This window comes from Streptomyces sp. NPDC014733 (assembly GCF_043083385.1).
Taxonomy (GTDB): domain Bacteria; phylum Actinomycetota; class Actinomycetes; order Streptomycetales; family Streptomycetaceae; genus Streptomyces.
The window spans coordinates 115344-228794 of record NZ_JBIBYO010000010.1; the positions used below are offsets into that span (position 1 = coordinate 115344).

The 113451-nt window shown below is 73.2% G+C and carries 90 protein-coding genes and 3 pseudogenes (2 of these 93 running past the window's edge); 40 read left to right on the forward strand and 53 right to left on the reverse strand.

Annotation, left to right across the window (positions count from 1 at the left end; all coding sequences use genetic code 11):
* Window positions 1–594, forward strand: the 3' portion of a protein-coding gene (locus ACF1BH_RS22290; RefSeq protein ID WP_391644747.1) for a hypothetical protein. 168 nt of this gene lie to the left of the window's left edge; the window shows 594 of its 762 coding nt (coding positions 169–762); its start codon lies off the left edge, out of view; its stop codon occupies window positions 592–594.
* 351 nt (window positions 595–945) lie between these two features.
* Here the strand turns inward: ACF1BH_RS22290 and ACF1BH_RS22295 are convergent, their stop codons facing one another.
* The gene (locus tag ACF1BH_RS22295) at window positions 946–1707 is read right to left on the reverse strand and encodes a sulfite exporter TauE/SafE family protein (RefSeq protein WP_391644749.1); all 762 of its coding nucleotides are present in this window, start codon (window positions 1705–1707) and stop codon (window positions 946–948) included.
* A gap of 83 nt (window positions 1708–1790) precedes the next feature.
* Between ACF1BH_RS22295 and ACF1BH_RS22300 the strand changes: the two genes are divergently transcribed.
* Entirely contained in the window at window positions 1791–2759 is a 969-nt protein-coding gene (locus ACF1BH_RS22300; RefSeq protein WP_391644751.1) for a LysR family transcriptional regulator, read from the forward strand.
* Window positions 2760–2770: 11 nt separating this feature from the next.
* On the opposite strand, the gene ACF1BH_RS22305 is transcribed toward ACF1BH_RS22300, so the two are convergent.
* Window positions 2771–3280, reverse strand: a complete 510-nt coding sequence (locus tag ACF1BH_RS22305) for a hypothetical protein (protein ID WP_391644753.1) — start codon at window positions 3278–3280, stop codon at window positions 2771–2773.
* Between the two features lie 81 nt (window positions 3281–3361).
* Here ACF1BH_RS22305 and ACF1BH_RS22310 point away from each other — a divergent pair, with 81 nt between their 5' ends.
* Both ACF1BH_RS22310 and ACF1BH_RS22315 read left to right on the forward strand, forming a co-directional pair.
* Window positions 3362–4345 (forward strand): GlxA family transcriptional regulator, encoded by a 984-nt coding sequence (locus ACF1BH_RS22310; RefSeq protein WP_391644755.1) that lies wholly within the window; start codon window positions 3362–3364, stop codon window positions 4343–4345.
* Between the two features lie 25 nt (window positions 4346–4370).
* Window positions 4371–5003 carry a DJ-1/PfpI family protein gene (locus ACF1BH_RS22315; RefSeq protein ID WP_391644757.1) on the forward strand — a complete coding sequence of 211 codons (633 nt, stop codon included), beginning with the start codon at window positions 4371–4373 and terminating at the stop codon, window positions 5001–5003.
* Between the two features lie 69 nt (window positions 5004–5072).
* Here the strand turns inward: ACF1BH_RS22315 and ACF1BH_RS22320 are convergent, their stop codons facing one another.
* Window positions 5073–6281, reverse strand: a complete 1209-nt coding sequence (locus ACF1BH_RS22320) for a DUF2993 domain-containing protein (protein ID WP_391644759.1) — start codon at window positions 6279–6281, stop codon at window positions 5073–5075.
* A 266-nt stretch (window positions 6282–6547) separates the two neighbouring features.
* Here ACF1BH_RS22320 and ACF1BH_RS22325 point away from each other — a divergent pair, with 266 nt between their 5' ends.
* The 5 genes from ACF1BH_RS22325 to ACF1BH_RS22345 all read left to right on the forward strand — a co-directional run bounded on the left by ACF1BH_RS22325 (window position 6548) and on the right by ACF1BH_RS22345 (window position 13634).
* The gene (locus tag ACF1BH_RS22325; RefSeq protein ID WP_391644761.1) at window positions 6548–7222 is read left to right on the forward strand and encodes an HdeD family acid-resistance protein; all 675 of its coding nucleotides are present in this window, start codon (window positions 6548–6550) and stop codon (window positions 7220–7222) included.
* 561 nt (window positions 7223–7783) lie between these two features.
* A complete protein-coding gene (locus ACF1BH_RS22330) occupies window positions 7784–9070 on the forward strand; it encodes a DUF6801 domain-containing protein (RefSeq protein WP_391644763.1) in 1287 nt (428 codons plus the stop codon).
* A gap of 138 nt (window positions 9071–9208) precedes the next feature.
* Window positions 9209–11917 (forward strand): XRE family transcriptional regulator, encoded by a 2709-nt coding sequence (locus ACF1BH_RS22335; protein WP_391644765.1) that lies wholly within the window; start codon window positions 9209–9211, stop codon window positions 11915–11917.
* 106 nt (window positions 11918–12023) lie between these two features.
* The gene (locus tag ACF1BH_RS22340) at window positions 12024–12485 is read left to right on the forward strand and encodes a MazG-like family protein (protein WP_391644767.1); all 462 of its coding nucleotides are present in this window, start codon (window positions 12024–12026) and stop codon (window positions 12483–12485) included.
* Window positions 12486–12530: 45 nt separating this feature from the next.
* Complete coding sequence (locus ACF1BH_RS22345; RefSeq protein WP_391644769.1) at window positions 12531–13634, forward strand: NUDIX domain-containing protein; 1104 nt, start codon at window positions 12531–12533, stop codon at window positions 13632–13634.
* Window positions 13635–13684: 50 nt separating this feature from the next.
* On the opposite strand, the gene ACF1BH_RS22350 is transcribed toward ACF1BH_RS22345, so the two are convergent.
* Window positions 13685–14521: a TetR/AcrR family transcriptional regulator gene (locus tag ACF1BH_RS22350; RefSeq protein WP_391644771.1), complete on the reverse strand. Its 837-nt coding sequence runs from the start codon at window positions 14519–14521 to the stop codon at window positions 13685–13687.
* A gap of 20 nt (window positions 14522–14541) precedes the next feature.
* Here ACF1BH_RS22350 and ACF1BH_RS22355 point away from each other — a divergent pair, with 20 nt between their 5' ends.
* Complete coding sequence (locus ACF1BH_RS22355; protein ID WP_391644773.1) at window positions 14542–15060, forward strand: hypothetical protein; 519 nt, start codon at window positions 14542–14544, stop codon at window positions 15058–15060.
* A gap of 102 nt (window positions 15061–15162) precedes the next feature.
* Here ACF1BH_RS22355 and ACF1BH_RS22360 read toward each other — a convergent pair whose 3' ends face one another.
* The 7 genes from ACF1BH_RS22360 to ACF1BH_RS22390 form a co-directional block, all read right to left on the reverse strand.
* Window positions 15163–15597 carry an ASCH domain-containing protein gene (locus ACF1BH_RS22360; RefSeq protein ID WP_391644775.1) on the reverse strand — a complete coding sequence of 145 codons (435 nt, stop codon included), beginning with the start codon at window positions 15595–15597 and terminating at the stop codon, window positions 15163–15165.
* 382 nt (window positions 15598–15979) lie between these two features.
* Window positions 15980–17074: a DUF5954 family protein gene (locus ACF1BH_RS22365; protein WP_391644777.1), complete on the reverse strand. Its 1095-nt coding sequence runs from the start codon at window positions 17072–17074 to the stop codon at window positions 15980–15982.
* Between the two features lie 159 nt (window positions 17075–17233).
* Entirely contained in the window at window positions 17234–18220 is a 987-nt protein-coding gene (gene sbnA, locus ACF1BH_RS22370; protein ID WP_391644779.1) for a 2,3-diaminopropionate biosynthesis protein SbnA, read from the reverse strand.
* A 36-nt stretch (window positions 18221–18256) separates the two neighbouring features.
* Entirely contained in the window at window positions 18257–19315 is a 1059-nt protein-coding gene (sbnB, locus tag ACF1BH_RS22375) for a 2,3-diaminopropionate biosynthesis protein SbnB (RefSeq protein WP_391644781.1), read from the reverse strand.
* Entirely contained in the window at window positions 19312–20316 is a 1005-nt protein-coding gene (locus tag ACF1BH_RS22380) for a TauD/TfdA family dioxygenase (protein ID WP_391644783.1), read from the reverse strand. Before ACF1BH_RS22380 ends, sbnB begins: the two co-directional genes overlap by 4 nt.
* A gap of 133 nt (window positions 20317–20449) precedes the next feature.
* The gene (locus ACF1BH_RS22385) at window positions 20450–23908 is read right to left on the reverse strand and encodes an amino acid adenylation domain-containing protein (RefSeq protein WP_391644785.1); all 3459 of its coding nucleotides are present in this window, start codon (window positions 23906–23908) and stop codon (window positions 20450–20452) included.
* 83 nt (window positions 23909–23991) lie between these two features.
* Complete coding sequence (locus ACF1BH_RS22390; RefSeq protein WP_391644787.1) at window positions 23992–26637, reverse strand: Pls/PosA family non-ribosomal peptide synthetase; 2646 nt, start codon at window positions 26635–26637, stop codon at window positions 23992–23994.
* An 887-nt stretch (window positions 26638–27524) separates the two neighbouring features.
* Between ACF1BH_RS22390 and ACF1BH_RS22395 the strand changes: the two genes are divergently transcribed.
* Entirely contained in the window at window positions 27525–29024 is a 1500-nt protein-coding gene (locus ACF1BH_RS22395; RefSeq protein WP_391644789.1) for an amidase, read from the forward strand.
* A gap of 58 nt (window positions 29025–29082) precedes the next feature.
* Here ACF1BH_RS22395 and ACF1BH_RS22400 read toward each other — a convergent pair whose 3' ends face one another.
* The 4 genes from ACF1BH_RS22400 to pqqB form a co-directional block, all read right to left on the reverse strand.
* On the reverse strand, window positions 29083–30654 hold the full coding sequence (locus tag ACF1BH_RS22400) for an alpha/beta hydrolase (RefSeq protein ID WP_391644791.1): 1572 nt from the start codon (window positions 30652–30654) through the stop codon (window positions 29083–29085).
* 112 nt (window positions 30655–30766) lie between these two features.
* The gene (locus ACF1BH_RS22405; protein ID WP_391644793.1) at window positions 30767–31417 is read right to left on the reverse strand and encodes a response regulator; all 651 of its coding nucleotides are present in this window, start codon (window positions 31415–31417) and stop codon (window positions 30767–30769) included.
* Window positions 31418–31421: 4 nt separating this feature from the next.
* The gene (locus ACF1BH_RS22410) at window positions 31422–32585 is read right to left on the reverse strand and encodes a sensor histidine kinase (RefSeq protein WP_391644795.1); all 1164 of its coding nucleotides are present in this window, start codon (window positions 32583–32585) and stop codon (window positions 31422–31424) included.
* Between the two features lie 482 nt (window positions 32586–33067).
* A complete protein-coding gene (gene pqqB, locus ACF1BH_RS22415) occupies window positions 33068–33982 on the reverse strand; it encodes a pyrroloquinoline quinone biosynthesis protein PqqB (RefSeq protein WP_391644797.1) in 915 nt (304 codons plus the stop codon).
* Between the two features lie 213 nt (window positions 33983–34195).
* Here pqqB and ACF1BH_RS22420 point away from each other — a divergent pair, with 213 nt between their 5' ends.
* The 5 genes and pseudogenes from ACF1BH_RS22420 to ACF1BH_RS22440 all read left to right on the forward strand — a co-directional run bounded on the left by ACF1BH_RS22420 (window position 34196) and on the right by ACF1BH_RS22440 (window position 37923).
* Window positions 34196–34723 carry a GNAT family N-acetyltransferase gene (locus ACF1BH_RS22420; RefSeq protein WP_391644799.1) on the forward strand — a complete coding sequence of 176 codons (528 nt, stop codon included), beginning with the start codon at window positions 34196–34198 and terminating at the stop codon, window positions 34721–34723.
* A gap of 199 nt (window positions 34724–34922) precedes the next feature.
* Window positions 34923–35246, forward strand: a complete 324-nt coding sequence (locus tag ACF1BH_RS22425; protein WP_391644801.1) for a hypothetical protein — start codon at window positions 34923–34925, stop codon at window positions 35244–35246.
* 110 nt (window positions 35247–35356) lie between these two features.
* Window positions 35357–36366 (forward strand): annotated as a pseudogene (locus ACF1BH_RS22430) (Tn3 family transposase).
* 416 nt (window positions 36367–36782) lie between these two features.
* Window positions 36783–37553, forward strand: coding sequence for a hypothetical protein (locus ACF1BH_RS22435; protein WP_391644803.1), 771 nt, complete (start codon window positions 36783–36785; stop codon window positions 37551–37553).
* An 82-nt stretch (window positions 37554–37635) separates the two neighbouring features.
* The gene (locus ACF1BH_RS22440; RefSeq protein WP_391644805.1) at window positions 37636–37923 is read left to right on the forward strand and encodes a recombinase family protein; all 288 of its coding nucleotides are present in this window, start codon (window positions 37636–37638) and stop codon (window positions 37921–37923) included.
* A gap of 213 nt (window positions 37924–38136) precedes the next feature.
* Here the strand turns inward: ACF1BH_RS22440 and ACF1BH_RS22445 are convergent, their stop codons facing one another.
* The 3 genes from ACF1BH_RS22445 to ACF1BH_RS22455 all read right to left on the reverse strand — a co-directional run bounded on the left by ACF1BH_RS22445 (window position 38137) and on the right by ACF1BH_RS22455 (window position 43167).
* Window positions 38137–41247, reverse strand: coding sequence for an AAA family ATPase (locus ACF1BH_RS22445; protein WP_391644807.1), 3111 nt, complete (start codon window positions 41245–41247; stop codon window positions 38137–38139).
* Window positions 41244–42410: an exonuclease SbcCD subunit D gene (locus ACF1BH_RS22450; RefSeq protein ID WP_391644809.1), complete on the reverse strand. Its 1167-nt coding sequence runs from the start codon at window positions 42408–42410 to the stop codon at window positions 41244–41246. Before ACF1BH_RS22450 ends, ACF1BH_RS22445 begins: the two co-directional genes overlap by 4 nt.
* A gap of 130 nt (window positions 42411–42540) precedes the next feature.
* On the reverse strand, window positions 42541–43167 hold the full coding sequence (locus tag ACF1BH_RS22455) for a YigZ family protein (protein WP_391644811.1): 627 nt from the start codon (window positions 43165–43167) through the stop codon (window positions 42541–42543).
* A 234-nt stretch (window positions 43168–43401) separates the two neighbouring features.
* Here ACF1BH_RS22455 and ACF1BH_RS22460 point away from each other — a divergent pair, with 234 nt between their 5' ends.
* The 3 genes from ACF1BH_RS22460 to ACF1BH_RS22470 all read left to right on the forward strand — a co-directional run bounded on the left by ACF1BH_RS22460 (window position 43402) and on the right by ACF1BH_RS22470 (window position 45320).
* Window positions 43402–44181, forward strand: coding sequence for a type VII secretion system-associated protein (locus ACF1BH_RS22460; protein WP_391644813.1), 780 nt, complete (start codon window positions 43402–43404; stop codon window positions 44179–44181).
* Window positions 44182–44365: 184 nt separating this feature from the next.
* Window positions 44366–44773, forward strand: a complete 408-nt coding sequence (locus tag ACF1BH_RS22465) for a CoA-binding protein (RefSeq protein ID WP_391644815.1) — start codon at window positions 44366–44368, stop codon at window positions 44771–44773.
* Between the two features lie 52 nt (window positions 44774–44825).
* Complete coding sequence (locus tag ACF1BH_RS22470) at window positions 44826–45320, forward strand: GNAT family N-acetyltransferase (protein WP_391644817.1); 495 nt, start codon at window positions 44826–44828, stop codon at window positions 45318–45320.
* Between the two features lie 6 nt (window positions 45321–45326).
* On the opposite strand, the gene ACF1BH_RS22475 is transcribed toward ACF1BH_RS22470, so the two are convergent.
* The 4 genes from ACF1BH_RS22475 to ACF1BH_RS22490 form a co-directional block, all read right to left on the reverse strand.
* The gene (locus tag ACF1BH_RS22475) at window positions 45327–45884 is read right to left on the reverse strand and encodes a YbaK/EbsC family protein (protein WP_391644819.1); all 558 of its coding nucleotides are present in this window, start codon (window positions 45882–45884) and stop codon (window positions 45327–45329) included.
* Between the two features lie 225 nt (window positions 45885–46109).
* Window positions 46110–46880: an acyltransferase gene (locus ACF1BH_RS22480; RefSeq protein ID WP_391644821.1), complete on the reverse strand. Its 771-nt coding sequence runs from the start codon at window positions 46878–46880 to the stop codon at window positions 46110–46112.
* Window positions 46881–46970: 90 nt separating this feature from the next.
* Window positions 46971–47501, reverse strand: coding sequence for a gamma carbonic anhydrase family protein (locus tag ACF1BH_RS22485; protein ID WP_391644823.1), 531 nt, complete (start codon window positions 47499–47501; stop codon window positions 46971–46973).
* A gap of 168 nt (window positions 47502–47669) precedes the next feature.
* Entirely contained in the window at window positions 47670–48620 is a 951-nt protein-coding gene (locus ACF1BH_RS22490) for an SDR family NAD(P)-dependent oxidoreductase (protein ID WP_391644825.1), read from the reverse strand.
* 221 nt (window positions 48621–48841) lie between these two features.
* Here ACF1BH_RS22490 and ACF1BH_RS22495 point away from each other — a divergent pair, with 221 nt between their 5' ends.
* Entirely contained in the window at window positions 48842–49051 is a 210-nt protein-coding gene (locus ACF1BH_RS22495; protein ID WP_391644827.1) for a hypothetical protein, read from the forward strand.
* Window positions 49052–49107: 56 nt separating this feature from the next.
* On the opposite strand, the gene ACF1BH_RS22500 is transcribed toward ACF1BH_RS22495, so the two are convergent.
* Window positions 49108–49761 carry a DedA family protein gene (locus tag ACF1BH_RS22500; protein WP_391644829.1) on the reverse strand — a complete coding sequence of 218 codons (654 nt, stop codon included), beginning with the start codon at window positions 49759–49761 and terminating at the stop codon, window positions 49108–49110.
* 593 nt (window positions 49762–50354) lie between these two features.
* Window positions 50355–50807, reverse strand: a complete 453-nt coding sequence (locus ACF1BH_RS22505) for a DUF4442 domain-containing protein (protein WP_391644831.1) — start codon at window positions 50805–50807, stop codon at window positions 50355–50357.
* 316 nt (window positions 50808–51123) lie between these two features.
* On the opposite strand from ACF1BH_RS22505, the gene ACF1BH_RS22510 reads away from it, so the two are divergent.
* Window positions 51124–52395 (forward strand): MFS transporter, encoded by a 1272-nt coding sequence (locus ACF1BH_RS22510; protein ID WP_391644833.1) that lies wholly within the window; start codon window positions 51124–51126, stop codon window positions 52393–52395.
* Window positions 52396–52415: 20 nt separating this feature from the next.
* Here the strand turns inward: ACF1BH_RS22510 and ACF1BH_RS22515 are convergent, their stop codons facing one another.
* Entirely contained in the window at window positions 52416–53270 is an 855-nt protein-coding gene (locus tag ACF1BH_RS22515; protein ID WP_391644835.1) for a spermidine synthase, read from the reverse strand.
* A gap of 136 nt (window positions 53271–53406) precedes the next feature.
* On the opposite strand from ACF1BH_RS22515, the gene ACF1BH_RS22520 reads away from it, so the two are divergent.
* The 3 genes from ACF1BH_RS22520 to ACF1BH_RS22530 all read left to right on the forward strand — a co-directional run bounded on the left by ACF1BH_RS22520 (window position 53407) and on the right by ACF1BH_RS22530 (window position 56283).
* On the forward strand, window positions 53407–54108 hold the full coding sequence (locus ACF1BH_RS22520; protein WP_391644837.1) for a TVP38/TMEM64 family protein: 702 nt from the start codon (window positions 53407–53409) through the stop codon (window positions 54106–54108).
* A gap of 176 nt (window positions 54109–54284) precedes the next feature.
* Window positions 54285–55157 carry an undecaprenyl-diphosphate phosphatase gene (locus ACF1BH_RS22525; protein ID WP_391644839.1) on the forward strand — a complete coding sequence of 291 codons (873 nt, stop codon included), beginning with the start codon at window positions 54285–54287 and terminating at the stop codon, window positions 55155–55157.
* Between the two features lie 49 nt (window positions 55158–55206).
* Complete coding sequence (locus ACF1BH_RS22530) at window positions 55207–56283, forward strand: protein kinase family protein (protein WP_391644841.1); 1077 nt, start codon at window positions 55207–55209, stop codon at window positions 56281–56283.
* Here ACF1BH_RS22530 and ACF1BH_RS22535 read toward each other — a convergent pair.
* Window positions 56244–56540: a hypothetical protein gene (locus ACF1BH_RS22535; RefSeq protein WP_391644843.1), complete on the reverse strand. Its 297-nt coding sequence runs from the start codon at window positions 56538–56540 to the stop codon at window positions 56244–56246. The genes ACF1BH_RS22530 and ACF1BH_RS22535 overlap by 40 nt on opposite strands.
* Before the next feature lie 62 nt (window positions 56541–56602).
* The gene (locus ACF1BH_RS22540; protein ID WP_391644845.1) at window positions 56603–57001 is read right to left on the reverse strand and encodes a cupin domain-containing protein; all 399 of its coding nucleotides are present in this window, start codon (window positions 56999–57001) and stop codon (window positions 56603–56605) included.
* Between the two features lie 190 nt (window positions 57002–57191).
* On the opposite strand from ACF1BH_RS22540, the gene ACF1BH_RS22545 reads away from it, so the two are divergent.
* Window positions 57192–59255, forward strand: a complete 2064-nt coding sequence (locus ACF1BH_RS22545) for a discoidin domain-containing protein (protein ID WP_391644847.1) — start codon at window positions 57192–57194, stop codon at window positions 59253–59255.
* A gap of 383 nt (window positions 59256–59638) precedes the next feature.
* Here ACF1BH_RS22545 and ACF1BH_RS22550 read toward each other — a convergent pair whose 3' ends face one another.
* Window positions 59639–60262 (reverse strand): TetR family transcriptional regulator, encoded by a 624-nt coding sequence (locus ACF1BH_RS22550; RefSeq protein ID WP_391644849.1) that lies wholly within the window; start codon window positions 60260–60262, stop codon window positions 59639–59641.
* A 60-nt stretch (window positions 60263–60322) separates the two neighbouring features.
* Between ACF1BH_RS22550 and ACF1BH_RS22555 the strand changes: the two genes are divergently transcribed.
* The 3 genes and pseudogenes from ACF1BH_RS22555 to ACF1BH_RS22565 all read left to right on the forward strand — a co-directional run bounded on the left by ACF1BH_RS22555 (window position 60323) and on the right by ACF1BH_RS22565 (window position 63571).
* Window positions 60323–61657, forward strand: a complete 1335-nt coding sequence (locus ACF1BH_RS22555) for a GH1 family beta-glucosidase (protein WP_391644851.1) — start codon at window positions 60323–60325, stop codon at window positions 61655–61657.
* 103 nt (window positions 61658–61760) lie between these two features.
* Window positions 61761–61949: pseudogene (locus ACF1BH_RS22560) on the forward strand (glycoside hydrolase domain-containing protein); the annotation flags it as partial.
* Between the two features lie 368 nt (window positions 61950–62317).
* Window positions 62318–63571 (forward strand): metallophosphoesterase, encoded by a 1254-nt coding sequence (locus tag ACF1BH_RS22565; protein WP_391644853.1) that lies wholly within the window; start codon window positions 62318–62320, stop codon window positions 63569–63571.
* Window positions 63572–63921: 350 nt separating this feature from the next.
* On the opposite strand, the gene ACF1BH_RS22570 is transcribed toward ACF1BH_RS22565, so the two are convergent.
* The 6 genes and pseudogenes from ACF1BH_RS22570 to ACF1BH_RS22595 all read right to left on the reverse strand — a co-directional run.
* Window positions 63922–64482, reverse strand: coding sequence for a transglycosylase SLT domain-containing protein (locus ACF1BH_RS22570; protein WP_391644855.1), 561 nt, complete (start codon window positions 64480–64482; stop codon window positions 63922–63924).
* Between the two features lie 1128 nt (window positions 64483–65610).
* Entirely contained in the window at window positions 65611–68034 is a 2424-nt protein-coding gene (locus tag ACF1BH_RS22575) for a PEP/pyruvate-binding domain-containing protein (protein ID WP_391644857.1), read from the reverse strand.
* Window positions 68035–68041: 7 nt separating this feature from the next.
* Window positions 68042–76918 (reverse strand): amino acid adenylation domain-containing protein, encoded by an 8877-nt coding sequence (locus tag ACF1BH_RS22580; RefSeq protein WP_391644859.1) that lies wholly within the window; start codon window positions 76916–76918, stop codon window positions 68042–68044.
* Between the two features lie 139 nt (window positions 76919–77057).
* Window positions 77058–77816: a phytanoyl-CoA dioxygenase family protein gene (locus ACF1BH_RS22585; protein ID WP_391644861.1), complete on the reverse strand. Its 759-nt coding sequence runs from the start codon at window positions 77814–77816 to the stop codon at window positions 77058–77060.
* A gap of 358 nt (window positions 77817–78174) precedes the next feature.
* Complete coding sequence (locus ACF1BH_RS22590) at window positions 78175–79182, reverse strand: helix-turn-helix domain-containing protein (RefSeq protein WP_391644863.1); 1008 nt, start codon at window positions 79180–79182, stop codon at window positions 78175–78177.
* Between the two features lie 515 nt (window positions 79183–79697).
* Window positions 79698–80066, reverse strand: a pseudogene (locus tag ACF1BH_RS22595) (transposase); the annotation flags it as partial.
* Between the two features lie 245 nt (window positions 80067–80311).
* On the opposite strand from ACF1BH_RS22595, the gene ACF1BH_RS22600 reads away from it, so the two are divergent.
* On the forward strand, window positions 80312–80497 hold the full coding sequence (locus ACF1BH_RS22600) for a hypothetical protein (protein WP_391644865.1): 186 nt from the start codon (window positions 80312–80314) through the stop codon (window positions 80495–80497).
* A gap of 94 nt (window positions 80498–80591) precedes the next feature.
* Here ACF1BH_RS22600 and ACF1BH_RS22605 read toward each other — a convergent pair whose 3' ends face one another.
* The 5 genes from ACF1BH_RS22605 to pqqA all read right to left on the reverse strand — a co-directional run bounded on the left by ACF1BH_RS22605 (window position 80592) and on the right by pqqA (window position 84310).
* Window positions 80592–81617, reverse strand: a complete 1026-nt coding sequence (locus ACF1BH_RS22605) for a chitinase (protein ID WP_391644867.1) — start codon at window positions 81615–81617, stop codon at window positions 80592–80594.
* Complete coding sequence (gene pqqE, locus ACF1BH_RS22610; RefSeq protein ID WP_391644869.1) at window positions 81617–82834, reverse strand: pyrroloquinoline quinone biosynthesis protein PqqE; 1218 nt, start codon at window positions 82832–82834, stop codon at window positions 81617–81619. The genes ACF1BH_RS22605 and pqqE overlap by 1 nt, the downstream gene beginning before the upstream one ends.
* Window positions 82831–83088, reverse strand: a complete 258-nt coding sequence (gene pqqD, locus ACF1BH_RS22615; protein ID WP_391644871.1) for a pyrroloquinoline quinone biosynthesis peptide chaperone PqqD — start codon at window positions 83086–83088, stop codon at window positions 82831–82833. The genes pqqE and pqqD overlap by 4 nt, the downstream gene beginning before the upstream one ends.
* Complete coding sequence (gene pqqC, locus ACF1BH_RS22620) at window positions 83085–83843, reverse strand: pyrroloquinoline-quinone synthase PqqC (RefSeq protein ID WP_391644873.1); 759 nt, start codon at window positions 83841–83843, stop codon at window positions 83085–83087. The genes pqqD and pqqC overlap by 4 nt, the downstream gene beginning before the upstream one ends.
* Before the next feature lie 284 nt (window positions 83844–84127).
* Window positions 84128–84310 (reverse strand): pyrroloquinoline quinone precursor peptide PqqA, encoded by a 183-nt coding sequence (gene pqqA / locus ACF1BH_RS22625; protein WP_391644875.1) that lies wholly within the window; start codon window positions 84308–84310, stop codon window positions 84128–84130.
* A gap of 1054 nt (window positions 84311–85364) precedes the next feature.
* On the opposite strand from pqqA, the gene ACF1BH_RS22630 reads away from it, so the two are divergent.
* The gene (locus ACF1BH_RS22630) at window positions 85365–86498 is read left to right on the forward strand and encodes a PQQ-dependent sugar dehydrogenase (protein ID WP_391644877.1); all 1134 of its coding nucleotides are present in this window, start codon (window positions 85365–85367) and stop codon (window positions 86496–86498) included.
* 87 nt (window positions 86499–86585) lie between these two features.
* Here the strand turns inward: ACF1BH_RS22630 and ACF1BH_RS22635 are convergent, their stop codons facing one another.
* The 6 genes from ACF1BH_RS22635 to gcl all read right to left on the reverse strand — a co-directional run bounded on the left by ACF1BH_RS22635 (window position 86586) and on the right by gcl (window position 94701).
* Window positions 86586–88913, reverse strand: coding sequence for an MFS transporter (locus tag ACF1BH_RS22635; RefSeq protein WP_391644879.1), 2328 nt, complete (start codon window positions 88911–88913; stop codon window positions 86586–86588).
* A gap of 806 nt (window positions 88914–89719) precedes the next feature.
* A complete protein-coding gene (locus tag ACF1BH_RS22640) occupies window positions 89720–90748 on the reverse strand; it encodes a phosphotransferase (RefSeq protein ID WP_391644881.1) in 1029 nt (342 codons plus the stop codon).
* A gap of 81 nt (window positions 90749–90829) precedes the next feature.
* Window positions 90830–91567, reverse strand: coding sequence for a 2OG-Fe(II) oxygenase (locus ACF1BH_RS22645; RefSeq protein ID WP_391644883.1), 738 nt, complete (start codon window positions 91565–91567; stop codon window positions 90830–90832).
* 80 nt (window positions 91568–91647) lie between these two features.
* Window positions 91648–92157, reverse strand: a complete 510-nt coding sequence (locus ACF1BH_RS22650; RefSeq protein WP_391644885.1) for a methylated-DNA--[protein]-cysteine S-methyltransferase — start codon at window positions 92155–92157, stop codon at window positions 91648–91650.
* Window positions 92158–92319: 162 nt separating this feature from the next.
* Window positions 92320–92547, reverse strand: a complete 228-nt coding sequence (locus tag ACF1BH_RS22655) for a hypothetical protein (RefSeq protein WP_391644887.1) — start codon at window positions 92545–92547, stop codon at window positions 92320–92322.
* A gap of 372 nt (window positions 92548–92919) precedes the next feature.
* Window positions 92920–94701: a glyoxylate carboligase gene (gene gcl / locus ACF1BH_RS22660; protein WP_391644889.1), complete on the reverse strand. Its 1782-nt coding sequence runs from the start codon at window positions 94699–94701 to the stop codon at window positions 92920–92922.
* A 325-nt stretch (window positions 94702–95026) separates the two neighbouring features.
* On the opposite strand from gcl, the gene ACF1BH_RS22665 reads away from it, so the two are divergent.
* Window positions 95027–95797, forward strand: a complete 771-nt coding sequence (locus tag ACF1BH_RS22665) for an alpha/beta fold hydrolase (RefSeq protein WP_391644891.1) — start codon at window positions 95027–95029, stop codon at window positions 95795–95797.
* A 104-nt stretch (window positions 95798–95901) separates the two neighbouring features.
* On the opposite strand, the gene ACF1BH_RS22670 is transcribed toward ACF1BH_RS22665, so the two are convergent.
* Window positions 95902–97128 (reverse strand): acyl-CoA dehydrogenase family protein, encoded by a 1227-nt coding sequence (locus tag ACF1BH_RS22670; protein ID WP_391644893.1) that lies wholly within the window; start codon window positions 97126–97128, stop codon window positions 95902–95904.
* Window positions 97129–97290: 162 nt separating this feature from the next.
* On the opposite strand from ACF1BH_RS22670, the gene ACF1BH_RS22675 reads away from it, so the two are divergent.
* Window positions 97291–97935 carry a TetR family transcriptional regulator gene (locus ACF1BH_RS22675; RefSeq protein ID WP_391644895.1) on the forward strand — a complete coding sequence of 215 codons (645 nt, stop codon included), beginning with the start codon at window positions 97291–97293 and terminating at the stop codon, window positions 97933–97935.
* Between the two features lie 27 nt (window positions 97936–97962).
* On the opposite strand, the gene def is transcribed toward ACF1BH_RS22675, so the two are convergent.
* Entirely contained in the window at window positions 97963–98520 is a 558-nt protein-coding gene (gene def / locus ACF1BH_RS22680; RefSeq protein WP_391644897.1) for a peptide deformylase, read from the reverse strand.
* Window positions 98521–98708: 188 nt separating this feature from the next.
* On the opposite strand from def, the gene ACF1BH_RS22685 reads away from it, so the two are divergent.
* The 5 genes from ACF1BH_RS22685 to ACF1BH_RS22705 all read left to right on the forward strand — a co-directional run bounded on the left by ACF1BH_RS22685 (window position 98709) and on the right by ACF1BH_RS22705 (window position 103221).
* The gene (locus ACF1BH_RS22685) at window positions 98709–99947 is read left to right on the forward strand and encodes a MurT ligase domain-containing protein (protein ID WP_391644899.1); all 1239 of its coding nucleotides are present in this window, start codon (window positions 98709–98711) and stop codon (window positions 99945–99947) included.
* Window positions 99948–99976: 29 nt separating this feature from the next.
* Window positions 99977–100705, forward strand: coding sequence for a type 1 glutamine amidotransferase (locus ACF1BH_RS22690; protein ID WP_391644901.1), 729 nt, complete (start codon window positions 99977–99979; stop codon window positions 100703–100705).
* Window positions 100706–100873: 168 nt separating this feature from the next.
* The gene (locus ACF1BH_RS22695; protein WP_391644903.1) at window positions 100874–101899 is read left to right on the forward strand and encodes a 6-phosphofructokinase; all 1026 of its coding nucleotides are present in this window, start codon (window positions 100874–100876) and stop codon (window positions 101897–101899) included.
* Window positions 101900–102011: 112 nt separating this feature from the next.
* A complete protein-coding gene (locus ACF1BH_RS22700; RefSeq protein WP_391644905.1) occupies window positions 102012–102962 on the forward strand; it encodes a cytochrome c oxidase assembly protein in 951 nt (316 codons plus the stop codon).
* Window positions 102963–103062: 100 nt separating this feature from the next.
* Window positions 103063–103221 carry a hypothetical protein gene (locus tag ACF1BH_RS22705; protein ID WP_391644907.1) on the forward strand — a complete coding sequence of 53 codons (159 nt, stop codon included), beginning with the start codon at window positions 103063–103065 and terminating at the stop codon, window positions 103219–103221.
* Window positions 103222–103240: 19 nt separating this feature from the next.
* On the opposite strand, the gene ACF1BH_RS22710 is transcribed toward ACF1BH_RS22705, so the two are convergent.
* The 3 genes from ACF1BH_RS22710 to ACF1BH_RS22720 all read right to left on the reverse strand — a co-directional run bounded on the left by ACF1BH_RS22710 (window position 103241) and on the right by ACF1BH_RS22720 (window position 106946).
* Window positions 103241–103657: an SSI family serine proteinase inhibitor gene (locus ACF1BH_RS22710; RefSeq protein WP_391644909.1), complete on the reverse strand. Its 417-nt coding sequence runs from the start codon at window positions 103655–103657 to the stop codon at window positions 103241–103243.
* Window positions 103658–103825: 168 nt separating this feature from the next.
* Window positions 103826–105550 (reverse strand): adenine deaminase C-terminal domain-containing protein, encoded by a 1725-nt coding sequence (locus ACF1BH_RS22715; protein ID WP_391644911.1) that lies wholly within the window; start codon window positions 105548–105550, stop codon window positions 103826–103828.
* A 25-nt stretch (window positions 105551–105575) separates the two neighbouring features.
* Window positions 105576–106946 (reverse strand): NCS2 family permease, encoded by a 1371-nt coding sequence (locus tag ACF1BH_RS22720; RefSeq protein ID WP_391644913.1) that lies wholly within the window; start codon window positions 106944–106946, stop codon window positions 105576–105578.
* Between the two features lie 402 nt (window positions 106947–107348).
* On the opposite strand from ACF1BH_RS22720, the gene ACF1BH_RS22725 reads away from it, so the two are divergent.
* Window positions 107349–108020, forward strand: a complete 672-nt coding sequence (locus ACF1BH_RS22725; protein WP_391644915.1) for an ATP-binding protein — start codon at window positions 107349–107351, stop codon at window positions 108018–108020.
* Window positions 108021–108070: 50 nt separating this feature from the next.
* On the opposite strand, the gene ACF1BH_RS22730 is transcribed toward ACF1BH_RS22725, so the two are convergent.
* The 3 genes from ACF1BH_RS22730 to ACF1BH_RS22740 all read right to left on the reverse strand — a co-directional run bounded on the left by ACF1BH_RS22730 (window position 108071) and on the right by ACF1BH_RS22740 (window position 111859).
* Window positions 108071–108820, reverse strand: a complete 750-nt coding sequence (locus ACF1BH_RS22730; RefSeq protein WP_391644917.1) for a dienelactone hydrolase family protein — start codon at window positions 108818–108820, stop codon at window positions 108071–108073.
* 235 nt (window positions 108821–109055) lie between these two features.
* A complete protein-coding gene (locus ACF1BH_RS22735) occupies window positions 109056–110033 on the reverse strand; it encodes a LacI family DNA-binding transcriptional regulator (protein WP_391644919.1) in 978 nt (325 codons plus the stop codon).
* Between the two features lie 188 nt (window positions 110034–110221).
* On the reverse strand, window positions 110222–111859 hold the full coding sequence (locus ACF1BH_RS22740; RefSeq protein WP_391644921.1) for an alpha/beta hydrolase: 1638 nt from the start codon (window positions 111857–111859) through the stop codon (window positions 110222–110224).
* 540 nt (window positions 111860–112399) lie between these two features.
* Between ACF1BH_RS22740 and ACF1BH_RS22745 the strand changes: the two genes are divergently transcribed.
* Window positions 112400–112786 carry a hypothetical protein gene (locus tag ACF1BH_RS22745; protein WP_030281373.1) on the forward strand — a complete coding sequence of 129 codons (387 nt, stop codon included), beginning with the start codon at window positions 112400–112402 and terminating at the stop codon, window positions 112784–112786.
* Between the two features lie 111 nt (window positions 112787–112897).
* On the forward strand, window positions 112898–113451 hold the 5' portion of the coding sequence (locus ACF1BH_RS22750) for a hypothetical protein (protein WP_391644923.1). Its footprint extends 847 nt past the window's final position; 554 of the gene's 1401 nt are visible here — the first part of the coding sequence; it begins with the start codon at window positions 112898–112900; its stop codon lies beyond the right edge, outside the window.

Sequence of the window (113451 nt, forward strand, 5' to 3'; positions counted from 1 at the left end):
CTGGGCCTGGCGATCGCCGGGGTCTGGGAGGCCCGGGGCACCGCGGAGGACACCGTCCGCACCGAGGCACAGGCCCTGCACGAGATCAGCGCGCGGGCGCGGGCCTACACCCCGCCGGTGCGCGACCAGATCCGTGCCGACGTCGACCGGTACGTCACCTACGTGGTGCGGAAGGAGTGGCCGGTGATGGCCGAGCAGGGCGAGATCACCGCGCAGGGCACCGACCTGCTCGCGAAGGTCCGCGCCGATGTCACCGACCACCGTCCCCGCGACACCTTCGAGGAGCAGTCCTACCAGCCCCTCGTCGATCAGGTCGCGGTGGCGGACGGGGCGCGCAACGCGCGGGCGGACGCGGCCGGTACCGCCCTGCCGGCCGTCGTGTGGTTCGGGCTGATCAGCGGCGGCGTCGTGACCGTCGGCCTGATCTTCACCCTGCAGATCCGGCGGTCGGGGAAGGAACTGCTGATGGCCGGTCTCTTCAGTGCGCTGATCGCGTTCCTGCTGTTCCTGGTCTGGGACCTCGACGCACCGTTCAGCCGCGGCCTCGCCGCGGGCGTCGACTCCTTCACCGCCCTCTTCCCGCACGCGGGATGACCCCTCCTCCGGCCGGGGCCCCGGGGGCGGGGCCCCGGCCAGAGGTCCGCGCGGCCCCGCTGCGTACGGGGCCGCCCGCCCGGCACATGGCGTGCCGCTCTTCGGCGTCCGTATCCGTGCCACCGCGCTGCGGGACTCTCAGGTACGGAACTCCCGGCGGGCGGTGGTTCTGCGGGTCAGGTCCACGAAATCCGGCTCGGAGCCCTCGACGGCGGTGACGGCCTCCCACCGGCGTCCGGCGGCGGCCCCGTGCGCCGCGGGCCGCTTCGGCCGCGGTGGGGTGGACGGTGGCGCCGACGGCGGCGGCGCCCTCCCGTTCGGCCGGGGCGGCCGTACCGCGGCTCCGCACCGTCAGGCGCGCAGGAAGTAGAGGACGGTCGTGATCACGGCCGTCACCAGAAGGGCGCCCCGGAGCAGCCGGGCGGGGAGGCGGCGGGCCAGGTGGGCGCCGGCGAAGCCTCCGGCCACGGCGCCGAGGAGCATGGCGGTGAGGAGCAACGGGGCGCTCAGGGCGTCCGAGGCGAGGAGGAAGAGCGCGGTGGCGCTGAGGTAGACGGCCGCCAGTTGGACGATACGCATCGGATTGCCGACCGCGGCGTCCAGGCCGAGGCCGATGCTCCACAGGGCGAGCATCAGGATGCCTACGGCTCCGCCGAAGTATCCGCCGTACACGGCGAGGAAGAACTGTCCGATCAGGACGGCCCGTCCACTCATGCCGACCGGGCGGCCCAGCGCGCCGGTCAGTGCCCGGGAGAGGGGGCGGCCGACGGCGAGGGTCACCGTGGCGAAGGCGAGCAGCCACGGCGCCGCGGCGTCGAACGACGAGGCGGGCAGCGCCAGCAGCAGTCCCGCGCCGACGCCGCCCCCGATCACGCTGACCGCCGTCAACGCCCTGAGGGAGGTGGGTCCGACGGGGGTCAGGTCACGCCGGTACACCCAGGCGCTGACGACCGCGCCGGGCACGAGGGCCACCCGCGACACCGCGTTCGCCGCCACCGGCGGCAGGCCGAAGGCGACCAGCGCGGGCAGCGCCACGAAGGTCCCGCCGCCCCCGATGGCGTTCAGGGCTCCGGCGGCCACGCCCGCCAGCAGGACAGGGAAGAACTCACTCATACGCCGAGCATCGGCCCCGGCCGAACGGTTCCACAATGCGGAATCCGCAGACGTAGGCTTCGGCTGCGCCATAGTCTGAGCGGGTGCGCTACGACTTGGACGATCTGCGGCTCTTCCTCCACATCGTCACGGAGGGTTCGATCACGGCGGGGGCGCGGCGGATGCCTCTGAGCCTGCCCTCGGCCAGCGCCCGGGTGCGTGCGCTGGAGCACCACGCGGGTGTGGCGCTGCTGGTCCGCGGCCGCCGGGGCGTTCGTCCGACTCCGGCGGGGACGGCGCTGGCCCGCCATGCGCGCGATGTGCTCGACCGGACCGCGCGGCTCGAAAGCGCCGTGGCGAGTTACACGCGGCCCGCGACCGCTCCGCTGACCCTGCTGGGCGGCGGCTCCGCGATGCACGGGTTGGTGCCGCGGGCCCTGACCTCCTTCCTCCGCGCCCACCCGGACACCGATGTCACGGTGTCCGAGAGCCGCACCCCGCAGACCGTGCGGCGGCTGGCCGACGGTGAGGCGGAGCTGGGGGTGGTCATCGATGACGAGGCCGGTGACCGCGGGCTGCGCACGGAGCCGCTCGGCGACGACTCCCTCGTCGTGATCGGTCAGGTCGGCGGGGTCCTCAGCGGCCGGACCGCGCTGACCTACAGCGAGGTCGCCGAGCATCCCCTCGTCGGGCTGGACGCCGGCTCCTCCCTGCGCCGCTGGATCGAGAAGCGCCTCGGGCCGCACGCCCCGGTGGTGCGCCACCGCACCACCGTCGCCGACCTGGGCGTCCTCGTCTCCCTCGCGGCCGCCGGCGCCGGGCTCGCCGTCGTACCGCGGCGCGCCGTCGATCCCCGGCAGCCCCTCGACGTGTGCGCGCTCCAGGACCCCTGGGCCCGTCGGAGCCATCTGCTGGCCTGGGGCGTCAAGGACCGCGCCACGTCGCCGGAGGCCGTGGCCCTCGCCGAGCATCTGCGCCGGGCCGCCCGGTACCGGCCTGCCTCCGGCGCTGCACACGGAGCGCCGGGCGAGGGCCCGGAACCGTCGGGGCAGGACGGTCTTCCCGCCCGCTGACCGCCTGCCGTTCAGCCCTGCGCACGTACCAGGCCCGCGGCCACCGCGAGCCGGACGAGGGCGGCGAGGTCGATCCGGGCGACCCGCATCGTGGCGCCGTTGAGCGCGGGGGTGACGCGGGCGAACAGCAGGAAGGTGCCCATGCTGACCCCGCCGGCGGCCATGGCGGGCACCCGCAGCGAGGAGAGGAACGCCGCGCAGAGCAGGCCGGTGCCGACCAGGGCCAGCAGCACCGCGCGGTGACGGAGCAGCAGGACCAGGTCGGGGCTGCCGTCGGCGTCGGCGGCGACCCCGTAGGCGGCGCCGATCCGGGACGGGGTGATCGCCACGACGCCGGGCAGCAGGTTGACCACGCCGACGAGGAAGAGCAGGGCGGCGGCGAACCGGCCCTGGGGCACGAGCACCGGGCCGAACTGGTGCGGGCGGCCGCGTCGTTGGGCGCGGACGCGCCGCTCGCCGAGGTCCGGGGTCGGGCCCCCGGCGGATGCGTCCGCCCCGTCCACCGCCTGAGCGGCGGCCACGCCACCACGGGACGGCCGGGTGGCAGGAAGGGTGGGGTTCTCGTCATTGCGGACGCGGTGCGGACTGCGAAGGATGGAGCCATGACACAGCGATCCGTGCTGGTGGTCCTCTTCGAGGGCGTGCAGAGCCTCGATGTGACCGGCCCCGTGGAGGTGTTCACGGGCGCCGGGCGGGCGAGCGAGGAGCCGTACGAGATCCGCACCGCCTCGCTCGACGGCGCGCCCGTGTGCACATCGAGCGGGCTGCGGATCACCCCGGACTGCGCGCTGCCCGACGCCGGGACTCCGCACACCCTGCTCGTCCCGGGCGGTGAAGGCTCCCGCAGCCCCGCCCCCGGGCTGATCGACTGGCTGCGGGAGCACGCCCGGCGGGCCGAGCGCGTGGTGTCGGTGTGCAGCGGGGCACTGCTGCTGGCCGAGGCCGGACTGCTCGACGGGCGCCGGGCGACGACGCACTGGGCGCTGTGCGCGCAGCTGGCCGAGGAGTACCCGGAGGTGACGGTCGAGCCGGACCCGGTCTTCGTACGGGACGGCCCGATCGCCACCTCCGCCGGGGTCACCGCGGGCATCGACCTCGCGCTCGCCCTGGTCGAGGAGGATCACGGCCGGGACATCGCCCTCCTCATCGCGCGCTATCTGGTCGTCTTCCTCCGACGGCCGGGAAACCAGGCGCAGTTCAGCGTCCAGCTGGCCGTCCAGACGGCCCGTCGGGAGCCGCTGCGGGAGCTCCAGCAGTGGATCACCGAGCACCCGGAAGCCGATCTGTCGGTCGAACGCCTCGCGGAACGCGCCCGTCTCTCCCCCCGGCACTTCGCGCGGGCCTTCCACGCGGAGACGGGGACGACGCCGGGCCGGTACGTCGAGCGCGTCCGTCTGGAGCAGGCCCGCCGTCTGCTGGAGGAGACGGCCGACGGCGTGGAACGGATCTCCCGCGTCTGCGGATACGGCACGCCGGAGGCCATGCGCCGCGCCTTCGTCAAGGCGCTGGACACCGCGCCGGCCGAATACCGCCGGCGCTTCCACCCGCGCCCGGGGCCCGGCCCCGAGCCCACCGCTCACCTCTGAACTCGCCTCCCACGAAGGAAAGACCATGCAGATCGCCATCGTCCTCTACGACCGCTTCACCGCGCTGGACGCGATCGGTCCGTACGAGATGCTCTGCCGCACTCCCGGATCCGAGACCGTTTTCGTCGCCGAGCGGCCCGGTCCGGTCTCCAACGACCGGGGCACCCTCACCCTGCTCGCGGAGAAGGCGCTCGACGAGGTACCGCGTCCGGACATCGTGGTGGTGCCCGGCGGCCCCGGTCAGCGGGACCAGATGGGCAACGAAACCCTCCTCGGCTGGCTGCGCGCCGCGGCCGCCACCAGCACCTGGACGACGTCGGTCTGCACGGGATCGCTGCTGCTCGGAGCCGCCGGGCTGCTCCGGGGCCGCCGCGCCACCTCGCACTGGCTGGCGCTGGACACCCTCGCCACGTTCGGTGCGGAGCCGACCGGTGAGCGGGTCGTCGTGGACGGCAAGGTCGTCACCGGGGCCGGGGTCTCGGCCGGTATCGACATGGCTCTCACCCTGCTGGGCAAGGTGGCCGACGACGAGTTCGCCCAATCCATCCAGCTCGGGACCGAGTACGACCCGCAGCCGCCCTACGACGCGGGCTCCCCGCTGAAGGCTCCGGCCGCGGTCGTCGGCCGGCTCCGCGACGGCACGTCGGTCTTCCGCTGAGACGGCGGCGGCACGGGCGCGGGGACGGCGCCCGTGCCGCCGCCGTCCTCCCGCGTGGGGTGCCGCCGCTCAGCCCACCGTCACGTCCGTGCCGGTCAGCCGGGCGCGGATCCCGTCCTTCGTCACGGAGAGGCCGCGCAGCCGGATGTCGCCCGGCAGATCGTCCGGCAGCCGGGCCGAGAACTCCATCTGCTGGGCGACCTTCGGTTCCCGGAGCTTCCGCAGCCCCTTGATCAGTGCGGGGTCGATACCGGTGGGTTCGAGCAGCGACGGATGGTCCACGAGCGTGTCGACCATCCGGCCGGTCAGCATCTGCCGCGGACTGACGTGCTCCCCGGTCGCCTGCCGGAGCTCGTCCTCGTCCATCCGGTCGGCGACGGGCGCGGTCAGCTGGAGGCCACCGCCCTTGCCCGGTACGTATGTGAGCAGGCCGGGCACGACCACGCGGGTGTCCTGGACGGTCATCCGCAGACCGCGGTCCCCGGTGCGCTCCAGGCGTGCCTTCCCCCGGATCCGGGCCTGCTTGTCGCCCACCGGCAGTTCGCCGGAGGCCAGCACCGTGTTCCCCGGGCCGGGCGCCAAGGTGATCTGCGAGGCGCCGACCTCGCGGTTCAGGTCCTTGAAGTCCAGCAGGAGGTCACCGCGCACCCGGCTCAGGACCGCCCCCGTGACCGAGGACGGCAGGCTGCCGACGATCCGGATACCGTCCACCGTCCCCTTGACCTGGGCGACGGAGACCGGGCCGGCGTCGACATCGGGCACGTTGACCTCGACGTGGTCGATGTCGCCGGCGAGCACCTGTCCGAGGAACGGGAAGCTGTCGATGTGCACCTCGGGCGCGGCGTGCAGCTTCAGCGCCTTCTGGACCTGCTGCGCCGCCACGTTCTCCGCGTAGAGCACGGCCCACCGGTCACCGAGCGCCAGAAACGCGAGGACGACGGCGAGCGCGACGGCCGTCTTCACGGTCCGCCGTACGATCCGGCGGTTGCGCCGCCCGGACCGCGGGGGTTCCTTCCCGTCGTCGGCGGGCGTGGCGGCGGCCGTGGCTTCGCCGGCCGTGGCGGAGGCCGGGGCGGTGGCGGATTCCGCGGTACCGGTACCGCTGCCGGTGACGGCGGGGACGCTGTCGGTGACGGCGGGAGCGCCGCCCGGGTCGGCGCCGGCGTCATGGGACCGGGAGGGCTCGGTGTCCGGCTCCGTGCCGTCCCGGGCGGGGCGGCTGCCCGGTATCCGCGGCGTGGAGTGTGCAGAGGGTTCGTCGGAGAGCATCGCCGCCATGCGATCACAGCCCTCCGACGCGCACCAAGTTGCCGGTCCCCGCCGCCCGGGCAACCACGCACGGGACGGGAGTTTTCCCGCCCCGTGCCGTCCCGGCCCACCCGGGACGGTCCCCGGGGCTGGGCGACCGGGCAGGGGACCCGCGTCGCCGCAGGCCGGACGGCTCCCCGGAGGCGCCGTGCGCTCCCCAAGCGGGACGCGGTCGTTGGGGTGACGATGGAAAGGTCCGTATCCGACCGTGCTGTCCCATGAGAGAGGTGGCAGGTATGACGAACCCCTCCGCGGCCTCGGACGACGGCCCGCCGCAAGCCCCGGAAGCCTCCGCGGAGAGCAATCCCCTGGGCATCCTGTCCAATCTCGGCTGGCAGGCCCTGTTCACCATCGGTCTGGCGTCGATCGCCCTGGGTGTGATCATCCTGGTCTGGCCGGGCAAGACCTTGCTCGTCGTCGGCATCGCCTTCGGCGTCTACCTGTTGGTCAGCGGCGTCTTCCAACTGGCCGGCGCCTTCGGCGCACATGTACCCGGGCATCTGCGGGCGCTGCATTTCATCACCGGTGCGCTCAGCGTGCTCCTCGGACTCATCTGTTTCCGGGGCACCCTGCAGTCGATTCTGCTGCTCGCCCTCTGGATCGGCTTCGGCTGGCTGGTGCGCGGCATCATGATGACCGCGGCCGCCGGCTCGGCCCGTGAGGCGCCCGCCCGGGGCTGGCAGCTCTTCCTGGGCATCATCACCCTGCTCGCGGGCATCGTGATGATCGTCTCGCCGTTCGGCTCGATCGCCGCGCTCGCACTGGTGACCGGCATCATGGCCATCGTCCTGGGCGTCACCGAGGTGATCAACGCCATCCGCCTGCGCATCGCCGTCGGACGTGCCCCCAAGGACACTCCCACCAGGCACCGGCGGTCGGTGTTCCACCCACGCCCCCATCCGCAGCACTGACCCGAAGCCCGCTCCCCGGAGCGGGCTTCGACCGGTCACCGCGCCTCGCTCCGGCCATCGCGCCGGAGGAGCTGGGCGGAACAACCGGGCGCCGTCGGGCGACCTGTACCCGATGCTTCTCTCCGCCCTCTCCCGCGACACGCCCGGCCGTTCTCCGCTGCGGCTGAGAATTACTGACCGGTATCCGTAGACAGACCCGGATTCGCAGTTCCTGATCTTCTTTCAGCGGGAAGAAGATTCCTCAAAGACGGCTCCGTCACGGCATTTTGGAGCATTCCGAGCAGTGCGCCAGGTTCTCACGCAACCGGAGCCGCGTACGTCGCGTCTTCCAAGTAACCTTGTATGCCCCGCTGATCGGAATCGACCGGGTGCCGAAGATCCGGCACGGGCACCGGAAATCCGGGCAGCACGCTCCGTTTCAGAAAAAGAGAGAGCCGTTCCGTAATCGCACATCTGCACGTCCGCACAGCGAACGGGGGATTACTCATGAACATCAGGTGTGGCAGGTCAAGGATGAAGATCATCCTTGCGGCCGCCACGGTTTCGACAGCGACAAGCGGGATGGTGGGTTTCATCGGAGCCGGAGCGGCTTCTGCGCAACCGCTTTCGCACACGTTCGCCTATACGTGTACGTCTCCCATGATCGGCAGTCAGCCGTTGACGGTGGAGATCCACACGGACATCCCGAAGTCGGTCCGCGTAGGCGCACCCAGCAGGACGATCGCCGTCAAGGCGGTGGCGAAGGTGGACGCGAGTTTCACGGAGTGGCTCGCCAAGGCCGGTATGAAGTCCCTCGGGGGCACGGCGGACGCGAGGGCCCATGTGTCCGCGCCGCGGAACGACGTCGACCTCGCGGTCCCCTTCCAACTGGCCACGACCAACGCCCCCGCATCCGGCCCGTTCAGCGTCAAGGCCACCGCCGAGGTGACCGCCCCCACCTTCCGCCATCCGGGCAAGGGCACGGTCACCGCGGGCGACCTCCTGCTCCACCTCGCCGCGAGGAACGGCAACATGTGGCTGACGGGCGACGCGCCGTGCACCCTGAACGCCGGTCAGAGCACTGTCGTGACCTCCTTCGACGTCACCGAGCCGGGCTCGGGCGCCTCCGCCACTCCGCACCCCTCGACCGGCTCGGGGACCTCCGCGGCTCCCCGGCCGACGACCGGATCGGCGGGCGCCCCGGCCACCGCACCGACGACCGCACCAGCCGGTGCCGCCGCCCCCGGGCCGGCGGCCGGATCGGTGGGCGCCGCCCCCACAGCCCACGGTGCGCCCGCGCCGGGCAACCCGCCCCCTGCCGTGCCCGGCGTGCCGACGGTGACGGTCCCCGCCCATGCGGCGCCGGGGGCGGCCGTGCCTGCGCCCGCCGGTAAGACCTCGACCGACGGACAGCGCCTCAGGGATCTCGTCCTGCCGGCCGTGGGCCTCCTCGCGGCTTGCGCCGCCGCCTTCGGCCTCGGTGTGCGGCGCAGGAACCACGGGCGTCCCGGTGGCGACGGAGAAGTGCAGCGCCCCCTCGCGCCGCGACCGGGCCCGCCCGTGGAAGGCGCCAAGGACGGACGCACCGATGCCGGTCACCACAGAAGGGGCTTGACGGCTGCCGCCCCTCGGCGTCGCGGGCACGGCGACGGGGCCGCCTCACACGGCGGCGCGGAACGGAGGGTCACCGAAGGACGAAATCTACTGATGGGCCGTCATTTTCCCTACCAGCCCCACCACCAGGGGGTCGTTGCGCGGGAGTGCGGTGGCGCCGAGGCGGACGGTCGGCTGCCGGTCCTGCCGGAGAGTGCGGACGCCGGTGCCGTGACCGACGGGCAGTCCAGCACCGCATACGTCCGGCAGCCGTAGGGGTACGGCCACCCTCTGCGTGACGGAGGGGGCGGCGAAGCGGCAGGTGGGCGCAGGAAGGCGCCTGCCTGCCGGGCGGTGGGGAGCAGCGAGGACCACCGGGCCATGCACACGAAGAAGAAGAGGGAGGTGCCTCCGGTGACGGAGATCGACGCTCCGCTGCCGGCCGGCCAAGAGCTGATCAAGATCGGGGTCAACTCGGGCATTGTCGTCAGGGGCGACCGCAATGTCATCGTGCAATTCCCTGCGGAGTTCTCCGCCAAGGATGCACTCGCCGGTCTGGTCGAACGGCTCGTACCCGCGGTGCGCGCCAAGGAACGCTCCGTTGACAGCGAGTTGACCGGCAGGGCTGATCTGCTCGCGGACCATGTCCGGATGCGCCTGCAGAACGAGGTGGAACAACTGCGGCTGCTGGACAGGGATCTGCCCGTGCGCTGGCGACTGGCGCTGGGGAAGGCGTCGTTCCGTGAAGGCATCCGCAACGACCCGGCCGGGACGACGTCCACTCCTTCACTGGACCTCACAGCCGTCCTGCAGCAGGCGGATTCCCGCTGGCTGGCGGTGCTGGGTCGAGAAGGCTCGGGGAAGAGCGCCCTGGCGCTGCGTTTCGCACTGGCCCACCTGGACGCGCGCCATTCCCACCCCGGTCAACCCGCGCCGGTGCCGGTGATCTTCAGCCTCGGATCGTGGGACCCCGGCGCCATATCGCTGCGGTCCTGGTTGATCGGCCGGATGGAGCGGGACCACACCTTTCTCGCCGAGAGGGACCCCGGCAACAAGACGTGGGCCGAGGTGCTGGTGAGCAAGAAGTGCGTGCTGCCGATCCTGGACGGTTTCGACGAGATCGCCATCGGTTGGCGCGAAAAGGCGCTGAAGGAACTCAACAGCTGCCTCTTGCCGCTGATCGTGACCAGCCGCCGCGCCGAAATCGAAGCTGCCAGGAAAGAAACCAAGGTGGTTCCCTACGCCATCGCCGTCGAATTGGCCGACGTCACCTTGGACGACGCCGTCACGTACCTGCAGAACGCCACCGATGCCACGCTCCCCGACGATACGGACTCCGCGTCCCGGACCGGGTGGGCTCCCGTTCTGCGCGAATTGCGCAGCCGGCAGCACAGCCCGGCCGGCGCCCGTCTCGCCTCCGTGCTGACCACCCCCTTGATGGTCACGCTTGCCCGCTTCGTCCACGAATCCGATCTCGACCCTGCGGACCTGCTGGACGACGAGACATTCGGCACCCGGGAAGCTCTGGAGAAACACCTCCTGGAAACCTTCATCCCCACCGCCTACGAGCGTTTTCTCGGCGAGGGGTCCACACGGCGCCGGGATCCCGAACGCGCTCAGCAATGGCTCGGCTACCTCGCCGCGCATCTGACGGAACTCGGCACACCCGACATCGAATGGTGGCGGCTGGGGACCACCGTGCGACCGCGCCGGCTCATGCTGCGGGTCGGGGTCACGGTCGGCGTCGTCTGCGGACTCGTGGCCGGGCTCGTCTACGGGGCCGAGAGCCTGCTCCTGTACGGGCCTCTGGACGGACTCATGACGGCCGGCGTCACCGGCCCGGCGAACGGGCTCGCGTTGGGCCTGACCTTCGCTCTCATGCACGGGTTCGTCAGCAGGATGAAGGTCGGCGGCCCGGCGTTCGAACCGTCGCTCATGGAGATCAGGCTGCACGGCTGGACGAGGAACGGGACGGGGAAAAGGCTGCGGGAAAGCTTCTGCCCCAGAGTCATGGGCGGGCTCGCCGGTGGCCTCCTGTTCGGAGTTCTGTGGGCGCTCGGGGGCGCGGCGATTGCGGTCTTCCAACGGTATCCCGGCCCCCTGATCGCGCTGAATTCGGCGATGCTGCTCGCGGCGGGAATCGGCCTGGGGGGTGTGCTGGGGCTCATCGCCGCGCTCGGGGCCGGGTTCGAAACCGCCATCCCGAGAGAGGAGAGCGCCTGCCCGCCGGACCTGTTGAACACGAACCGTGCCACCGTTCTCACGCAGTTGCTCACCGTCGGTCTGGTGATCGGGACCGGGTGGGGGGTCCTGTTCGGAGCGTTGTCGCACAGCGCCCTGGACGGTATCGCGGCCGGGCTGGTGGCCGGATCCATGACCGCGCTCGGGGTCGGCACCATGACCGCCTGGGGGCGCTGGGTGGTCCTGGCCCAGATCTGGCTGCCCCTGTCGGGGTGGTTGCCCCGGGACCTGGACGCGTTCCTGCAGGATGCCTGGGAGCGCAACATCCTGCGCAAGGTCGGCGCGGTCTACCAGTTCCGCCACGCCCAGCTCCGGGAGCACCTGGCCGCGACCGCCGGCCCCCCGCCCGACCACGTCCTCCACCGCGTCCGCAGCCTGGACCGCCTGTTCGACGCCACCGACACCGATGGCGACGGCTACATCAGCGAGGACGACCAGCTGCGGATCGCCGAGCGCTGCCGCACCGCCTACGGACTCGACGCGGACTCCGCCGAGGCGAAGGATCTGGAGCACTTCCACCGGGAGTACTGGGCCGGTCTGCGGCGTCATGCGAAGACCGGCGGCAGGCTGTCCCGCGCACAGCACCGCACCGCTGCCGGGGCGCTCGCCACTGAACCGGATCCGCCCCTGCCGGTCGCGGCCTTCGGGACGGCGATGTTCACGGTCATCGATGTCGACCGTGCCGGCTCCATCGGTGAGCGGGAGCTGCGGCGGTACCTCGACATATGGGATCTCGGCGGCGACGTCTCACGCGTGCTGGGCCGGCTGGACGGCGACGGCGACGGCCGCCTCGGCGCGGACGACCTGATCCGCGCGATCGATGCGTACATCCGCTCCCCTCACCTCGGAGGAGCGGGCAGTGTGTTCTTCGGCGTCGCGTGACCTCCTCCCGGAGACGCGTCGGCCGGCGGTTCCGGGTCTCCCGTCCGCCCGGTCGTCGTCTGCGGCGCGTCCGGACAGCGCGGCAGGTACGAGGAGAGGCGACGGCATGAGGGAAGCAACGCGGACGGCAGACGCTCCTGGCCAGGGCGAGGCGACCGGCGGTTCGCCGTGTCCCGCGGAGCCCTCGGCCGGCTTCCTGGAGGCGACCGTCGACCGGCTCGCCCGGCGGTTCACGGCGCACGACACGGCGCGGGGGCTCAGCGCCGTCGAGCAGTGGACGCTGCAGGTGCTGAAGATCTCGGAGGAGACCGGTGAGGCCGCCCAGGCGGTGATCGGGGCACGCGGCACCAACCCCCGTAAGGAGCCCGTCTCCTGGGACGAGGTGCACGCCGAGGTCGCGGATGTGGTGATCACCGCTCTGGTCACGCTGAAGCGGATGCGTCCGGATGACGCCGAGGAGTACCTGCGCCGCCAACTGGCCCTCAAGACCGCCAACTTCCTCCCCGATCCGGCCGCACCCGCCGGTGGCGCCCCCGCGGCGGACCACCCCGGCACCCACCCCTCGTAGGCCGGCGGCCCCTGCGGAAATCCCCGCGTACGACGAAGGAGCACGATGAGCGATCCTCGCCCGGTCCCGGAACGCGTCCCCGAGCACCCACGGATGACGCAGGCGGAGTACGCGCGGTCACGGCATGCGGTGTGGCTCGGCACCTCCGTACTGTTCACCGATGTGCTCGGCCGGATCCTGCTGGTCAAGCCGGTGTACCGCCGGGAGTGGCTGCTGGCCGGGGGTGCGGTGGATTCCGGTGAGAGCCCCGCGGCGGCCGCGGCCCGTGAGGTGGCCGAGGAGTTGGGGCTCGTACGCCGTCCCGGCAGGCTCCTGGCCACCCACTTCCTTCCGCCGGGCCATCCGGATGTCGCGCGCGACCTGCCGTTTCCCGGGGAGGTCCGGTACGTGTACGACGGCGGCGTCCTCACCGCGCCGGACATCGCCGCGCTGCGCCTGCCCGCCGACGAACTGGCGGACTTCGCCTTTCTCGACGCCGACGACGCCGCGGAGCGCATGATTCCGGTGGACGCCGAGATCGTGCGGGCCGCCCTGCGCGCACAGCTGTCGGGGACGACCGCGGAGCTCGCCTCCGGACGGCACGCGGGAGTGGTGCCGCCGCTGGACCGTCATCAGCTGCTGCCGCGGCTCCGCCCCGGGCACGACTGGCCGTGGCACACCGGCGCCGTCCCGGCGGGCATGCCGGTGGTCCAGGCGTGGGGCTGGTTGTTCGTGCCCGACGGCCGGGTGGTGGTCGTCGCCGATCCCGGGAAGCGGCGTCCGATGCTCCCCGGCGGCACCGTCGAAGCCTCCGACGGCTCCCCCGAGGACACCTTGCGGCGGGAGGCCGAGGAGGAGGCCCGGCTGACGGTCGGTGAGATCGCACGGCTGGGATGGGTCCACGACGCGACCGGCGCGGTCTACGGAGGGATCGGGGAGTGCGCCCGGCTCCGGCTGGCCGCACCGGTGACCGCCGTCGGACCGGCCTCGGCGGACCCCGCCACCGGCCGGCACTTCGCCCGGCTGCTCGCCTCACCCCAGCAGGCCGCCGCCCTCCTCGGCCAGGGCGCCCAGGGGCGTCAACAGGCCGCCCTGGCCGCGCGGATCGCCCACGAGCGCTGGGGCATCCCCCACGCGACGCCCGCACCGGTCACCGAACTCTCCATGTGACGCGCTGCCCCGGGCTGCCGGGCCTCGCACCGTCCGCGGGGATCGCGCCGCTAGAGCGTCTCCCGTATCCGGGCCAGGCGGGCGGCGTCCCAGGTGACCTCGGGGTCGGGTTCGAGGAAGGACAGGGCGGTCGCGGCGACGCCCAGGGCGGGCTGGGACCATTCGACCTCGTCGGCCATCCCGAACGCGCCGGGTCGCCGCTGCGTTTCGGCCAGTTCCGGGCGGGCGAGGGAGGTGAGGACGAAGCCGCGCATGGTGGCGTTGAGCTGGGTGGCCAACTCCTCGAAGGTGGTGTGGAGGTCCGGCCGCAGGCGCATCCCGAGGAGGTCGGCCAGCTCCCGGTAGGAGCGGGCGATCCGGTCGGTGAGGCCGTGTTCGGCGGCGGCGAGCGCGGAGCGGACCTCGCGCCGCAGGTCGTCGTCGGTCAGGCCGAGGAAGGTGGCGTGCAGCGCGATGTAGGTGCGCCACTGCGTGGAGGTGCGCATCGCCTCGAAGTCGCGTAGCGCGCCCAGCCGGAGCAGTTCCACGCACAGCTCGCGCCGTCCCTGGGCGGTGGTGAGCTGGTCGAGGCGTTCACGGGCCAGTCGACGGACGGCCGCCTCGCCGACCTGGCCGTCGGCGCCGGCCGCCGCGGGGGCGCGCCGGGCCAGTTCCTTGAGCAGGTCGCTGAAGAAGAGGTCCTTGTACGGCCAGCGGCGGTAGACGGCGCTGCGGGCCACGCCGGCGTCGCGGATGACGTCCTCGAAGCTCAGATGGTCCAGGCTCACGGTCAGGCCGGTGTGCTCCACCGTCGCCACCGCGGCATCCAGCATGCGCTGGGCGGTCTCGGCATCGCTGAGGCGCCGGCGGCGCCGGACCACTCCGGTCGGAGGTTGCTCGTTCGACATCCGGCCCTCTACTCTCCTAATTGAGACTTGAGACACTGTATCCCAACTCTCCTCGTTACTTCCGGATCGTCTCCCAGGAGAACCCGATGTCCGACCAGCAGCTTCCCGCCTCCGCCCGCCCGGCCGGCCGCGTCCTCTACACCGCCGCCGTCCTGGCCGTCGCCTCCGCGGGCGCCATCGTGATCGACCAGGCCACGGGCGGCGGCCTCGCCGCGCAGCTCCAGCACGTCTACCCCGAGCGCAGCGCCGCCGACATCAAGATGGCGGAGTCCAGCATCCTCACCTACCTGTTCACCCTCGCCGTGCTCGGCGCCGCCCTGTTCACGACGATGGCGTGGGCGCTGCGGCGCGGTCGCCGCTGGGTGCGCGGCGTCGGGGCCGCGGCCGTGGTGCTGGGTTCCGTGCTGGCCGGATACAACTTCAGCCAGCCGCACCCCCTCATGATGACCGTGGCCGGTGTCGTGCCCTGCGTGGCCGGTCTGGCGGCCGTCGTGATGCTCTGGACGAAGCAGTCCGCGGCCTCCCCCACGCCCGCCTGAACCTCGCCATCCCCTCCCGGACCTGGCTCCCCCTCGCGGGGAGCGGTCCGGGAGTGCGGGCCGGGCCGGTGACAGCCGCATGCCGCCGGCGCGGAGTGCCGGTCACCCGTCGCGCGGCTCCTCCGGACCGACCACCCGGAAGCTCTGGGCGACGACGAGGGTGTCCCCGTCGATGACGGGGGTGCGGCCCAGGAACTCGCTCACGCCCGCGCCGCGGAAGAATTCCTCGTGGGCGGTGCGCCACTGCGCCGCGTCGGCGTAGCCGCGGCCCTCGGCTCGGGCGAAGGCGTCGTCGATCTCCTTCATGGGGACGACACGGACGTCGGTCAGCTCGATGGTGACGGCCGGGCGGGCCGCGGAATCGAGGACCGCGAAGCGCTGTCCGGCCCGCGGAACGTCCTCGCCGGCATGCGCGTAGATCTCCAACAGGCCGGTGAGTGCGGTCTTTTCGCCGTTGCGGATCGCGGCCACACCGCGGTCGCGCTCCGGGCCGGGGAAGGCCAGTTCCAGGGTGGGGAGGTCATCGTCATACGCCATCGGGCGAGCGTACGGAGCCGGGGCGCGGTGATCAACGGGATATCGGCACCCTTCCGCTGCGCCGTCCGCCGGGAGCGGACCGGTCGTCGGGGCGTGGCGACGAGTTCGCCGGTCCTTCCCTGACCTGCACCGCCGCTCCTCCACCGGCTGATTCGGGCCCTCTTGCCATGACTACCGGACATCTTCCGCTGCCGGAAAGGCAGTTGTGATGACCGAGGGCTGTCCCGGCGTGGACCAGTCGAAGCCGGGCATTGCCCGGGTCTACGACCGGCGGCGGAGGCCGAACTGACCGTCTGGGAACAGCTCATCGTCGGCGGGCTCGCACGCAAGGCGTGATACGGGGCGGGGCGGCGCAAGAAGGGCGCCGCCCCGCGGATCGCCGTCAGGCCCCGTCGCCGTCGTCGTGGTCGAAGTGGACGACGCCGTCCTCGTCGAGGAACGGGTGCAGCTTGTCGGGGAGATGGCTGTCGGTGTCGGACGGGCGCGGGCCCTCGGGGCCGTCCGGTCCCCAGCGGAGCAGGCGGCGGGCGCGGCAGATGCGGTGGACGGTGCCGTGCACCTCGATCTGGTTGGCGCGTTCGGTCCGCAGGCGGTCGGCGGCGCGGATGTACTCGGCGAGTTCGGCGGCGGTGGCCTCGTCGCTCTCGGCGGCCACCGCGCGGGCGTCGACGGTCCGGTCGGGCAGGTCCCAGGGGATGAGGCCCTGCTGGCGTGGCTCGAACCAGGTCAGGGAGAAGTCCAGGGTCTTGCGGGCCTCGTGGGCGCTGGCGTGCAGGGCGCTGCCCGTCTTCCAGCCGATGCCGTCCTTCTCCACGACCCGGAAGGCGGGCGGCAGCAGCAGGACATCGGGGTGGCTCTCGCGGATCAGCCGGGAGTCGCGGCAGACCTCCTCGGGGAAGCGGGATCCGGCGTAGACGAGCGCGCGCAGGGCCAGGCGTTCGGCGGCCAGGGCGGGGGTGACCGGCTCCTGCGGGTCCAGCAGCAGCTGGTCGTCGATGCGGTCGCGGACGCTGCGCTCCCAGTCGGGGACGGCGGGTTCGGGGTCGGTGGCGCGGGGCTGTTCGATGCCGTCGCGTCCGCTGCCCGCGTACTCCTCGGCGCGGACGACGCGGTAGCGGGTGTCCTGGACGGTGAGTTCGTCGACCGGCTCCTTCTCCAGAACGGCGACGCCGGCCAGCAGGGCGCGGCGTTCCTCCCTGGTGCGGGCCTCGTCCTTCGCCCGGAACCACAGCCAGGAGTTGAGGCTGTCGCGGGCCTCCTGGGGGCTGCTCGCCGTCACCGGGACGACCACCCGCCACCGGGGTGCGTCCTCGGGGCTCTGCGCCGCGACGCCGAACAGCGGGCCCCGTACCAGCATCACATCGACGTCCGACATCGCGTCGAGCGCATCGGCCTCCATGACCGCCTCGACGGGGCCGTCCGGGGGCCTCACCACGACCGGCCGGCTGCGGCCCGGGCTCACCTCACCATGACTCATGTGTTCATCCTGGCGACCCCGGAGGGAGCCGACAGGCGTTCCCCGGAACCCCACCCCGCTCTCCCCGACCACCACCCGGACGAGTGAGCGGAATCAGGACAGGCGCGCCGCCCGGGCCCGGGGTGGCTTCCCTGGGCCGGGCGGCGTCCGTCCGGGGTCTCAGGCCGATTCGAGGTCCGGGGCGACCGGGTCGGGGCCCAGGACGTCCTCGCCGTAGAGGGCGTGCAGCCAGTTGGTCTGGTAGATGGTGTCCAGATAGCGTTCGCCGAGGTCAGGGGCTATTGCCACGGCCGTGAGGCGTGGGGTGCGGTGGTGCGCGAGCCAGTTGGTGGCGCCGCTGACGACGGTGCCGGTGGAGCCGCCGAAGAGGAAACCCCGGCGGGCCAGGCGGTGGCAGGCGCGGACGGTGTCGGCCTCCTCGACATGGATCACCTCGTCCACGAAGTCCTCGTCGAGCAGGGCCGGGCGGACGCCGGCGCCCAGGCCGGGGATCATACGGCGGCCCGGTTCGCCGCCGAAGGTCACCGAGCCGACGCTGTCCACCGCGACGACCTTCACCGCCGGGCGGTGTTCGCGGAAGTAGCGGGCGCACCCCATGAGGGTGCCCGTGGTGCCGGCGCCGATGAACAGGACGTCCAGGTGCGGGAAGTGGTGGGCGATGCCCGGTGCGGTGGTGCGGTAGTGGGCCTGCCAGTTGCCGGCGTTGGTGTACTGGTTGAGCCAGACGTACCGTTCGTCGGCCGCGCACAAGGCCCTGACGTGGGATATCCGTGCGCCGAGCAGACCGCCGGTGGCCGCCGGTTCGGCGATGATGTGCACCCGGCCGCCCATCGCCTCGATGAACCGGCGGGCCGAGAGGTTGCACCGGGCGTCGGTCACGCACAGGAAGCCGTAGCCCTTGCTCGCCGCGATGATGCTGAGGGCCGCGCCGAGGTTGCCGGACGAGGACTCGACGAGGACGGAGCCCGGTTTGAGGATGCCGTCGCGTTCGGCGGCCTCCACCATGGCGGCGGCCGCCTTGAGCTTGATGGAGCCGGCGAAGTTGAAGCCCTCGCATTTCAGGAAGAGGGAGTGGTCCACCATCGGCCGCAGGTCGACGTAGAGGTCTTCGGCGTTGAACTCCGCGGGCCCGGAGATGATCGTCATACTGCGTCCCTCCTCGGTGGCAGCGCTCCCGGCCGGTCAGCCATGACGGCGCAGTTCGTGGAAGAAGTCGTCGACCCGGTGGAGTTCGCCGGCGCGGACCACCTCGTCGTAGACGTACCGGCCGACCGCGAGGTCGAGGACGCCCAGGCCGAAGGGGGAGAAGATCACGGTGCGGTCGGCGGGGACGGTGACGCGGCCCGCGGTGACGTCGTCGAGGGTGCCGGTGAGGAAGTCGCGCCTGCCGGTGAGCTGTTCGGCCAGGTGCGGGGAGGTGTCCGCCTTCAGGCAGTGCTCGACGTCGTCGACGATGTTGACGGCGTCGAGGATGATCCCGGGCGCGAGGTCGCGCAGGGAGATGTGCAGCACCAGCGGATGGTGGTCGAACCACGCGGCGTCGTCGACGTGCGGCTTTCCGGCGACGGTGGCGAAGACGACGAGGTCGCTGGTGCGGATCAGGTCCTCGGCGGCCGGGTGGACGGTGACCGGTCCGGCGCCGGACTGCTCCAGGTAGAGGCGGAATCCGGCCGCGCTGTCGGGGGACACGTCGTGCACGCCGATGTGGTCGAACTCCCAGCCGGTCTCCGCCAGGAAGGTGTGGATGTAGCGGGCGATCAGGCCGGTGCCGAAGAAGCCGACGCGGCGGGGGCGGGGGCGGCCGCGGCTGAGCCGGTCGGCGGCGAGCGCCGCGGACGCCGCGGTCCTGGTGGCGCTGATGATGGAGCTCTCCAGGCAGGCGAACGGGTAGCCGGTGTCGTGGTCGTTGAGGATCAGCACCGCGGAGGCGCGGGGGATACCGGCGCCGACGTTGGCGGGGAAGCTGGAGATCCATTTCATGCCGTCGACCGGGGCACCACCGCCGAGCGAGGCGGGCAGCGCGATGATGCGGGAGGTGGGCCGGTCGGGGAACTTCAGGAAGTACGAGGGCGGGTTGACGGAGTTGCCTTCGCCGTGCAGGCGGTACGTGGCCTCGACGAGGTCGACGATCTCGTGGGCCCGGCCGGTCAGGGCGCGCCGGACCTGGTGGCCGGGGATCACCGCGAACGACGGCGCGGGGGCGGTGGGCCGGGTGTCGGTGTGGTACTCGGTGGTGGTCATGCGGCGGTCACCTCGATGGTGGGCGAGCAGTCGGTCAGGGACACCCGGTCGGCGAGGGCGACCAGGATCTCGCGGCGGCCGTGGAACGGCTCCCGGCCGTGCGCGGTGCGGATGTTGTCGACGAGCAGCAGATCCCCGGAGCGCCACGGTGTGCGGCGGGTGAGCGCCTGGTAGACGCCGTTGAGCAGGTCGACGGTCTCCGGTTCGAGGGGGTCGCCGTTGCCGTAGCGGGTGTTGAACGGCAGGCCGTCGGGGCCGTAGCTGTCCACCAGGTACTCGCGGATGTCGGGGGCGAGCGTCCATTCGTTCAGGAAGGCGACCTGATTGAACCAGCAGCGCCGGCCGGTGAGCGGGTGGCGCACGACGGCGCTGCGGCGCTGGCGGGTGCGGAGGGTGCCGTCGGGCTGCCAGCGGTAGGCGATGGCGTGGGTGCGGCAGTGCTGTTCGACGGCGGCGCGGTCGTCGGTGCCGAAGGCCTCGGCGACGGAGGCGCCGATCTCGTCGTTGTAGGTGCGGGTCAGCAGCCAGCCCTGCCGGGCGAAGCGGCGGACCAGCCGCCGGGGCAGCGCGTCGAGGACGGCGGACGCGTCGGCCACCACCGTCTCGCCGCCGCCGTCGGGCTCCGTGAGGCAGGCGAAGAGCATCAGACCGGGGAACTCCGTGGCGTAGCTCAGCTCGTGGTGTGGGCACATCTGCTGATTGGCGGGCCACGGGGTGGTGCTGTACGTGCCGGTGGCGCGGGCCTGGCGGGGGGCGAAGCTCTCCGTCTCGGCCATCAGGTCGTCGGAGAGGGCGGCGAAGACCTCGGCGGTCCCGGCGGTGTCGCGCAGTCCGAGGCCGCGGACGAGGAGGGCGCCGTGTTCGGTGACGAGGGCGCGCAGGGCGTCCCGGTGCCGGGCCGCCCAGCGCGCCGGGTCGCCGCGCGGCTCCACGGGAAGGACCGGTGGTCGGCCGGCCCGGAGGAGGGGGACGGGCAGGGGCGGTGAAGGGGGCGATGCCATGGGGCCTCTTTCCGTGACGGAGTGCTCGGGGCGGGTCGCTCGGCGGGTGGACGGGGCGGCGGGCCGCGGGTCGGTGGCCTGGTAGGCCGGCGGGTGGGTGGGGCCCGTCGGTGGTCGGCCGGCGGGTGCGAGGTCAGGCCGGTGGCGCGGTGACGGCGCCGAGTACGGCCCGGGCGGTTTCGGCGGGGCGGGTGTGGTGGAAGTGGTGACCGCCGTCGGGCAGCCGGTGGAGGGTGACGTCGTCGGCGAACCGGCGCCAGGCGTGGTGCGGCCGGCCGGTGGTGCAGGTGAGCGGGTCGTCGTCGGCGAGCACCAGGGTGAGCGGCGCGGTGAGCGGGACGGGCCGTTCGTCCTGGTCCAGCGCGGCGGCGAGGTAGCGGTGCGCCGCCGCGCTGTCGTGCCGGTGGGCCGCGGCGCGCGCGGCGTGTACGTCCTCGGGGGCGACGGGGACGGGCGCGTCCCCGGGCACCGGCGGGGCGGTGTCCGTCCTGCTTCCGGCGGCGAGGGCTGTCGCCGCACCCGTGCGGACGGCGGCGAGGCGGGTGCCGCCTCCGGTGATCCGGACGGCGGCCGGGCCCGTCCCCCCGTCGGCCGCGAGGCCGGTGGCCGCGGCCCCGCTTCCGGACAGCGCGTGTCTCTCCTCCGCGCCGCCGGGGGCCGTACGCCCGTCCCCCGTGGCGCCGGCCCCCTCGGTGGTGCCGGGGGCCGTGTGACCTTCCGCCGTATCGCCCGGTGCCGTCGTCGCCTCGGCGGCCTCGGCCAGCAGGCGGGCGCCGATGAAGACGTGGCGGGCGGGGGTGGCGCGGTCCTGGAGGAGGCGGGCGGTGGCGACGGCGAGGGCAGCGCCGGCGGAGTGGCCCCACAGGACGACGCCGGTCAGGCCGCGGCGGGCGATCTCGTCGGCAGTGGCCTCGGCGACCCGCTCCAGCGGGGCGAGCGGGGTGCGGTCGGCCGGGTCGTGGCCGGGCAGTTCGACGGCGTGGGTGGCGTACCCGGCCGACCGCAGCGCCTCGGCCAGCGGCAGGAAACCGAGCGCGTTGCCGCCCGCGCCGGGGAAGGCCACCAGATGGCCGCGGGGCGGGTCCGCCGGTTCGGCGAGGGTCTGGAGGAGGCCGGGTTCCGGCGCCCGGCCGTCGTCGAGCAGGGCGGCGAGGTCGGTGAGGACGGGGCGGCGGATGAGGTCCTTGAGGGAGACGGCCCGGTCGAGGGCGATGACGAGTTTGACCGCCGCCAGCGAGGTGCCGCCGCGGTCGAAGAAGTGGTCGTGGCGTCCGACGGTGGCCTCCGGGACGCCGAGCACCTCGGACCAGGCCCGGGCCAGCCGCCGTTCGGCCGGGGTCCGCGGGGGACGGTGGCGCTCCTCCGGCGGCGCGGGGCGGGCGGCGAACCCGGCGAGCGTCCGCTTGTCGATCTTGCCGTTGCCGGTGAGCGGCAGCCGGGCGTGCCAGTGGAAGGCGGTCGGCACCATGTAGGCGGGGAGCGACTCCCCCAGGCGCGCCCGCAGCACGGCGGTCTCCAGGGGGCCCGGGCCGCTGTAGAAGGCCACCAGGTGCTTGCCGTGGCCCTCGCCGCTCACCACGACGGCGCCGTCGCGTACGCCGTCCACGCGCAGCAGCGCGTTCTCGATCTCGCCGATCTCGATCCGGAAGCCGCGGATCTTCACCTGGGCGTCGCGGCGGCCGAGGAACTCCAGCTTGCCGCCCGGCAGCCAGCGGCCGATGTCGCCGCCCTGGTAGAGCCGTTCGCCCGGGCGGTGCGGGTCGTCGCCGAAGACCTGCCGGGTGCGTTCGGGGTCGTTGACGTAGCCACGGCCGACGCAGACGCCGGAGAAGACGATCTGGCCGGGGGCGCCGAGCGGGACCGGCTCCAGGTGGTCGTCGGTGACGTAGACGCGGGCGTTGGGGACGCACGGGCCGAGCGGGATCCGATCGCCGTCGGGGGCACGGTCCATGACCTCGTGGTTGGTGTCGTCGGAGGTCTCCGTCAGTCCGTAGGCGTTGACGAGCCGGACGCCGGGGCGGGCGGCGAACCAGCGCTGGACCAAGGGCTTCTTCAGCGCTTCCCCGGTGACCGAGACACATCGGAGGTCCGGGAGCGGACGGGGGCTGCGTTCCAGCTGGGTGAGGACGGCTTCGAGGTAGGACGGGACGACCTGGAGGACGGTGATGCGGGCGGTGGCGAGGGTGTCGACGAAGCGTGCCACGTCCAGGACGACCGGCTGTTCGACCAGGTGGGTACGGCCGCCGACCAGGAGGGCGGCGACCAGTTGCCACAGGGAGATGTCGAAGCACTGGGGCGCGGTCTGGGCGACGGTGTGGCCCTCGGCGATGCCCAGGTCGGCGATCTTTGCGTGGAGATGGTTCAGGAACCCTGCGTGTTCGCACATCGCGCCCTTGGGCTCGCCGGTGGAGCCGCTGGTGAAGTAGAGGTACGCGAGTTGGTCGGCGGCGACCCGTACGCCGAGGTCGCCGGTGGGGTGGCCGGCGGCGAGGGCGGTGTCGATGCCGAGGGTGCGGACCGCGGGGAGGGCGGCGAGGGCCTGGTCCAGGGTGGTGGCGCTGCCGGGTTCGGTCAGGGCGAGGGCGCAGCCGGCGCGGGTGAGCATGGCGGCGATACGGTCGGGCGGGAAGTGCGGTTCGACGGGCAGGTAGACGCCGCCCGCCTTGAACACGGCGAGGACGGCGGCCATCCAGTCGAGGGAGCGCTCGCTGACGACGGCGACGACGCCCTCCCGGGTCAGGCCCTGCTCCAGGAGGGCGTGGCCGAGGCGGTTGGCGCGGTCGTTGAGTTCCCGGTAGGTGAGGGACCGGTCGCCGCGGACGGCGGCGACGGCGTCCGGGTGGGTGCGGACGCGTTCCTCGAAGAGTTCGTGGAAGCGGCGGTCGGGCAGCGGGCGGTGCGGCCCGGCCAACCCGTCGAGCTGGAAGCGGCGTTCGCTGTCGGAGAGGAGACCGAGGCGTCCGTAGGGGGCTTCGGGGTCGGCGGCGAAGTGGGTGAGGGCGGTGCGGTGGTATCCGGCGATCCGGGCCGCGCTCTCCGCGTCCAGTGCGTCGGTGCGGTGGCGGGTCCGCAGCCGGGCACCGACGCCGTGACGGGTCACCGACAGCCGCAGCACGCTGGTGCCGAGCGGGTCGCCACCGTGGCCGTACGGGTCGATTTCGGCCTCGAAGGGCACGGTGTCGAGGCCGAGTTCGGCGGCGAGGCGGGGGATCTCGCAGTGGCGGTGGGCGGCGAGATCGGTGAGGACGCGGGCGGCCTCCTGGGCCAGTTCGCGCCAGGTGACGGGGGTGGCGGCGAGACGGCAGGGCAGGGCGGGGCCGGTGGCGGCGGTGGTGCAGCCGGTGGTGACCTGCCGTTCCCCGGAGAGCGCGGCGAGCACGCGGGTGTGCGCGGCGAGCAGGATCGACTCCCGGGGGACGCCGTGCTCGCCGCCCCAGCGGTCGAGCCGGTCCATCAGCTCGGCGGGCAGCGCGAGTTCATGGGTGGCGATGCCGGGCACGGGGGTGGGGGCCCAGCGGGGGACGGCGGTGTGTCCCGCGTCGGTCAGGACGGTGCGCCAGTACTCCCGGTCGTGGTCGGTCGGCTCTGTCATCAGGAACCCTTCCTGCTGGTGGGACGGGGCACGGCGGGGCCGCGGGGGCCGCGGTGCCGGGTGGGGTGGGTACGGCCGCCGGGTCAGCGCGGTGCGTGCTCCGCGGCGGTGGCGCCGGGCTCGCGGGGCCGGGGCGGCACAGGGACCGGCCGGCGGCTGGGCTCCGCGGGGGCTGCCGGGTTGCCGGCCCAGTGGGCGTGTGCGGGGACCTCCTCGCCCTTCATCAGGAAGGAGTCGGCGCCGAGTACCGCACCGCGGCCCATCGTCACGCCGTAGTGGACGAGGGCGCCGACACCGAGGGTGCAGTCGGCGGCGAGGGTGCTGTGGGCGGACTTGAAGGTGCCGTCCTCCTGGGAGTGGCACTGGATCTTGCTTCCGGCGTTCAGGGTGCAGTCGTCGCCGATGGCGGTCAGGGTGCGTTCGGTGAGGATGCAGCCGTCGTCGAAGACCCGGCGGCCCATCCGGACGCCGAGCAGCCGCCACAGCAGGCTCTTGAAGGGCGTGCCGTTGAAGGCGTTGAAGTGGGTCTCGGGCACCTTCCACACGCGTTCCTGGTGCCAGAAGTCCCGTTCGTAGATGGAGCACACCTGGGGCCGCAGGCGGCGGAAGCGGGTCAGGAGGCGTTCGACGAAGGCGTAGTAGACGGCGGTGTACGTCATGGCGCCGACCAGGAAGCCGGCTTCCAGCAGGGTGCCGAGGGTGTCGTCGTCGCCGGTGGTGATCAGGCTCAGCAGGACGATGCCGTGGAAGTGCGCCCAGCGGATGAGCAGGAAGAGGGCGATGGTGCGGAGGTTGTAGCGGTTCTTCTTCCGGAGGCGGTCGCGGAGGGTGTCGCCGGTGCGCAGGTGGTCGAAGCGGGCGTCGCGGTCGACGGTGCGCGGGATCTCGAAGCTGGGCGAGCCCAGGAGGCCCACGCCGGTGCGGACCTCGCCGTCGAGCGGGACCATCACCTTCGTCGCCAGGAGACAGTTGTCGCCGGTGCGGCCGCCGGCGGGGTAGGCGATGTGGTTGCCGAGGAAGTTGCGCCGGCCGATGGTGGTGCGGCTGACACGGAAGGACGAGCCGGAGAACTCGGCGTTCAGGAGCGAGAGTCCGTCGGCGATCATCGTGCCGCTGCCGACGGTGGTGAGGAACGGCGAGTCGTGCTGGAGGAAGCAGCCGAAGTTGGAGCCGGTCTGTTCGACGCGGGAGAGGTCGTACCCGATTCCTTGCAGGTAGGGGACGATGTAGCTGCTGTCGCCGAAGAGTTGGATGAAGAACTTCAGGTTGGTCAGGCGGGCGATGGTGCGGTGGGTGCTGTAGCGCAGGCCGTACAGCGGGTAGACCGTGTCCGGCTCGATCGTGCGGCGCAGCAGGCGGGGCACGGTGAGCAGCACGCCCAGCCCGAGGAGGACGGCGCCGAAGAAGAGCGTCAGGGACAGCACCAGGGCGTCGAGGTGGAAGGCGGCCGAGGTCAGGGGCTGCTCGTCGAGGTCGCCGTGGCCGCCGGGCATCGGGAGGCCGTCCCAGACCAGGGAGAGCAGGGAGAGGGTGAGCGGGATGGTGAGGAGCAGGGTCTTGGCGAGGTCCGCCGCGCCGAAGACGGCCCGCCGCAGCGTTCCGCAGCGCCGGGGGGCGACGCGTGCGTAGAGGACGTCGGTGGGGCGGGCCGGGGAGCCGTGCCAGCGTTCGCCCGCGGGGACGGTGTCGCCGCTGCGGAGGGTGGAGGTGTGGCCGAGTTGGGCGCCGTCGCCCATGGAGCTGTCGATGTCCAGGACGGTGCGTTCGCCGACGAAGGTGTCCCGGCCGAGGGTGACGGGGCCGGTGCGGATACGCCCGGCGTGGGCCCGGTAGCAGAGGAAGAAGGCGTCCTTGCGGATGACGGAGCCGGCGCCGATGGTGAGCAGGTCGGTGCAGACGGGGACGGTGCGGGACAGGATGGTGACGTGCCGGCCGATCTTCGCGCCGAGCGCCCGCAGGTAGAGCGGGTAGAGCGGGCTGCCGATGAAGAGCACCATGGGGTTGGCGTGCACCAGCACCTTCACGATCCACAGGCGCAGGTAGGTGGTGCCCCAGAGGGGGAACTCGCGGGCCGTCCACTCCCCGATGAGCAGCCATTTGACCAGCACAGGCAAGGCGCAGAGGCCGGTGAACTCGGCGCTGCCGAAGAGGACCGCCCGGCCGTAGAGCGCCGGGAGTGACGCGGCGCGGGAGACCCAGGCGTAGCCGCGGGTGGTGGCGAACGCGACGAGACAGGAGTAGCCGAGGAAGAAGGCGAGTTGGGCGGCGCCGCAGGCGACGTAGCGGGCGGTGCGGTGGACGGGCGGGGGCGGGGCGGGTTCGCCGGCCGCGGCGGGGGGCTCGGCTTCCGCGGGGGTGCCGGGGGCGGCGTCGGCGCAGGCGGCCGCCAGGGCGGCGACGGTCGGGTGCCGGTAGATGTCCTTCATCGAGACCGGGGGCAGCTCCGGGCGTTTCCTGACGCGGGCGCAGAAGTGCGCCATCACCAGGGAGTCGGCTCCGAGGTCGTCGAAGAAGTTGCTTTCGGCGGGGACGTGTTCGGTGTGCAGGACCGCGGCGAGGACGGCGGCGAGCGCGGTCTCCAGGGAGGGCGCCGGGCCGGCGGCGTCCGGGGTGGCGGGTGGTGCGGCACCGTCGGCGGTGGCCGGTGGTGCGGTCCCGTCCGGGGTGGTGGCCGGTGCGGCACCGGCGGGGCGGCCGGGCGGGGTTCCGGTCGGTTCTTCTCTCCCCACGTGAACTCCTTGGACGCGTCGTGCCCGTACGAGGGCGGGATGCGGTGGTGGTGCGGTACGGAGGGGCGGTGGCGGATCAGGGGGTGCGCGCCCGGGGGTTCACCGGTGTGCCCCGGCGCCCGGGGAATCCGGAAGGGCGCCTCCGGCTCCTGCCGCGCCACGCTCGCTTTTCTTCCGCACAGCTCCCCCATTTCCCGTTCCCACCGAAGGGATCGTTGAAGAACGTAGAACTGCCCTCTCCCTCGAACCAGCCGCGTGCAGGCCACAAAAACAATCGGCCGCACCACGGGGAGAAGATCGTCGCCGCACCGGGGAACATCCGGCTCCACGTCCGGGGAATTTCCGTGTGGCGCATCCGCCACCTGCGGATATCCCGTTCGCCGACGAGACGGCGCAACCGGGGGCCCCTACCTTCATCACACCCACACATAAAGCATGTAAATGCTACTTACCAGGCGACTTCCTCCCGTATAAATCAGGGCAAATGAGGCAATTCGACGGGCAAGGTGACACACTTTCAGGACTTCGACGGCACCTGCGGTTGGCGCGAATCGACCGACGCGCCACGCGCTCCGGATAAAGAATTACCCTGGCTCCGGTAATGGCCCGCCACAATCCGGCGGACGCCTCTCCGCAGCGCTCCGAGGATATTCCTATATTCTCCGCCGGGGATTTCCGCCGACCGCACCATTCGGCACACCATTCACCACACACACCGGAATACACTCACCTTTCCCGGGCCCCGGAAAGGGCTTCGCCACGCCCCCGGAAATCCGCCGGTGCGAAAGAACACCACGGGCGCACCTCCGTGCGCGCCCGGCGCGGCGGACACCCCCTCCGCCTCCCTACGGTGGACTGCGGCACAACCGCGAGGAGAAGAGGCAGAAATGACACAGCATCAGGCGCCCGGCGGCGGACCGATAGCGAGCGGCGCGCAGCCCCCGGACGACGAGCTCGCCTGGCTGGACGCGACCGCCCAGGCGGAACTGGTCCGCCGTGGTGTGGTGTCGCCGACCGAGCTGGTCGAGGCGGCCATCGCCCGGATCGAACGGCTCGACGGCAAGCTCAACGCGGTGATCACGCCGCTGTTCGAGAAGGCGCGCGCCGCGGCGGGCTCGGCGACGCTGCCGGACGGCCCGTTCCGCGGGGTGCCCCTGCTCCTGAAGGACGTGCTGTGCCACTCCGCGGGCGACCCGGCCCACAGCGGTATGCGCGCCCTGCGCGACCGCGGCTGGCGCGCCCCGGAGGACGCGACGCTGACCAGGCGGTTCCTGGCAGCCGGGTTCGTCATCTGCGGCCGGACCAACGTCCCGGAGCTGGCCACCAGCGTGACCACGGAGCCGCTGGCGTACGGCCCGACCCGTAATCCGTGGGATCTGACCCGCTCCACCGGAGGTTCGAGCGGCGGCTCGGCGGCGGCGGTCGCCGCGGGCCTGGTGCCGGTGGCGCACGGCAACGACATGGCCGGTTCGATCCGGATCCCGGCGAGCGCCTGCGGTCTCGTCGGCCTCAAACCCACCCGGGCCCGGACGTCGTTGGGGCCGGAGTTCGGCGAGTACTGGGGGCCGGGGACGCATGAGCACGTCCTGACCCGGTCGGTCCGCGACACCGCGGCGGTGCTGGACGCCACCGCGGGGATGGCGACCGGCGACCCGTACACCGCCCCCGCCCCGGCCCGGCCCTACCGCGAGGAGGTGGGCGCCGACCCCGGCGTCCTGCGCATCGGGTTCCGTACGGCGCCGCCGGGTGCGACCGCCCCGGTCCACGCGGACTGCGTGGCGGCGGTCGAGCACACCGCGCGGCTGCTCGACGGGCTCGGCCACCGGGTCGCCCCGGAAGCGGCGCCCGCCCTGGACTCCCCCGGCCTCTTCGAGGCGCTGCCCACCCTCTTCGCCGCCATCCTGGCCTGGGAGGTGGCCTACTGGTCGCAGCGGATCGGCGCCCCGCTGGAACCCGGTGACCTGGAGCCGATGAACGCGGCGCTCGCGGAGGCGGGCCGCTCGGTGACAGCCGCGCAGTGGCTGTCCGGCGTACAGATGTGGCAGCGGTGGGGCCGCGAGGTGGCCGCGCTCTGGGAGAACGACGTCGACGTGCTGCTCACCCCGACCCTCGCCACCCCACCGCTGCCGCTGGGCCACCTCGCGCCGACCGCGCAGGAGCCGATGGAGCTGGTGGCGGGCGTCGCCCAGGGCATCGCCTTCACCCTGCCCTTCAACCTCACCGGCCAGCCCGCCGTCTCGCTGCCCCTGTACCGCAACGCCGAGGGCCTGCCGATCGGCGTCCAACTCGTCGCGGCCTACGGACGGGAGGACGTGCTGCTCCGGCTGGCGGCCCAGCTGGAGGCGGCGGCACCGTGGGCGGGTGAGCGGCCGCCGTTCTCGGCGTAGCCACCGGTCGTCACGGGGGGGTGCGGGCGGCCGGTGACCGGCCGGGCCCCCCGTTCCCTCACGCCCCGGGCCGGTCCGTACAGCGCAGATCGGCCGCCGGGCGGTGGCCGGTGCGCAGGTACGTGGTCACCGCCCGGTCACCGCAGGCGTTGCCGTGGGCGAGGTAGACGCCGTGGCCGCCGCGGTCGACGGTGACCAGCCGGGCGCGCGCGCCGAGAGCGGTCCGCATCCGCAGGGCACCGGCGTAGGGCGTGGTCGGATCCCGGAGGTTCTGGATCATCAGGACGGGCGGGCCGTCCGCGGTGATGTGCACCGGTGCGTCGGCCGGTTCACCGGGCCAGAAGGCGCACGGGGTGAGGGTGACCGGCTGCCCCGCGGTCAGCGGGTGCCGCACCCGGTCGACAGCCACGTCACGGGCGTAACGCTGCACGTCACGGGGCCAGCGCACGTCGTTGCAGACCGTCGCCAGGAACACGGTGGCGTCCCGGTCCGGCATCGGCGTGCCGTAGCCCGGCGGCAGGGCCGGTGTGGCGTCCGGGTCCTCGGCCGCGGTGATCAGCCCGGCCAGCCAGGGGAAGGCGGCGTCGTCGGTGAGCCCCTGCTGGACGGCCTGACGCAGGAGATTGCCGGTGAGCAGCTTGTGCGGGGTGTCGGTGGCCCGGGGCGCGCGGTCGAGCCGGTCGGCGAGGGCCAGCACGAGCGGCCGTACCCCCTCCGGGCGCCGGGCCAGGCGCAGCCCGTCGGCGTCCCGGGCCGGGTCGGCGGCCCACCGGGCGAAGTCGGGGAACCGCTCGTCGGCGCCGGCTGCCGTGCGGGCGTTCCAGCCGCGTCCCACGCGCGTCGGATCGGGGTCGTCGGTGCTGTCCAGGACGGCGCGGTCGGTGTGCTCGGGGTGGCGCTGCGCGTAGGTGGCGCTGACGTAGGTGCCGTACGACACGCCGTAGAGGGAGAGTTTCGGGGTGCCGAGGGCCCGGCGGAGGCGTTCGATGTCGCGCACCTCGTTCGCGGTGGAGTAACTCCGGACCACCGCGCCGCCGTTGCGGGCGCAGGCGTCGGCCGTGCGGCGGGCGCGGGTGGCGACGTCGCGGAGGTCGCCGTCGGGGCCCGGCCAGCCGCGGAAGGCGAGCACGTCCCGGTCGTCCGCGCGCAGTCCGCAACCGGTGCCGCCGGAGCCGCCGACGCCGCGCGGGTCGAGGCTGACCAGGTCGTAGGTGCCCCGCAGCACCGTGCGCAGGGCGGGCCCCCGGTGCGCGAGGGCCTCGACGCCGGAGCCGCCCGGGCCGCCGGGGGCGACGAACAGGACGCCGCGCCGGGCGGCCGGCCTGTCGCTCAGCAGGCGGGTGACGCGCAGGGTGAGGCGGGCGCCGCCCGGCTCACGGTGGTCGACCGGGACGGACAGGTCGGCGCACTGCTGGTCGGCAGGGCCGCCGGGCTGTGCGCACGGCGTCCAGGCGAGCCGGTCTGCGGGCGGGGGTGCGGCGGGAGCGAGGGGTGCCGCGCCGAGGGTGAGGACCCCCAGGACGACGGCGAGTGCGCATCGCCTCAGGGTCGTGGTGTGCGGGGTGGCGGCGGCCGGTCGCGGCGACCGCCCGTCCGCCCGGTCTCTCCCGGTGCGTCGTGGCCTTGTCATGCTCCGCACTCTGCCGGGCGGGGCCGTGGCCCCGCTTCCCCCACGCGCGGGAGCCTTCTCCCCCGCGCAGGGGAACCCGCGCGGGGACGGCGCCCTGCGGACGTCTCGCGTCCTATCCGGGGACGACGAACCCCGACTCGTACGCGGCGATCACCGCCTGGGTACGGTCGCGCGCCCCCACCTTGGCCAGTACCGCGCTCACATGGGTCTTGACGGTCTCCGTGCCCAGCACCAACGCGGCGGCGATCTCCGCGTTGGACAGGCCCCGGGCCATCAGCCGCAGGACCTCCGCCTCCCGTCCGGTCAGCGCGGCGCGCTCCAGCAGCGCGCGGGCACGGGGGTTGGTGTGGTCGGCGGCCATCCGGCGCAGGGCGGCCGGAAAGAGCAGCGAGGAACCGGCGGCGACCACCCGGATCGCGTGGACCACCTCCGAGGGGTGTGCCCGCTTCAGCAGGAAGCCGCTCGCGCCCGCGCGCAGCGCCTCGTACACGTAGTCGTCGTTCTCGAAGGTGGTGATCACCAGGATCTTCGGCGGATCGGGGACACCGGCCAGCACCGCGCGGGTCGCCTCGATCCCGTCGAGCAGCGGCATCCGCACGTCCATCATCACCACGTCCGGGCCCCGTTGGCGGATCAGCGGGATGACGGCGGCGCCGTCGGCCGCCTCACCGACCACCTCGATGTCCGGCTGCGCCTGGAGGATCGCCCGGAGCCCGGCCCGGACCAGGGGCTCGTCGTCGACGAGAAGCACGGTCAGCGGCATGGCGTCACCCTACGGCGACGGGCAGGCGGGCATGGACCCGCCACCTTCCCGCATCGGGGCCGGCTTCCGCGTGCCCGCCGAGCAGCCGGGCCCGCTCGCGGATACCGCGCAGCCCCCGGCCGCTGCCCGACACCGGCCCGGCGTCGCCCAGTTGGTTGCGGATGTCCAGTTCGACGCTGTCGCCGTGCACGGCGATCCGTACGGTGACGGGGACCGGTCCGGCGTGCCGCACCACGTTGGTCAGCGCTTCCTGGAGGATGCGGTACCCCTCCCGCGACACGGGGCCCGCAACCGCGTCCAGCGGGCCGGACACCTCGGCCGTCACCTCCGCCCCGGCGCCCCGGGCCGCGTCCAGCAGCCGCGCCGCGTCGGTGAGCGCGGGGCGTTCCCGGGGCTGCGGGGAGTCCTCACGCAGCACCTCCAGCACCCCCTCCAGCTCCTCCAGGGCGCGCCGCCCGGTCTCCTCGATGGCGGCCAGCGCGCGCCCGGTGAACTCGGCCGAGCCCGCCGCCCGCGCCGCGCCCGCCTGCACCACCACGGCGGTGAGGGCGTGGCCGATCGAGTCGTGAAGGTCGCGGGCGAGACGGTTGTGTTCCATCAGCCGCTCGGTGCGTTCCTCCAGCGCGGCGATGCGTTCGGCCGCCGAGGGCGCGAGCAGCCACCGCGCCGCGGCGGCGATGACGGCACCGGCGCTCACCACGAAAGCCACCAGCCCCAGCAGCGGCAGCGGCGCCAGCAACGCGTACCCGTCGCCGCGGCTCGCCAGGCGGACCGTCTGCACGGGCAGCCACCCCGAAGCGCTCAGGGTGAGCGCGCCCAACTGCACCCGCAGCACCAGCCAGCACACCGTACGGCCCAGGTCGGCGACCGAGGCCGACGGTGCCGCGGTGAGCTCGGCGCGGCAGACGTCCCGGCGGGGCGAGGGCCGCCCGGGGACGAGCATCAGCCGCGCCTGCAACCCCTCGGCGAGGCGCACCACGGGCACCAGCCCGAGCAGGACGAGCAGCGGCACCGACAGCAGGGCGGCGCGCAGCAGCACGCCCTGCCCGTGCCCACCCGGCTCCGGCCAGATGAACATGCAGACCACGGCGACCATGCTGCCGGTCACCAGGTGCAGCCAGCGGCTGCAGACATTGGCAAGGGTCAGAGAGCGGAACGGCCTGCGCATGGCCGTCATCCTGGCATCGCCGTACGCCGCCCGGCCTCCCCCGCGCGAGGGAGGCGCGTGCCACGGACGGGGGAAGCGCGGCCGGTCGGCGGGGCGGCAGGGTGGAGCCGTGACGCCGATCGGCGCACGCCCGCAATCCGGCAGAACTCGCGAGGACGCCCCTCCCATGACGAAGCATCTGCTCCGCGCCACCGTTGTCGGCCTCGCGGCCCCGGCGACGGCGGCGACCGCCCGGGCCGCACCGACGACGGACACCGGTGCGGCATCGGCGTCCTGACGCCCTCGGCGCAGTCCCGCGAAGGGGGCGGCATGCGCACCGGGGTCGCCGGCCGGCCCCGCCCGGTCGCGGGAGCCTGCGGCCCGGGTCCGGAACCACTACGGGGGTGTGGGTCCGGGCCCTCGGGGCTTTGGGCACGGCGACGGGACGTCCGGCGGGCTCGCTCGTGGTCCGCCGAGACGCGCGTGGCGCCGGGGCGGCCCCTTCACACCGTCAGCTCCGCCCCGTCCTCCGGCACCTCCACCCCGGCGTCCCGCACCTCGGCCGCGGCGTCGGACGCCGGGTCCAGCAGCGGATTGGTGTTGTTGAAATGGGTGTAGAGGCGGCGCAGGTCCGGGTGGCGGGCGAGGCGGGCGAGGGTGCCGCCCGGGCCGCTCACCGGCAGATGGCCCATCAGGGACTGTCCCGCGTCCGGCGACCGGACCGCCTGCCCCAGCTCCTGTGCGCTGAAGAACGTCCCGTCGACGACGGCGCAGGTCACCGACGCGAGGAGGGCGTCGAAGCCGTCGGGCCAGGCGGCCAGGCACGGCGCGTAGAGCAGCGCCCCGCCGGTCGCCGGGTCCTCGATCCGTACCGCGCTCACCCAGGGCACTCCGGCGGCGGGCGCCGCGACGTACTTCGGGGCCTTCGCGCCGACCGGGTGCAGGGTGGCGGTGAGCCCGCCGGACAGCGAGAGGGGGGCGGAGACGGCCGTCCGGTCGGCGGCTCCGGTCTCCCGCCACCACCAGGGCGCGTAGCGGTCCAGCAGGCCCCGCAGCGGGAGGGCGGTGGCCAGCGCCTCGTGGACGGGCGGCGCGGCGTGCACCGTCAGGTCCGCCGTGCCGCGCAGCACCGCCAGACCGAGGGTGTGGTCGACCTCCGCGTCGGTCAGCAGGACGCCGCGCACCGGGGTGTCGCGCGGCCCCGGTCCCGCCGCCAGCGCGGACGCCGCCTCCACCTGGACCCGGATGTCCGGCGAGGCGTTCAGCAGCCACCAGTCCCGGCCGTTGCCGCTGACGGCGACGGAGTCCTGGAACCGGGACGGCAACTCTCCGCGGCGGCACCGGGCACACAGCGCACACCCGCAGTTCCACTGCGGGAACCCGCCCCCCGCGGCAGTACCGAGCAACTTCACCCTCATCGACAGCCTCCCCAACTCGCGGACCGTGCACGGTTGCCGGCGCGTGCGCGTGCCGTGGAACGGCGGAACCCACCGCGGGCGCGGCGGGTTTCCGTGATCGTCGGGGAATCTCCCCGGAACGGCGCGGGTGAACACGCCTCCCGCCACGCGCGGTCGGCAGGGACGCCAGCACGGGACCGGGCGAGGTCACCCACCTCCGGGTACGGTGACGCGATGGCCCAGCTGAAGCCGCTGCATCCCGACCACGCGCCCGCGGTGCTCGCCTTCGAGCGGGCGAACCGCGCCTACTTCGCCGCCGCGGTCTTCGATCGTGGTGACGCCTACTTCGACCACTTCGCCGAAGGGTTCCACGCCCTGCTGGCCGAACAGGCGGCGGGCGTCTGCGCCTTCCATGTACTCGTCGCCGAGGACGGCTCGGTGCTCGGCCGGTTCAACCTCGTCGACATCGAGGAAGGCACGGCGGACCTCGGCTACCGGGTCGCACGCCATGTCGCCGGCCACGGCGTGGCGACCACGACCGTCCGGGAGCTGTGCGCTCTGGCGGCGGAGCGGTACGGGCTGCACACCCTCCGGGCGGCCGTCTCCGACGGGAACATCGCCTCCCGGAAGGTGCTGGTCAAAGCCGGTTTCCTGCCGGTCGGCCCGGCGGACCCGGCCAACCTCAGCGGCAGGCCGGGCACCTGGTACCGGCGCGACCTCGGCGGCCACGGTGCCTCCGCGGAGGCACCGGACCGGCGGTGACCCGGCGAGGGCCGGCACCCGCGCACACCGGCCCGACCCATGGTTCCTGACGGTGTGCGCCGCCCTTCAGAGGCATGACCCAGATACACCAGAAACCCGCCACGGGATGATCTTGAAGTGATGAGCATCCCGCGCCGTCACCCGTTCGATTCAGCGCCGTTGGTGGTGATATGGGGTTTCGTCTGGGGCGGGGTGGGTTGTGACCTCGATCGAGAGGACCGCGTATCCGCGGTTCAAGCGGCTGATCACCGCGCACGAGCTGCACCTGCGCGACTGCCTCCCCGAACGGCACGAGGACGGCCGCCCGGTCGACATCTCGTTCGCCACGCTGAACTGGCAGAAGGCGTTCCGCGACAAGAACCGGCCCGGCGCCTTCGTCCGCAAGCACTTCGAGGCGATGGTGTTCGCCGCGCTCGCCGAGGAACTGCGCACCGGCGACGTCGCGGTGACCGGCTCCGAGGAGTTCGCCGACCGGAGTGAGCAACTGCTGCCCTTGGGAGGATGTCGAGGCCAGGCTGGGTGACTACCTGGTGGAGGTCGGACTCGCCGAGTCCGGCGACGATGTGCCGTACGACGCCGTGCCGTTCCGCCGGCAGCTGGAGGACAAACTCACCGTGGTCGCCGCGAGCGCGGATGCCGGGTACCGGGCAACGAGGGCCAGGTCATCGCCCCCGGGACCGGCATCCCCTCCCTGAAGGCGCACCGCGCCGAGGGCCAGCGGGCCTCGGCGCAGGCTCTGGAGCAGGAGATCAAGGCGAGGATTCCGGAGCGCTCGCTGATCGGGATCGTCTCCCGCGCGGCGTGCGGGGGGCCGTCCACATCATCGAGGGCCTGCTCAAGAACACCAGCGAGCAGAAGCCGATCACCGTGCACGCCGATACGCAGGGCCAGAGTTTCCCTGTCTTCGCGCTCGCCCACTTGCTCGGCTTCGAGCTGATGCCTCGGGTCAGGAACTGGAAGGACCTCACCTTCTACCGGCCCACCAAGCAAGCCGAGTACGTGTGCATCGACGCCCTGTTCGGCGCACCGGGCCGCAACGTCATCGGCTTCGACCTGATCGAGTCGCAGTTCCGGCACCTGATGCGGGTGGCCATCTCGGTGCACGAGGGCGCCATCTCCCCCTGCTGCTACGGCGCCTGCGCTCCGGCTCCCGCGAGAACGCCACCTACACCGCCTTCCGCGAGGTCGGCCGCGTCATCCGCACCGTGCGGCTTCTGCGCTACCTCTCGGACGCCCCGCTGCGCCGCCGGGTGACCGCAGCGACGAACAAGGTCGAGGCGTTCAACGGCTTCTCCGAGTGGATCGGCTTCGGCAACGGCGGCGTCATCACCGACAGCGACCCCGACGAACAGGAGAAGACCGCGACGTTCAACGCCCTGCTCACCAACGCGGACATCTTCCACAACGCCCTGGACATCGCCGCGACCGTCCGCCAGCTCCAGGAGGAGGGATGGGAGACCGACCCCGAGGACCTGGCCCACATCTCGCCGTACCTGACCGAACACATCCGCCGCTTCGGCGAGTACTCCACCCACGAACTCGGCATCCAGCCTGGACCGTACGACCCGCACTTGGACGTCGGCTTCAGCCCGCTGCGCGGCGACGCCCCGCCCACCAGCGACGGCTACGGCCAGGCGGCCTGAGCCGTTCCCTGGGAAGAGGGGTGCCGACAGTTCCGAGAAGGCCGGTTCGCGGGAGACGGGCAGCGCGCCCGCCAGCCGGGGCCGATTAATCCGATCGAGGGAACTATCGGCCGGATAGCTGATATACGCCGCTCTGATAGTTCACCCTGCAATGACTTAGGCATCCAGCCAGACAGAGCCCCCTCCCTCCTCGTGATCGCGTCAGCCGCATACCCGTTGCGCGGTTGACGGCCAGTCACCCCGACCAACGCGACGACAGGCGGCACACACGCTTTCCGCGCCGTCCGCCGTACCTCCGGCCGATCCGTGACCGGCACCACCGGATATCCTCACCACACCAGCCACTACCGGCTGGAGGGCCGGGCCGCCCCTACCTGGCGTGGTTGCGTCAGCTCTCCTCACGAGAGGAAGACGTCATGACCACCAGCCCCATCCGGCGCCGCACCGCGCTGCTCAGTGCGGCACTCCTCACCGGGACGTGTGCCGCATCGCTCACCCTGGCAGCCCCGGCCCGGGCCGAGGCCGTGTGCCTGGTCAACGGCCTCCCGCCCGTCATCATCGGCAATGTCATCAACGGCACCCCCGGTAACGACGTCATCACCTGTGCAGGCCTGCCGCTCGATTACACCGTCAACGGCCTCGGCGGCAACGACACCATCCGCGTCCTCGAATTGCTGAGCAACGGCACGGTGGACGGTGGCGATGGAGACGACACCATCACCGTCGGGAACCCGCTCGGCGCCACAAGCGGCGTCCTCCGGGGCGGCCCCGGCGACGACACCGTCACAGTGATCGGCCACCTCGACGGAATCTCAATCTCCGGGGCGGCGCGCGTGGAAGGCAACGCCGGTGACGACACCCTGACCGCAGGCGTTGTCACCCGCGGCGGCTTCCTCCTGGGTGGTGACGGCAACGACGCCCTCACCGCCGACACCGTGGGAGACTCCGCAGGCATCAGTTCAGCCGTCAACGGGGAGGCGGGCGACGACACGATCCGCGTCCGTCAGCTCAACGCGACGCAGCTGCACGGCGGCAGCGGAAACGACCTCGTCAAGAGCTCACTCCCCGACATCCTGGGAAACCCGACCCCCGTGACCGTCACCAACGGCGGCTTCGTCCACGGTGACGGCGGCAGCGACACCTGCACCACCGCCCCCGCGAGCGCGAACAACTGCGAACAGCACTGACCGGGTCGGCGCATCCCGCCACGCTCCAACAAACACCAAGGGGCCGCCCTCCACTGCAGGCGGCCCCACGCCCGGGTCCGGCTTGCCGGCGTCGCTGGCCGGCGGTGGACTTCCATGTGCCGCACGCGGGCAGGAAGGCCGGCAGAACCTCGTACTCGCCGAGGCCGGGATCGGGGACCCCAAGGAGTTCGTGGAGGAGGTCGGCACCTCCAGTCGCCTTCATCCCCTCAAGCGCCCGAAGTTCGCCGCGCTGCTGGAATACGCCCGGACCGGCGACACCGTCCACATCTCGGAGATGTTCCGGCTCGTCCGCGGCACCCAGCACGTGCTCGATGTCCTCGACGTGCTCCACGCACGCGGGCTGCGTTGAACCGGCTGTAGGCCGCGGCGTGCGGCGTCTGCGTCCGCGGTGCGAACGCGGCGATGACGCCCGCCCGCCGCACGCGGTTGACGTACGCGGTGAGCACGAGGGTTTCGAGTTCGGGCAGGAGGGGCCCCTGCTGCTGGTCAGGACGACGGGGATACCGGTCGCCGCCGCGAAGCGCACGATCGTGCGCCCCCGCGAAGACCGGCAAGGCGCCCCCTACCCGCCCACGCCCCGGTGCCGCACCGCCGACCCCGACCGGTCCTTCACGACCTCCAGCTGGGCGGGGATACGGCCCTTCAGGTCCGCGACATGGCTGACGATGCCGACGCTGCGGTCGCGCTCCCGCAGCCCGTCCAGGACGTCGAGCACCTCGTCCAGGCTCTGTTCGTCGAGGCTGCCGAAGCCCTCGTCGATGAAGAGGGTGTCCAGACGGGTGCCGCCCGCCTCGTCCGTGACCACGTCGGCGAGGCCCAGCGCGAGGGCGAGCGAGGCGTAGAACGTCTCCCCGCCCGACAGGCTGGAGGTGTCCCGCTCGCGCCCCGTCCATGCGTCGATCACCCGCAGCCCCAGACCGGAGCGGCGCGCCCCGGCACTGCGCGCGTCCGTGTGCACCAGGGTGTAGCGGCCGCCCGACATCCGCTGCAGCCGCTCCCCCGCCACCACCGCGACCTGTTCCAGACGGGCGGCCAGGACGTACGACTCCAGCCGCATCCGGCGCACGTTCTCGCCGGAGGTGCCGGCGACGAGTGCGGCGACGCCGCCGACGACGCCGAACTCGGCGTGGAGCGGGGCGAGCCGGCGGGCCTCGGTGGCCGCCCGGTGCGAGAGGCGGTCCAGTGCGGCGCAGCGCTCCTGCGCTCCCGTGCGGGCCGCGGCCGCCGCGCGCAGCCGCCGTCCGGCGTCCTCCACGGCGCGGCGCGCGGCGGCCGGGTCGGCCTCCGCCCCCGTCGCCACGGTGGCGGCCGCCGCTTCGGCGTCGGCCAGTTCGCGGGCCGCCGCGGCGGCTTCCGCCTCCCGGTGGGCGACCCGTTCGGCCAGCTCCCGCCGTGCCGCCTCCGGCAGCTGCGCGGCCACCGCCTCGGCGACGTCCGCGAACCCGGCCGCGGCGACGGCGTCGGCGCGCGCCGCCTCGGCCTCCCGCAGCCGCCGGGCGGCGGTGCGGGCGGCGCCGGCCGCCTCCACCACGGCGGCCAGCATCGCGGCCCGCCGCTCACCGCGCCGGGCCCGCTCCGCGACGCTCGCGCACTCCCCGCGTGCCCGCGTCACCTCGTCGTGAAGCGCGTCCCGTTCGGCCTCCAGCGCCTCGCGGCGGGAGAGCCGGGCCGCGATCCGGCGCTCGGCGTCCTGCCGCTCCGCACGGCGCCGCTCCGCCTCGCGCTCCGCGGCCGCCAGCGCCTCCCGTGCGGGCCGCACCCCGGCCGCCACGCCGCGCACCTCCGCGTACGCGGCGGCCACCTCCTCGGCGTGGGCGGCGCGTTCGGCGGCCGGGGCGTCCCCGGCCGCGGCGGTCGCGGCGGACAGCTCACCGTGGACCTCGCGCACCCGGCCCTCCGCGGTGCGGTACGCCTCCTCGCGCTCGCGGTACGCGGCGAGCGCGGCCTCCTCCTCGGCGCGGCCGACGTGCCCCTCGCCCGGCTGCGCGGGCTGGGGGTGTTCCGTCGCGCCGCAGACCGCGCACGGTGCGCCGTCGCGGAGCGCGGCGGCCAGCTCGGCGGCGACGCCCCGCAGCCGGCGGTCCTTCCGCTCCAGCCACTGCTCGTGCGCCTCGGCGGACCGCTCCCGCGCGGCCAGCGACGCGGTGCGCAACCGCTCCAGGCGGACCGTCAGCTCGTCCCGGCGCCGGGCCGCCGCGGCGTGCTCGCGCGCCGCGGCCACCGCCGCCTCCAGCACCTCCGCGCGCCCGACGGCCTCCTGGGCGCGCTCCACCCGCTCCTGGAGGGCGGCGCGCCGCGCCTCCCAGCCGTCGAGCCACTGCGCGCACTCCGCCACCACGTCCTCGTCGGCGGCGCCCTCCCGCTCCGCCGCCGCGCGTTCGGCGGTCAGCGCGGCGACACGCTCCTCGGCGCGGCGGGCCGCCGCCAGGGTGCCGAGCTGTGCGCGCTCCTCGTGTTCCCGCGCGGCGAGCTGTTCGGGCTCCTCACCCGCGAGGGGGCCGGGCAGCTCGGCGCGGCGGGTACGCTCCGCGTCGCCCGCGGCCTCCGCCTCCCGCCGGGCCGTCGCGCACCACGCCAGCACCGGCGCCACCTCGGCGGCCCGGCCCGCGGCCGCCAGTCGCTCCCGGTCCCGGGCGTCCGCCGCGGCCGTCTCCGTCAGGCGGCCGGCGCGTGCCCGGGCCTCGGCCAGGCGCCGCCGTACCCGGTCGCGTTCCTGCGCCTCCTCCCACACCCGGGCGGCCGCCCGCTCCGCCTCCTCGGCCGAGCGCTCCGCGCAGCCGGCCACGGTCAGCCGCTCACGCGCCGCGGCCCGCGCCACCGCCAGCCGTACGAGGACGGACGCGGCGAACCCGGGCTCCCCCACGCCGGGGGCGTCCGCGGCCGGCTCCGGTGCCGGCCGGCGGCTCGCGGCGCCCGGCCGCCGCGCGGCCGGGACGGTGCCCGCCGCGGATCCGGCGGGCAGCGCGGGCAGCGCCGCGAGGTCCGGGCAGGCCCCGGCCGCCTCGGCCGCGCGGTGGGCGAGCGCCAGCAGCCGTTCGTCGCCGCCGCGGACCTGCTCGGCGGCCGCCTTCCGCCGGGCCGCCAGCCGCTCCTCGACGGCGGCGAAGCGGCGGGTGTCGAAGAGACGGCCCAGCAGCCGCGCCCGGGACTCCGCGTCCGCCCGCAGGAACCGCGCGAAGTCGCCCTGCGGCAACAGCACGACCTGGCAGAACTGCTCCTTGTTCAGGCCGAGCAGCCCGGCGATCTCCTCGCCGATCTCCTGGTGCGACCGGCTCAGCGCCTTCCACCGGCCGCCGTCGCCGGGCCCGGGCACGTACTCCCGCAGCCGGCTCTGTGCCTTCTCCCGCGTCGTGCCCGTACCGCGCTTCTTCGGGCGGGCCTGCTCGGGCAGCCGGGTGATCTCCAGCCGGCGCCCGGCGACGGTCAGTTCGAGGACCACCTCGGTGGGCGTCCACGGGTCGGCGAGATCGCTGCGCAGCGCCTGCCCGGACTGGCGGACGCCGGGCACCGAGCCGTACAGCGCGAAGCACACCGCGTCCAGGACGGAGGTCTTGCCCGCGCCGGTGGGGCCGTGCAGCAGGAACAGGCCGCCCCGCGCGAGCCGGTCGAAATCGACGGTCTGGGCGCCGCCGAACGGCCCGAACGCCGTGACCGACAACCGGTGCAGCCTCACGGCGCCACCTCTTCCGTCGCCTCGTACAACCGGACCTCCTCGAACGCGGCGCGCAGCACCGCCCGCTCCCCGTCGTCCGCCGCCCGCCCCTCGCGCACATGCTCCACGAAGTCCTCGGCCACCTCCTGGTCCCCGCGCCCGCGCACCCGCTGGGCGTACGAGGCGAAGGTGGCGGCCGGGCCCTCGTCCGGGTCGAAGGCGAGGGCGAGGGTGTGCGGGAAGCGCTCCGTCAGCCGCGCCATCGGCTCGGCCGGGCGCACCGGGTCGGTGAGGGTCGCCTCCACCCAGTGCTCCGCGTGCCGCTCCAGCGCCGGGTCCGCCAGCAGCGTCTCCAGGCGGCCGCGCAGCCGGGCCAGCGGGCGCGGGACGGGGGCGTCGACGCGCTCCGCCGTGATCGCGCCGTCCGCGCCGAGGTCGATCAGCCAGGACGATTTGCGGTGCGCCGCCTCGGAGAAGGAGTACGCGAGCGGGGAGCCGGAGTACCGGATCCGCTCGGTCAGCGCCTGGCAGCCGTGCAGATGGCCCAGCGCCACGTAGTCGACGCCGTCGAAGACCGCGGCGGGCACCGACGCGACGCCGCCGACCGTCAGGTCCCGCTCGCTGTCGCTCACCTCGCCGCCGGTGACGAAGGCGTGCGCCAGGACCACGGAGCGGGTACCGGCGGGCCGGGCGGCGAGGTCGGCGCGGACCCGGTCCATCGCGGCGCCCAGCACCTCGGTGTGGGCCGCGCGCCCGGCGCCGAGGCGGTCGCGGACGAGGGCCGGTTCGAGGTAGGGCAGGCCGTAGAAGGCGACCGGGCCGTCGGCGTCGTCGATCAGGACCGGTTCGCCGCAGCGCTCCGGGTCGGTGCGCAGATGGACACCGCCGCGCTCCATCAGCCCGGCGCCGACGCCGAGGCGGCGGGCGGAGTCGTGGTTGCCGGAGATCATGATCGTGGGGACGCCGAGCGCGGCGAGGCGGTGCAGCGCGGAGTCGAACAGCTCGACGGCGGCGAGCGGCGGCACCGCCCGGTCGTACACGTCACCGGCGACGAGGACGGCGTCGACGTCCCGGGCGGTGACGGTCTCGACGAGATGGTCGAGGTAGGCGCGCTGCGCGGTGAGCAGGCTCACGCGGTGGAAGGAGCGCCCCAGGTGCCAGTCGGAGGTGTGCAGCAGCCTCACCACGCCGCTCCTGTCCGCATCGTCACTCCCTCACCGGCCGCCCCCGGGCGGCCACGCCGGTCCGCGGTCACCCGGACATCCTCCCAGGCTCCCGGGGCGCACCCGGCCGCCCGGTCGGGTGCGGTCCGTTTCACGCCTCGCCGTACGCCTCGCCGCCCAGCTCCAGGACGGCGCTCCCGGCGGTGGTGTCCGCCAGCCAGGCGCCGAACGCCGCGACGTCCGCCTCGGGCAGACCGACCTCGATCCGGACGTCGGCGCCGTAGGTGACCTCGCGCACCGTGCGCCCGGTGGCCCGCAGATCGTTCTCCAGTTTTCCGGCCCGCTGGTGGTCGACGGTGACGGTCGCCAGGCGGTAGCGGCGGCGGACGACCGTGCCGAGGGTGTCCAGGGCCTCGCCCACGGCGCCGCCGTAGGCGCGGATCAGCCCGCCTGCGCCGAGTTTGATGCCGCCGAAGTAGCGGGTGACGACGGCGACGACGTACCGCATCTCGCGGCGCAGCAGCATCTGGAGCATCGGCACCCCGGCGGTGCCGCCCGGTTCGCCGTCGTCACTGGCCTTCTGGACGCCGCCGTCGGCGCCGAGGACGTACGCGTAGCAGTGGTGGCGGGCGGTGGGGTGCTCCTTGCGGACGGCCGCGATGAAGTCCTGTGCCTCGGCCTCGGTCGCGACGGGCGCGAGGGCGCAGAGGAAGCGGGACTTGTTGATCTCGATCTCATGCACCCCGGCGTGGGCGAGGGTCCGGTACTGCTCCTGCATCGCACCAGCCTATGCGGCGGCGCGGCGGGCCCGGTCACCGGCCGTCGTACGGGGGTGCGGGGCGGTGTCCGCCGTCCGGGGGCCCACGGCACGTCCAGGCGGCGTATCCGGGCGGGTGTTGCGGTGCGTCGGACGGACGCGGCGGCCGCCCGTGGGCACTGTGGCCGGGGCGACGGCCTCGTGCGCGGGGCCCGCTCGCGCACCCAGGAAACGTACGGGTCGGCGGAGGGCTTCATGGACGACAACACACACACGACGCTGGCGGCGGGCGTGCCCGTGACGGGCGAAGCGATGCCCGAACCGCCGCCGGAGGTGGTCGAGGCGGCCCGCGAGGCGCCGGACCACTGGCTGGCCATGGTCGACCTGACATGGACGGGCGAGGGCCCGCCGCCCCTCTGGTCGGTGATCGGGCAGTGGCGGTCGGGGCCGACCGGCGAGATCGAGGACTGGCGGGACAACCCGGAGTACCGGCCGTCCCCGCAGATGCTGGACTGGGCCGAGCCGACGGACCCGGTCGACCAGGCCGTCCAACTGGCGGCGACGGGGTACGGACCGGTGCCGGAGGTGGCCCGGGCGCTGGCGGACGCCGAGGTGTCGTACCTGGTGACGGCGGCGGGCGCACCACTGCCCGCGGCGTCGCCGGAGGGCACTCCGGTGGTGCCCGTCTACACCTCGGAGGACCATCTGGAGCCGGTCGGGCGACTGCTGGTCGACCGGCGCCCGGTGGCGGAACTGCTGGAGCGCCTGCCCGCCGGGCACGCGCTGTACGTCAACCCGACGGGCGCGGTGAGCATGCTGGTGGAGCCGGACACGGTGCGGGCGGCGGTCGCGGAGCGCGCGCCGGACCGGATCGCGGTGGAGGCGGCGATCGGCCGGCCCGGTACGGGCGCGGGCGGCGCGGAGCCGGTACGGGACGGTGAGGCGGGTGAGCGCGGCGGCCTGCCGAAGCCGGCGCGGACCGCCGCCGTCCGGGCGGACATGGCGAGCAGCGGTGCCCGCGGCGGCGCCGCCTGACGGCCCGCCCCACGGACCCGCCCCGCCCGTCTTCCCCTTCGGGCGGGGCGTTCGTCGTCCGGGTTCCGCGCGGACGGGAATCCCGGGCGGCCCCCGGCCGTTGCCGGTACGGGCCAGGCCGTCGGCCTCGCGCATCGAAGCGGTCCGGGTACGGCCGACGGCAGGAAGGGACGGGGAGGCGCACGTGTACGGCGATCCAGCGGTGATCCGCGGCATGCTGACGGAGATGGGCGACACCTGGGCGGTGGTCGGCCTGTCGAACAACACGTCACGAGCGGCGTACGGCGTCGCCGCGGCGCTGCAGCGGTTCGGCAAGCGGATCGTGCCGGTGCATCCGCGGGCCGAGACGGTCCACGGCGAGCCGGGTTATCCGTCGCTGTCGGCGATTCCGTTCCCGGTCGATGTGGTGGACGTCTTCGTCGCCGCCGAGCGGGCGGGCGCGGTGGCGGACGAGGCGGTCGCCATCGGGGCGAAGGGCGTGTGGTTCCAGCTCGGCGTCGTGGACGAAGCGGCGTGGGAGCGGGTGCGCGGCCGGGGTGTGGCGATGGTGATGGACCGCTGCCCGGCGATCGAGATACCGCGTCTGGGCTGAGCGGCGCGGGGCCGGTGGTGACGTCGCCGGGGGAGGGCGGTAGCGTCCGGGCATGATCACGCCACGTGTTGCCGTTTCCGGGGACGCCGCCGAGCTGGTCCGGCTGCGTCGTGCGATGTTCGCCGCGATGACCGGCCGGGACGAGCCCGGCCCCTGGGAGCGCGCCTCGGAGGCGGTGGCCCGGCGCCGGCTGACGGACTCCCCGGACTCGTTCGTGGCGTATGTGATCGACGGCCCGCCGGGGCCGGGGGCGGCCCATCTGGCGGCGTGCGCGGTCGGCACGGTCGAGGAACGGCTTCCGGCGCCCGGGCATCCCACGGGCCGGTTCGGCTTCCTCTTCAGCGTCTGCACGGACGAGCGCTACCGCGGCCGCGGGTACGCCCGGGCGGTGACGGAGGCGACGCTCGACCGGTTCGCGGAGCTGGGGGTCGGCCGGGTCGATCTGCATGCCACGGACGCCGCCGAACCCCTCTACCGCAGCATGGGGTTCGCGCCGCACTCCACCGCGCTCTCGGTGGATCCGCGGTCGTGGCGGGCGGGCGGCTGAGCCGGGTCAGGCGGTCGCCAGGCCGTCGAGGACGGTGGCGTGCGGGAGTTCGGCGAGCGCCTTGCCGGGGACGATGAGCTTGCCGCGGCGGCTGCCGCTGCCGATCAGCGCGTAGGGCGTGTCGGCGACGGCGGCGTCGACCAGCAGCGGCCAGTGGGCGGGCAGCCCGATGGGGGTGATGCCGCCGTATTCCATCCCGCTGTCGCCGACGGCGGTGTCCATGGGGGCGAACGACGCCTTACGGGCGCCCAGTTGACGGCGGACGGCGCCGTTGACGTCGACGCGGGTGTGGGAGAGCACCAGGCAGGCGGCGAGGGTGGTCTCCCCGCCGCGCTTCCCGGCGACGACCACGCAGTTCGCCGACTGCTCCAGCAGCCACTCGCCGTGGTGGGCGACGAGGACGGCGGTGTCGGCGATGCCGGGGTCGGTGTCGACGTAGCGGATCTCCTCCACGGGCACCGAACCGCTCCAGGCACGCAGGGCGGCGGCGACGGGTGCGGCGAGCAGGTCCAGGCGGTCGACGGCGGGCCGGACATCGGAGAAGGCATCCATGGGCACGGGCATGGCGCCAAGTTAACAGCCGGAAGCGGGGGTTCGGTTCCGCGTCCCAGGGCGTGGGCGGGGCGGCAACGGCGGGCGCCGGTCGGCGGGAGGCGGGGCCGCCGGTGTTCGTGACGGCCGGAGCCGGGGGCGGTCCGGGCGCGGGAGCCCGTGCCGTCGGGTGCGCCGTCCGGCCGGCCGCCGGAGACCGGGAACCGGCCGGCTCCGTCAACACGTCGCGGGCGCCGTTCACCCACCGGCCGGCGTGGTGCCTTCGGGCTCGGGCGGGGTCTCCAGGGCGGAGAGGGCCACCAGTTGTTCGGGGGTGACGCCCTCCGGGACGGGGACGGGTGCCGGGGTGCGCAGCGGCGGCTGCCAGCCGGAGGCCGCCTCCCAGCGCCGGACGACACGGGCGGGGGCCCCGGCGACGACGGCGTGGTCGGGGACCTCACCGCGGACCACCGCACCCGCCGCGACGACCGCGTTCCGGCCGAGCCGGGCACCGGGCAGGATGACCGCGCCGGTGCCGATCCAGCTGCCCGGGCCGATGCTGACCGGTGCGCTGCGCGGCCACTGTTTGCCGACGGGCACCTCGGGGTCGTCGTAACTGTGGTTGGTGGTGGTGAGGTAGACACCCGGGCCGAAGAAGCAGTCGTCGCCGATGGTGAGCGGGACGTCGGCGATCACATGGCTGCCGCGCCCGAGGACGACGCCGTTGCCGAGGGTGAGGATCGGGTCGGGGCCCAGGTCGAGGTCGGGCATCATCCCGGCGGTCAGGGTGACGTCCTGGGCGATGATGCAGTGGTCGCCCAGGGATATCCAGGGGTCGCCGAAGACCGTGCCCTGCGGGAAGGCGAGGCGGGTGCCGGGGCCGATGGCGCGGAAGCGGTACGGTCCGGGGCGCTCGGCGGTGACCGCGCCGGCCCGGCTCATCCACCGCGTCCCGCGGTGCACGGCGCGCGAAGCGGCCCGGCGCCGCCAGGCGGCGAGGGAGGAGAACACGTTCTTGTTCGACACCACTCGCACACCGTACTCAGCGCGCCGGGCGCCCGGTCGCGCCCGCCCCTGTGATCTTCACCCCAGCCCGGCGGCGCGGGCCGGGGCCGCGGCTCAGCCGGTGAACGCGGCGGCGTGGGTCTCCGCGAGGTCCCGGTAGACGGCGGCGTTCAGCTTGATGCCCTCGCGCTCCTCGTCGGTCAGCTCCCGCTTGACCTTGGCGGGGACCCCGGCCACCAGCGAACCGGGCGGGACGACCATGCCCTGGGGCACCAGCGCCTGCGCGGCGATCAGCGAACCGGCGCCGATGTGCGCGCCGTTGAGGACGGTGGCGCCCATGCCGATCAGGACGTCGTCCTCGACGGTGCAGCCGTGCAGCACGGCGTTGTGACCGACCGAGACCCCGGCGCCGACGGTCACCGGGAAGCCGGGGTCGACGTGGACGGTGCAGTTGTCCTGGATGTTGCTGCCGGCGCCGACGGTGATCGGGCCGCAGTCGGCGCGCAGCACCGTCTGGTACCAGATGCTCGCCCGGGCGCCGAGCGTCACCTCGCCCAGCACGACCGAGGTCGGGGCGGTGAACGCCTCCGGGTCGACGACCGGTGCGGTGTTGCCCACGCCCGCGATGAGTGCGCCCTGCGCCATTGCCGTTCTCCTTCGTCCGTTCGAATCGCGCCGGGAGCACAGTAGGCGACGTGGCGGACGGCGCGTCAGGCGGCCTCGATCACCACGGGCCCCGGGGCGGCCGCGGCGGCTCCCGTACCCGCCGGGCGGACGAGCCCTCCGGACGGCTGCCCGGGCGCCGCTGCGCGGCTACCGGAAGCCGAGGTCCGGTTCGGTGCCGGTCAGTTCGCTGCTGACCGTCCAGAGGCGGGCGGCGGTGTCCGGGTCGGCCATGTGCGAGGGGACGGGCTCACGCCGGGGTGCGCCCCGCAGCCCGAAGACCCTCGGCCCCCAGAGGTCCCCGCCCGCCACCTCCGGGTCGAGGACGGCACGGACCACGGGCCGTGCCCCGGCCTCCTTGCCCTGCACCAGGAGTCCGGCGGGCAGGGCGCGCAGCCGTTCGCCCCGGGTCGTCACCCGGATCTGCGGGCGGGACGGGGTGAGCCCGTCCAGAGCGCCGCCGGGGTGGGCCACGACACTGCGTACCGGGCTGCCGATGGCGCGCAGCCGCCGGTCGAGGGCGAAGCCGAAGGACATCTGCGCCAGCTTCGAGCGGCCGTAGGTGCGCTTGGGCCGGTAGTCCCGGGTCGACTGCGGATCGTCCAGGTCCAGCCGTTCGGAGCGGGCGGCGAAGCTTCCCACCGTCACGATGCGGCCGGCCTCCGCCGCGGACAGCAGGGGGGCCAGCCAGCGGGTGAGCGCGAAGTGGCCGAGGTGGTTGGTGCCGAACATCAGCTCGTGGCCGTCGGCGGTCTCCCGGCGTGGCGGGTCGTCGAGCGCGACCCCCGCGTTGTGGACCACCGCGTCGAGACGGTCCACCTCAAGGCGGTCCACGGCGGTTTTCAGGGAGGACAGGTCGGCGAGGTCCAGTGGCAGGTGGCGTACCCGCGCGCCGGGGACCCGGGAGCGGATCGATGCCGCGGCGGCGTCGGCCTTCGCGGTGTCCCGGCTGCCGAGGACGACGACGGCGCCGGTGGCGGCGAGCTGCTCCGCGACGAAGTAGCCGATGCCGGCGTTCCCCCCGGTGACCAGGAAGGTTCGGCCCTCGGCCGAGGGCGGCCGGTGCGCGTTCCACGGTCGGCTCGGGGATGCGGTGGACACGATGGCGGGTTCCTTTGCTCGGGGCGGTGTGCTCACGGGGAGCACCGGCCCACACAAGATCGCAGCCGCCGCCGACACACCGCCGACAGCTCGACTCCACCGCCGACACGCCTCCGACCCCGCCGGAGAACAGCGGTGAGGGGGCAGGCCGCCCTCACGTACGGTCACGCGCCCCGCACGCCCGGCATGCGATCACGGCCGGTGGCGGGCAGGCTGAGGCCATGCAGCGCGCACCCGTCGTCGTGCACCCGCCCTGCTCGGGCGGGCGGCGCGTCACGCTCCACGGGCAGGACATCGGGCGGGCCCGGCGGCCGGGCGACATCGCCGCGTTCCTGCGCCGCGCCGGGTTCCCGGCGGCGGATCTGATCTGGGACGACGCGGGGATCTGCGAGTGGCGGGAGGGCGGGCCGGACATCTGGTTCACCCGCTGAAACGCCACCGGCCCGGCGGCAGAAGCCACCGGGCCGGGAGAGATGAGGCAAAGGGGTCAGTCGGTCGGGGCCGCGACCGGCTTCTCCTTCGCCGCCTCGCGTGCGGCGGCCGCCTTCTTCGCCCGCTGCTTCATGACGAGGAAGGAGCCGACGCCGAAGAGCAGGGCGGCGACCAGGCCCAGCCAGGAGAAGCGCCGGAGCCACGCCTCGGCGACCACGCCGACGCTGTAGATGAGGGCGGTGGTGCCACCGGCCCAGACGATGCCGCCGAGGATGTTGGCGATCAGGAACTTCCAGTACGGCATCTTCAGGACGCCCGACAGCGGACCGGCGAAGATCCGCAGCAGGGCGATGAAACGGCCGATGAAGACCGCCCACATGCCCCACTTGTGGAACTTCTCCTCGGCCATCGCGACATGGTCGGGCCCGAAGTGCTTGGGGAACTTCCGGCCCGCCCAGTCCAGCAGCGGCTGGCCACCCTTGCGGCCGATCAGGTAGCCGATCGAGTCGCCGATGATCGCACCGGCCGACGCACAGGCGCCCAGTACGAACGGGTCGATGTGGTCCTGGGTGGCGGCCAGGATCGCCGCGCTGACGAGGACGATCTCACCCGGCAGCGGAATGCCCAGGCTCTCCACGCCGATGACCACCCCGACCAGGAGATACACGCTGATGGCCGGTACCGTCGCCAGCCACTCCTGGATGTGCAAAGCCGCTTCCTCCGCATGGTGTCGGGCCCCCGTGGGCCGCTGCCCGGTGTCACCGAAGCCGGTGCATCCGATTCCCCCGGCGCGCCCGGATGGGCGCGCCTGGGAAGCGTACTCGACACCCCGGTACGGAGGCGGGGCCGCGCACGCGCCGGGGAGCGTCCGGAGGCGGGGTACGTCCGGGAGCAGCCGCGGGCACGGGGCGCGGAGAGGCCGGACGATTCCGCGCTCGCTCCCGGTCAGGCTCGGGTTCGGGTTCGGACTCGGGCGGGCCGACGGCGCCGGGTATCCGCCGGCCCCGGTCGTCGGCACCGGGTATCCGCCGGCCCCGGTCGTCGGCACCGGAAGGCGTGTCCCACGGGCCCTCACCGACGCGGGGGGCCGGCCCCTGCACCGCGCCGCCGGGCCGGACGCCCGGACGCTCCGGGGCTCCGGGGAGGACGGCTCCGCCGTCCCGGCGCCGGATGCCGGGGCCCCGCCGCGATCGGGCCCTCCGCCGCGCTCCGCGCCGTCCATCCGCCCGGGAAGAGCCCCCGGTGCCTTCGCCCGCCGGAGAGACCGGAGAGTCCCGCGGCCCTCGCGCCCGGTCTCCGCGCTCAGCTGTGGGGACGGAGGGTCCACACGACAGTCATCTCCCCTGTGACCGCCTCGTCCTCGCGCTGGATGACGATGTCCACCGGGAACTCCGGCCGCTCCCCCGCGTCGAGCTCCGCGACGACCTCGGCCCTCGGGCGCCCGAGCGTGGCGGTGGCCGTCACCGGCCCCTTGGCGACCTTCTTGTAGCCGATCTCGGCCCGCACGGCGAGCGGGACGGCCCGCGAGAGCTGGTCCCCGAACGCGGAGAGGACGATGGCCCCGCTGGCCGACTCCGCCAGCGTGAACATGGCTCCCGCGTGCGGGCCGGCGATGTGGTTGTGGTAGTCCGCCTGGTCGGGGAGGCGGAGCACCGCGCGTTCCGACGTCACGTCCAGGAACTCCAGGTTCAGGGTGCGCACCATCGGCACCGTGGCGGCGAGCATCTCGCCGATCGACATGTTTTCGGCTGTCATGCGCCCGATGCTACCCGCCGGTAGCATCGGGCACCATCCCCGTTTCCGGCACCGGCCCGGGGTAAGTGCCCTGGTCGCGGGCGCCCTCCACGGCTCCGCCGGAACCGGCGGGCGGCCCGCCCGGCCCGCGCCGCGGGCCGCGGCGAGCGGCTTCCGGCGGAGCGGCCCGCTCCGGCAGGCACGGCGCCGGCCGCCGCATATCGTGGACGCCCATGACGACAACCGCACCGCCGCCGCCCGGGAGACCCGGCCCGCAGCGCACCGCCGGCCCGCTCCCCCGCCCCGTACTCCCGGCCGCCGCGGCGGCGGTGCGGCGGTGAGGGCGCGGCCGGCCTGGGCGGGGCGGAACTACACGATCCTCACGGCCGCCACGGTCATCTCGGGGCTCGGCCACTCCGGTGCGCTGATCGCCGCCGCGTTCGCGGTGCTGGGGGCGGGCGGCTCCGCCACCGACGTCGGACTGGTCGCCGCCGCCCGCACCGTGCCGCTCGTCGCGCTGGTGCTGGTCGGCGGGGCGCTCGCCGACCGGCTGCCGCGGCATCGGGTGATGGTCGCGGCCAACGCCCTCAGCTGCGTCTCCCAGGGCGGCTTCGCGCTGCTGGTGCTGACCGGCGAACCGCGGCTGTGGCAGATGGCGCTGCTCGCGGCGCTGGGCGGCACCGGACAGGCGTTCTTCGCGCCCGCCTCGGAGGGCATGGTGCTCGCCAGCGTCTCCGGGGAGCACACGTCACGGGCGTTCGCGGTGTACCGGATGGGCATGAACGGCGCCAACATCGGCGGCGCCGCGCTCGGCGGCGCGCTGATCGCGGCCGTCGGACCGGGCTGGGTGCTCGCCGCCGACGCCGCCGCCTTCGCCGGTGCCGGGGCGCTGCGCGCCTTCCTCCGGGTGGGCGAGGTGCCGCCGCGCACCGGCGACGGCGGCCTGGTGCGGTCCCTGCGCGAGGGCTGGCGCGAAGTGATCTCGCGGCCCTGGCTGTGGTCGGTGGTGGTGCAGTTCGCCGTGGTCAACGCGGTGATCGCGGCGGCGGAGGCGGTCTACGGCCCGCTGGTGGCCGATGCGCACCTGGGCGGTCCGGGCCCCTGGGGCGTGGCGCTCGGGGCGTTCGGCGCGGGCACCCTGGCCGGGGCGCTGCTGATGACCCACTACCGGCCCCGGCGGCTGCTGCTCACCGGTTCGCTCTGCATCTTCCCGCTCGCCCTGCCGTCGGCGGCGCTGGCGGTCCCGCTCCCGGCCGGCTGGCTGACCGTGGTGATGGGGCTGACGGGCGTGTCCGTCGAGATCTTCTCGGTGACGTGGATGACGGCGCTGCACCAGGAGATCCCGGAGGAGAAGTTCTCCCGGGTCTCCTCGTACGACTGGCTGGGCTCGCTCGCCGGGATCCCGCTCGCCACCGCGCTCGCCGGCCCCGTACAGGAAGCCGTCGGCCTGCACGCCGCGCTGTGGGGGTGTGCCGGGGTGGTCGTGCTGCTGACCGCGGCGGTGCTGTGCGTCCCGGACGTGCGGCGGCTGACCCGGCGGGCCACGGGCACGGCGGCGGGCGTCACGCCGCCGGCGGCGCCGGTGGCGGAGGATCCGGTGGCCGGCTGAGGCGGCGGGCCGCCGGCCGGTCAGCCGAGGCTGAACGCGCCCCGCGGCGGCTCGGGCGAGGCGACCGCGTCGGCGTCCCGGACCGGGACGGCGTCACCGGTCAGCCGGCGCAGGGCGGCGCCGTATGTCACCCGGGCCGGGAAGGCGTCGCCGGCCGCGCGGCGGGTCAGCGCGGCGAGCGGCAGCGGGGCCGCGGAGGCGACGAGGACGGTGTTGCCGAAGCGGCGGCCGCGGAGCACCGCCGGTTCGGCGATCAGCGCCACCTCGGGCCAGACCGCGGCGGCGCCCGCGAGCTGGCCGCGCAGGAACGTGAAGGGGGCGCCGTCGGCGAGGTTCGCCGCGTAGACCCCGCGGGGGCGCAGGACGCGGGCCACGGCGCGGGCGTAGCTGACGGTGGTCAGATGCGCGGGGACCCGGGAGCCGCCGAAGACATCGCCGATGACGAGGTCGGCGGAGCCCGCGGGCGCCGCCTCCAGCGCCTGCCGGGCGTCGCCCGCGTGGACGCTGATACCGCTCTCCGCGGGCAGCGGCAACTCCTCGGCGACGAGGGCGAGCAGGCCCCGGTCGGCCTCGACGACGCGCTGGCGGGAGCCGGGGCGGGTGGCCGCGGTGTAGCGGGGCAGGGTCATCGCGCCGCCGCCGAGGTGGAGGACGTCGAGCGGCTCCCCGGGCGGCGCGGTCTCGTCCAGGACGTGGGCGAGGCGGCGTACGTACTCGAACTCCAGGTGTTCAGGGGCGTCGAGGTCCACGTAGGACTGCGGGGCGCCGTCGACGGTCAGCAGCCGGGCCCGGGGCCGGTCGACGTCGGGCAGGAGTCGGGCGGTGCCGCCGTCCACGGCACGGATGACCGGTATCGGCTCGGAGGGTGCGTCCACTCCCCCATTGTGCCGGGCGGGCGGAGGCGGAACGGCGACGGGCGCGGGGGCGGCCGGGTACGCCCGCGGCGCCCGCCCTGAGCGGCGCGCCCCATGGACCCCTGGTGGGCGGGGGCCCGTCGGTTACGCTCCCGACGTGTTCGAACCCGCCGCGCCCTCCGACGGTCCCGCCGCGCGCGCCGTGCGCGTGCTCCTCTCCCCCTGGTGCCGGCTGGCGCTGCTCGCGGCGCTGCTGGCCTGCGCGGCGGCGGGGATGCTGTGGTGGCAGCCGCAGCGGCTGCTGACCGGGGATCTGCCGGAGCGGATGACGGGGCCCGGCGCGCTGGTCGTCTACGCCCTGGCGTACGGCGTGTGCACCACGGCGTTCGTGCCGCGGCCGTTCCTCAACCTCGCGGCGGGCGCGGTGTTCGGCAGCGGCGCGGGGAGCGGCACCGCGCTGGCCGGGACGGTGCTGGGCGCCGGGTTCGCGTTCGGGCTGGGCCGGTGGCTGGGGCAGGACGCCCTGCGGCGGTTGCTGCGGGCGCGGTGGCTGACCGCCGCCGACCGGCAGCTGAGCGAGCACGGTTTCCGTTCCATGCTGGTGGTCCGGCTGCTGCCGGGGCTGCCGTTCTGGGGGACCAACTACTGCGCCGCGGTCTCCCGGATGCGCTGGTCACCGTTTCTGCTGGCCACCGCGGTGGGCAGCGTCCCCAACACCGTGGCGTACGCGGTCGCGGGGGCGCGGGCGGCCGCCCCCACCTCACCGGCGTTCCTGCTCGCGATGGCGTTCATCGCGGTGAGCGGGCTGGTGGCGGCGGGCCTCGCCTGGCGCAAGCGGGCGGCGCTGCGCGGCGGCTGACCGGCGGTCACCGGGTGGCCGTCCGGGCGTGGCCCGCCGTACACCTTCCGTCGTTACGGTGCCCGGGCCGCCACATGATCGCCTTCGCCGTCCGCCGTGCCGTGCCGCTTCCCCGACGCCCGGCGGCGCGCGGGGGCGGGCGGGGGCGGGCGGCCTCATCCCGGGATTGCCGCCCCATGAGCTGGTTCGCTTCCTTCGTCCTCGGACTCGTCCAAGGGCTGACCGAGTTCCTGCCCATCTCCTCCAGCGCCCATCTGCGGCTGACCGCCGCGTTCGCGGGCTGGCACGATCCGGGCGCGGCGTTCACCGCCATCACCCAGATAGGCACCGAAGCCGCGGTGCTGCTGTATTTCCGCGCCGACATCGCGCGGATCGTCTCGGCGTGGGCACGGTCGCTGTTCGACCGCCGGATGCGGAGCGATCACGACGCGCGGACGGGCTGGCTGGTGATCGTGGGGTCGGTGCCGATCGGGGTGCTGGGGCTGACGCTGAAGGACGCGATCGAGGGGCCGTTCCGCGATCTGCGGCTGATCGCCACCACGTTGATCGTGCTGGGCCTCGTCCTGGGCTTCGCCGACCGGCGGGCGGCGCGTGCCGAGCACGGCGGACGCCACCGCGCCGCCGCCCGCCGCAAGGACCTCGGCGACCTGAGCGTCCGCGACGGCCTGGTCTACGGCGTCTGCCAGGCGATGGCGCTGATCCCGGGCGTCTCCCGCTCCGGCGCCACGATCAGCGGCGGTCTGCTGATGGGCTACACCCGCGAGTCCGCCGCCCGCTACTCCTTCCTGCTCGCCGTCCCCGCCGTCCTCGCCTCCGGGCTCTACGAGTTGAAGGACGCGGGCGAGGGCAACGTCGCCTGGGGACCGACGCTGCTCGCCACGGCCGTCGCGTTCGCCGTGGGGTACGCGGTGATCGCGTGGTTCATGAAGTTCATCAGCACGAAGAGCTTCCTGCCGTTCGTCGTCTACCGCATCGTCCTGGGCCTCGTGCTGTTCGCCCTGGTAGGAACGGGTTTTCTGACTCCGGACACGGGCGCTTCGGCGGGATGAGGCAGTGCACACCGCTGCCCCAGGCCCGGTTCCCGTGCGGAGGTTTGTCGTGGAGGACCGAGAGTTGACGGCTCCCCGCGTGTCCGCGTACGCGGACGTGAGCACACGTCTTGCGCTGCTCAGTGACAGCCGTCTCGGCGATGCGCTGGCCACCTCGTCGGAGCTGGGCTCCGGGGTCGGCGGGCGGTCGGCGCAGCTGCAGGTCGAAGGGGTGCCCGTCTTCGTCAAGCGGATCCCGCTGACGGACCGGGAAATGCGGCCGGAGAACCTGCGGTCGACGGCCAATCTGTTCGATCTGCCGCTGTTCTACCAGTACGGAATCGGGTCGGCCGGATTCGGAGCCTGGCGTGAACTGGCCGCACATGTCATGACCACCGGGTGGGTTCTGGAGAATGCCTGCACGGATTTTCCGCTGATGTATCACTGGCGGATTCTGCCCGACCAGCCGCCCACCGGATTCATGGACCTCTTCGGCGGACTTGAAGCGACCGTCGCACATTGGGAGGGCTCACCGGCCGTACGGCGCCGGCTGGAGGAGATCGGCGCGTCGTCCTTCAGCCTCTTCCTGTTCCTGGAGTACGTCCCGCGGACGCTCAGCATCTGGCTCGACGAGAAGCGGGAGGAGCGTGCGGCGGGCGCCGCGATCGAGTCGCCATATCCGTGGGTGGAGAAATCCCTGAAGCGCGGGATCGAATTCATGCGTTCCCGCGGTCTGAGCCACTTCGATGCCCATTTCAGGAATGTACTGACCGACGGACGGCAGCTGTATTTCACCGATTTCGGTCTCGCCGTCAGCAACCGTTTCGCGCTCTCGGCGGAGGAATCCGCCTTTCTGACGCTCCATGCCGGGTACGACCGCGGTTACACCGTGAGCCACCTGCTTCGCCACCACGCGCTCAAGGAGGTGTGCGACGACGACGGCAGGGAGGCGTTCTTGCAGGACTGGATCGCGGGCCGCCGGCCCGAGGTGCCGCCCGAGATCGGTGCCCTCCTCGACCGGTACGCCCGGTGCGCCGTGGCCCTGGAGGCGTTCCACCGCCGGCTGCTCAGGAAGAGCAAAACGACCCCGTATCCCGCCCTGGAGATTCAGCAGGCGCTGAACAGCGTCTGCGGGCCGCTGAGCTGACCGGCCGCCACCCGCCGGTACCAGGCCCCCACCGGCTCCGCGGCGGCCGTCAGATCGAGGCGGTGCGTCCAGCCGAGGGCGGTGGCCGCCTTGCGGCCGGCCGGCCGGAGCAGGGTGTCCTCGGCGAACCTCGGCCCTTGGCTCCGGTGCGTGTACGCAAGGACGAGCCCGTGCTCGTGAAGCGGACCGCTGAGGGCTCCCCCACTGGCGCCCCCGTCCGAGATCCGGACCAGGTGCGGACCAACTTGGCTGCGCATCGGGCGATTCCACCCGTTGCTGCAGGTCAGGAGCAGGTGGTGCGGCATACCACCAGCAGACCTCACGCACTGATGTGGTACGCCTTGCGCAATGTCTCGTGCACGGTCCACCGTGTACGGTCGCCCTCGCGCAGCACACAGGCGTCCCCCGGGCCCACTTGGAGCACCGCACCGCCCTCGACCTCGATCGTGGCGCGTCCGCTGACGACCACGAACAGCTCGTTGGCCTCGGTGTCCGTGACCACGCCCGGCGTGATCTGCCAGATGCCCCGGACCTGCCGGCCGTCCGGCGACTCCCACAGCACCTTCCCGGTCACCACGGGCTCCCCGGAGACGATCTGGGCGGGGTCCAGCGGCTCCTGCTCCAGTTCGGCATCCGGGATGCCGGAAATATTGACGACGAACGATGCGGGCGCCATGTCGGATCCGGCCAGCTGGGCATCAGACTCGTGAGCATTCATGGCGGTGAGGCTATCGCCCGTCTCCGCACCGGCCGCAGCCGCTCCCCAGGTGTGCGCGCGCCTCCCTGCCCGGCGGGTACGCCCTTGCTCCTTCCCGGCGGTAGCCCCCGTCAGGGGGTTGGCGTTGCGGACTCGTATCCCTACCGTGTGAGCAAAACATGAGTACCTCTCACTTTTAAGGATCGTGACGATGACCCTCGCTCACCCTCCGCACCGCGGACGCAGATCCCTCTCGGCGGTCCTTCTGCTCTGCACCGCGATGGCCCTGATGCTCGGCCCCGTGCCCAGCTCCGCGGCGGAGCCCCACTGGTGGGATCCGACCGCGCGGCCCACGCCCGACGCTCAGATCAACGTCACGGGCGAGCCCTTCAAGGGCACCGACTCCCGGGGAAACGTGCGGGGCTTCGTCGACGCCCACGACCACATCATGTCCAACGAGGGCTTCGGCGGCCGGCTGATCTGCGGCAAGCCGTTCTCGGAGCAGGGCGTCGCCGACGCGCTCAAGGACTGCCCCGAGCACTACCCCGACGGCTCGCTCGCCATCTTCGACATGATCACCAAGGGCGACGGCAAGCACGACCCCAACGGGTGGCCCACCTTCAAGGACTGGCCCGCCCACGACTCGCTGACCCACCAGCAGAACTACTACGCCGGGATCGAGCGGGCCTGGCGCGGCGGCCAGCGGGTACTGGTCAACGACCTGGTCACCAACGGCGTGATCTGCTCGGTGTACTTCTTCAAGGACCGCAGCTGCGACGAGATGACCGCCATCCGCCTGGAGGCGAAGAAGTCGTACGACATGCAGGCATTCGTCGACAAGATGTACGGCGGCCCGGGCAAGGGCTGGTTCCGGATCGTCACGGACAGCACGCAGGCTCGAGAGGTCGTAGAGCAGGGCAAGCTGGCCGTCGTCCTGGGAGTCGAGACCTCGGAGCCGTTCGGCTGCAAGCAGATCCTGGACATCGCACAGTGCAGCAAGGCGGACATCGACCGGGGCCTGGACGAACTGAAGGAACTGGGCGTCAGCAGCATGTTCCTGTGCCACAAGTTCGACAACGCCCTGTGCGGGGTGCGCTACGACTCCGGCGCCCTCGGTACGGCCATCAACGTGGGCCAGTTCCTGTCGACCGGCACGTACTGGAAGACCGAGGACTGCCGCGGTCCGCAGCACGACAACCCGATCGGCAACGCGCCGGCGCCGGAGGCGGAGAGGCGGCTGCCCGAGGGCGAGAAGGTCCCGACCTACGCGTCGGGCGCGCAGTGCAACACCCGCGGCCTCACGGACCTCGGCGCGTACGCGGTGCGCGGCATGATGAAGCGCCACATGATGCTCGAACTCGACCACATGAGCGTCAAGAGCGCCGGCCAGGCACTCGACATCCTGGAGTCGGAGTCGTACCCCGGCGTCATCTCCTCGCACAGCTGGATGGACCTCGGCTGGACCGAACGCCTTTACCAGCTCGGCGGGTTCACCGCCCAGTACATGAGCCAGTCCCAGGGCTTCGTCGGCGAGGCCGCGCGCACCAAGGACCTGCGCGAGAAGTACCACGTCGGCTACGGCTACGGCACCGACATGAACGGCGTCGGCGGCTGGCCCGCCCCGCGCGGCGCGGACGCCCCTGACCCGGTGACATACCCCTTCCGCAGCGTGGATGGCGGCTCGGTGCTCGACAAGCAGACCACCGGCGAGCGCACCTGGGACTTCAATACCGTCGGCGGCGCGCACTACGGCATGGTCCCGGACTGGATCCAGGACATCCGCAACGTCGGCGGCGAGGAGGTCGTCCAGGACCTGCTCTCGGGCGCCGAGTCCTACCTCCGCACCTGGGGCAACGCCGAGAAGTACACGTCCGGGAAGAACCTGGCCTCGGGCGCGGCCGCCTCGGCGTCCTCTTCGGAGTGGTGGAATCCGTTCGAAAGCTTCGCGCCCGGCAAGGCCGTGGACGGCGACACGGGCACTCGCTGGGCCAGCGAGTGGAACAACGGCCAGTGGCTGCGGATCGACCTCGGATCCGTGAAGCCGGTCAAGCGCGTCACCCTCGACTGGCAGGCGGCGTATGCGAAGTCGTACCGCCTTGAGCTGTCGGATGACGGCACGGACTGGAGGACGGCATGGTCCACGGACTCCGGTGACGGCGGCCTCGACACGGCGCGGTTCGCCGAAGCCCAGGCGCGCTACGTACGCGTCAAGGGGCTGGAGCGCGGCACCCGGTGGGGCTACTCGCTGCGCGAGGTCGGCATCTACGCCGACTGAGCCGCCCACCAGGCGGTGCCTGGGGCCGGCCGCTGGCCCTGGGGCAGGCCGTCAGGGTCGGGTGTCGCGATCGGCTCCCTCGTGCTCTCCGCCTCATTCATGATCATCGGCAAGCGGCGCGTGCTCGTCTTCCTCGGCGGCGCCACGATGGCCGTAGCGGCGGTCCCCCTCGCACTGCGGCCCACGTGGGCCGTGACGCCGGTCTCGGCCCTGGCCGATCTGATGACATCGCTGCCCTATGTGCTGGTTCCGCCCCTTGCCTCGGTCGTGCTCGGCAGTCTGGGGGCTACCGCTCGCCGTTCCTCTGCTCCGCGGGCATGTCCGTCCTGGGCGCGGCCATGGCCTGGAAGGTCAGGAGCGTCCGCTGAGCCGGCCGGCGGGTGTCATCGGAGCCGGTCGTTCAAATAGCTGTTGAGGACGCGTTTGCATTCGGCGATCAGCCGGGCGTCGCCCTGCGGATCGGTGGCGAACGCGAGTTTCAGCACGGTGTCCGCGCATTCGAGTGCCACCCGCAGGGCGATGTCGAGTTCGGCGTCGTCCTGTCCCCCGGTCAGGGTGGCGGTGAGTGAGCGCAGTCTGCCGGCGACTGCGGTGTTGTTGTCCAGGGTCGGCTCCAAGAGGTGGTCCTGCCCCACCGCGCCGAAGTCGACCACGCCGAACCCGGCGATCGTCCGACGCATGGTGACGAACTCGTCGACGGTCACCTCCACGATGCCCGCGATGCCTCCGGGCTCCTCGCGCTCAAGGCGGCCCGCCACCCTCGCCATGAAGGACTCCAGGTTGCGGACGGCGAGCGCGCCGATCAGTCCCTCCCTGTCGGAGAAGAACTGGTAAAGGGTGCCGATGGGCACGTCGGCCCTGCGGGCCACTTCCTTGGTGGTCAGCCCGGCATAACCGACCTCGTCCAGGACGTGGGCGCAGGCGTCCAGCAGGCGTTCGAAGCGTTCGGCGCTGCGCTTCTGGACCGGCATCCTGCGCAGCGTCCCGGCATTGCGGTCTTGGTTCACGCTTCCATCATCCCACCCGAGAAGTTAACGTGAGTCGTGCTCATGTTTCAGGAGGCAGACGTGACACTCAATCATCTCCCCGCCGACTTCATCTGGGGCGCCTCGACGGCGTCGTATCAGATCGAGGGCGCCACTGAAGAGGACGGCCGCGGGCCGTCGGTATGGGACACCTTCACCGCGCGGCCGGGCACGGTCCGCGACGGGCACACCGGTGACGTGGCCTGCGACCATTACCATCGGTACGAGGAGGACCTCGCACTGATGGCCGAGGCGGGCCTCACCGGCTACCGCTTCTCCGTCGCCTGGCCCCGGATCCGGCCCACCGGCGCGGGCGAGGTCAACCCGCAGGGCCTGGACTTCTACGACCGGCTGGTCGACGGCCTGCTCGCACGCGGCATCGAACCCGTCCCGACCCTCTACCACTGGGACCTCCCACAGGCCCTGGAGGACGGCGGCGGCTGGCTGAACCGCGACACCGCGTACCGCTTCGCCGAGTACGCCGCCCTCATGGCCGACCGGCTCGGCGACCGCGTCCAGAAGTGGATCACGCTCAACGAGCCGTTCATCCACATGGTCTGGGGCTACGGTCTCGGCATCCATGCGCCGGGCCGCACCCTCTTCCTGGACTGTCTCCCCGTCGCCCATCACCAGCTGCTCGGCCACGGCCTGGCGTTGCGGGAGCTGCGGGCGCGCGGCCTCCAGGTGATGATCGCCAACAACTGCACCCCGGTCCGGCCCGCCTCGGACGCGGCCGCCGACCGCGCCGCCGCGCGCGCCTACGACGCTCTGCACAACCGCCTGTTCAACGACCCGATCCTCACGGGCGCCTACCCCGACCTGTCGGCCTTCGGCGCGGACGCCACCCTGGGCGGCTCCGTCCAGGACGGTGATCTCGATCTGATCTCGGCCCCCTTGGACGCGCTCGGCATCAACTACTACAACCCGACCCGGATCCAGGCGCCGACGTCCGAAGGGCTGCCCTTCGAGGAGGCCCCCATCGAGGGCTTCCGCCGCACCGCTTTCGGCTGGCCCGTCGTTCCTGACGGCCTACGGGAACTGCTCGTCGGCCTCAAGGAGCGCTACCCGGCACTTCCGCCGGTCCACATCACCGAGAACGGCTGCTCGACCGAGGACGTCGTCGACGCGGACGGCAGCGTCCAAGACCTCGACCGCATCGACTACCTGGACACCCATCTGCAGGCCGTCGATGACGCCGTGGCCCAAGGAGTGGAGGTGCGGGGCTACTTCACCTGGACCCTGATCGACAACTTCGAATGGGCCGAGGGCTTCCACCAGCGCTTCGGTCTCGTACACGTCGACCACGACACCCAGGTCCGCACCCCGAAGGCGTCCTTTGCGTGGTACCGCGACCTCATCCGTGCTCAGCGCGGTTGAGCCGCCCACCGAACTCGCCCGGATCGCACGAGGGGACTTCTCGCGATGACCGCGTCACCCCCGCACGGAAGTCTGACAACGATGTCGGCTCGATGACGACTGCGGGCAGAGGTCCGCCTGGTCCGTGCTGTCCTCGTTGGGCATCTATCCGGTCAACCCGGCATCGGCGAAGTACGCGGTCGGCAGCCCGTTCTCCGACCGGGCCGACGTTCATCTGCCCGGCGCCTACCGCCCGTTGGTGATTTCCGCCAAGGGGCGGCGGACAACCCCTGCATCAGGTCGCTGTCCCTGAACGGCAAGAGCGTCAATCAGCCCGTGCTGAGCCACGCCGACCTCCTGAAGGGCGGCAAGCCGCGCTTCACGATGAGCGGCACACCGCAGTACCGGGGCTCCTGACCCACGCCCGGCGCGGCCCACCCCACCCAGCGACCGCGCCGGCACACGCCCCGCAGAAAAGGCGTGGTGATGCGCCCCGCGGCCCTGCGCGAGACCACCCGCCGGGCCGCAGCCAAGACCGCGGCGGCCGGGCGGCGCGGATGTCCGGCTCCAGGGGAGAAGCCCGACGCGTGGGTCGCCCGCCATGCACACCCCGACCGGCCGGTCCGAGGCCGGCCGGATACAGTGCGCGCGACGGCAGCCCGGTGCCCAAGGAGGGGACGCGTGACCGAGACCAGCGAGGCGCGATCCGTCGACAGCGCAGCGCACGAGGCTCAACGGAGCCGACTACAGCGCCTGATGCGCCACCTCCCCCTGATCGCCCCCGTTCTGCTGTGGACCGTGCCCTGCTGGCTACTGTTGTACGCCGGTCAGCACTGGCCGCTCGCCGTCACCCTGGCCGGCACCACCCTGTTCGCCCTCGGCCTGATCGTCATGCCGCTCGCGATGGTGCGCGGCCACGGCCGGCGGCAGCAGGACCGCGCGGCGATCACCGGGGACACTCTGCTGGGCATCATCTGGACCTTGTTCACCTGGTCCGTTCTGCTCAGCGTCCTGCTGCGCCTCGCCCTGACCGTGACCGGCGTCGGCGACGGACAGGACCGGGCCCGGACCGTCACCGCGGCGACCCTCGCCACCGCCGCCGCATTGCTCGCCTGGGGGTACGTCGAGGCCCGCCGGGTACCACGGGTACGCCGCCTCGACGTACCGCTTCCGCGCCTGGGAGCCGAGCTGGACGGAACGCGGGTCGTCCTCATCACCGACACCCACTACGGCCCGCTCGACCGCGCCCGCTGGTCGGCCCGGGTCTGCGACACGGTGAACGCCCTGGAGGCCGATCTGGTCTGCCACACCGGAGACATCGCGGACGGCACGGCGGAACGCCGCCGCGCCCAGGCCACTCCGCTCGGCACCGTGCGGGCCACCCGGGCCCGGGTCTACGTCACCGGCAACCACGAGTACTACAGCGAGGCCCAGGGGTGGGTCGACCTGATGGACGAGCTGGGCTGGGAGCCGCTGCGCAACCGTCATCTGCTGCTCGAACGCGGCGGCGACACCCTTGTGGTCGCCGGCGTCGACGACGTCACCGCCGGGTCTTCCGGCCTGGCCGGCCACCGGGCCCACCTCGCCGGAGCCCTGCACGGCGCCGACCCCGACCTGCCCGTCCTGCTCCTGGCCCACCAGCCCAAGTTCGTCGACCGGGCCGCGGCAAGCGGCGTCGACCTCCAACTCTCCGGCCACACCCACGGCGGCCAGATCTGGCCCTTCCACCATCTCGTCCGCATCGACCAGCCCGCCCTCGCCGGCCTCAGCCGCCACGGCACCCGCACCCTTCTCTACACCAGCCGCGGCACGGGCTTCTGGGGCCCGCCCTTCCGCGTCTTCGCCCCCAGCGAGATCACCCTGCTCGTACTCCGCTCCCAGCGGCCACCTCGCGCCGGTACCGCCGGTGCCCCGAGGAACGCTCGACGGGGCTGACGCCGCACAGCGGCGCATGACGCCTCGCTGTGCGGCCTTCCGGGACCGGGTGCCGTCCCGCTCGCCATGGACCTTGCGGGCCGGGCCCACCAGGCGTCGTGGACCGGGGTGAGCTTGCCTGCGGACCGGGCCTGTTCCAGGGCCGTAGCTCCGGGAAGGCGCCGGGCCCCGTCCCTCACTCACCTGCGCTCACCCCAGGACTCAGCCGGCGTCGGGTGGGGAGCGGTGAGGCCGGGCAGGAGGTGTGTCCTGCCCGGCCTCACCGGTGTCCTGAGCCCCGCCGCTCCGGTGGGGAGCGGTTGTCCCCGGGGGCCCAGGCGGGCTGTGTTCCGCCGGGATGGCTGGGTGGATCAGTAGGCGGAGTTGACGTTGTCCATGGAGCCGTAGCGGTCGGCGGCGTAGTTGGAGGCTGCGACGATGTTGGCCACCGGGTCGGTGAGCGAGTCCTTGGTGCCGTCGACGTGGTAGGTGTCGAAGGTCGGCTGGATCACCTGGAGCAGGCCCTTGGAGGGGATGCCGTTCTGGGCGTTGACGTCCCAGTTGTTCTGGGCCTGGGGGTTGCCGCCGGATTCGCGGATGATGTTCTTCTTGAGGCCGTCGTAGGAACCGGGGATGTTCTTGGCGTCCATGACGTCGAGCGCGGTGCGGATCCAGCCGTCGAGGTTGTCGCCGTGCTCCTTCTTGCCCTGCTCGACCAGCTTGGTGACCTGCTGGGCCCCCGCGTCCTTCGCGTCGGCCTTGTCGGCCTGGTGCGCCACGGTGGCGGCGGAGACGACGGCGGGGGTGCGGGCGGGGGCCGGGGCGGCGTGGGCCGGGGTCGGGGCCAGTGTGACGGCGGCCGCGGCGGCGCCGACGGTGGCGAGGCCGGCGATCGTGTACGTGCGGAAGCGGGTGGCGGTGGTGGCAGTCATGGTGAACCTCTCCATTCGGGGACATCTCGTGGGGAGGCCGACAGGAGGTCGGCGGCACGCACGCTGGGTGCGTGCTCGACGCGGCTGTCGCGTCGTGGGGCCGGGTCAGGCACAGGCGGAGTGGTCGTCCGTCCGGTCCGGCGCTCGGCTCCCCGGTACGTCCACCACGTTGCGAGAGGCCTGCCGCCCGGCGCAAACATGTGACCTACGACCACAGGTAGCAGGCGGCGGCGGGCAGGACCGAGAGGGGCGCTCGTGATGCCGGTGTCTGCTACTACCGGGCTTCCGGTGTGACGGGCGTCCCGTGCCTGCCCTCACACTCCCACGCCAAATCGGGACGTATCGGACCGCGCGAAGTGACCGTGAGTTCGACAGTGATTACTGTCCAGCGCCGGGACCGCACGGCGGCCCTCGCCCGCCCCGGAGGGCGCCACGGCGAACAACTTCCGCACCTGTGAAGCGATGGCGCCTCGGGTTCGAGCAACTGCCCGCCGAATGCGAGCTGAGACGCACCCGCCGTTCGTCAAGAGCTTCGTCGCGTACCGAGCGACCCACGGAAGTTGCGGGACGAGATCTCAGCCGCCTACACCGCGCCGGAAAGCCCTCGGCCGTCCCGGCGTCGGGCACGGGCGGGCGGGCCTGGTGGCCAGGACCGGGCCGTACCGATTTCGGCCCGGCGGGCACAGCAGCCGGGCAGATGGTGGAGTCCGCCCGGATGCGACGAGCCCTCGTCGACTCGGCACCGCGGGAAGCGCATGCGGAGCGCGAGGACCGTCAACGGGGTGTACCGGCGGAGTCCACGGGCCGGGCGCCACACGCCGTCGGTTGATCAGGCCGCGAGCCGTTCACACAGGCGCTGGTCACGGTGTCCCCGGCAGCGCCGGGGCGGTGGGACGGCGCACCGGGTCCGGCACGTGCGCATACCGGACCCGGACATACGAGGTCCACGCCCACGAGATGCTCCAGCAGGACCTGCTCTCCGACGCCGTCGAACGGCTGGCCGAAGCGGGCTCCTGCGTCATCCTCCTGTCCGCCACCTCCCTGGAGCGTCCTCGCCTCGGGCACCTCGGCAAGCCGGCCCGGGCCGTGCCGGCACGGTGCCGGCACCGGCCCGGGCCGGGTGGTGGTTCACCGGGGGGCGAGATCGACCGTTCCGGTCGCGCCGTCCACGGTGATCCTCTGGCCGGAGCGGATCAGCTGTGTCGCGCCGGTGACGCTCACCACTGCGGGAATCCCGTACTCGCGGGCCACCGTGGGCCCGTGCGCCATCGGCGAGCCGGTTTCGGCGACCAGCCCGCCCGCGGTCAGGAACAGCGGTGTCCAGCCCGGGTCGGTGGTGGGCGCGACGAGGATCTCCCCCGGCTCCAGGCGTGCGTCCGCCGGATCGAGAACGACCCGTGCGACCGCGGTGACCGTTCCCGGCGCTCCGGCCACCCCGGCCAGCAGCCCCTCGCGCGGTGCGGTGGGGGGAACGGCCGCCTCCGGGTCGGTCCCGTCGGACAGAAGGACCCGGGGTATGTACCGGCGTCGCTTCTCCCGGTCGTAGGTCTCCCGGCGTTCGGCGATCAGCTCCCTGAAGTCCGCCCCGTCCACGGCCTGCCGGGCCTCACGGAGGTCGAGGAACATCACGTCGTGGCAGCACTCCAGCAGGCCACGGTCGGCCAATTCCCCACCGACCAGCAGCATTTGCTCGCGCATCTGGGCAATCGCGTACAGCCAGGCGAACTTCGGCAGCTCCCGCAGCCCGCCGAGCTCGCGGGCCCGGCGCAGGAAGAACCCGACGGCACCCGCCCGTACCCGCCCCAGGCCGCGGGCGCGCTCCACCAGCTCCCCGAGCATGGCCTCGGCGTCCGCCGCCGCCTTCGCGAACCGCCGGTCGGGGGCCTGTTCCGGGTCGGTGACCAGAAGATAGTTGGCGATCATCGAGAAGACCGGTGCGGGATCCTCCGCCCAGCGCGGCACACCGAGGTCGATCTCGGCGGCGCTGCGCCGGCCGTACCGTGCCAGGAACGCGCCGAGCCCGAACTCCGGCAGCTCCCCCGCGAAGTAGCGGGCGGCGAGCTCGGCCGGCGGCGTGTCCAGGAGCACACCGCTGTGCTGCCGGGCACGGCGCGCCAGGTGCCACAGCTCCAGATCCATCTCCGTGGTGGTGTTGTTCGGCATGCCGCGCAACACCGTCTCGACCTCACCGGCGGTGGCGGCGCCCCTCAGCAGGGCCACCGGGACGCGCGCCGCGAGGAGGCCGACCGCCACAGGCCAGTACAGGTCCGCGAGCGTCCTCTTGTGGAAGACCGACTTCTGGACGTTCTCGACGAAGTGCAGCCGCTGCGCCGCCGTCATGTGCGCGGGCGCCGTCGTCCTGCGCTCGGTTTCCTCCAGCACCCGCAGGGCCCGTGCGGGCGCGGCGGCGGGGCGCAGGAGGGCGCGGGCCGCGGCGACCACGACGGAGGGGGCCAGTTGCAGTGCCAGCCTGCTCTTGAAGCGCCGCCGGGCGGCCCGCCCGTTCGCCGGTGAGATCGACAGGTCCTTCATCACCCGCTCCAGGACCGCTGTGCCCTGCGGTCCGCCGAGCCATCCGTCGCCCAGGTAGCTGCGCAACCCCTTGTCGGCCAGGGCCGAGGTGGCGTCGAAGTACATCCGTCCGCCGATATCGACGATGCCGGCGGGGCCGTCGAGCGGGTCGGCCCGCAGGCCGAACTCCCGGAGGATGATCCCGAAGGCGATCTTCTGCCCGGAGAAGCCCATCCTGGTGAAGGGACGGAGCATGCCCTGCACGGGGCCGTTGGTGAGGTAGACACGCGGCTGCGGCCGGTCGGTCCTGGGCGGCAGCGGGAAGAGCGTGGTGACCGGCCGGCTCTGCAACAGCCACAGCACACCGTTCTTGTCGATCGCCCACTCGACGTCCTGGGGCGAGTCGAACAGGTTCTGGAGCCGCAGGCCGGTGGTCCGCAGCTCGTCCAACTGCGGCCCGTCCAGGCATCCGGTCCGCGTCGTGGGCATCCGGTGGCCGGTCAGGACGTAGTGGTCGGGGCGGCCGTGGCCGTCGACGACGGCGGTGCCCAGGCCGGGGGCGGCGTCCACGACGGACTCGGTGCGGGTGCCGGTGACCGGATTGGCGGTGAAGAGGACTCCGGCGACTTCCGGGTCGACCATCCGCTGCACGATGACGGCCATCCTCGCCGTGTCGTGGCCGATGCCGTTGGCTTCTCGGTACTGCACGGCGCGCGCGTTCCACAGCGAGGCCCAGCAGTCCTGTACGGCCTTCACGACCGCGTCCGCTCCCACGACGTCGAGGTAGGTGTCCTGCTGGCCGGCGAAGCTGGCGAAGGGCAGGTCCTCGGCGGTGGCACTCGACCGTACGGCCACCGCGCCCGCTTCCAGGCGCTCGTAGGCGGTGACGATCTGTGCACGCAGCCCGTCCGGGAGTTCGTCCGCCGCTGAGGACAGACCGTCGAACGCGGCGGTGGTCAGGCAGAATCCGTCGGGCACCAGTTCCCCGGCCTTGAGCATCTCCCCGAGCGCGGCCGCCTTCCCGCCGACGAGGTTCGTCATGGATGAATCAATGTGCTGCAGGTCGATCACCTTCACGGCAGCCCTCTTCCGTCGTCGTTTTCCACAAACCTGTCTCGGTGAAGAACCGCACATAGCCGTCCAGCACGTCCGCCCCCATCGGGGGGCATTCGATTCCCGAACCGGCCAGGCCGCGCGCCACGTTGGCGCGGTCGTAGCGGACCCCGGAGGCTGCGTCCTTGCGGTGCGCGAGCAGGACCGCCGCGGACGGCAGGACGCTGCCCTCGGCCGCCGTACGCGCCCGGTCGGCCGCCCGCTCGGTCCACTCCTGGGCCGGCAGACGCTCCAGCGGATGGCCCGCCGCCCGGATGCGCTCCAAGATCGCGGCCACCGGAGTCGGTTCCGGGGCGCTCAAGCTGTAGGCGGAGCCGTCCGGTTCGGCGTGGCGCGCCAGGTGCACCATCGCCCGGGCGACGTAATCGACCGGGACCAGGTCCTCCTCCCCGAGCGGCCCCGCGCCGTCCGGAGCCGCCCCCAGCTCGACGCAGGCCCGCAGCAGAATCCACAACGCGTCGTCCGCCGAGCCCGCCCCGCTGCGCGTGTCCCCGCTGATGCGGCCCGGCCGGTGGATCGCCGCCGGCACACCGCGCCGCCACGCCTCGCGTACCAGTTCCTCTCCCACCCACTTGGTCCGGACGTACCCGTTGGGCAGCACGCTCTCCGCCGGCACCCGCCGGTCCTCCCGCAGGACCTCCGGGTTGCCCCGGGAAGCGAGCAGGACGCTGTTGGTCGAGACGAAGTGCACCGGGACCGCCCGGCCCGCCGCCAGCCGCAGCACCTCCTGGGTACCGAGCACATTGGCGTCCCGCAGCCGCGCGTACGGGTCGACGAGGTCGACGCGGGCACCGTTGTGGAAGATCAGATCGACCCGTGCGGCAAGGTCGGCGAAGGAGCCGTCCGCCAGGCCGAGCCGAGGGAGCCGCAGATCGCCGGGGACCGCGACGATCCGCTCCCGGAGGGGCTCGTGTCCGATCCGGTAGCGACGCAGGTTCCGTTCGACGCGGAAGAGGGCCTCGGCCGCGTCCGCCGCCCGCACCGGGCACACCAACTGGGCCCGCGGGAAGGCCCGTACGATCTCCGCGGCGAGGAACGCCCCCAGGAAACCGGTCGCCCCCGTGAGCAGGATGCACTCGGGCTCCGTGGCCGGCCGGCCACGGGACGGCACGGAAGCCCGGATCGCGGGGTCCAGCCGCGCCTCCGCGACGAGGTCCACCCCGCGGTCGACGCCCCGGCCCGCGACGGCGTCGACCAGCGCGGCGACCGACCGGGCCGTGAACACCTCCCGTACCGACAACTCGACGCCCAGTGCGGCGCGGAGCCGCTCGGTGAGTCTGACGGCCAGCAGCGAATGCCCGCCCAACGCGAAGAAGTCGTCGTCGATGCCGACCGCGGGCAGCCCCAGTACGTCGGCGAACACGGCACACACGGTCTTGTCCCGCTCGTCGCGCGGTCCGCGCGCGGCAGCGGCGTCCGGAACCGCGGGGGCGGGGAGCCGGGCCCGGCCGATCTTGCCGTTCGCGGTGAGCGGCAGCTCCGGCAGGACCACGATCGTGGCGGGCACCATGTACGAGGGCAGCCGTTCGGCCGTGAACGCCCGTGCCTCGCCAGGGTCGATTCCGGCCGGACCGGCCGGGGCGACATAGCCGACCAGACGTCTGTCGCCGGGGCGGTCCTCGCGCAGCACCACCGCGGCCTGGGCGATCCGGGGATGGGCCAGCAGCGTGGCCTCGATCTCACCGGGCTCGATACGAAATCCGCGGATCTTGATCTGGCTGTCGGTGCGTCCGAGGAACTCCAGTGTCCCGTCCGGCCGTTGGCGCACCAGGTCGCCGGTGCGGTACATCCGTGTGCCCGCGGGCCCGAAGGGGTTGGGGACGAACCGCTCCTCGGTCAGGTCCGGCCGCCCCAGGTAGCCGCGGGCCAGACCCGCCCCGGCGAGGTGCAGTTCGCCGGGAACACCGGGCGGCACGAGCGCACCCGCACCGTCGAGAACGTGGACCTGGGTGTTGTCCATCGGCCGGCCGATCGGCACCGCGCCGCGGACCGGCCCGGTGACGTGGTGGTACGTGGCGAAGGTCGTGTTCTCCGTCGGGCCGTAGCCGTTGGTCAGCCGCGTGCCGGGACAGGCGGCCAGGAAGCGGTCGAAGGCGGCGGGGGAGACCGCTTCACCGCCGGTCCACACCTCCCGCAGCCCGGCCAGCGCGCCGGGTCGCTGCTCGACGATCAGGTTGAACAGCGCGGTGGTGAACCACGCCGCCGTGGCGCCGTGTTCGGTGATGGTCCGCTCCAGCAGGTTCGGATCCGGATCGCCGGGTGGGACCACGACCACCTGACCGCCGGACAGCAGCGGCACCCACAACTCGTAGGTGGAGGCGTCGAACGCCGCCGGGGAGTGCAGCAGCACCCTGGAGTGGTCGCCCTCCCGCCAGCACCGGTCAAAGGCCAGACTCACCACATTGCGGTGAGTGACCTCGACCCCCTTCGGCGTCCCGGCGGAGCCGGAGGTGTACATCACATAGGCCGGCTGGTCGGCGGAGAGGGCCAGGGGCGGGGCGCCGCGGTCCTCCGCTCCGGCGGACGCGGCCTCCACACCGATGACCCGCAGCCCTTCACCGCGGGGGTGCGGCGGCGCCGACCGGTCCACCAGCAGGACCGACGCCCGCGTCTGGCTGAGGACCAGACGCATCCGGGAGACCGGGGACCTGGCGTCCAGCGGAACGTACACGCCGCCCGTCTTGACCACGGCCAGGATCGCCACCACGAGGTCCACCGACCGCTCCAGCAGCAGGGCCACCGCTCCCCCCGGAGTGACCCCCAGCTCCCGCAGGCGCCACGCCAGCCGGTCGGCCGCCGCGTCCAGTTCGGCGTAGGTGAGCCGCTCATCGCCGCAGCTGACGGCGGTGCGGTCCGGGACACGTGCGGCCTGCGCCCCGAACAGCTGCGGCAGGGTGCCCCGCGGGATCTCCCGGCCGGTGTCGTTGACCCCGGTCAGCAGATGACGGCGTTCGGCCGGGGTGAGCAGGTCGATGCCCCCGACGGGTCGGTCGGGGTCGGCCGTCACCGCCCGCAGCAGGTGCTCCAGACGCCGCAGCAGGGCCTCGACGGACCACGGGTCGAAGAGGTCGGTGCGGTACTCGGCCGTGCCGTCGACGCCCGCCGGCAGCCCGTCCGGGCCGTGCCGCTCGGTCAGCGACAGGGACAGGTCCAGCCGGGCGGTGCCGGTGGCCACGGGCAGCACCTCGCTGCCCACTCCGGGCAGCTCCGGCACGGACAGCGGGGGCTGCCAGGCGAGCAGAACCTGGAAGAGCGGATGGTGGGCGAGCGAACGGGCGGGGCGGAGGGCCTCGACGAGGTACTCGAAGGGGACGTCCTGGTGGGCGTAGGCGTCCAGGCTCCGTTCCTTCACCCGGGAGAGCACGTCGCGGAAGGTGGGGTTCCCCGAGGTGTCCACCCGCAGGACCAACGTGTTGACGAAGAATCCGACCAGGTCCTCGGTGGCCTGGTCGGTGCGGCCCGCGACGGTGACACCGACGGGGATGTCGTCACCGGCGCCGAGACGGGAGAGCAGAGTCGCCAGCGCCGCGTGCACCACCATGAACGGGCTGGCCCCGCAGGCGTGGGCCAGCCGCACCAGCCTCTGGTGCAGCGCGGTGTCCCAGGCGAAGGACAGGTTCCCGCCCTTGTGGGACGCCTGGGGCGGGTACGGGCGGTCGACGGGCAGGGCGATGTGCTCCGGCAGCCCCTCCAGCTCCCGGCTCCAGTACGCGAGCTGGCCGGACAGCAGGCTGTCCGGGGCATCCCGCTCACCGAGCAGCCCCTGCTGCCACAGGGTGTAGTCGGCGTACTGCACCGGCAGCGGCGTCCACCGGGGAGCCTGGCCCGTGCGGCGCGCGGTGTAGGCGGTGGCCAGGTCCTTCCCCAGCAGCGCCAGTGACCAGCCGTCCGCGGCGATGTGGTGCACCACCAGCATCAGCACATGGTCCTGCGGCCCCAGCGTGAACAACCGGGCATGCAGGGGGATCTCCCGCGCCAGATCGAACGCGTACCGGGCGGCGTCCGCCGTCGCCTGCCGGAGCCCGTCCGCGGACAGGGCGGTCACGGTCAGGTCCGGGCGGGCGTCCTCCGGCGCCAGGATGTGCTGGCGCGGTACTCCTGCGGCGTCGGGGAAGAGGGTCCGCAGGGACTCGTGGCGGGCGACCAGGTCGTCCAGGGCGTTCCGCAGAGCGGCGGTGTCCAGTTCGCCGTTCAGGCGCAGCGCCACGGGAATGTTGTAGGTGGCGGACGGGCCCTCGGCGCGGTGCAGGAACCACAGGCGGCGCTGGGCGAAGGACAGCGGCAGCACCGCGGGGCGACCGGCCGGACGCAGCGGGGGGCGGCCCGCCGCGACCCGCCGCACCCGGTGGGCCAGAGCGGCGGGAGTGGGGGCCTCGAACACGGCGCGGACCTGTACCTCGACGCCGAACGCGGCCCGCACCCGGGAAACCAGCCGGGTCGCCAGCAGCGAGTGACCGCCCAGGTCGAAGAAGTCGTCGTCGGCGCCCACCTCGGGCACCCCGAGGGTCTGGGAGAACAGCCCGCACAGCGTCTCCTCGACCGCGTCACGCGGGGCGCGGTACGCCGAACTCCGCTCGGCAGGGCCGGTGCCCGGTGCCGGCAACGCCTTGCGGTCGATCTTGCCGCTGGGCGTCAGCGGCAACGCGTCGAGAAGGATGTACGTGGACGGAACCATGTAGCCGGGCAGGGTCCGGCCGAGTGCCTCGCGCAGCATGGCCGCCAGCCGCCGCTCACGACGGCGCTGCGCCCCGTTCACATAGGTCTGCCAGGGCCGGGGCTCGGCATCGGGCCGCGGCGGGGCTGTGCGCGGGGCCGCGGCCGCGGGCGTGGTGTCGCCGTCGTGGCGGCGCAGGATCACGTCGAAGGAGCCGTCGGGACCGTGCCGCGACCAGTCGAAGTCGATCCGGTAGCCGCTCTCCCTCGCCAGCAGCCACAGCTCCTCCGGGTCCGCGGCGTCCGCGACCGGGGTGTCACCGAGCTCTCGCCGCAGCTCCCGCACCGGTGGTGGCCCGCTCTCCCGCAGCCGCCGCAGCAGTGCGGTCAGCGGCCGCAGCCGCTTGTTCGGCACATCACGCAGGGCCAGCACGTCGGGGCCGCTCCCGGCCAGCAGGGCGCGGAGCGACCCGACCGTCAGCTTCTCCGCACGCCACTCCCGCCAGGTGTACGCGCTCCGGTCCCTGGCCTGGCCGCCCCCGACGGTCAGCAGGACGTCATAGCGGAAGCGGGTCATCTCGTTGACGAAGCCGCCGCGTTTGGGCAGGACCACGACGTCGCTGATCTCCGTAGACCGCGTGGCGAGCGCGGTGAACAGCGCGGGGTCGACGACCAGTTCGCGTTCGTCGTCGACGCCGCGGCGGATGCGCTCGCGCAACCGGTCGGCGGACAGTTCCTCCTCGGCGCGCAGGATCTGCACCGAGGCGTGGAAGGCTTCGAGCAACGGCAGGCTGCGCACGTCGCCCACCAGCAGCGTGCCGCCGGGCGCGACCCGCCGCACGGCGCTCTCCAGCACGCGCAGCAGATAGCGCTCGTCCGGGAAGTACTGCACCACCGAGTTGAGGACCACGACGTCGAACAGCCCGTCCGGCAGCTGCTCGAGCCGGTCGGCGGCGCATTCGAAGAGCTCGACCCGTCCGGGGAGCTCGCCGGGGCCGGCCGTCCGCCGGCGCAGCCCGTCCAGGGCGACCGGCGAGATGTCGGTGCCCCAGTACCGCTCGCAGTGCGGGGTGACGCGGTGCAGCAGCATCCCCGTTCCGCAACCGATGTCGAGCACGGACCGCGGCCGGGGGCCGAGGACCAGCTCCGCGGTCCGGTCGGCCCATGCACGCATCTCCTGCGCGGGGAGGGACGCTCCGGTGTAACTGCTCTTCCAGCCGCGGGTGTCGAGGGCCGGGTCGACGTCCCCGGCGGCCTGCGCGTACGCGGCGTCCCAGACGTCGCGCCACTCGTCGGGCCCCTCCGACGGGGTTTGGCCGCTCTCGTGGACGCTGTCCTGCCCGGCCACCACATAGGCCACCAGCCGCTGGTCGCCCGGAGCGTGCTCGCGCACCGTCACCACGGTGTCCTTGACACCGGGCTGCCTCGTGAGGGCTGCCTCGATCTCACCGAGCTCGATCCGGTGGCCGCGCAGCTTCACCTGGTGGTCCAGCCGGCCGAGGAACTCCAGCCGGCCATCGGCCCGGCGACGCACCAGGTCTCCCGTCCGGTACAGCCGGTCGCCGAGAACGGATCCGAACGGGTGGGCGATGAAGCGTTCCGCGGTGAGCGCACGGTTGCCCAGATAACCGCGGGCCAGACCGGCACCGCCGATGCACAGCTCACCGGGTACACCGAGGGGAGCCAGGCGGCCTTCGGCGTCAAGCACGTGCAGCTCGGTATTGGCGACGGGCTCGCCGAGCGTGACCGGGCCGTGAGGGGCATCGTCGGCGGTGTCGGTCTCGGTGACCTCGTTGACCGAGGACCAGACGGTGGTCTCGGTGGGGCCGTACATGTTCCACAGGTGCACGCCCACGCTCAGCAGCTGCCGCGCCAGCTCCGCAGGCAGCGCCTCTCCCCCGGCCAGGGCGCAAAAGCCCCTCGCACCCGCCCAGCCGGCGTCGAGCACCATGCGCCAGGTGGAGGGCGTCGCCTGCATGACCGTGGCGCCGGACTCCGCCAGGGCAAGGGCCAGCCGCCGGCCGTCGGCGGCGGTCTCCCGGTCGGCGAGAACGACGCGCGCCCCGGCCATCAGGGGCAGCAGCAGTTCGAGGACCGCGATGTCGAACGCCGGCGTGGTCACGGCGAGCAGGGTGTCGTCGGCACCGATGCCGGGCCGCTCCTCCATGGACAGCAGGAAGTTTCCCAGGGCACCGTGCGAGATCTGCACGCCCTTCGGACGCCCGGTCGAGCCCGACGTGTAGATGACGTAGGCCAGATCTTCCTCTGCCACGGGCTCGCCGAGGGCGTCGGCCGGCTCGCCGTCCAACTCCCCGCCGATCTCGTCCAGGCAGAGCACCTGCGCGTCGGGCACCGGCAGACCGTCCAGGACCGGGCGCCGGGTCAGCAGCACCGACAGGCCGGAGTCCGCCAGCATGTGCGTGACACGCTCCCGCGGCAGGCCCGGATCCAGCGGAAGGTAAGCACCGCCGGCCTTCAGCACGGCCAGCAGCGCCACCACCATCTCCGTGGTGCGCTCCAGAAAGATGCCCACCAGCACCTCCCGGCCGACCCCGAGACGCTTGAGGCGCCGCGCCAACTGGTTCGCCCGCTCGTCGAGTTGGCGGTAGCTGAGGGCACCGTCCGCACAGCGCAGGGCCTCGGCCTCCGGAGACCGTGCGGCCTGCCGTTCAAAGCGCCGGTGGGCGAGGACGGGCCCGCGCCACCGCCGGGGTGCGGGATTCCACTCCGCCAGCAGCCGGCGCTCCTCCTGCGGCGTGAGCAGCGGCACCGAGGCGATGGGCCGGTCCGGGTCGGCGACCAACCTCTCCACCAGGGTCCGCAGATGCCGCGACATCTGTTCCACGGTGGCCCTGTCGAACAGGTCACTGTTGTACTCCAGCGAGCCGCGCAGCCCGTCGGGCCCCTCGAAGACCTCCAGTGACAGATCGAAGCGGGAGGTGGTGCTCTCCACGGCGAAGGGCTCCATGTGCAGCCCCACCCCGTCGAAGCCGGGCAGCGCGATGTTCTGGTAGAGAAAGGAGACCTGGAAGACCGGCGACCGTGACAGGTCCCGTTGCGGTCGCAGCTCCTCCACCAGCCGCTCGAACGGCACGTCCTGATGGGCGAACGCACTCAGGGACGTCTCCCGCACCCGTGCCAGCAGCTCCCGGAACGCCGGGGCGCCGGACAGGTCGGTCCGCAGGGCCAGCGTGTTCGTGAACATGCCGATCAGCCGCTGGGTCTCGGGCCGGCCCCGGTTGGCGACCGGAACGCCGACGACGATGTCCTCCGCGCGGCTGTACCGGTGCAGCAGCACCTGGAAGGCGGCGAGCATCGTCACGAACGGGGTCGCGCCCTCCTGCTTGCTCAACGCCCGCAGTCCGTCCGTCACCGAGGCGGGCAGCTCGAAGGGGCACGACGCCCCCCGCATACCCTGCACGGCAGGGCGCACCCGGTCCGTGGGCAGTTCCAGGGCGGGCGGGGCGCCGTCCAGCGCCTGCTTCCAGTACTCCAGGCCCGCCGCCAGGGCGTCCCCGTCGAGCTGCCGGCGCTGCCACACGGCGTAGTCCGCGTACTGGACGGGCAGTTCGGGCAGCTCCGGCTCCACACCGGCGCAGTACGCCCCGTACAGGGTCACGAGTTCTTCGAAGGCGACGGAAGCCGACCACAGATCTCCGACGAGATGATGCAGTGTCATCAGGAGGAGGTGTTCGTCCGGGCTCAGCCGGAGGAGCTTCACCCGCCACAACGGTCCGTCGGCCAGGTCGAACGGGCGGCTGAACTCGGCACGGGCGAGCTCCCTCAACTCGGCTTCGCCCTGCGGACCGTGCAGCCGTCCGCATTCGAGGACATCGAACTCCACCCCGCCGGATTCCGCGACGATCTGCACCGGCTCTCCGCCGGATTCCGTGAAAGTGGTGCGCAAGGACTCATGGCGGCGCACCACCTCGTTGCAGGCACGTCGCCAGTTCTCCACGTTCAGTGGCCCCTTGACGCGCAAGGCGCCCGGGATGTTGTAGGCAACGTTCCCTGGTGCCAACCGTTCGAGGAACCACAGGCTCTGCTGTGGGAACGACATGGGGAACTTCCGCAGATTCTTCTTCCGGTTTCGTAGTCGCTCGGCCAGCAGCGCGCGCTTCTGGGCCGCCGAAAGATTTCCCAGGTCGATATTTGTCACGGGCGCAGCATCTTTCTGTGACACGAGGCACGGTGGCCACGTGGCGGGCCAGTGCGGTGATGAGAATGCGGAGGTACGGCGAGGACGGCCATCAGACGAATGGTTGACGCACGCGACCGCCGCCGACGGCGTCGCGCAGTCAGGCGCCGAGGAGGTAGAGGGCCTCGGGGCCGAGCCGAGCCCGTGTCCGGGGGAGCAGCATCTCGGCCTGGGTGACCTTCCGCTTTTCCGCGTTGGCCGGAGTCGTGTAGAAAGCGAACAGCGAACGCCGGGGCCGGCCGCTGCGGTTCACTGTGCCGCCGTGCCACAGATGCACGTTGAAGACGAGCAGCGATCCGGCCGGTGCCACGATCAGCTGCTCCTGAGGATGAGATTCGGCTGGGTCGCGCATCACATCGGCCGGTGCCTTTCCCCACCGGTGCGAACCGGGGACCACGCGCGTGGCGCCGTTGTCGTCCGTGAAGTCGTCCAGAAGGAAAATTGAATTGAGCCCCTGCCAGTTCCCCGGTTCGGGAACCTCCTCCCGCCAGTCCGCGTGCAGGACCTGGTGCCCGTGACCGGGCCTGGGATCGCGACCGCTCAGGATTCCCAGGGTGATGTCCCCCGGCAGGACATGGCTCACCGCTGCCAGCAACAAGGGATGGGTGTAGAGCACGTCGAACATCTCACCGGAGTTGACCAGGTCGGGAACGATGACCGAGCCCGGCTCGTGTTCACCGCACCGCTCGGGATCCTCCTTCGCCAATTCCACGAAGCGCTCCCGGAACGCCTGTACCTGCTGCGGATCGAAGAATTTAGGGAGAACGAAAAAACCGTCCTCATCGAGACGGTGCACCAGCGCCCGGTCCAGAACGTCATCGGTGACCTTGAAGTGCTCCAGCACCTGGGTCTTGTTCACCGGCAATTCCCTTCAGTCAGCGACTCCCCCGCTTCCTTCACACGGATACGCAGGAACGAGGACGACGGATCAGTGCTCGTGAATCCAAGAACGCAATGCGCAGACCCGGTACCGGGTCTGTCAGAGGATCACGCGTACACACCCTGCCAACCCGCCGCCGACACGTCTTTGACCGCCGGCGCACACTCCTTTGACGATCAGTGCACACGGCCCGCCCGGGTGCCGGTCACCGCGAGACCGGCCCGGGCACGCTCCACGGCCCCGCACACGACCGATCCGCGCAGCCGGCGGGCCGCCGGCCGGGTCCGGTCAGGCGGGATGACGGTGCGGCACCTGCGCGGGCCGGCGGTGTGCCGGGCTACGGGGACGGGCGGCGCCGACGGTACTCACCCGGGGGCAGCCCGTACCGCGCCTTGAACGCCCGGCTGAAGACGGCCGGGGCCGTGAAGCCCCAGCGCGCTCCGATCTCACCGGCGCTCAGCTCGTCAAGCAGGGGGTCGGCCAGATCGGCCCGGCAGCGTTGCAGGCGCTGCTCGCGGATGAACGCGCCGACGGACTCGTGATCCCGCTGGAACAGCAGGTGCAGGGAACGCACCGAGATGTGGTGGGCCTCAGCGATCACCGTGGGCGACAGCTGAGGCTCACCGAGGCGCTGCTGGATGAAGGACCTGACCTCGCTGAGCAGCACCGTCTGCCGCGTCGCGGCGGACGACAGGCCCTCGGTGCCGGCCAGGCCCGCCAGAAAGGCCGAGGCGAGGTCGACGACCGCCGCACCCAGCCTGCCCACCTGCGACCCGGGGAGCGTCGCCGCCTGCTCGACGAGCCCGTGCAGGACCCCGCCCAGCACCGCCCCCACACCGGTGTGCGAAGGCAACCCCCGCGCCACCAAGCCGCGCAGCGCCCGCTCCGATACCGGGACCACGCTCCGCGGCAGCCCCGCGATCACCATCCGCACCGGGCCGTTCGCGCCGAGCGCCATGGCCTCGAACGGTCGCGAACTGTCCCACAGCCCCAGGTCACCGGGGCCCAGCGACGCCGTGTCGCGCGCCTGCTGGACCTCCACCGACCCACTCACGACCAGCCCCAGCTCCAGCATCTGCGGATCGGAGCGCTGGATCATTCCCCGTGTGCGCACGAACCGTGCCCAGGGGAACTCCGGCGCGGTCACCCGCACCTGTCCCAGGTCCATCATCATGATCGAAGCGCGGTGGTCGACAGGGCATGGACCGGTGCCGCGGGCCGGCCCCCGGACACGGGACGTCAGCTCACGCCACCGCCGCAGCCGTTCCAGCTGCTCCGCGACCGGTACGTTCGAGGGAAGGAGTTCGACCGCGGTCTCGTCCCATGGCCCACGGGCGCGGGACATCAATGGATCCCGCTCCCTCGGCCGACGAGCACCGGCAGGCCGACGACCAGTCGTGCACCGGGCGGCGCCACGAGCAGGCCCGGCCACGCATCCCGTGACACCGGACCGGCCGCGACAGGCCGCGGAGATCCAGCGCCTCTTCTCCGCCTTCTGCCCTGGACAGGGAAACGCACATGACCGACCACAATTCCCCCGAACCTCACTGATCAAGTCCGGGCGAGGTTTTCAAAGTCGCCGGTGTTCGGTCCAGAAGGAATCAGGCCGTATCCCGCCCGCTCATGGCAACGGCGGTCCGCCTGCCGGCGGGCGGACGTCCGCCGGCCGTCTTCGGCGTGGAATCCGGCCGGCAGCGCGTCATACCGCCAGGCACACGCAACTCGCCCGCTGCGCACACCGCTGCGCGACACGTATGCGGCTGAGCAGGAGTCCGCTGCTGTCGAGGCGGATGATCAGTGAGTACGCCAGCTGTAGAACGTGATGTTCATGTCTGGCATACGGCTTGTCGGCGGTCATGGCCCGCCGGATAGTTTCTGCCAGGCCCGCTTCGGGAGCTTCCCTGCCAGCGTGTCGGCGCGGAACTTTCCTGTTCCGGTGGGCACTTCGGCAGAACAGGCCACCGCGAGGACGTAGCCAGGACTGCGCTTTTCCAGGGCCGCCCTCAGCTTCGGATTCGAGCCGTAGACGTCGTCGCCGGTCACTCAGCCAATGTGATGCCCTGCGTCCAGGAACCGTTCGATCACCGTGCAGGCCGGCTCCGGCTTGGTCGTGAACACCGTGTCCTCGCTCAGCCCGGCCGCCCGGCATCGATCCGGGTCCGAGTTCCACGAGCGCGGGAGGTACGACTCCCGCTCCACCGCCGCGTGCCCTCGCTCGCCCGCACAGACGGGCGCCGGGGTGCTCGCTCCGCACACGGCGGAGTCCGCCGGATGAGGCCCCCGGCCCCGCGACGGTCGCTGAGCGTGTGGGAAGGGACACATGCAGCCAGCGAACCTTTGGCGAACGTTCCGCCGTTTGCGCTGGTCAGCAGGGAGTTGGCGGAGGGCCGGGGGTGATGGATACGGCGGCGGGGGCCGGGAAGGGCCGTGCACGAGGTGAGGAGATGTCAGCGACTGCCCCTAGCATGTCTGCCATGTTCCCTACTCCTTCCGACCGTTCGGGCGCGCCAGCCCCTGCCTCCGAGGCCAACGAAGCGATCCGCCGTTTCGTCTGCGCCCGGCCCAGCTGGACGTGGACGGCGCAGGACATGACGGAGTACGCGACGCTGCTGGAGAACTGGACACAGGCGGTGCGCGCGGAGGTCGTCGAGGCCGCGTGAGGCCCCTCACCTGACGCCGCGTCATCCCCGCGCCGGACCACGGAGGTACGGCGGCCCCGGTGCTCCGGGGCCGCCGCTCCGTCATTCCCCGTGCTCAGCCCTCGTACTGCGCCACGATCTTGGTGTACGCGTAGGGCTCCTGGTCGACGCCGCTGCAGCTGTCGCCGTCGCTGCCGGAGCCGCAGGAGCGGTCGCGGTTGACGGCCCAGTAGGCGAAGCGGGCCAGGTGGTGGGCGCGGGCGTAGTCGAGGATCTTCCGGAAGTCGTCGAGGGTGACGTTCTCGTCCTCCTCGTCGGTGTGGCCGTTCATGGAGGAGACACCGATCTTCCGGTAGGCGTCGTCCTCGCTGTAGCCGTACGCCTCCTTGACGTCGGCGGCGAGACCGTCGAGGGCGCTGACGGTGGCCTCGCCCATCGTGCCGGTGTGGCTGCCGAAGTCGAACGGCATGACCACCCAGCCGTCGTTGTCCAGCCCCGCCTCGGCGCCCCGGCGGATGAGGTCCTTGCCCTCGTCGGTCGGGCCCTCGGGCGTGGTGCCCATGGTGACGTAGGTGACGAGACCCGGGTTGGCGTCCTTGACCTTCTTCAGGGCGTCGACGACGCGCTGCCGGACGGTGGCGTTGCTCATCTCGGTGTCCTCGATGTCGATGTCGAGGGCCTTGAGGTGGTACGCGTCGATGACCTTCTGGTAGGCGCCGGCCAGGGCGTCGGCGCTGGTGCACTTCTCGCCGAGCTTGTTGCCGCTCCAGCCGCCCGCGGAGATGACGACATCACCGCCGCCGGCCCGGATCGCGTCGATCGCCTTGGCGTCGCTGCCGCCGGTCAGCGGCCGTTCGCCGTCCCAGGCGGGGTTGCAGCCGCCGTCGGAGAGGATGAAGGCGAGGGTGAACCACTTGATGCCGGTCGCCTTCATCACGTCGGCGGGCGGCTGCGGGTCGCCCCAGCCGAGGTACTCGTAAGGCGCGGCGGCCATCGGCGGGGCGGCCTTCGGGGTGTGTGCGGGCGGCGCGGAGGCGGCGGAGGGGCCGGCGGCGCCTGCCGTGGCGGCGGTGGCCAGGAGTGTCGCGGCCACGGCGCCGACCAGGGCGCGACGGCGGGTGGGGGAGGTGGCGCGATCCATCAGGAGTTCTCCACTTCGCGGGACGGGGACGGTCGGCCGGGTCGGCGGGGGCGGCCCAGCGCGCTGGAGGGTGGCGCGGGTGCGTCCACCAGGTCACGGATGACGGCGTGGTGCGGGGAGTGGCGGCACGCCGGGTCGGTGGCGGCGGCGTCCCCGGTGAGGGCGTACGCCTGGCAGCGGCAGCCGCCGAAGTCCTGCTCGAGCAGCGCGCAGCTGCGGCAGGGCTCGCGCATCCAGTCGGTGCCGCGGTAGCGGGCGAAGGCCGGGGAGCGCTCCCAGATCCAGCGCAGCGGCCGGTCGCGGACGCCGGGCGGGTCGAGCCCGGGGAGGGCGGCGGCCGCCGGGCAGGGCAGGACCGTGCCGTCGGGGGTGACGGTGAGGGAGACGGCACCCCAGCCGCCCATGCAGGGTTTGGCGGTGCCGTCGAAGTGGTCGGGGACGACCCAGATCACCTCGACCCGGCCGTCGAGCTCCCGCCGCCGGCGCCGTACGGTCTCCTCGGCACCGGCCAGCTGTGCGCGGGTGGGCAGCAGTTCGGCCTTGTTGAGGAGGGCCCAGCCGTAGAACTGCGTGTTGGCCAGCTCGATGCGTCCGGCGCCCCAGGCGGGGGCGAGGTCGATCAGCGCGTCGAGGGCGGCGAGGTTGTGGCGGTGCAGGACGACGTTGAGGCCGAGCGGCAGTCCGGCGTCGGTGACGAGGGCGGCAGCCCGCTCCTTCTCGACATGGGCGCGGCGGCGCCCGGCGATCCGGTCGCCCGCCGCCGCGTCGGCGTGCTGGACGGAGAGCTGGACGCTGCGCAGCCCCGCGCCGGTGAGCTCGGCCAGCCGCTCGCGGGTCAGCCCGACGCCACTGGTGATGAGCTGGGTGTGGATGCCCGCGCCGTCGGCCGCGGCGATGATCTCGGTGAGGTCGGCGCGGAGCAGCGGTTCACCGCCGGAGAGATGGGCGCTGACGACGCCGAGACCGGCGGCCTGCCGGAAGGTGTCCTGCCACTCCGCGAGCGTCAGCTCGGCGCTGCGGCCGGCGAGTTCGAGCGGGTTGGAGCAGTAGGTGCAGTGCAGCGGACAGGCGTGGGTCAGCTCGGCGAGCAGCGCCCAGGGCGGCGGGGGCACGGGGGCCGCCGTCCGCGGACCGGCGCCGGGAGCGGACCTGTCACCGGAGGCGGGCAGCGCGGCGCCGGGCGCGGACCCGTCGTCGTGAGCGCGGTGGGTGGTCATCGCAGCCAGCCCTCCTTCCGTACGCGGTCGAGGAAGGCGGGGACCTCGTCGGCGATCGGTGCCCCGGGGTGGCGGGCGGTCAGCTCCCGCACGATCTGCGGGACGTCGCGGGTGCCGTCGCAGAGCCGCAGCACCTCGCCCGCCGAACCCTCCAGCACCACGACGCGTTCGGGCAGGAGCAGCAGGTCGACGCCGCGGACCTGGTCGGCGCGGAGGAGGACGCCGGGGGCGGGGCCCGGGCGCCAGGTGGTCATGTCCGCGCTCCGGGCAGGTCGGTGGCGGGCGGACGGCCACCGCGTTCGACCGCGTCCAGGAGCGACCAGAGGACCTCGCACTTGAAGGTGAGGGCGGCGACGGCGCGGTCCTGGTCCGCCTCGGTCCGGGCGCCGTCGAGGACGAGGGCGAGAGCTTCCTTGCTGTCCCTGCTGCCCTGGTCCTGCCGGTCGTGGAAGTAGGTCAGGCCGTCCCGCTCGATCCACGGGTAGTGGCGCTCGAAGGCACCGATGCGGGTGCGCATGATGTCCGGGGCGGACAGTTCGGTGAGGGAGGCGGCGACCGCCTCCAGCGGGGAGCGCAGCCGGCAGAAGTTCACATAGCCCTCGACGGCGAGGCGGACACCGGGCAGCACCCCGGACTCGTCCAGCAGGACGGCGCGGTCGATCCCGGCGGCCTCGCCGAGCCGCAGCCAGCGCTCGATGCCGCCCTCGCCCGCGCGGTCGCCGTCGTGGTCGCGGATCCGCCGCAGCCACATACGGCGCAGCTCGGGCGTGCCGAGTTTGGCGGTGATCAGGGCGTCCTTGACGGGGATGTGGCGCTGGTAGTGGAACCGGTTACGGATCCAGCGGCGCAGCTCGTCCGGCGTCAACTCGCCCTCGTGCATCCGGACGTTGAAGGGATGACGGTCGTGGTAGTGCTCGCGTGCGACGGTGCGCAGGCGCTCCTCGAAGGAGGCCCGGGCCGCCGGAGGGACGCAGTGGTCGGGGTGCGGGTCTCCCTGCAGGCCGTTCATGGCGCGATCTCCATCCCTTCCGCGGCACCGCGCTCCCCTGCGGCGGACGCCCGGATGGGCGCCGCACGGAGAGGTTCGCGGGCGGCGGTACGCGGGGTTGGTGGGGGGTGAGAGGTGTGGGGGGGGGAGAGGTGTGGGGGTGGCGTTCCGGAGGGGCGCGTGCCCGCCGTTCCTGGTGGGCACGCGCCGCGGTACCGGTGGACGCGGCCGTCGGCCCGGTTACCGGCGCGTCTGCCGGCGGTGCGCGGCGTTCGGGCGGGTCGGCGGCTGGTGCGGTCGGTGGGTCAGCGGTCGGCGAGGCGGTACGCGGTGACTTCGAGCGCCGTGTCGATCACGGTGTAGCCGGGGGTGGCCCAGGTGGTCGCGGGCCGGGTGGCGACGCCGTGCGGACGGGGCGCGGGGGCCGGGGCCCCGGCGGTCGGGGCATCCGTGGTGTGCGGGGTGTGTACGGTCTGCAGGCTGGTCATGGGGGTTCCGCCCTTCGCTGATGACAGGTGGTGGGAACGGAGAGTTTCGGACACGGCCGTCGTGTCCCCGGGGCGCCGACCGCACCGGCCACGGCGCCGATGTACCGATAGACCGACAACTCCCTTTTTCAGCACGGGAATTGAAGCGGGACGGCATGCGGCACGGCACCGTCCCGGCCGACCGGGCATGCCCGGTGCACCCGCCGTGCCGTGACGCTCCGTACCGCATCGCAGAATCACCGCCCACGAGCGCCGGAGTCAATGGGGCGGGCCCGCATTGGTCCGGTCCATTTCCCCGCAGGGTCCTGCTCCCGCCCTTCCTCTTACGGGCAACGCACCTGGTCGGACGGCATGTTCGGCGACACTTCCGGAACTGAGCCGATTCCTGCGTGGTGGCGACATCGATGGGTGCGGGTTTCCGGATGGTGAACGGGTGAGGGCTTCCCCCGGGATGGCGGCAGAATGCCGCAACCCGGCGGGTTTCGGGGCGCTTTGTGGCTTTCGGGGTTGCGGTGCCACGTCGGGGTCACGGGCGAAGGCAGAGGGCGACCAGGAGGGCGCCGGGCGGGCGCGAGGGGCGCCGGTGCGCAGAGGGCGCGCCGGGCGAGCCGGCCCCGGCACCGGACTCCGCCGTGGCGCCGGACCGGATCCCGCCTCCCCCACCCGGTCCCACCCCGGCGTTTCCGCAGGCAGATACCGGTCTCGTACGGAGCTGCACCAGAGCCGGAGGGTTCGGCGCAGGCCCTTCACACGGCGCGGCGGGCAGCGCGCCCGGCGGGGTGGCAGCCGGTACCACGCCCGCCCCTGCGCCTCTCGCGCCCCCGTCGGCTCTCTTGACGGTGTGCGGGGCCCGCAGTAGGTTCCCGGCCAGTCAACAAACAGGAAACTTTCCTATCAGCTTTTGGTGGTCCGCCCGTCGGCCCCGTGCCCGGAGGAGTGAGGGCGTTCCGCGCCCGATCGCCGGTGGACGAGGACCGGTATGCCGCCACGCACCGCCCCGCGCCACCGCTCCCCCGGCTCTGTCCTGCCGCACCTTCCTGACCGGAGGCCCCCCATGCGCAAGCGCAGCCCCTTCGACACCCACCGCCTCTCGCTCCCCAGCCTCGGCGCGTCCGCCGTGGCCGCCGGGCTGCTGCTCGCCGCCGGTACGGCCGGACCGGCCACGGCGGGCCCCGCGCACCCGGCGAGCGCCAAGGGCCCGGCCGCCGTGGCCGATTCCGCGCCCGGCAAGCCGGTGACCGTTTCGGAGGGGTGGTCCATCCCCTGGGGGCTGAGCTGGCTCCCCGACGGGTCCGCGCTGCTGACCGAACGGGACACCTTCAAGGTCTTCACCCTCACCCAGGACGGCAAGAAGAAGCAGGTCGGCAAGGTCCCCGAGGTGGTGACCACCGGCGGTGAGGGCGGCCTGCTGAGCATCGCGGTGTCGCCGCAGTGGAAGAGCGACCACCATGTCTTCGTGATGCACACCGCCAAGGAGGGCAACCGCATCGCCCGCCTCACCTACCAGGACGGCAAGCTCAGCGACTACACCGTGCTGGTCAAGGGGATCAAGAAGAACACGTACCACAACGGCGGGCGCATCAAGTTCGGCCCCGACGGACTGCTCTACGCCACCACGGGCGAGGCCCAGACCCCCGATCTGGCACAGGACAAGAAGTCCCTCAACGGCAAGATCCTGCGGATGACGCCCGACGGCAAACCGGCGCCGGGCAATCCGTTCGGCAGCCTCGTCTACTCCCTGGGCCACCGCAATCCGCAGGGTCTGACCTGGGACGCCCAAGGGCGCCTGTGGGAGGCGGAGTTCGGCAACGCCAAGTATGACGAGCTGAACCTCATCGAGCCGGGCAAGAACTACGGCTGGCCGGTCTGCGAGGGCACCTGCTCGGACAGCGGGATGACCAACCCGAAGCGCCAGTGGCCGGTGAAGGACGCCTCCCCCAGCGCCGTCGCCTACGCGGACGGCGCGATCTACATGGCGGCGCTGCGCGGCCAGCGGCTCTGGCGCATCCCCGTCGACGGCACCACCGCCGGTACCCCCAAGGCCTACTACACCAAGGACTACGGCCGGCTGCGCACCGTCGAGACCGTCCCCGGCAAGAAGGCGCTGTGGCTGACGACGACCAACGCCGACAACAACGGTGACGGCGGCGCCGGTTCGGACAAGGTGTTCCGGATCGATCTGAAGTGAACACGGTGGGGCCCCGCTCCCGGGGCCGGGACGTGAGTGCCCGGCCCCGGGAGTGCGGCGCTCCCCCGCGGGCAAGCGCGGCCCGGCTCAGCCGGTCTCGTCGGACGGCGGCTGGACGAGGTCCACGTCGAGTGTCCGGCGGCTGCCCGCGGTGAGGGATATCGGGGTGGCCCGCGGCGGGTAGCCGGACGCGGTGAGCGTCAGGTGGCTGCCGGTCAGGCCGTCGAAGGCGAAGGTGCCGTCCGGGCCGGTGACGGTGTGGCCGGCCACCGTGCCGTCCGTCAGCACGGTCACGGCGGCGTCGGCGAGCGGCGCACCGCCGGGGCCCCGGACCGTGCCCCGCACCGAGGCCACCTGCACCAGCCGTATCTCCTCGCAGCCGGTGGCCCCGGAGGCGTCCGCCAGATCGACGGTGCGGGCCTCGGGCCGGTGGCCGGGGGCGCTGAAGGCCACCGTGCAGACGGTGCAGGGCAGTTCGCGGATCTCCCAGCGGCCGTCGGCGCCGGTGGTCGCCCGGCCCACCACCGCGCCCTCGGCATCGGTGACGACGACACCGGCCCCGGCGAGCGCGGCGCCCCGCTCCCCGCCGGACAGTGTGCCGGCCAGCCGCGCGGCGCCGGTCAGCGTCAGCAGGACGTCCACGGGGCCGTCGCCGCAGGTGAGGGCGAGGGCGTGCGGGGTGTGGCCGGGGGCGGCGCCGGTGAGGACGTAGCTGCCCGCGCCCGGGTCCGGGAGGACGAAGCGTCCCCCGGCGTCGGTGGTGGTGACACCGGCCTGGCGGCCCCGCCGGTCGATGAGGGTGACGCTCGCCCCCGCCACGGGCGCACCGGCCGCGGTCCGCAGGCCGCCCCGCACGCCGGTCCGGCCGACCGTGTCGGCCCGGACTTCGGCGGGCCCGGCAGCGCCCGCACCGCTGGTCTCCGCCTCCCCGTTGGTGTTCCCGGCGACGAGGGTGGGGCGGGCGGTACGGCGCTGGGAGGGCAGGAACGCGGCGAAGACGACACCGAGGAGCACCGCGCCGGTGGCGATGGCGAAGGAGGTCCGGAATCCGGCCATCGTCGGGTAGGTGACCGGCCCCCTGGTGGTGGACATATGGGCCAGGACCATGCCGATGACGGCGCTGGACACGGAGGTCCCGATCGACCGCATCAGGGTGTTCAGGCCGTTGGCCGCGCCGGTCTCGGACGGATCGACGGCGCCGGTGATCAGGGCGGGCAGCGAGGAGTACGCCAGGCCGATGCCGGCACCCACGACCACCGCGATGATGACGGTCTGCCAGGGGGCGTTCATCAGGCCGATGCCGGCGCCGTAGCCGACGCCGATGATCAGCATGCCCAGGAGCAGGGTGGTCTTCGGGCCGCGGCGGGCGGCCAGACGGGCGTAGACCGGGGCGGTCAGCATCATCGTCAGGCCGAGCGGCGCCACGCACAGCCCGGCGATCACCATCGGCTGGCCGAGGCCGTAGCCGGTCGCCTTCGGCAGTTGGAGCACCTGGGGCAGCACCAGGGAGATGGCGTAGAACGCGACGCCGACGGTGATGGACGCCAGGTTGGTGAGGAGGACTTCGCGGCGGGCGCTGGTGCGCAGGTCGACGAGCGGGTCGGCGAGGCGGAGTTCCATCACGCCCCAGAGCACCAGGAGGAGCACGGCGAGGCCGAACAGTCCGAGGGTGGTGGGTGAACCCCAGCCCCAGTCGCTGCCCTTGGTGATCGGCAGGAGCAGTGCGATCAGCCCGGCGGAGAGACCGAGGGCGCCGAGCAGGTCGAAGCGTCCGGGCGCCCGGACGGTGGTCTCCGGGACGACGAGCAGGGTCAGCACCATCGACAGGACGCCGAGCCCGGCGGCGAGGAAGAACAGGGCGTGCCAGTCGGCGTGCTGGGCGACGAGGGCGGCGACGGGCAGGGCGAGGCCGCCGCCGACGCCGATGGACGAACTCATCAGCGCCATCGCCGAACCGAGGCGTTCCCTGGGGAGTTCGTCGCGCATGATGCCGATGCCGAGCGGTATCGCGCCCATGGCGAAGCCCTGGAGCGCCCGGCCGACGATCATGACGATGAGGTTGTCGGTGAAGCCGCAGATCAGCGAGCCGACGACCATGACGGTGAGGCTGGCGAGGAGCATCTTCCGCTTGCCGGAGAGGTCGCCGAGGCGCCCCATGATGGGCGTGGCGACGGCGCCGGAGAGCAGGGTGGCGGTCATGACCCAGGTGGCGTTGCTCGGTGCCGTGCCCAGCAGCGCCGGCAGGTCCTTGATGACCGGCACGAGCAGCGTCTGCATCACGGCGACGACGATGCCGCAGAAGGCGAGGACGGGGACGATGCCGCCGGATCTCCGTTCCTTACCGGGGTCGGAGACCGGGAGCGCGGCGGTGGGCGGCGCGCTCCGGGGTGGCTGTTCCGTCGTCGTCTGGGTCATGCCTACGGCCTCCGGGCGGAGAGTGGGGCGGACAGGGGTACGGATGCGGTCCGGCCGGCATCGCTGCGGGCGGACGGTGCGGTGCGGTCTCGGTGCGGCGGTGGCGCCGCGGGGCAGCGGTCGTCCGGTACGCGGCCGTGCCCGGTGGGCGATGCGCTGCCGGCACGACCTCCGGCGCGCGCCGGGGCCCCGGGCCGGGCGGCCCGGTCATGGCTGTGCGCACCGGGATCACGGTGGCGGACGGTGGCCGCGCGGAGCGGTCAAGAGGTGGATGGAGAAAGGGAGTTGATGCGGCGGTGCTTTCGGTGGGGCGAGGTCAGGGTGGCGGGGTGCCGCGCGACGGGCCAGGTACGTGCATACCGAACGTTGTATGCCGTGGCCGTATTCCGGCGAGATCTCGTCCATCCCGCGAGATGCCGGTGATCTGGGTCACTCCCCTGCCCGCCGTCAGGTGTCTCTCCGTCATCGACGCCCCCCCGGTGCCGTTTTCCCCGCTGATCCGGCCGGACGGCCGGCGGTGAGACCGGACGCGGACCCGGCTCACCGGCAGCCGGACCCCATCCGGGCCGCGGCGCCCGCGGTCCGTCCGGCCACGGATACCAGTCAACAGCACACCACTGACAACGGGCTGACGCGCGGGCGAAGCCGAGGCGTTCAGGGTGCGACGGAAAGGACGGATTCCCCGTCCGGCCGCGGCGGGACGTCCCGGTCGGCGCCCTCGTGAAGGCCGGATCGGCCGCGGTCCGGTCACGGCGGTGAACCGGTCCCGGGGGCGGCCCGGCCGTGCCGCGTGCGGCCCGGTGCTCTTACGGCCTCTGCCTGGGCAGTGGTTGAAGCGCGGGCCACCGGGTGAGCATGGCCGCCCGGACACCCGCGGCGAGTTGTCCCAGGCCGTTGAGGTCACCGCCGTCAGCGGTCATCCGGTTGACGGTTCCGAGACGGTGGACGAGTCGCTGCCGGGCCGTCGCCGTACCCCATGTCCAGTCCCGCTCCGGGATCGCGGCCAAGTGGTCGACGGTGCCGCGTTCGGCCCGCTGGACCAACGCGTCGCCCCGCAGCAGCCAGGCGGCGCAGGCATCGGTGAGATCGGAGGGGGCATCGGTGCCCGTGGCGTCGCGCCAGGTCGCGCGGTAGGCGGACTCCGCCGCGTGCAGCAGGGAAGGAGGCGGGGCCGTGGCGCACCAGCAGGTCGGGAAACCGATGCGGAGGTAGGCGAGTTCCACGATTCCGTCACCCCGCGCGGCCTGCTCGAAGTCGATGAATCGGACCCCGCCGTCCGTGTGCAGGTCGTTGCCGGGACACGGGTCACCGTGCAGCAGGGCGTGGCCCTCCGCGCCGGACAGGCGGTCCATCAGGGCGTCCAGCTCGGCCCGGACGCCGGCCGGGAGAGGGACGCCGAGCGCCCCGGCGAGGCCGAGGAAGGAGTCGATGTCGCCGTCGGTCGGTCCGGACCAGGCAGGGAGCGCGCCGGTGTCGTCCGCGCCGGTGGCCGCATGGAGGCGGGCCAGTGCCGTGGCGTGGTCCACCACCCAGTCCTCGCGGGGCGGTTGACCGTCCACGTACTCAAGGACCAGGACACGTGTGTCCGGGTCGGTGCCGAGGAGCGCCGGCACCACGGGCGGGTCGACCCGGGAGGCGAGCTTCAGCGCCGCCACCTCACGGGCGTACCTCTCGGCCGCCTCCGGAGCGTCGACGAGTTGCTTGACCACCACGGGTGTGCCGGACAGCTCGGCGCGCCACACCCGGGACCGCGGGCTGCTCTCCAGCCGGCGGGCCCGCCGGGGCGGGCCCAGCTCGGACCGCAGCTCATCCCCGAAGGGCAGTGGTGAACGCATGGGCCCATGCTCACACGCACGCGGACGCGCCTACCGCGATCCCGCCCGGGTTCGCCGGACCGGTCCGCCGCCTCCCGTCGCTCACGCCTCGTGGAACACGATCCCGAGGGAGTGGCGACGGCCGGACCGTACGGTGCTGACGCCGTGGCGGATCTGCCCCGCCGACCAGCCGCGGGTGGTGCGCACCGGGCGGTCGCGGGTGGTGAAGACGAGGCCGCGGCCCTGCTCAAGGACGGTCGTCGTGCCGCGGGACTGGGCGCGCGGGCGCTGCTCGACGAGGAGGAATTCGCCGCCGGTGTAGTCGTCGCCGGGGACGTCGAGACCGATGACGACCTGGAGCGGGAAGACCAGATCGCCGAAGAGGTCGCGGTGGAGGGCGTTCCAGTCGCCGGGGCCGTAGCGCAGCAGGATCTGGGAGGACCGGTCCTGGCCTGCGGAGTGGCACCGTTCCAGCCATGCGTCGAGGGTGTCGGGCCAGGGTGCGGGGCGGCCGAGCCGGTCGGCCCAGTCGCGGGCGACGGGCAGCAGCAACGGGTAGAGCGCGGCGCGCAGTTCACGGACCGGTCCGGGCAGCGGGTCCGCGAAGTAGCGGTAGCTGCCGGAGCCGAAGCGGTGGCGGGCCATGTCCACCGTGGAGCGGAAGAGTTCGGGCCGGTCGTACAGGGCGATGAGGTCGCGGCACTGTGCGGGGGTGAGCAGCGGCGGCGTCATTGCACAGCCCAGCGCTTCGAGATCCGCGGCCAGGGCCTGCGGATCCGTGGTGGCGACGCGTGCCGCGAGGCCGGAGCGGGCGGATTGACGGACGGTGGTCGTGGACATGCGCAGGCTCCGGTGCGGGGCGGGGCGGGATCTGCGGCGCGCCCCGGTCGTGGCGGAGCGCGTCCGTGGTCAGCCGGTGGTCACGCGGTGCGGGGCAGGGCCCTCTCCAGGCGGAGCAGCCGCTCCTTGCACTCGGGGCCGGCCGCGTAGCCGGAGAGGGAGCCGTCGGCACCGATCACCCGGTGGCAGGGCCGGACGATGAGCACCGGGTTGGCGCCGATGGCAGACCCCAGGGCGCGGACGGCTCCGGGGGCGGCGCCGATCTCGGCCGTCAGCTTGCCGTAGCTGGTGGTGGTGGCGTACGGGATGGCTTCGAGGGCCTTCCAGACGCGTGTGCGGAACTCCGTGCCCGGGGTGGAGATTTCGAGGGTGAAGTGGGTGAGTTCGCCGTCGAAGTAGGCCCGGAGCTGGCGGATGACCTCGGTGAACGCCGCCGGATCGTGGGTCCAGCCGTCCTGGACGGTGGCGCCGCCCTTCTGGCCGGGCAGGGACAGCGCGGTCAGCGCGGTACCGCCGACGGCCGTCGCCGAGACCTCGCCCACGAGGAGGAGTTCACCCAGGGGGCTGTCGTACGTGGCGTAGTGGGTCATGGGGCTGTCCGTTCCTGAGATTCTCGGCCGTACACGCTCCACTGTGCGGTACGGCCGGGGCTCTCGCTGGCGGAAATCGGACACGGCGCTCGGTGGCCACGGACGGGGCCGGGCGGCGTACCCCTCGTGGGCGCGCGGCCGTCACCGGCGCGCGGGCGCCGGTCAGGCCGGTGGCATCGGCCAGTCGTCCAGGCCGCCACCGCGCCATTCGACGAGGCGGGGGTCGTCGAGCGTGATGTCCTCGGCCGGTTCGCAGAGGCCGGCCCGGCGCAGGAACTCGGCGACATCGCCACGGCCGTGGGCCAGACCCACGATCTGGCCGTGCACGGTGACCCGGCGCCCTCCGGAGGCCGACGGCGGATGCACGATGACGGGCGGGTGCTCGGTCATGCCTCCAGACTGCGACGGGGCCCGCGGCCTCGCATGTCGGCCCGGCCCGCGGCGGCCCGCAGGCCCGTAGGGAAGCCCCGGCCGGACGGGGGGGTGAGCCGGCCGGGGCGGCTGGGGTGCGGGCCCGAAGGCGGTCGCCCCTCGGCGAAAGGCACTGCGGGGCTTCAGCCGAACGATCATCCCCACAGGCGGAGGGTTAGGCCCGGGGACACTGTTCCTCCGGTGCCCGCACTCAGGAGAACAGCGAACCGGGGAGCGGTGTTCCGGCCGGCCCCGGTGACGGCGGCCACGCGTCCGCCCCGGTGGGACGCCCTTCCGGAGCCTCCTTCCGGAGCTCCTCCGGGCCCGTCTCCGCCGGGGCGAACGCGCAGGTCAGACCTTCAGCGGCTTGATCGCCGTGGGCGCGTGGCCGGGCTCGGTCGCCAGCTCCTCCCACTCGTTGACCTTGTCGATCTCGGCACCGGCCATCGAGATGTTGGTGATCCGTTCCAGGATCGCCTCGACGACCACCGGGACGCGGTGCTCGGCGGCGAGCTTCTTCGCCTCCTCGAACGCGGGCAGCAGCTGCTCGGGCTCGGTCACCCGGATCGCCTTGCAGCCCAGCCCCTCGGCGACCTTGACGTGGTCGACGCCGTAGACGCCCAGCTCCGGGGTGTTGATGTTCTCGAACTCCAGGTTGACCTGGAAGTCGATGTCGAAGTTGCGCTGCGCCTGGCGGATCAGGCCCAGGTAGGCGTTGTTCACCAGGACGTGGACGTACGGGATGCGGTGCTGGGCGCCGACCGCCAGCTCCTCGATCATGAACTGGAAGTCGTAGTCGCCGGAGAGCGCGACCACCGGGGTGTCCGGGTCGGCGGTGGCCACGCCCAGGGCGGCGGGGATGGTCCAGCCGAGCGGTCCGGCCTGGCCGCAGTTGATCCAGTGGCGCGGCTTGTAGACGTGCAGCATCTGGGCGCCGGCGATCTGCGAGAGGCCGATGGTGGTGACGTAGCGGGTGTCGGGTCCGAACGCCTTGTTCATCTCCTGGTAGACGCGCTGCGGCTTGATCGGGACGTTGTCGAAGTGGGTGCGCCGCTGGAGCCGGGCGCGGCGTTCCTGGGTGGCGGCGGCCCACTCGCCGCGGTCCGGCAGCACGCCCGCGGCCCGCTGCTCCCGGGCGACCTCGACGAACAGCTCCAGCGCCGCCTTCGCGTCGGAGGCGATGCCGTAGTCCGGGGCGAAGATCTTGCCGATCTGGGTGGGTTCGATGTCGACGTGCACGAAGGTGCGGCCCGCGGTGTAGACGTCGAGCTTGCCGGTGTGGCGGTTGGCCCAGCGGTTGCCGATGCCGAGGACGAAGTCGGAGGCGAGGAGGGTGGCGTTGCCGTAGCGGTGGGAGGTCTGCAGGCCCACCATGCCGGCGTTCAGCTCGTGGTCGTCGGGGAGGATGCCCCAGCCCATCAGGGTGGGGACGACCGGGACGCCGGTCAGCTCGGCGAACTCGACCAGCAGCTCGCAGGCGTCGGCGTTGATGACACCGCCGCCGGCGACGATCAGCGGGCGCTCGGCCTCGTTGAGCAGGGCGAGGGCCTTCTCGATCTGGGCGCGGGTGGCGGCGGGCTTGAAGGCGGGCAGCGGTTCGTACGTCTCGGGGTCGAACTCGATCTCGGTGAGCTGGACGTCGATCGGCAGGTCGACGAGGACGGGCCCGGGGCGTCCGGAGCGCATCAGGTGGAAGGCCTGCTGGAAGACGCCGGGGACCTGCGCGGCCTCGGTGACGGTGGTCGCGGCCTTGGTGACGGGCCCGGCGATGGCGGCGATGTCGACGGCCTGGAAGTCCTCCTTCTGCATCACCGCGACCGGGGCCTGCCCGGTGATGCAGAGGATCGGGATGGAGTCGCCGGTCGCGGAGTACAGGCCGGTGATCATGTCGGTGCCGGCCGGGCCCGAGGTGCCGATGCAGACGCCGATGTTGCCGGGGTGGGTGCGGGTGTACCCCTCGGCCATGTGGGAGGCGCCCTCGACGTGGCGGGCGAGCGTGTGATCGATCCCGCCCGCGGCCTTGAGCGCCGCGTAGAAGGGGTTGATCGCCGCGCCCGGGACTCCGAAGGCGTGGGAGATGCCCTCCCGCTTGAGGATCTCCACCGCGGCGCGGGCGGCTGTCATTCGAGGCATCGCGTACTCCTGCGTCGGCCTGTCAGGGGCATGGTCCGGCGACAACCGGACCCGGCTAATTCCGCATCATGGAATTCATGTTTTGCTTTATGGAAGGAAAGTAGAGCGCGGTACGGGGCCCGTCAAGAGATCCGCTGCCGGTGGACGGACGACGACGCCCGGCCGGGGCGCAGCGGACGGCTCAACTCCCGGTTCCGGCAACGGAGTTCAGGGATACGACTCCCCCGTCGCGGCCCCGCCCCCGGCGGCCGGTACCGTCACCTCCGGCCGCAGGACGGCCGCCGGGCGCCGCGCCCGGGACCCGCCGAGACCAGGAGTACCGCCCGTGCGCCATGCCGCCGTGACCCCCGCAGGCGACCGCATCCGCTGGATCGAGCACCCGGGTGACGGGGCCGGGCGGCCCGCCCGCCTCTATCTGCACGGGCTCGGCGCCTCCTCGCCCGTCTACTGGAGCGCCACCGCGGCCCACCCCCTGCTCACCGGCCCCCGCGCGCTCCTGCTGGACCTGCTCGGCTTCGGCATCAGTGACCGGCCCGCGGGGTTCCCGTACACGATGGAGGCGCACGCCGACGCGGTGGCGGCGGCGCTGGAGGCGGCGGGGGTGACGGGCGCGGAGGTGGTGGCGCACAGCATGGGCGGCACGGTCGCGGTGCTGCTCGCGGCGCGCCATCCGCATCTGGTGTCGCGGCTGGTACTGGTCGACGCCAATCTCGACGCGCTGGAGCCGGAGCGGGGCGCGGGCGGCAGCCGCGGGATCGCGGCGCGGACGGCCGAGGAGTTCCGGGCCGGCGACGCGGAGACCGCCGCCGCGACGGGCAGCGAGTGGTGGGCCACGATGCGGCTGGCCGGGCGGGAGGCGGTGCACCGCAGCGCGGTCGACCTGGTCCGCGGGGCCACGCCGTCGGTCCGGGAGGTGCTGTGCGGTCTGCCGGTCCCCCGGACGTTCCTGTACCCGGCCGACGACGGTCCCTTCCCCGGTGCGGGCGGGCTGACCGCGGCGGGCGTCGCGGTGGTGGGCCTGCCCGGCTGCGGGCACAACATGATGCTGGACGCCCCGGAGGAGTTCGCCCGGGCGACGGCCGCGGCGCTGGCGTAGCCCGCCCGGGCACACGGGAAACCGCCGGTGCCCCGGGGTCCGGGGGCACCGGCGGTCGCATCCCGTCAGGGGCGCGCGGCCGCGGCGGCGCGCCCCTGACGAGGTCAGCGGATCGGCATCCCGGAGAGGGTCCGGGCGATCACCAGGCGCTGGATCTCGCTGGTGCCCTCGAAGATGGTGTAGATCGCGGCGTCGCGGTGCATCCGCTCGACCGGGTACTCCCGGGTGAAGCCGTTGCCGCCGAGGATCTGGATGGCCTGGGCGGTGACCTTCTTGGCGGTCTCGCTGGCGAACAGCTTCGACTGCGACCCCTCGGCCGCCGTGAACGGCTTGCCGTTGACCGCCATCCAGGAGGCCCGCCACACCAGCAGCCGCGCCGCGTCGATCGAGGTCCGCATGTCGGCGAGCTGGAAGGCGACGCCCTGGTTGTCGATGATCGGACGGCCGAACTGCTCACGGGTCTTCGCGTACTCCAGGGCCTCCTCGTACGCGGCGCGGGCGGTGCCGACGGCCATCGCGCCGACCGCCGGGCGGGACGCCTCGAAGGTGGCCATCGCGGCGTTCTTCACGCGCTCACCGCCGCTCTTCGCGCGCTCACGGGCGCGGGCCAGGCGCTCGTCCAGCTTCTCCTTGCCGCCCAGCAGGCAGCTGCCGGGGATACGGACGTCCTCCAGGACGACCTCGGCGGTGTGCGAGGCGCGGATGCCGTGCTTCTGGAACTTCTGCCCCTGGGAGAGGCCGGGGGTGTGCGGCGGCACGATGAAGGAGGCGTGCCCCTTGGAACCGAGCGCCGGGTCGACGGAGGCGACGACGACATGGACGTTGGCGATACCGCCGTTGGTCGCCCAGGTCTTGGTCCCGTTGAGGACCCACTCGTCCTTGGCCTCGTCGTAGACGGCGCGGGTGCGCATCGAGGCGACATCCGACCCGGCGTCCGGCTCGGAGGAGCAGAAGGCGGCGACCTTGACGTCGTCGGGAGTGCCGTACATCTGGGGTATCCAGGTGCCGATCTGCTCCTCGGTGCCGTTGGCGAGGACGCCGACGGCGGCGAGTCCGGTGCCGACGATCGACAGGGCGATGCCCGCGTCCCCCCAGAACAGCTCCTCCATCGCCATGGGGATGCCGAGGCCGGTGGGGTCGAAGTACTGCTGGGCGTAGAAGTCGAGCGAGTAGATGCCGATCTTGGCGGCCTCCTGGATGACCGGCCAGGGCGTCTCCTCGCGCTCGTCCCACTCGGCGGCCGCGGGACGCATGACCTCCGCGGCGAAGCCGTGGATCCAGTCCCGGACCTCCTTCTGCTCGTCGTTCAGCTCCATGATGAACTCGGCCATGTCCCCTCCAGCGGTACGCGCCACATCAGGCGTTACTTACGGTAACAGGAGTCTGTTACTCACGAGTAGGCGTGTCAACTCCTCCGCTGACGGCCGGCACCGCGCGGCACGGGTGTTACGTTGCGCGAGCACCACGGATTCACAAGGGCGGGGAGCTGGACGATGGAGAGCACCGAGCGGGACGGCAGGCGGCAGACGACCGCGGACCGGCGGCGGGAGTTGCTGGAGGCGGCCGAGCGGATCGTCCTGCGCGACGGCCCGGAGGCGTCGATGAACGCCATCGCCGCCGAGGCCGGGATCACCAAACCCATCCTCTACCGCCACTTCGGTGACAAGGGCGGCCTCTACCGCGCCCTCGCGGTACGCCACACCGACGGACTGCTCGCCGGGCTCCGGGCGGCGCTGGCCTCCCCGGTGCCGCGCCGCGAGCGGGTCGAGGCCACTCTCGACACCTATCTCCTCGCCATCGAGACCCGGCCGCAGGTCTACCGCTTCCTGATGCACCCGGCCGACGAGGCGGCCCCCGCCGAGTCCGGATTCGACGTCGGACGGCACTCCGCCCCGCTGCTGCGCCGTCTCGGCGAGGAGCTGGCGGAGGTGATCAGCGAACGCCTCGCCCTCGGCCCGGCGGGCGAGGAGAAGGCCCGCGTCTGGGGCCACGGCATCGTCGGCATGATGCACGCCGCCGGCGACTGGTGGCTGCGCGAACGCCCCTGCTCCCGGCAGCAGTTGGTGACCCACCTGACGGATCTGCTGTGGGGCCAGCTCGCCGCGATCGAGGACCGGCCGGACGGCCCCGGCTTCTGAGCCCCGGCACGGGGACCGGCGCCCGGGTCAGCGGGCGCCCGCCGCCTCCTTCGCCCATGGGGCGCGGGCCGCGGAACGCAGCGCGCGGCGGCGCCGCAGCCCGGTGAGCCGGTCCACGTAGAGACCGCCCGCCAGGTGGTCGCACTCGTGCTGGAGACAGCGGGCGAAGAACCCGGTGCCCTCGACGCGCACCGGCGCACCGGTCCGGTCGGCGCCCTCCACCACGGCCTCGTCGTGGCGCGGGGTGCCGGCCTCGATGCCGGGCAGCGAGAGACAGCCCTCGGGACCGCGGACGACCGGCCCGTCCACCCCGGCGAGGTGCGGGTTGACGAGGTGGCCGAGGTGGCGGCGGTCCTCGTCGTCGGGGCAGTCGTAGACGAACACCCGCAGCGGGACGCCGATCTGATTGGCGGCGAGGCCCACGCCGCCGGCCGCGTACATCGTCGCGAACATGTCCTCGATCAGCCGGGACAGCTCGCCGTCGAACGACGTGACCTCCCGGCAGGGGGCCGAAAGGACCGGGTCTCCGAACAGCCGGAGGGGACGCGGCTGCCCGGTGCGGCCGGGAATGGTGCGGGACGACATGCGCACCAGCGTACGGTTCGCGAGGCGCCGGATGACGTCGCGGGGGTGGCGGGGTTCGGGCACGGGCCCGGATCTCGATAGGCTGATCCCCGACCGAAGCCTCCGGACGGGCCCTCGGCCGCGGAGGAGGCGTTCCACCGGCAGCCCGGAGGGCAGGCGGGCGCCGGATGCAAGGAGGATCAAGGACGATGGCAGGCAACACGGAGCCGCTGTCGCCGCGGGCCAAGCTGGCCGTGACGGCGGGCAGAGCCGCGGCGGCGGTATCGCGCGCGGCGGGCCGCGGCAGCGGATCGGTGATCGGCGGCCGGGTGGCACTCAAGCTCGACCCCGACCTGCTGGCCCGACTGGCACGTCATCTGGACGTCGTGCTCGTGTCCGCGACGAACGGCAAGACGACCACGACCCGGCTGATCGCCGAGGCGCTGCGGGCCGGCGGCCCGGTGGTCTCGAACGCACTGGGCGCCAACATGCCGGCGGGGATCACCTCGGCGCTGGCGGGCGGCTCGGACGCCAAGTTCGGTGTGATCGAGGTCGACGAGAAGTACCTCGCCGGGGTGGCGCGGGACGTGACGCCCAAGGCCATAGCGCTGCTGAACCTCTCGCGTGACCAGCTCGACCGCGCGGCGGAGACCCGCATGCTGGCCGAGCACTGGCGCGAGGGCCTCTCCGGCTCCAAGGCGCTGATCATCGCCAACGCCGACGACCCGCTCATCGTGTGGGCTGCGTCCTCGTCGGCGAACGTGGTGTGGGTCGCGGCCGGTCAGGAGTGGAAGGACGACGCCTGGTCGTGCCCGTCGTGCGGCGGTGTGATGCAGCGCCCCGACGACGACTGGTTCTGCGGCGAGTGCGGCTTCCGCCGTCCGACGCCCAGCTGGGCCCTGTCGGGCGACTACGTCCTCGACCCGCACGGCAGCGCCTGGCCGATCAAGCTGCAGCTGCCCGGCCGCGCCAACAAGGCGAACGCGACGACATCCGCCGCCGTGGCCGCCGCCTTCGGCGTGCCCCCGCAGGTGGCGCTGGAGCGGATGTACAGCGTGCAGGCGGTCGCGGGCCGGTACGACGTGGTGTCGTTCATGGAGCGGGAGCTGCGGCTGCTGCTGGCGAAGAACCCGGCCGGCTGGCTGGAGACGTTCTCGCTGATCGACCCGCCGCCGACCCCGGTGATCATGTCCGTCAACGCCCGCGGCGCGGACGGCACCGACACCTCGTGGCTGTGGGACGTCGACTACACCCGCCTCGCCGGGCACCCGCTGTTCGTGCTGGGTGACCGGAAGCTGGACCTCGCGGTCCGCCTGGAGGTCGCGGGGCTCGACTTCGAGGTCTGCGAAAGCCTCGACCAGGCGGTTCAGATGGCGCCGCCCGGCCGTATCGAGGTCATCGCCAACTACACGGCCTTCCAGGACCTGCGTCGGCGCGTGGGCAACTGACGGCGATGGAAAGACAAGGACGAGCGAGAATGAGCGACAACAGCCTGCGGCTGGTGTGGGTCTACCCGGACCTGCTGAGCACCTACGGCGACCAGGGCAACGCGCTGGTCGTGGAGCGCCGGGCCCGGCAGCGCGGCCTGGACGTGCAGCGCCTCGACGTACGGTCCGACCAGCCGATCCCCACCTCCGGTGACATCTACCTGATCGGTGGCGGCGAGGACCGGCCGCAGCGGCTGGCGGCCGAGCGGCTGCTGCGCGACGGCGGGCTGAACCGCGCCGTCTCCAACGGCGCGATCGTCTTCTCGGTCTGCGCCGGGTACCAGATCCTCGGCCACGAGTTCATCAACGACCAGGACCAGCAGCAGCAGGGCCTGGGCCTCCTCGACGTGGTGAGTACCCGCGGCGAGGCGGAGCGGTGCGTCGGTGACGTCCTCGCCGACATCGACCCGCAGCTCAACCTCCCGCCGCTGACCGGCTTCGAGAACCACCAGGGCGTCACGCACCTGGGGCCGACGGCCCGCCCGTTCGCGAAGGTCCGCTTCGGCAACGGCAACGGCGTCGGCGACGGCTTCGAGGGCGCCTGGCAGGACACCGTCTTCGGCACCTACATGCACGGCCCGGTGATGGCGCGCAACCCGCACATCGCGGACCTGCTGCTGAAGCTGGCCCTGGACGTCAACGCCCTGCCGCCGGCCGACGACCGGTGGTACGAGGCGCTGCGTCAGGAGCGGATCGCCGCCGCGACCGCGACCACCTGACGGCCACCGCGCGGGGCGCCTCCCGCGCGGCCACGCCCCCTCCCGTACGCCCGCAGTCCCGCACTGCGGGCGTACGTGTGCGCGGGGGCGCCGCGCTTGTAGGGTGAGCGCCATCCCACCGGACGACGGGGTCCGGGCCCCCGGTTCGAGTTGCAGAGGGTTTCTGGCATGCGCATTGGTGTACTCACCTCCGGCGGCGACTGCCCCGGTCTGAACGCCGTCATCCGCTCCGTCGTCCATCGCGCCACAGCCGACCACGGCGACGAGGTCATCGGCTTCCACGACGGCTGGAAGGGCCTGCTGGAGTGCGATTACCGCAAGCTCGATCTGGACGCCGTCGGCGGCATCCTGGCGCTGGGCGGCACCATCCTCGGCTCGTCCCGGGTGCAGCCGGCGCAGCTGCGCGACGGCGTCGAGCGGGCCCGCGGGCACGTCGCCGACCTGGGGCTGGACGCGATCATCCCGATCGGCGGCGAGGGCACGCTGAAGGCGGCGCGGCTGCTGTCGGACGCCGGGCTGCCGATCGTCGGCGTACCGAAGACCATCGACAACGACATCGCGGTCACCGACGTGACGTTCGGCTTCGACACCGCGGTGGGCGTGGCGACGGAGGCGCTGGACCGGCTCAAGACAACCGCCGAATCGCATCAGCGGGTGCTGATCGTCGAGGTGATGGGGCGGCACACCGGCTGGATCGCACTGCACTCCGGGATGGCCGCGGGCGCGCACGCGATCGTGGTGCCGGAGCGGCCGTTCGACATCGAGGAGCTGACCGAGCGGGTCGGCGAGCGGTTCGCGGCGGGTAAGAAGTTCGCGATCGTGGTGGCGGCCGAGGGCGCGAAGCCGCGCGAGGGGTCGATGCGGTTCGAGGTCGGCGACACCGACATGTACGGACACGAGCGGTTCGCCGGGGTGGCGCGGCAGCTGGCCCGGGAGCTGGAGCACCGGCTCGGCAAGGAGGCCCGCCCGGTGATCCTCGGCCATGTGCAGCGCGGCGGCACGCCGACCGCCTACGACCGGGTGCTGGCGACCCGCTTCGGCTGGCACGCGGTGGAGGCGGCGCACCGCGGGGAGTTCGGGATGATGACGGCGCTGCGCGGGACGGACATCACGCTGGTGCCGCTGGCCGAGGCCGTCGAGACGCTGAAGACGGTGCCCGGCGACCGCTACGCCGAGGCCGAGTGCGTGCTGTGACCGGCGGTCGCGCCCGCTGAGCGCGCCGTGTGAACCGCCCCCGGCCGAGAAAGGTGCCGGGGGCGGTTCTAGTCTGGTCGCCGGAGTATCGGTACGAACCAGGAGCGAGCGGATGGATCACAGCGGGCACGGCATGACGATGGATCTGCCGCCGTTCACGCTGGGGCGGGGGATGGAGTTCGGCGGTGATCCGGTCTTTCTCGTGGGTTGTCTGCTGGCGCTGGTGCTGTACGGCTGGGCGGTGGCGCGGCTGCGGCGGCGCGGGGACGCCTGGCCGGTGGGGCGGACGGTCGCCTGGGTCATCGGCGTCCTGACCGTCGCGCTGGTGATGTGCACCAAGCTCAACGACTACGGCATGGTCATGTTCAGCGTGCACATGGTGCAGCACATGGTGATCTCCATGCTGTCGCCGATCCTGCTGCTGCTCGGGGCGCCGGTGACGCTGGCGCTGCGCGCGCTGCCGGCCGCCGGGCGGGGCCGCAAGGGGCCGCGGGAGCTGCTGGTGGCATTCCTGCACAGCCGGTATGTCCGGATCATCTCGCACCCCGCGTTCACCATCCCGCTGTTCATCGCGAGCCTCTACGCGCTGTACTTCTCGCCGCTCTTCGACTTCCTGATGGAGTCGCGGGTGGGGCACATCGCGATGATGGTGCACTTCCTGGCGGTGGGCCTGGCCTTCTTCTGGCCGATCATGGGCGTGGACCCGGGGCCGCACCGGCCCGGCTACGTGATGCGGATGCTGGAGCTGTTCGCGGGCATGCCATTCCACGCGTTCTTCGGCATCGCGCTGATGATGGGCACCGAACCGATGGTGGACACGTATCTCCACCCGCCGGCCTCGCTGGGCATCGACGCGCTGTCCGATCAGTCGGCGGCGGGTGGCATCGCCTGGGCGTTCAGTGAGATCCCGTCGGTGGTGGTGCTGATCGCGCTGGTCTACCAGTGGTACCGGTCCGAGGAGCGGCAGTCGCAGCGGGCGGACCGGGCGGCGGACCGCAACGGCGATCAGGATCTGGCGGACTACAACGCGTATCTGGCGTCGCTGCACGCGCGCGGGCGCTGACGCGGCGGACGGATGGCGGTGCGGGCCGCGGCCGGGGACGATGGGTCCCAGGCCGCGGCCCGCCGCCTTTGTGCCGCGGCCTTCGTGAGGAGGGACGCCGATGAGCGGATCCACGAGGACGATGACCGGGCTCACCGTCGGCGGGCTGGTGGTGGCGACCGCGTACAGCGTGGCGCTGGGCGGCGATCCATGGGTCTGGCTCACCTGGGTGGTGGTGGCGCTGGTGACGGCGGCGATGGTGGTGACCACCCGCGGGTGAGGCGCGGTGCGCCGGCCGTTCAGAAGCGGTACAAGGGCCCGGTGGCGGCGTCCATGGTGCAGGCGTTGGCGAAGGTGCGCTCCCAGTCGAGGTGCGCGCCCCGCCAGACGCCCTCGGCGGTGACGGTCACCGGGTCGTACTCCTTGGTGCAGGCGTGCGGTGTGCCGCGCAGGGCGTCGAGGTCGCCGCGGGCCCAGGTCAGCGCGGCGCAGGCGGCGTCGTGGTGCGGATGGTGGTCGCGGCCGTCGGGGCAGCGCAGCAGGACGCCGCGGATCCAGGTGTGCGCGGTGTCCGAGACGGTGAGGAAGACGCCGCGGTCCTCCTGGGGGGTGGCGGCGTCGGCGGGGGTGGCGGGGGCCACGGCCACCGCGGTGACGAGGGCGGCGGCGGTGACCGCGGTGGCGCGGGCCGCGCGGCGGCGTCGGCTGACGGGCATGGGTGTCTCCTGGGCGCTGGTGGGGGTGGTCGGCACCGGGCGCGTCCGGCCGGCCGGGGTGGCCGGGCGGACGCGCCGGTACCCGCCTCAGCGCACCGCGCGCCGGGCCGGGCGGCAAGCGGGCTCGCCGTGCGGTCGCCCGGACGGCGCCCGGGTGCGGGCGGCCCGTCAGGCGCCGTCGGCGAGCGGGCCGACGGGCGTCCGGCGGACCACGTCCACCAGCGACCGGTCGGTGATCTTCAGGCTCGGGGAGACGGCGAGCGTGAGGGTGGAGACGCTCATGAAGGGGTTGAGGTGGTCCCAGCCCCAGGCATCGAGGGCGGCGCGGACCTCCCGGGAGCGGCGGACCGTCTCCTCGGCGGGCGCGGGCGACATCACGCCGCCGACCGGCAGCGGCAGGCTCGCCGCCACCGTGGCGCCGTGCGCGACGGCCACCCCGCCGCCGGCGGCGACGACGTCCTGCGCGGCGGCGGCCATCGCGGCGCGTGAGGTGCCGATGGTGACGAGGTTGTGGCTGTCGTGGGCGTACGTGGTGGCCAGCGCGCCGTCGGTGAGGGTGCGGCCCAGCAGCGGGGCGAAGACGCGTCCGGCGCGCCCGTAGCGGTTGCGGACGCGGACGACGGTGGCGCGGCCCTCCCACTGCACCTCGCCGTCGCGGACCGGCAGGTCGAGCGCGTCCTCCTCGGTGTAGGTGTCGCGGGGGTTGAGGCGCAGCGCGCGGAAGCGGTGGGTGCCGTCGGGGAGGTCGGTGTGCCAGCGGAAGCCGTCGGCGTCCTGCGGTTCGACGTGGACGGTGCCGGTGAGGGCGTCCGGCCCGGCGGCGGAGGTGGCGGGGACGGCCGTCTCCGGTACGGCGACGGCGTCGCGGGCCACGACGCGGCCGCCGGCCAGCACCACCGCCGGGTCGAAGGCCGCCAGCTCGCCGCGGAGGAGGACGAGGTCGGCGCGCTTGCCCGGGGCGACCACTCCCCTGTCGTACAGGCGCAGCCGCTGGGCCGGGTTCCAGGTCAGGGCGCGCAGTACCGCCTCGGCGGGGAGTCCGGCGCGGACGGCTGTGCGGGCGATGTGGTCGAGGTGGCCGTGGGTCAGGATGTGGTCGGCCGCGAGGTCGTCGGTGACCAGGCAGAACGGCGGGAGCTGCGGGAGTGCGAGGAGCGCCTGGGCGACCTCGGGGAGCAGGCATTTCTCCTGGAGCATCATCAGCATGCCCAGGCGGGCCTTCTCCAGGACCACCTCGGTGCGGTTCTTGGTGTGGTCGGAGTCGACGCCGGTGGCGAGGTAGGCGCTGAGGTCGGCGCCGCTGAGGTTGGGGCAGTGGCCGTCGAGGATCATGCCGCGGCGGCGGGCGACGCCGACCACGTCGCGCATCCGGGGGTCGTCGCCGACGACGGCGCGGTAGTCCATGACCTCGCCGAGGGCGATGACGCCGGGCCAGCCGAGCATCTCGTCGATGTCGTCGGCGGTAAGGCTCGCCCCGGCGTGCTCCAGGCCCTCCAGCGCGGGGACGCAGGAGGGGACGCCCCACAGCTGGGTCTGGGCGGTGGTGGCGCCCGCGTCGATCATCCAGCGCATCGCGGCGGCGCCGGCGACGTTGACGATCTCGTGCGGGTCGGCGAGGACGGTGGTGGTGCCGCGGGCCAGGGTGAGGGCGGCGAAGGTCTGCGGGGTGAGGAACGAGCTCTCGATGTGCATGTGCGCGTCGACGAAGCCGGGCGCGATCAGCAGACCGGTGGCGTCCAGCCGGGCGTGGGCGTCGGCCGGGGTGCCGGGCGGCAGGACGCCGCTGATCAGGTCGTCGCGCACCAGGACGTCGGCGGCGAACCGCTCACCGGTGAAGCTGGACACCACCTGGCCGCCACTGATCCTGAGGTCGTGCGGGCGGGGGGAGGTCATGGGTATTTCTCCTCGTACGGGTGGGTCAGCCGGTGAGCGTGTAGAAGTAGTAACCGAGCGGGATCAGGACGATCCACAGGCCCCACGGGATCTCGCGGAAGCGTCCGGCGACCGCCTTGACCAGGACGTGGGCGGTCAGGCCGACGGCGATACCGGTACCGAAGTTGCCGAAGAAGAGGGTGGTGGCGACGGTGAGGGCGGCCGGGACGGCGTCGGTCGGATCGGTGAAGTCGATCTTGCGCAGGGTGCCGAGCATGGTCAGGCCGACGTACATCAGCACCGGTGCGGTCGCCGCCGACGGGATCAGTGTGGCGAACGGCGTGACGAGCAGCAGCGCGGCGAAGCCGAGCGCCGCCCAGACCGAGGCGAGGCCGGTGCGGGCCCCGCTGTCGGCGCCCGCCGAGGACTCCAGGTAGGCGGTCATGCTGGGCGCGCCGAGGGCCGCCCCGCCGATGACGGCGCCGGAGTCGACGTAGAAGGGTTTGCGTACACCGGGGAGGTTGCCGTCCGCGTCGGTGAGCCCGGCGCGGCCCGCGACGGCGAGCAGGGTGCCGGTCATCGAGAAGAACTCGGAGACGAAGAAGGCGAAGATGTACGGGAAGTACTCGGGCTTGAGGGCGCCGAGGACGTCGATGTGGAAGACGGCCGGGCCGGGGCTTTCCGGCAGGGCCAGCAGCTGGTCGGGCAGGTGGGTCACGCCGAGCGGGATGCCGGCGAGGGTGACCGCGGCGATGGTGATCAGGAACGCGCCGGGGACCTTGCGGGTGGCGAGCGCGGTGAGCAGCACGAGCCCGGCGAGGGCCAGCAGTCCGGTCGGGGAGGCGAGGTCGCCGACGGTGAGCGCGGCGCTGTCCGGCCGGGCCTTGACGAGGCCGCCGTCACGGAAGCCGATCAGGGCGATGTAGAGGCCGAGGCCGCCGCTGATGGCGTACTTGAGGTGGAGCGGCATCATGCGGGTGACGAGGTCGCGGATGCCGAGCGCGGTGAGCAGCAGGAAGGCGACGCCGGACCAGAGGACCATGCCGAGCGCGGCGTCCCAGGGGACCTTGTCCTGCCCGACGATGGTGACGGCGAGCAGGGCGACGCCGCCGAGCCCCGGGGCGACGACGAAGGGGAGGTTGGCGACGAGGCCCATGGCCAGCGTCGCCAGGACGATCGCGATGAGGACGGCGGTGGTGGCGGCGCCGTGCGGGATGCCGGCCTTGGCGAGCTGGCTGGGCACGACGACGACCGCGTAGGCGGCCGCCACGAACATCGACAGCCCCGCGAGCGCCTCGGTCCGTGGGGTGCTGCCGCGCTCCCGTACCCGGAAGAGCCGCTCCAGGAGTGCGGGCGCCGGGGCATCCGGTGGTGCCGGGGCCGTCGGGTCGGCGGCGCGTGCGTCGGTACGGGGCATGAACACCTCGGAGGAGGACGGGGCGGACCCGGAAAGTGTCCCCCGGGCCGGCCGCTGAGCGTCGTGCAACCGGTTGCAGAGACCGGTTGCAGACAGCATGCCACGCTCGGTGGCGTCAAGGGAAGATCCAGCCGGGCCCGGAACGGGCGGCCCCCGCCCCACTGCCGGGGCTTCGCCGCGGCCGGTGGGCGCCGTTCTCCCACCGGACGGTAGGTTCCCCGCGAGGCGTGCGGAGCCGCGAGGCGCGCGGGATACCGGGGCGGGGAGGGCGCCGGTGGACATGGCCGCGATCACGGCAGCGCCGGTCCGGCACCGCCCCGCCCCGGTGCGGGAGCCACCGCTCCCCCACCGGACCACCGCTGTCAACGGCCCGAGCTGCCAACGGCCTGAACAGGAGCCCCCGTGGAAATCCGCCCGGACCCCACCCCGACGCCGGAGCCGAGAGGCTCCTGGAGGAACACCACCCACGACTGGGCCGCCACCGTCGACCCGGAGCACCTCGCGCGCATCCGCCGCGCTCCCGCCACGTTCGCCCCGGGCGGGCCGGGCCACCTCGTCCTGGAGGTGCTCGCCTACGCCGCCGACGAGGCGGCGAGCCGGGGCGGCGGACGGTGCCTGGTCACCCTCCATCCCGACGGCTCCGTCGCGGTGGCGGACGACGGCCGGGGCACGGACACCCGGTTCGACACGGACGGACGGGCGGTGCAGAAGCCGATCATGGCAACGGAGGACCTGCGCTTCTTCGACGTACCGGGGGCGGAGCGCCTGCCGGACGGGCAGCCGCGCCGGGGCATGTCCACCGTCGCGGCGCTGAGCCGGTGGCTGCTGCACACCAACCGCCGCGCCAACGGCGCCTGGCGGCGGCGGTACGCGCACGGCGTACCGGTGACCGCCCTGGAGGTGGTCCCGGCCGACGGGACCACCGGAACCCTGGTCCACTTCCTGCCGGACGAGGCCCTCGGGCCCCGCTGGTCGCCGACCGGGGACGAACCGGCCCGGTGGCGCGCGCACTGGCCGGATCTGACCGTCCGCCTCGACGACCGGCGCACCCCCGGGAAGCGGCCGGGGCACTGAGCGCGGTGTCCGGCCGCGGCACCTCGCGGGCGCCGCGGCCGGCCGGTGCGTCAGCTCCCGTTCAGGGCGGTGCCGAGCAGCGGCAGCAGCCGGTCCCAGTGGCGCTGGAGTGCGGCGGCGTCGAAGGCGGCGGTGTCGGACATGGTGAAGCCGTGGGCGGCGCCCGGGTAGACCTCGGTGGTGTAGGCGACACCCGCGGTGTCCAGCGCCCGGTTGAACTCCTCGATCGCCTCGGGGGTCATGTCGCCCTCGGCGAGACCGATGTGGACCCGGGCGGTCAGCTCGGGCACCAGACGGTGCGGGCTGTCGGGGGCGTCGGTGACCAGGGCCGCGGGGTGGAAACCGGCGACGGCGGCGACCTGGCCGGGGTGGGCCGTCGCGGTGCGCACCGCCAGGACGGCGCCCAGGCAGTAGCCGATCGTGGCGACGGGCCCGGCGGCGACCTCGGGCTGTGCGGTGAGGAACTGGAGGTATGCCTCGGCGTCACGCAGGACGCGCTCGGTGGTGTGCTCCTGGATCAGCGGCATGATCTGGCCGAAGAGCGCGGGCCGCGACTCCTCGTCGATGTGCTCGGGAAGCTCGAAGACCGGCGCGGGGCGGGTGCGGTAGTAGAGGTTGGGGACGAGGACGTAGTAACCGTGATCGGCCAGTTCCTGGGCCATCGTCCGCAGGACGGGCCGTACGCCGAAGGCGTCCGGGTACAGCAGCACCCCCGGGTGCCGCCCGCCGCCCTCGGGGAAGGCGGCGAAGCCGTCGGCCGTTCCGTCCGGGGTGGGGATCCGCAGCGTCGTGATGGGCATGGTGAGGTTTCCTTCCTCGGGCTGCCGTCGGTGCGCAGCCCCGGTCAGGGATGAGGTCTTCAGGAGATCACCCCGGCGCGCGGCCGGTCGGTGAGGTCACGGGTGGAGCGACGAGAGGAACGGTGGCGATCGTGAGCCGCTTTGAGGGTACGGGCCCGGGGCGCGCCGCCTCCGGAACGTCGGATGCCGGACGGGCCCGGTTCACCGGTGTGGTGACTCCCCGTCCGCCGTGCGTTCAGCGGCGCACCGGAGGTCCGGTGGAGGCGCGGACCTCCAGCCGGGGCGCGAGGCGTGTGGTGGTGCGGGCACCGGTCCCGGCGCACAGGTCGAGGAGGCGGCGGACGGCCGTGGCGCCCGCCTCCTCGACCGGGAGGGCCAGGGCGGTGACCGGCGGGTCGGTGGCGGCGAAGGCGGTGAGGTCGTCGCCGGCCGCGACGCTCAGGTCGTCGGGGACCCGGCGGCCCGCGGCGCGCAGGCCGTGCAGCAGGCCGAGGGTGAGGTAACTGTTGTAGCCGAGCACCGCGGTGGCCGCGGCGGGGAGCCGGGCGGCGGCGGCGATACCCGCGTCGAAGGTGGGCGGCAGCGGCCCCAGCACGTGCAGCCGGGCCCCGGCCGCCGCGGTCCGTTCGGCCAGTGCCGCCCGGCGGTGGGTGTCCGACCAGGAGCCGGGCGGCCCGGAGACGTACGCCAGGTCGCGGTGGCCCAGCTCCAGGAGGTGGTCGGCGAGGCGGGTGGCGCCCTCCTCGGCGTCCAGGACGACGGCGGGCAGCCGGCCGACGCGGCGGTCGACGAGGATCAGCGGGCGCTGCCGGGCGTGCTCGCGCAGCGCGGCGTCCGTGCCGACGGGCGCCACCATGACGACGCCGTCGGCCTGTTCGCCCAGGCGCGCGGCGAGTGCCGCCTCCCGGTCGGCGTCGGCCTCGGAGACGCTGATGAGCAGATGGGCGTCGGCCTCCTCGGCGGCGCGTTGCGCGCCGAGGACCAGCGGGGAGAAGAACGGGTTGGCCAGCGTCGGCACGATCAGGCCGATCAGGCCGGTGCGCCCGGTGGTCAGCGCGCGGGCACTGCGGTTGGGCTGGAAGCCGAGGCCCGCCGCGGCGGCCCGGACCTTCGCGCGGGTCGCCTCGGTCACCATCTCCGGGCGGGTCAGCGCGCGCGAGGCGGTGGCCTTGGAGACCCCGGCCGCGCGTGCCACGTCCGCGAGTGTCGCCATCTGCTGCCTCCTTGCGGCCGGGCGTCGGCCGGACGCGGCGCGGGTGCGCGGTCCGGGCGTCCGATGCTAGTGCAACCGTTCTCTGAAACCGGTTCCCCAGGCGTCCGGCGGCACGCTCCACGGCCTCAACACGCGGGCGCGGGCGCCCCGGAGAGGTCCGGGACGCCCGCGCCGTACGGCGGTGCCGGTCAGGGGATGACGGGCAGGTCGCTCGCGCCCACGGCAGCGGCCTTGACGCTCTTCTTGGCGGGCTCGGGGGTGGCGTGCGGGGCGCACGTCACGTCCTTCGCGTCGGTCCTGCCCTCCAGGAAGTAGGCGTCGACCCGGTCGTTGATGCAGGGGTTGACCAGGCCGGTGACGCCGTGCGAACCGGCGTCCCGCTCGGTGATCAGCCGCGAGCCGGCGAACCGCTTGTGCAGCTCGACCGCGCCCTCGTACGGAGTGGCCGCGTCGCGGGTGCTCTGGACGAGCAGCACCGGCGGCAGGTCCTTGCCGCTCTTGACCTCGACGGGGCGCTGCTGCTTGGCGGACCAGGTCGCGCAGGGCAGGTTCATCCAGGCGTTCGCCCAGGTCATGAAGGGCGCCTGGGCGTGGACGCGGGTGTTGTCACGGTCCCAGGTGCGCCAGTTCGTGGGCCACTTGGCGTCGGTGCACTCGACGGCGGTGTAGACCGCGTTGCCGTTCTCGGCGGCGATGTTGCCGGCCGTGTCCTTGAGGTTCGGACCGGCGTTCTCGACCAGCGGCTTCTCGTCACCGGCGCGGTAGGCGCTCCACACCTCGGCGGCGGGTGCCCACATCGAGTCGTAGTAGGGCGCCTGCTGGAAGAAGCCGATCAGCTCGGCGGGGCCGACGAGGCCGCCGATGGGGTTCTTCTTGGCGCTCGCGCGCAGCTTCTCCCACTCCGCCTGGACCTTCGCGGGGGTGTCGCCGATGTGGTACGTCGCGTCGTTCTTGGCGACCCACTTCTTCCAGTCGCCCCAGCGGGTCTCGAAGGCGACGTCCTGGTCGAGGTTGGCCTGGTACCAGACCTTCTCGCGCGCGGGGTTGACGACGCTGTCGACGACCATGCGGCGGACGTGGCCCGGGAAGAGCGTGCCGTAGACGGCGCCGAGGTAGGTGCCGTAGGAGACGCCGAGGTAGTTCAGCTTCTTCTCGCCGAGCGCGGCACGGATGACGTCCATGTCGCGGGCGGTGTTGGGCGTCGTGAGGTACGGCAGGAGGTCACCGCTGCGGGCGGCGCAGCCGTCGGCGTACTCCTTGGCGAGCTTGCGCTGGGCGCGCTTGTCGGCCTCGCTGCCGGGGACCGGGTCGGCCTTGGGGGCGCTGACGAACTCCTGCGGGTCGACGCAGGAGATGGCGGCGGAGTGGCCGACGCCGCGCGGGTCGAAGCCGACGAAGTCGTAGGCCGCGGAGATCTTCTTCCACACCGGGGTGGCGTTGGTGACGCGGGTGGGGAAACGCATTCCGGAGCCGCCGGGGCCGCCGGGGTTGTACACGAGGGCGCCCTGTCGCGCGTCCTTGCCGCCGGTGTTGCCGATCCGGTCGACGGCGATCTTGATCGTGCGGCCGCCGGGGCGGGCGTAGTCGACGGGGACGGTGACGTAGCCGCACTGGATCGGGGCCTTCAGGCCCCAGTCGGCGGGGCAGTCCTGCCAGTTGACGCCCTCGGCGGCGGCGCGGGCGGCGGCGGTGCGCACCCCGCGGTCCTCGGCGGAGGAGGCGGGGTGGCGCTCGCCGGCGGTGGCGGGCGTGGCGGTGACGGCTCCGGCGAGGAGCGTCCCGGCCACCAGGGTTCCGGCGGCGCCGAGTGCTGCTGTTCTTCTCACGTGGTGGTTCCCCCTGCAGGGTGCGCCGCACTGGGCGGCTGATCACGGCATGGCTAAGGGGATCCTGCCGTCCCGTCCTCGCCAGGAGAAGATTCGAACATCATTTCTTTATCAATCCGTAGGAATCGTGGGGGTGGTGGAGGATCTGCACCCCCACCTCTTCCGCCTCATCCGCTGCCCCTCGGACCTCCCTCCCCTGCCGTTACGGACAGTGGTGGCCGGGACGGCTCCAGCACGGCCGGATTCCGTCGTCGCCCCCGCGTTTCGCGGCGCTCCGGAGGCATTTCCCGGGCGCCGGGCGGCCAACCGGCCAGGGAGAACGGGCCGTTCGGCGCCCGATGTGCGACGGAGGCCGTCACGGTGCGTGTCCGAGGCACCGGACGACGGGCCAGAACGCGTCAATCGTCCGTCATGTACGTTCCGCCTCTGTGCCGGAACGCGCACGGTGAGTAGCCTTCAAGCGGGCTCTCCTCCGTGCCAGCCGCGCGGGGAGAGCTGTCGGCGTTTCGCCTCCGTCCCGTGACCGAGAAGGAGTTCCGCGTGCCGGGTATCGATCAGGTGTTGTCCGAGGCGATGGGAATCCCCGGCGTTCTCGGCGCCGGGCTGATCGACTGGACCAGCGGGCTGTCCCTCGGCACCGCGGGCCGGGCGCCGGGGAACGACCACGACGCCGCGGCCGCGGACACCGCCGAGGTCGTCCAGGCGGTCCAGCGCAGCGCCACCTTCGACTCCGGCGCCGACGGGGCGCGACCGGGTCTGGAAGACCTGATCCTCACCGCCGCCGGGGGCTACCACCTCATCCGCTTCGTCCACACCGCCTTCGACAGTCAGACCTACCTGTACCTGTACCTGGACCGGGAGCGGGCCAATCTGGCCGTCGCACGCAGGCGGCTGCACGATCTGGCGGCCGGGCTCGTGCCGGGCTGACCGCGCGGGCTCTCCCGCGCCGCCGCGACACGCCGGCGGCCCCGGCACCGACGGTGCGCGGGGCCGCACCCGGCCCCGGTACCGCTCGACCGGACACGCTAGGGGAACGCCATGGGCCAGTCCGCCTCCACTCCCCCGACCGGACCGGACGGCCCGCTCGCGCGCCTCGCCGCCGAACGGGCCACCGGCGCACTCCACTTCCCCGGCGGCCGCATCCGTCTGCGTGACGGCGCGGTCTCCTGGGTGGAGTGCGACGACCTGCCCGGATCCGCCGCGCCCGCACCGCCCCGCGAGGGCGGACGCGCCCGCCGACCGCGGCAGGGGCGGACGGCCCGCGGCGGGGCGGGCGCCTCCGCGGCGGGCGGGCAGCCGCGTGCCGCCGGGCCGGAGAGTCTGGCGATCCGGCAGATCCGCCATCTGACGGTGCTGCTGGACGCGGCGTTCCTGGTGCTGCCGCTGCCCGAGGAGGGCACGTCGTTCACGCCCGGGGCGGAGCACTGCCCCGCGGCCGTACGGCAGGTGGGCGTCGCGGCGCTGCTGCGGGCGGTCGCCGTCCGCCGGGCACAGCTGGACGCCTGGCGGACATGGGCGGCGGTGGACGGCGCGCCCGTCGTCCCGGCCCCGGACACCCGGCGCGAGGACGGCCCCGGCTGGCGGGCCCGGCT

What these genes read in the sequence shown, in the direction of transcription:
- ACF1BH_RS22295 (WP_391644749.1), bottom strand. Translation starts at nt 1,707, where the DNA reads ATGAGTGAGTTCTTCCCTGTCCTGCTGGCGGGCGTGGCCGCCGGAGCC.
- ACF1BH_RS22310 (WP_391644755.1), top strand. Translation starts at nt 3,362, where the DNA reads ATGACACAGCGATCCGTGCTGGTGGTCCTCTTCGAGGGCGTGCAGAGC.
- ACF1BH_RS22315 (WP_391644757.1), top strand. Translation starts at nt 4,371, where the DNA reads ATGCAGATCGCCATCGTCCTCTACGACCGCTTCACCGCGCTGGACGCG.
- ACF1BH_RS22320 (WP_391644759.1), bottom strand. Translation starts at nt 6,281, where the DNA reads ATGGCGGCGATGCTCTCCGACGAACCCTCTGCACACTCCACGCCGCGG.
- ACF1BH_RS22325 (WP_391644761.1), top strand. Translation starts at nt 6,548, where the DNA reads ATGACGAACCCCTCCGCGGCCTCGGACGACGGCCCGCCGCAAGCCCCG.
- ACF1BH_RS22330 (WP_391644763.1), top strand. Translation starts at nt 7,784, where the DNA reads ATGGTGGGTTTCATCGGAGCCGGAGCGGCTTCTGCGCAACCGCTTTCG.
- ACF1BH_RS22340 (WP_391644767.1), top strand. Translation starts at nt 12,024, where the DNA reads ATGAGGGAAGCAACGCGGACGGCAGACGCTCCTGGCCAGGGCGAGGCG.
- ACF1BH_RS22345 (WP_391644769.1), top strand. Translation starts at nt 12,531, where the DNA reads ATGAGCGATCCTCGCCCGGTCCCGGAACGCGTCCCCGAGCACCCACGG.
- ACF1BH_RS22350 (WP_391644771.1), bottom strand. Translation starts at nt 14,521, where the DNA reads ATGTCGAACGAGCAACCTCCGACCGGAGTGGTCCGGCGCCGCCGGCGC.
- ACF1BH_RS22360 (WP_391644775.1), bottom strand. Translation starts at nt 15,597, where the DNA reads ATGGCGTATGACGATGACCTCCCCACCCTGGAACTGGCCTTCCCCGGC.
- ACF1BH_RS22365 (WP_391644777.1), bottom strand. Translation starts at nt 17,074, where the DNA reads ATGAGTCATGGTGAGGTGAGCCCGGGCCGCAGCCGGCCGGTCGTGGTG.
- sbnA (WP_391644779.1), bottom strand. Translation starts at nt 18,220, where the DNA reads ATGACGATCATCTCCGGGCCCGCGGAGTTCAACGCCGAAGACCTCTAC.
- sbnB (WP_391644781.1), bottom strand. Translation starts at nt 19,315, where the DNA reads ATGACCACCACCGAGTACCACACCGACACCCGGCCCACCGCCCCCGCG.
- ACF1BH_RS22380 (WP_391644783.1), bottom strand. Translation starts at nt 20,316, where the DNA reads ATGGCATCGCCCCCTTCACCGCCCCTGCCCGTCCCCCTCCTCCGGGCC.
- ACF1BH_RS22385 (WP_391644785.1), bottom strand. Translation starts at nt 23,908, where the DNA reads ATGACAGAGCCGACCGACCACGACCGGGAGTACTGGCGCACCGTCCTG.
- ACF1BH_RS22395 (WP_391644789.1), top strand. Translation starts at nt 27,525, where the DNA reads ATGACACAGCATCAGGCGCCCGGCGGCGGACCGATAGCGAGCGGCGCG.
- ACF1BH_RS22400 (WP_391644791.1), bottom strand. Translation starts at nt 30,654, where the DNA reads ATGACAAGGCCACGACGCACCGGGAGAGACCGGGCGGACGGGCGGTCG.
- ACF1BH_RS22405 (WP_391644793.1), bottom strand. Translation starts at nt 31,417, where the DNA reads ATGCCGCTGACCGTGCTTCTCGTCGACGACGAGCCCCTGGTCCGGGCC.
- ACF1BH_RS22410 (WP_391644795.1), bottom strand. Translation starts at nt 32,585, where the DNA reads ATGCGCAGGCCGTTCCGCTCTCTGACCCTTGCCAATGTCTGCAGCCGC.
- pqqB (WP_391644797.1), bottom strand. Translation starts at nt 33,982, where the DNA reads ATGAGGGTGAAGTTGCTCGGTACTGCCGCGGGGGGCGGGTTCCCGCAG.
- ACF1BH_RS22420 (WP_391644799.1), top strand. Translation starts at nt 34,196, where the DNA reads ATGGCCCAGCTGAAGCCGCTGCATCCCGACCACGCGCCCGCGGTGCTC.
- ACF1BH_RS22435 (WP_391644803.1), top strand. Translation starts at nt 36,783, where the DNA reads ATGACCACCAGCCCCATCCGGCGCCGCACCGCGCTGCTCAGTGCGGCA.
- ACF1BH_RS22455 (WP_391644811.1), bottom strand. Translation starts at nt 43,167, where the DNA reads ATGCAGGAGCAGTACCGGACCCTCGCCCACGCCGGGGTGCATGAGATC.
- ACF1BH_RS22460 (WP_391644813.1), top strand. Translation starts at nt 43,402, where the DNA reads ATGGACGACAACACACACACGACGCTGGCGGCGGGCGTGCCCGTGACG.
- ACF1BH_RS22470 (WP_391644817.1), top strand. Translation starts at nt 44,826, where the DNA reads ATGATCACGCCACGTGTTGCCGTTTCCGGGGACGCCGCCGAGCTGGTC.
- ACF1BH_RS22475 (WP_391644819.1), bottom strand. Translation starts at nt 45,884, where the DNA reads ATGCCCGTGCCCATGGATGCCTTCTCCGATGTCCGGCCCGCCGTCGAC.
- ACF1BH_RS22485 (WP_391644823.1), bottom strand. Translation starts at nt 47,501, where the DNA reads ATGGCGCAGGGCGCACTCATCGCGGGCGTGGGCAACACCGCACCGGTC.
- ACF1BH_RS22495 (WP_391644827.1), top strand. Translation starts at nt 48,842, where the DNA reads ATGCAGCGCGCACCCGTCGTCGTGCACCCGCCCTGCTCGGGCGGGCGG.
- ACF1BH_RS22505 (WP_391644831.1), bottom strand. Translation starts at nt 50,807, where the DNA reads ATGACAGCCGAAAACATGTCGATCGGCGAGATGCTCGCCGCCACGGTG.
- ACF1BH_RS22525 (WP_391644839.1), top strand. Translation starts at nt 54,285, where the DNA reads ATGAGCTGGTTCGCTTCCTTCGTCCTCGGACTCGTCCAAGGGCTGACC.
- ACF1BH_RS22535 (WP_391644843.1), bottom strand. Translation starts at nt 56,540, where the DNA reads ATGCGCAGCCAAGTTGGTCCGCACCTGGTCCGGATCTCGGACGGGGGC.
- ACF1BH_RS22540 (WP_391644845.1), bottom strand. Translation starts at nt 57,001, where the DNA reads ATGAATGCTCACGAGTCTGATGCCCAGCTGGCCGGATCCGACATGGCG.
- ACF1BH_RS22545 (WP_391644847.1), top strand. Translation starts at nt 57,192, where the DNA reads ATGACCCTCGCTCACCCTCCGCACCGCGGACGCAGATCCCTCTCGGCG.
- ACF1BH_RS22570 (WP_391644855.1), bottom strand. Translation starts at nt 64,482, where the DNA reads ATGACTGCCACCACCGCCACCCGCTTCCGCACGTACACGATCGCCGGC.
- ACF1BH_RS22575 (WP_391644857.1), bottom strand. Translation starts at nt 68,034, where the DNA reads ATGACGAACCTCGTCGGCGGGAAGGCGGCCGCGCTCGGGGAGATGCTC.
- ACF1BH_RS22590 (WP_391644863.1), bottom strand. Translation starts at nt 79,182, where the DNA reads ATGTCCCGCGCCCGTGGGCCATGGGACGAGACCGCGGTCGAACTCCTT.
- ACF1BH_RS22600 (WP_391644865.1), top strand. Translation starts at nt 80,312, where the DNA reads ATGTTCCCTACTCCTTCCGACCGTTCGGGCGCGCCAGCCCCTGCCTCC.
- ACF1BH_RS22605 (WP_391644867.1), bottom strand. Translation starts at nt 81,617, where the DNA reads ATGGATCGCGCCACCTCCCCCACCCGCCGTCGCGCCCTGGTCGGCGCC.
- pqqE (WP_391644869.1), bottom strand. Translation starts at nt 82,834, where the DNA reads ATGACCACCCACCGCGCTCACGACGACGGGTCCGCGCCCGGCGCCGCG.
- pqqD (WP_391644871.1), bottom strand. Translation starts at nt 83,088, where the DNA reads ATGACCACCTGGCGCCCGGGCCCCGCCCCCGGCGTCCTCCTCCGCGCC.
- pqqC (WP_391644873.1), bottom strand. Translation starts at nt 83,843, where the DNA reads ATGAACGGCCTGCAGGGAGACCCGCACCCCGACCACTGCGTCCCTCCG.
- pqqA (WP_391644875.1), bottom strand. Translation starts at nt 84,310, where the DNA reads ATGACCAGCCTGCAGACCGTACACACCCCGCACACCACGGATGCCCCG.
- ACF1BH_RS22630 (WP_391644877.1), top strand. Translation starts at nt 85,365, where the DNA reads ATGCGCAAGCGCAGCCCCTTCGACACCCACCGCCTCTCGCTCCCCAGC.
- ACF1BH_RS22635 (WP_391644879.1), bottom strand. Translation starts at nt 88,913, where the DNA reads ATGACCCAGACGACGACGGAACAGCCACCCCGGAGCGCGCCGCCCACC.
- ACF1BH_RS22640 (WP_391644881.1), bottom strand. Translation starts at nt 90,748, where the DNA reads ATGCGTTCACCACTGCCCTTCGGGGATGAGCTGCGGTCCGAGCTGGGC.
- ACF1BH_RS22645 (WP_391644883.1), bottom strand. Translation starts at nt 91,567, where the DNA reads ATGTCCACGACCACCGTCCGTCAATCCGCCCGCTCCGGCCTCGCGGCA.
- ACF1BH_RS22650 (WP_391644885.1), bottom strand. Translation starts at nt 92,157, where the DNA reads ATGACCCACTACGCCACGTACGACAGCCCCCTGGGTGAACTCCTCCTC.
- ACF1BH_RS22655 (WP_391644887.1), bottom strand. Translation starts at nt 92,547, where the DNA reads ATGACCGAGCACCCGCCCGTCATCGTGCATCCGCCGTCGGCCTCCGGA.
- gcl (WP_391644889.1), bottom strand. Translation starts at nt 94,701, where the DNA reads ATGCCTCGAATGACAGCCGCCCGCGCCGCGGTGGAGATCCTCAAGCGG.
- ACF1BH_RS22670 (WP_391644893.1), bottom strand. Translation starts at nt 97,128, where the DNA reads ATGGCCGAGTTCATCATGGAGCTGAACGACGAGCAGAAGGAGGTCCGG.
- ACF1BH_RS22675 (WP_391644895.1), top strand. Translation starts at nt 97,291, where the DNA reads ATGGAGAGCACCGAGCGGGACGGCAGGCGGCAGACGACCGCGGACCGG.
- def (WP_391644897.1), bottom strand. Translation starts at nt 98,520, where the DNA reads ATGTCGTCCCGCACCATTCCCGGCCGCACCGGGCAGCCGCGTCCCCTC.
- ACF1BH_RS22685 (WP_391644899.1), top strand. Translation starts at nt 98,709, where the DNA reads ATGGCAGGCAACACGGAGCCGCTGTCGCCGCGGGCCAAGCTGGCCGTG.
- ACF1BH_RS22690 (WP_391644901.1), top strand. Translation starts at nt 99,977, where the DNA reads ATGAGCGACAACAGCCTGCGGCTGGTGTGGGTCTACCCGGACCTGCTG.
- ACF1BH_RS22695 (WP_391644903.1), top strand. Translation starts at nt 100,874, where the DNA reads ATGCGCATTGGTGTACTCACCTCCGGCGGCGACTGCCCCGGTCTGAAC.
- ACF1BH_RS22700 (WP_391644905.1), top strand. Translation starts at nt 102,012, where the DNA reads ATGGATCACAGCGGGCACGGCATGACGATGGATCTGCCGCCGTTCACG.
- ACF1BH_RS22705 (WP_391644907.1), top strand. Translation starts at nt 103,063, where the DNA reads ATGAGCGGATCCACGAGGACGATGACCGGGCTCACCGTCGGCGGGCTG.
- ACF1BH_RS22710 (WP_391644909.1), bottom strand. Translation starts at nt 103,657, where the DNA reads ATGCCCGTCAGCCGACGCCGCCGCGCGGCCCGCGCCACCGCGGTCACC.
- ACF1BH_RS22715 (WP_391644911.1), bottom strand. Translation starts at nt 105,550, where the DNA reads ATGACCTCCCCCCGCCCGCACGACCTCAGGATCAGTGGCGGCCAGGTG.
- ACF1BH_RS22720 (WP_391644913.1), bottom strand. Translation starts at nt 106,946, where the DNA reads ATGCCCCGTACCGACGCACGCGCCGCCGACCCGACGGCCCCGGCACCA.
- ACF1BH_RS22730 (WP_391644917.1), bottom strand. Translation starts at nt 108,820, where the DNA reads ATGCCCATCACGACGCTGCGGATCCCCACCCCGGACGGAACGGCCGAC.
- ACF1BH_RS22735 (WP_391644919.1), bottom strand. Translation starts at nt 110,033, where the DNA reads ATGGCGACACTCGCGGACGTGGCACGCGCGGCCGGGGTCTCCAAGGCC.